We start from the raw sequence: 105,842 nt of genomic DNA on the forward strand, positions 1-105,842 counted from the left end.
GACGATTGGCGGCGGAGATGCGAGGCGGCCGGCGCGATGCCGGATGCGGTATTGCCGGGACCGAATGAATTATTGGACTATATCCGTACCATCATACAGACACAGAATTGACGAAGGGATGACTGCGGCATGTCGGAATGGCCAGAGATAGAGACGTATCGAGCTTTGCTGTCGCCATTGATCAGCGGCTTATCGATCGAGGGAACGACCGTGAATCGGGAGAAGTCGATCAACGAATCGGCGGAGGAATTCGGATCCGGACTGTCCGGTCGCAAGATTCTGTTCGTGGAGCGCAGAGGCAAGCACCTGATTTTCCACCTGGACGACGGCAATCGTCTATTGATCAACCTTATGGCGGGAGACTGGATCTATTACGGACGCGAGGGCGAGAAGCCGGACGGCGAATATGCGCTTATTCTCGAGCTCGAAGACGGCAATCGTATCTTCTTCGGCGGACTAAGGCACGGTTACGCGTATCGCATCAGCGCCAAGAAGCTGATCGAATTCCTTCGGCCGCTCGGTCCCGATCCGTTCGATCCGAGACTGTCGGCGGACAGCTTCGGCGTTCGTCTCCGGACCAAGCGAAGCAAGCTCAAGTCGGCTCTCGTCGATCCGAAGTTTATCTCCGGGATCGGCAATGCCTACGCGGATGAAATTCTGTTCGAAGCGGAACTGCGCCCGGACTCCGTTATCGCGGCGATGAGCGGCGATGAGATGCGGAAGGTATACGACTCGATGCGCAAGGTTCTGGAAGAAGCTGCCCGGAGCGGCGGGGCTATCGCGGTCAGGTTCTCCGCGGAGGACATGCTGACCGGCGGCTACCGCGATTCGTTCAAGGTGTACGAGCGAGCAGGGGAAGCTTGCGCGCGCTGCGGAGGGACGATCGTCCTGGAGACGGTGAGCAATCGCAAGAGCTATTATTGCCCATCCTGCCAGAAATAAGCTTGATCGATGATCATCGGATGTCATTTAAGCACGAGAAGAGGCTATCGGGAGACGGCTAGGACGGCGGTTAAGCTCGGCGGGAACGCGTACCAGTATTTTCCCAAGAACCCCCGAAGCCTGCAGCTTAAATCGACCTTCGATCGCGCGGAAGCGCAGCGCTGCGCCGCATGGTGCCGCGAGAACGGAGTCGTATCGGTCGCGCACGGCCCTTATCCGGTCAACCCCGCCGCAGACGCGGAGGCGGCCGAGACGATGGCGGCTTGCACGCTGAACGACCTCGAGATCGCGGAAGCCTGCGGTTCTTTGGGCGTTGTCGTTCACTTCGGCGTTTATCGAGCTTCCGACCCGTTACAGGGCTACCGAAATGTTATACAATATATCAATATCGTGCTGTCTCGCTGGAAGGGCAAGGCGCTCATTCTGCTGGAGAATCAAGCAGGCGACCATGGACCGATGGGAACGACGCTGGACGAGCTTGCGACGGTACGGTCGCTGTGCGACAAGCCCGAAGGAGTCGGCTTTTGCCTGGATACGTGCCACCTGTTCGCGAGCGGGCAGTGGGACGGCGCGAATTGGGAACGTTTGCGGGAACGCGGCCTGGAGCTCGGATTCTGGAATTCGCTCAAGGCCGTTCATCTGAACGATTCGCGATACCCGTCCGGATCCAAGAAAGACCGCCACGCCCGGATCGGCGACGGGCATATCGGCGAAGAAGGATTCCGGGAGCTGCTTGCCTCGGACGTGCTTGAAGGAATTCCTAAGATTCTGGAGACGCCGGCGGGACCGGACGGCACGCATGCGGAAGAGATGGCGCTCGTGAAGCGGTTAAGCCATTCGGAGGAGGAAAACGAATGATCAACGTGTTTCTGGACGATATACGCCGCTGTCCGGCCGGCTTCGTTCCGGCGAGGTCGGCGGAGGAATGCTTGCTGCTTCTGAGCTCGGAGGAAGTCAACATCCTGTCGCTGGATTTCGAGCTCGGCATCGGCGAACCGAACGGCTTATACGTCGTTCACGGAATGATCGCCGGAGAGCATTATCCGAAGGAAGTATTCGTCCATTCCTCCAGCATGCTCGGCAGGGCGCAGATGGTGAAGGCGCTCCGCGACGCGAATCCGGCAGGGCTCGTCGTCCACGACGGCCCGATGCCCGCGGCCCTGCTTGACGAAGTGGCGGCAGCGAGCGCCGAGGGAGAACAGCCATGAGAGAATGGGAGGGCGGCGCCTGGGAGAAGGAGCTGGAGTCGCTAAGCGGAGGAAGCCTGTTATACATACACACTCCGTTGTGCGGCACTTGCGCTCTCGCCAGAAGAATGCTGGGGGTCGTCGAGGCGATGATGCCCGATCTGCCGCTTCATGCCGCCAATTTGAATCGGATGCCGGGACTGGCCGAACGGCTCAAAGTCGAGAGCGTGCCGTGCCTGTCCATCAAAGACAAACGTACCGGCGAATGGAGCAACCTCTATCGGTTCGGCTCCGTCGTTGAGCTGAACGAGGTTATCCGCCGGTCTCAGCAAGGATAGCAACCCGAGAGGAGATTGAACCGGTGAGCGTCATCGACTTGAATCGGCTGACATTAAGGCGCGGAGAGAGACAAATTCTTCAAGGCGTCGATTTGCACGTACGGGAAGGCGAGCATTGGGTTCTGCTGGGGCGCAACGGCTGCGGCAAAACGACGATGCTGGAGATGATCAACGGTTACCTGTTCCCGACGACCGGGACGGTGGACGTGCTGGGCAACCGCTACGGCACGGTCGATCTGCGCGAGGTGCGCAAGGAGATCGGCTATATCGGGGCTTCCCTGATCGAGAAGTTTACGCTGCGCGATCCGGTCTGGGAGATCGTCGTCGGCGGATTGAACGCCTACCTGCGGATCTATCAAGAGGTATCGCCCGAGGCGCGCGATAAAGCTTTCCATGAGCTGGAGAGAATCGGATTCGCGCATATGGCCGATCAGCCTTTCGGAACGCTGTCGCAGGGCGAACGGAAGAAGGTGCTGCTCGCGCGGACGATGATGGCCGATCCGAAGCTGCTCATTCTGGACGAGCCTTGCGCGGGGCTGGACCTCTACGAGCGGGAGAAGTTCCTGTCGGCTCTGGAGGAGTTGTCTTCGAGGAAAATGTCCATGCTGTACGTAACGCACCATATCGAGGAGATCGTTCCATTGTTCACTCATGTGGCGCTGATGGCCGACGGACGGATCGTTGCCGCCGGCGCGAAGAAGGAAGTCTTGACGCCGGAGCTGCTGCGTTCGGCGTACGATGTGAACATCTCGGTTCAATGGCAGGATGAGCGGCCATGGATTCGGGTCGGGAAGGGATAAGAAGGAATGGCTGATTTTATCGCAACGGCGAACCCGGGCTTTGCCCCGTTCGCCATGGAGGAGCTGAGAAGAAGCTTCTCCGGGATTGGGCAATCGGGGCTCGCGCCGGGGGAGACCTTCAAGGTGTCCACCGGGGCTATGTCCGCAAGGGAATGGGTCGAGCTTCTGAAGAAGAAGGAGCCGATCTTCCTTCGCCATGTATTCCCCGTCGACGAAGAGGTTCCCATGTCGGACTCCCAAGAAGAAACGGCGGCGGCGCTTGTCCGGTTCGCGTCCGCGAATGCCGACAGGCTCGAGGGAACGACGGTTGCCGTGCAGGTTCGCAAGTCTCAGGACAGCGTCTTCCCGTTCTCGAGCGCGGAAGGACGCGACGCGGTCGCGCCGACCCTTCGCGAGCTGGGCGCCGAAGTCGTCGCTCGAGATTCGAAGTGGATCTTGTCGGTATACGCGGCGAAGAGATCGTTGTATATGGGCTTGTCGCATCCGGAGGACAATCTGTCCGATTGGCCGGGCGGCGCCGTTCGATTTCGCCGCGAGGAAGGGTTGATCTCCAGGGCCGCCTTCAAGCTGCTCGAAGCGGAGAAGGCGTTCAAGCTGCCTCTGCAGGGGTTCATGAACGCGTTGGACTTGGGAGCGGCGCCGGGCGGGTGGACGTCCGTCCTGCTGGAGAGAGGAGTGAAGGTGACCGCCGTCGATCCGGCGGAGATGGACGAATCTCTGCTGCTTCATCCGCATTTGCGCCACCTTCGCAAGAACGCGGCCGAGGTGAAGTTCGCGCCGGGCACGTTCGATCTGCTCGTCTGCGATATGAGCTGGGATCCTCACCATACGTGCCGAATCGTCTCGGAGCTCGCTCCCGCGCTTTCGGCCGGGGCTTCCGGCATCATTACGCTGAAGCTCATGTACCGCAAGCCGATGCAGACGATCCAGGATCTGCTGCAGGAGTACAAGAAGCATTTCGAGATCCGCCAAGTAAAGCAGTTGTTTCATAACCGGGAAGAAGTTACAATATGGGTGAAACGCCGGCCTTAACGCCGATGCGATAGCCTTGCACGCACGGGAAAGCATCCCGCGCCGTCAGCCGAGCCATTCCGCGCTCGCTGCCCGCGCGGGATTTTTTGTTTTTGCGACTTAAATCGGGAGGGGACTCCGAATCCTATATGGAGTCCTGCTCATTAAAGAGGGGATGGGCGTTTATGCTTATGGGATCGAAGCAGCCGCTAAGCGGACTTCCGGCGGAGGGAGAACTGTTCGCGGGGAGGTATCGGATACGGTCGCCGATCGGACAGGGCGGAATGGGAAGCGTTCTTCTCGCGGAGGACGAGCGTCTGGGGAACAAGCTTCGGGCGCTTAAGTTTACCGAATCCCGCTTCGATGCCGATTCTCCGGAGGAGGAACGGTTCATCGCCGAAGCGCGAATTCTAAGCCAGCTGCAGCATCCCCATCTTCCCCAGATCGTGGATTATTACGGAACGAACGATCAGGTACCCGCCTGCATCGTGATGGATTACATAGCGGGGGAATCGCTGGCGACGCGCTGGCTGCATCAAGGGCTGCGGCTGCCCTTCGAAGAAGTGCTGGAATATATGATTCAACTGTGCGACGTTCTCGGTTATCTTCACGCGCAGAAACCGCCGGTGGTATTCCGGGATTTGAAGCCGGCCAACGTGATGATCGACCTCCAGGGTAGAGCCGTACTGGTGGACTTCGGCATCGCGAGAAGGTATCGGGCGGAAGCGGCAACGGACACGACGAGGCTCGTCACGCCCGGTTTTGCCGCGCCCGAACAGCTTCGGGGCGCGCAATCCGACGAGCGCACCGACTTGTACGGATTGGGAGCGCTCGTTTATTATTTGCTGTCGGGCGGCGAGCTGGCTTCCCACGGGTATCGGCCCGATGCCTGTAACAAGGACGTTCCGCGCCGGTTCCGGGACCTGCTCGCCCAGCTGCTGGCCGTAAGGCCTTCCCATCGGCCGGCGAGCGCTCAACGGCTGCTCGGCGAACTTCGGGGCTATCTCCCCGCGTCAAGTTCGATAAAGAAGGACATCTTTAGAAGAGAAGATCTCCAGCCGCGGAATAGGCAAACGGCGGGTTGCGGCTCCAAGATCGTGGCCGTCGTCTCGGCTTATCCGGGGGCCGGAGCGTCTTTTGTCACCCTGTCGTTATCGTCCCGATTGACGGCTTTATCGGCTCCGCATTCCGTCGTCGAGTGTCCGGGGGGAGATCCCGAGATGTTCTCCTGGCTGGACGGGGAACGGCGCATGCCCGCCAGATCGGCGTTCTGCGATCCTTCCGGCGTTCTGCCCTTCGCTCCCTGCTGGAGACAGGGAAGGGCGGCGTACTATCCGCTTAACCCGGAGGACGGCTCGCGAAGACCGCCCGAGCCTGCGTTCGCGGAATGGCTGCGCAGGCTCGACGGCCGTATCGTTCTGCTTGACGTCTCCAGCCGTTGGGAGAATCCCGCCGTCGAAGAATGGGTCGCCGCCAACGCGGATTGTTTCCTGTTCGTCGCGGATTCGCTTCCCTTGCGGTGGAACGTTCGAAGGCAGCGAACGCTGCTCCGAATCCGGGAGCATGCCCGCATGCGGGGAGCGGAATCGGCATGGATCGCGAATCGGGACCTTCGGTTCGGAGGCAGGGACGAGTGGATCGGGATGCTGCCGGAGCTTCCGCTGTTCTCCTTGCCGGACGTGAATTATTCCGATGTGGTCCGGTCTCTATGGAAGGGAGAGCACCCGCCGCTCGAGAAGACAACGACCGCCCCGATCGACCGTTTCCTCGAGCGTCTCTGGGAGGATCGGCCTATTGGCGATCGGCGGCCTTCCCGGATATCCAAAGGTTGGCATCGATGAAATAAGACAGGCATGATACAATGGAGTGAAGAACTTCTTCGCATTTCTTAAATTGGATGCTCCTTCGCAAGAGGTCTTGGGTCTGTCGACCCAAGGGCCTCCAGCGCTTCAAATCGCGTAAGCGCAGTTCCGCGAGGAGCCGTATCGGAGCGATGGGCGCTTCGAATCCTAAAGCAACCGAAGACGATGAGGTGAATCATGAGCGAGAATATATTGATTATCGAAGATGAAGACGGCATCGCCCGCATCCTTCAGCTCGAGCTTGAGCACGAGGGCTACACGGTCGGACGAGCCAAGGACGGGCGTACCGGCTTGGAGATGGCGACCGCGGGCGGCTGGGATCTGATGCTGCTGGACGTGATGCTTCCCGGCTTGAACGGCATCGAGGTGCTGCGGAGAATTCGTCAGAACGATCAGGCGACCCCGGTCATCCTGTTGACGGCCCGGGATACGGTGCCGGACAAGGTCAGCGGCTTCGAGCACGGGGCGAACGATTACGTGACGAAGCCCTTCGCGATGGAAGAGCTTCTGGCGCGGGTAAGAAACCTGTTGCGCATCTTCAAGGCTTCCCGCGAAGGGGAGAGCGAAGACGTCATTCGTATCGGAGATTTGACCATCGAGCTGATGACGCGGAAGGTGTTCCGCAAGGATCATGCGATCGATCTGACGCCGCGAGAGTTCGAGCTGTTATTATACCTGGCCAGGCATAAGAACGAGGAGAAGACCCGCGAGGAGATTCTCTCGGACGTATGGGGATACGAATATATCGGAGACACGAACGTCGTGGACGTCTATATACGTTACCTGCGCCAGAAGATGGACAAAGGCTACCGGCATAAGCTTCTTCACACGGTTAGAGGCGTCGGGTATATGGTGAAGGAGCCCGATGCATGACGCTTCGCTCTCGGTTTACGCTTTTTACCGTATTCTGGTTAATCTTCATCCTTATTCTTTATAATATCTTCGTCTATTTCTTCGTGATTCGGGTAACGACGCGAGGAGAGATGCAGATTATGGCGAATAAGACCGATCTGGTCGTGGAGACGCTGCGGAAGGACGAGATGAACGGGATCGCCGATACGAAGCTGCTCAGCGACATGTATAATGCCAACGAGATCCTTCGCATCGTCAACAAGAACATGGAAGTCGTCAACATCGTCGGCATCGACAAGGAGCTTAAATCCATTACTCCGGTCATCAGCAACGTCACTCGCTCCGAGACGGTGAGAATCAGCGGCCAGCGGGTTCTCATCTATTCGGAGCCGCTTTATTACCATGACGAGCTGATCGGCGTCGTGGAGGGGATCAGGCGGCTGACGGTGCTGGACGGGTATCTTCAGATTCTTGTCGGCGCTCTGAGCGCGACGAGCGTGGGAGCCGTCGTTTTCGCCATCTTCGGAACGTATTGGTTCACCTCCCGGTTGACGGGGCCGATCGGCCAGATGGTCCAAACGATGAAGGAGATCGACCGAAGCGGGAAGCTGCACCAGGTGAAGCTGGGCAGGGAAGAGTCGATCGAGCTGCAGCAGCTCATTCGGGCGTTTAACCAGATGATCGACCGGCTGGACCGGACGATCGAGCGCCAGAAGCAATTCGTCGCCGACGCCTCGCACGAGCTGAAGACGCCGCTGACGGTCATCGGCAGCTATGCCGATCTGCTGAAGCGATGGGGCAAGGACAACAACGAGATTCGCGACGAAGCCATCGAAGCGATCGCGAACGAGACGGAGAGGCTGAAGAAGCTGACCCATTCGATGCTGACGCTGGCCGAAGCCGAACAGGACGATTGGCTTCAAGTGGAGCGATTCAACGTCGCCGCCGTTCTCAAAGAGCTGGCGAACGTTCTCAGCACGACTTTCCAACGCGAGATCCGAGTACACTCTCCGAACTCCAACATCATCATGTTGGGAGATAAGGATAAGATCCGGCAGCTCGTTCAAATTCTGATCGACAACGCGCTGAAGTACAGCAAGGAGCCCGTCGACGTCCGAATCCGGCTGGATCGCAATCTCGTGAAGCTGGAAGTAACCGACTACGGAATGGGCATCGCCGAGAGCGAAATTCCTTTCCTGTTCGAGAGATTCTACCGGGTGGACGAGGCAAGGCATCGTTCGACCGGGGGAAGCGGGCTTGGGCTCTCGATCGCCAAAAAAATCGTCGACGTGCATGGCGGACATGTCGAAGTGTTCAGCAAGATCGGCGTAGGGACGACGATCGTGATTCAATTCCCGAGGAACCTTCATCTATCCTAGTCAAGAACCGGCTCTCCCGAACGATGGGATGACCGGTTCTTGTCATGAGGATTACTCGACAACGCTTGCTCCGAGGACGCAACTCCTTATAATAAGGGGAGAGAAAGGATGGATGACCGTTGAAAATGAGAGTATCTTCCGTGCAATTCGAGCTTAAGGACGCGGATAGCTTCGAGCAATGGGCGGAGCAAGTCGCCCACTACGTCAGGAACGCATCCGAGTACGGGGCCAAGTTCGTCCTGTTCCCCGAATTCATCACGACGCCTCTTCTAGCCATTGGAGACACGAGCGGCAAAGGGCGGCCGATTACCGCGCTTCCGCAATATACGGATCGCTATATCGAGCTCTTTGCCGATCTTGCGCGCGAATACGACATGTATCTCATCGGAGGAACGCACGTTACCCAGCGGGGGGATCGCCTTCGGAATACGGCTTTCTTGTTCGCGCCGGACGGGCGGCAATTCACCCAGGATAAAATCCACATTACTCCTTCGGAGAGGGAAGAATGGAACGTCACCGGCGGAGAAGGCGTGGCGACATTCGATACGGAATACGGACGCATCGCCGTACTCACTTGCTACGACATCGAATTTCCCGAGATCGTGCGCATGGTCAGGGCGAAGGGGGCGGACGTCATCTTCTGTCCTTCCTGCACGGACGACCGGCACGGCTTCTACCGCGTGCGGTACTGCTGCCATGCCCGCGCGGTCGAGAACCAGGTTTACATCGTGACGACGGGAACGGTCGGCTCCCTGCGCAAGGTCGACTTCATGAGAGCGAACTACGGGCAAGCGGCCGTCCTTACGCCGAACGATATTCCTTTCCCCCCGCGAGGAATTCTATGCGAGGGCGAGATCAACGCGGATATGCTCATCACCGCGGATCTGGACCTGTCCCTGCTTGAAGACGTGCGCAAGGCCGGCTCCGTGACGACATGGCGGGACCGCCGCACCGATCTGTATACGGATTGGGTTTGATCGCGGCGTAGGAGGACTAATCATGTATAAGCAATGGATCGCCACCGACGGGCAGAGGTTCGCTCCGGCCGTTATCCGCAACTATGCGAAGGACGATTTTGCCGGATTGATCGAGGTGCAGGCGCTTAGCTTTCCTCCGCCATTCCCTTCGGAGCTATGGTGGAACGAGGAGCAATTGGAGGAACACGTCGCGCGGTTTCCGGAAGGGGCGCTATGCGCGGAGATGGACGGGCGAATCGTCGGCTCCATGACCGCCCTTCGCCGGACGTTTCGCGACGGGGATTGCCATGATTGGGCGTCCGTCACCGACAACGGATACATTCGTTGCCATGAGCCGGAGGGGGATACCCTTTATGTCGTCGATATATGCGTGGCGCCCGCCTATCGCCGCTTCGGCTTCGGCAAGTGGCTAATGCAATCGATGTACGAGACGGTCGTACATCTGGGCTGCGCGCGGTTGTTAGGCGGGGGGCGCATGCCGGGCTATCGTCTCGTCGCCGATCGATACTCTCCGGAAGAGTACTTGGAGCAGGTAGTTTCGGGTGAGCGGAAGGATCCGGTTTTATCCTTCCTGCTAAGCTGCGGAAGAACGCCGGCGGGAGTCGTTCGCCATTATCTCGACGACCGGGATTCTTGCGACAACGCGGCCTTGATGGAATGGCGCAACCCGTTCCTGAGTCGGTGATCGGTAACGAGAAACTTAAGTAAATAGAATATCCAGCAGGAATCCCACGACGCTCAGAGACAGGTTGAACCAGCCTGTTATCCGGGCGGTTTTTTTTTCCCGTTGCATGTTTTTTTTCGAGTATTCCTTTACATCGATTATGAGCAGCAGGAAGCCGCTTGCAAAACAGATAAATATCGCATAGCCGTAATAACTACTCGTAAGCGTGTCGCCCATGGTTGATCGAAGACCTCCTTTAACCGGGTCGGGCCGATTCTTATCTCGCTTTCATTCCTACGCGCCTTACGCGGACTTGCGTTATCACTTCGAAGGAAGCGTCTTTGTAGATCTCTTGCCATTTCTTCGCGCTTCGGACGTTCCGATTCCAATAACCCGGTTTCTTGGCGCGGACATACTCGCCGAAGCCGAATATATCGGAATCGAATTCCTGCGACTTGCGGATGAATTCCATGCCGAACCGGTTGGACGCTTCCGCCTCCGTCTGTTCGATCCGGCGAATGATTTTAGGATCGTTGAGATTTAGGCTATCGCTCATCTTTTCCTCCAGATTGATGTCCAACGCGATATGAATCGTAAAATGCGGTCGGCCGTTCTGGAATCGAACATCCAATTTGGATTTGCGATGAGTGGAGGCGATCATCACCGTCTCCTTCGTTCCGTCCAACTTGACGAACGCCCGGTATCCGGCGGGATTGATCCCTTTAATGGCCAAAAACGCGCCGATCTCCAGCGGCTTCGATACCCCGACCATTTTGGCTCCTTTAAAAAAGGCCAAGCCGCTGATCTCGACATTCTGTTCTTTTTTTAATTCCACGTACGGAAGAAAACCTTCTTGTCCTTTCTTGGAGGTGTTGCTCCAGTAAATGCCGATGAAATCCTTCGGGAATTTGCCCATTCGAATCGCTTCCTCTACCGTTGTCATCAGATAGAGAGTAGGCACCCTCTCCAGCTTCGGGGCTGCCTCCATGAACGCCTTTGCTTTGCCCTTCGATACCACCATCCATGCCATTCTCCGGACTTCCGAATTGCGGCGGAAATAATCGTTGATATTCTCCATGCCTCTGGCAGCCAAATCTTCCGAGACGACGATGACGCGCAAATGCCCGAAGAAAAGTCTGCTGGACATCTGCTGCTGCAAATTCATGAAGGCGTCGTCGACGGAATGTCCCACGACGTCGATGACCCATACCGTTTGTCCCCCGCCTCCCTTGCCCCCGCCGCCGCTCTCTCCGGGCCCCAAGGGAATCTTTCCCGGGATGGCGATTTGGACGCCTACGCGAATCATCTGTCCTTCCGGTACGGGGATGGTGTCTTTAATATGAGTAACCTCATCCTCGTCGTCCTCGTTTTCCTGGGATACCGAATCGATCGAAACGCCCAGAACGATGGCTCGCTCCTCGATCTCCAGCCGATCCCAGCATCCCGTCAGGAGCGGAGCTATCATCGAGAGGACAAGGAGGCTTTTGACGAAGTTAGAGAGACGAACTTTCTCCATGCCGTTTCCCTCTTTTCCCGCGCAGAATGGAGACGAGCAGCAGCAAGGCCGGATAACCGATCGTAAGGAACAACCCGATCCTTCCTACAATCTCGATGATATCGTACATATTCACGATGTTTTGCGGCAGCATCGCCATGACGAAGACGAACGGCAGCAAGAAGAAAGCGAACATCTTGTGTTCTTGGAGTCGAAGCAGCTGCCGGAGAGCATAAATGGTGAGAAAGTAACTGGACAACAGGGTCGTGAACACCGCGGTCACCCAGACGGCCAGAAATGCCGCATCAAGCCGTTCCAGAACGTTAGCCGGCAGGGACGTCGCTTTGGCCAGCTCCAGAGTGGGCCAAAGGAGCTGTTTGATCTCCTCGGCTCCGAATACGCTAACGGTCGCGGCGACGATGATCACGTATAAGCCTCCTGCGATCGTTAACCCGATTAGGCTTGAGATCATGGCCTTTTCCGGTCGACGCATGCGCGGAATGACAATGGTGAGAATGAACGATCCTTGAAGCAAAGCGGCGATCGTAATGACTCCGCCCAAGAAATCCTTCGGCTTGTTGCCCCAGATAGGCTGCAGATTGAGAACGTCTGCGTTTTTTAAGGAGAGCGCTACGATAAATAGAGCCGGCCACAATAGCAGCGGAAAATAAAAGAAGTGAATATAAGAGAAGGTGGCAATCGAATTGCGGGTGGAAATGGCGGCAAGCAATAGCATGACGATGACCGTGATCTCGACGGGGGTTTTCTTGAGGACCGAGGTCACGACGACCTCGCCGAATTCGCGTGCTGTAAGGGAGGTCAATACGGCAAAAAACGCGATAATGAGCATGCTTCCGATCCAAGCCGGCCACTTCCCGATCACCTGCTCGCTGTATTCCACTATCGATTGATGGGGGAATCTCATTCCGAGCACCGTGATTATGGACAATCCGGCAAAAGAAAGCAGCACCGCGACCAGGGTGACGAGCGGACCTCCCGAGTCTGCGGCTTCTACGGCGAATAGCGGAAGCGGTAGAACCCCTACCCCGATGATAGTGCTTACCAAGATAGAGGCGGTCTGGATGGCGGTTATCGAGCGGGGGTGCTCCACGGGTCAGCGCTCCTTTTCGTCCATGCTTTTATTCGGATCGAGAATATCTTTGCTTGTTTTCCTCGGCGGCGTAACCATCTTAGGGTTTTGCCGTTCCGAGTCGAGCGTTTGCAGAAGTCCTGGCCGCTTGTTCATCCACCAAAGGGGTCCGCGTATCAGCAAATCCTTAAGTCCTTGAAAGATGCCGGGAACGAGCGGGCTGAGGTAAGGGATGCCGAAGGACTTCAAGGACAACAGATGGTTCGCGATAAGGATCAATCCGATCATGACGCCATACAAACCGAAAATTCCCGCCATGAAGATGAGCGGAAACCGGAGAAGACGAAGGGCCAGCGCCGCGTTGTAGGCCGGCGTCGCGAACGAGCCGATCGTGGTGAGCGCAATGATGACGACGGTAATGGGACTGGCGAAGCCGGCGGCTACGGCCGCTTGTCCGATGACGAGCACGCCGACGATAGAGAGCGCTCCGCCGACTTGTTGCGGCAAGCGGATCGTCGCCTCCCGAAGCACTTCCATGGATATTTCCATAATCAGCACTTCGACCACCGCCGGAAACGGGACGCCGGCCCGGCCGCCTGCGACCGCCACCGCGAACTCCGTCGGAATCAGCTCCGGATTGAAGGAGATGATGGCTACGTAAAGCGAGGGGAAGACCAAGGAGAACATAAGAGCTACCAGCCTTGCCATCCGGACCGCGCTCATAAGCAGGAATCTCTCCGTGTAGTCTTCGACGGTCTGATAGAATTGGCTGAAGACGGTCGGGACTATCAAGGCTAGAGGGGATCCGTCCACGAGGATGGCGACGCGCCCTTCGGCCAGATTGGCGACAACCTTGTCGGGCCGCTCGGTGTTCTGCACTTGAGGGAACGGCGATATGTGATTGTCTTCGATGAACTGCTCCAAATAGCCGGTATCCAAAATAATGTCCGTATCGATGTTGGAGAGCCGCTTCTTCACTTCGGCAACCAGATCCGGATTCGTAAGTCCCTCTATGTAGCAAACCGCGACGGAGGATTGGGTTCTGCGGCCGATTTCCATCATGTTGATGCGAAGGTCGGGCGATTGAAGCCGATATCGGATCAAGGATAAATTCGTGCCGAGCGGTTCGATAAAGCCTTCCCGCGGACCGCGAATGACCTGCTCGGTAGCCGGTTGTTCGATGCCTCTCTTCTCGATATGCCGGGTTTCGAGCACGATCGCGTCCTTTACGCCTTCCACGACGAGGACCGATTGGCCGCGGATCAAGCCGTCGATCCACTTAGCCGGCTTTTTCTCCAAACGGGCTAAGCTGTAATAGAGAACATCGTTAACGAGAACATGCTCCAGCCGTTCGGGCGGAATATCCTCGTTCGCCAGATGAGGCGGCAAATACATCACCGCTTTGAGGATATCCTTGTTTAGCATGCTCGGGTCGACCATGTTGCTGAAGCAGAAGAGCACGGCCGGGTGTCGGCCGAACACATGGAACGGGCGCATCGAGAAGTCGTCGTTCTCTCCGCATTGGCCGTTGATAAAAGCAATCTTATCCTCCAGAGAAGCTAGCGAATTCGTCGTTGTCATGCTCGTTCTCCGCTTTCCCGATCGTATTTTGCGCTGACCGTGCGCGCGATTCGATTCATTCACTCAGCTTAGACAATTCGACATTCCTTTAAACGAATCGACGGGCGGATTCCATTTTGCAGAAGGTTGTATTAAAGTTACAGAAGGGCTAAGCCGCTTGATATATAACGATAGCTTAAGGAGCTGGGGAAGAGCATGCTGGAATACCGTAAAATCGAATCCGTGGAAGATCCCTATTTTGCGAAAATGCACCGGTTGATGGGAGAAGTGTTCCCGCCTGAAGAGGTATTGGCGTTCGAGCTGTGGAGAGAACCTCTGCTCGATCCGACGATCCAAGTTTATGTGGCCGTTCATGAAGGAGAGGTCGTCGGCGCGACGGAATACCGCTATCGCCCCGAGCTTCGGGTCGCCATGACGGACTTCACGATTATCGGCAGAACGGGCCTCGGAATCGGCCGCTTCTTGATGGTAGAGCGCGAGAAGCATCTGAAGCGGCTGGAGCGGGAGTCCGGCGTGCCGTCGCTCGGCATGTTCGCCGAAATCTATAATCCGGAAGCGGATGCCACGGCCGCTCTAACGTTCGGTTCCGTGCAGCCGATGCACCCGTCGGTCCGCCGCGAGGTGCTGTCCCATGTCGGTTACAAGAAGCTGGACATCCCTTACGTGCATCCGTCTTGGGACCATGAAGGCAAAGCCGTGCAAGGATTGGACTTCTGCTTCCGCCCGGCGGACGACGGCGCGGAAGCGCTGCCGGCTTCGCTCCCCGCTCGCTTTCTTCGGTGGTACTATTCCGCGCTGCCCAATAAGCCGCGAGAGTGGGAAGAAATGATGACGGAGCTGGAGAAGAAAGACTCGGTCGCCTTGTTGCCTCTTTAATCAAACAGGATGGGGAATGGACGGCAAATGAAAATAACGATTCTCGGAAACGGAGATTCGCTTGGAACGCCTCGCGTCTATTGCGGCTGCGAGGTGTGCGAGGAGGCGCGCGGCGGCGGAAGCAACGCAAGGCTTCGGCCGTCGGCGTGGCTGGAATGCGACGGCGAGGAGCCGCTGCTGTTGGATTGCGGACCGGACTGGCGCCGCCAGATGGAGAAGCTGTCGGTACGCAGCGTCTCCCAGGGGCTGCTGACCCACGCTCACTTCGATCACATCGGCGGGTTGGTGGAATGGGCCGACGCATGCCGCTGGCTGGATACGACGGCAACCGTATATACGCCTCAAGAGGTTATCGGGGAAGTGCTCGGCCGCTTTCCTTGGATCGGCTCCCGGCTTCTGCTCGCGGCGAACGATGCCGGCATCGCGTACGGCGGGTGGAAGATCGTTCCCTGGAGAGTGAACCACGGCAAAAACGGCTATTCCTACGCCTATCGATTCGATCATGGGGAGAACGGAAAAAGCTGGGCGTATTGCTCGGACTCGTTCGATTTAAGCGAGGAGGAGAAAGCTCCGCTGCGCGGAGTCGATCTTCTTGTGCTGGGGACGAGCTATTATAAGGAGCCTTACGAACGAGAGACTCGCTCTCTGTACGACGTGGTCGAGGGGGTGGAGCTGGTCCGGGAGACGGGAGCGAAGCAGGCCGTCTTCACGCACCTCTCCCATGACATCGACGTTCGGAAGGATTACGGGCTGCCTTCGTACGTAAAGCTTGCAAGCGAAGGTCTCGTTATAACGATCTAATATTGAGAGCCTCGCCGATCGGCTAATCCCGGCAGCGAATCACGAGCAGCCGGCCTTCTCCGAGATGCACCGTTCCGGACGGCCCGGCCAGCAGATTGCTGACGCCAAGAGACATCCCGATTCGAAGCGTCGCCTCGTTCAGCGGGTAGACGAAGCCCTCGAGCGTTATCCCGCCGGCAACGGGAGTCAGAGGGAGCAGCGAGACGACGGGGAATCGGTCGCTTGCCTGCAGCCGTCTGCTGCCGGGACCGGTAAGGATGCCGATCTCGTTGTTCTCGTCGCAGAGCAGCGCCTCGCAGCCTTCGGATTCGGCCAAGGCGAGCAGGTGAACGTTCGCCAGGCTATGGTCGAAGCGGGTTCCCAAGCCGCCGACGATCAGGACGCGCTTATAGCCGCGACCGACGGCTTCGCGAAGGGCGAGCTCGGTATCCGTCCAATCCTTGTCGATCGGATCGAAGGAGAGGCATTCGTCCGCAACCGATCGGACGAGCCGCAGCTGCTCTTCGCCGATCGAATCGAAGTCGCCGAGCGCAAGGTGAGGCTTTATTCCATGCTCGGCCAGGAATAGCGCTCCGCGATCGGCTCCGATCAAATAATCGCCGTCCCGAATCAGCTGCAGCGACCAGTCGCCTAAATGACCTCCTGTATAGATTAGGGCGCGTTTCGACGATTCAGTCGTCATGGGGTTGAATCCTCCTATTAGGGAATGCCGGTGCCCGAATGCCATCGGATGGACGGCACAGGCGCGATTTTCTTATCAGTATACCTTAGAAAAAGAAACGAAAGGAAGACAACCATGTCTTATTCGGTATTGTTCGTCTGTTTAGGGAACATCTGCCGTTCCCCGATGGCCGAAGCGGTATTCCGCGACAAAGCCTCGAAGGCCGGCCTTAGGGAAGTCGAGATCGACTCCGCCGGAACGGGAGATTGGCATGTCGGCAAGCCGCCTCACGAAGGGACGCGGGCGATCCTGGATACGAACCTCATTTCGTATGACGGCATGCGCGCGCGCAAGCTGAAGGCGGAAGACGGCGAGAAATTCGATTTAATCGTGGCGATGGATACGAATAACGAGCGCGATATCCGATCGATCATAGGCTCGAATACGCGAGCGGAGGTCATTCGATTCCTCTCCTTGGTACCCGAGAAGGGGATCGACGACGTTCCCGATCCGTATTATACCGGCAACTTCGAGGAAGTGTACGAGATGGTCGGGGAAGGGTGCGATCGATTGATCGCAAGAATAGCAAGCCGCCAGAACGGTTAGACGGGAAGGGGCTGTCCCATCGGGACAGCCCCTTTGACCTATATCGCTTACATATGAGCATCCGGGCCCATGAACGCGCCGAGCGCTTCGGGCAGCTCCGATTGCCAGAAGCCCCATTTGTGCTCGCCGTCCTTTTCCCGATAATCGACATAGGCGCCTCTAGCCTCGAGGACCTTTCGGGCCGTCCGGTTCAATTCGACGAAATTATACGTTCCGTGATCCGTTTGATAGTCGACCTCCCGGAGGCCGACCGTCATCCAGAGCGACAGCATCGATAAATCCTGGAAGGATTGAATCTCCCGCAAAATCTCATCATAATAAGCGCCTGACAACGACAAGATGCGGGTAAATAATTGGGGATAGCGGAGCGCGAGGGAGAGGCTGACGGCGCCGCCGAGAGAATCTCCGGCAAGAAGCCTTTCTTCCGGCGTACGGCGAACGGAAAATCTCTCTTCCACGTAAGGGAGGAGCTCCTCGGCAAAAAATCGCACGTAGTTCGAATGGCGATCGCCGTCCGTCCGATATTCCGAAGTCCGGTAATGTTTGTTGACGTCGACGCCGACAATAATATAAGGGTCCCAATCCTCTTCGAGAATGAGGCGGTGGGAGATAGTCGCGACACGCCCGAAGTTGAAGAAATCCTCGCCGTCCTGACAGTAGACGACGGGATAGCTTAGCAATTCCTGATAGCCCGGGGGCAAATAGACTCGAATCGTGCGCGTTCCTTCTTCTAATAATCGGCTCGGCACCTCGTGCCGCACGATCGTTCGTTTGGTTAGGGAAATGTCGCTCATCTGGCGGATCCTTCCTTTCTTGGAGATAATTCTACGTATGGCGAACCACCGGCATGGGTACACCATAGGGAAGAGTGGAGGGATTTGTCAATATGCAAATCTCGCGCCCGCGGCTCCTGAAAACCGTTTGCAAAGGATGGCAATGGAACGCCGATAAGCCGAAGCCCTTGAGCGCGAACGGAATGTAAGCTATTTCACTGTTAATTGTATCACTGTGTTATACATGTATTGAAATTCTGTACTATAAACATTTTGGCGGACATAGTTAAGATAAATCAATAAAAATGCCGATTTATCTTTGACCAATCGAGTTATACAGGTTTATAATAATCCTATAACAGAAACTCCTCTTCCACAATTCTAGACGAGGTGAGCGATAATGAGCAAAGGTTCTTTGGACGCTCCGGCTAAGCCGGTTAACTCTCTTACGCACGAGGTGCACTCGGAAGATGTAACCCCGCTGCAAGTATTGTCTCCGGAAGGCGAAGTCGTCAATCCGGAATTCATGCCGGATCTGACGGACGAACAGCTTAAGGAAGTCATGTACCGCATGGTCTTCACCCGCGCATGGGACGATCGCGCGATCAACCTGGGACGTCAAGGACGCCTGGGCTTCTACGCGCCGGTCTCCGGCCAAGAAGGCACGATGGTAGGCAGCGAATACGCCCTGACGAAGGACGACTTCGTCTGCCCGGGCTACCGCGACATGCCGCAGCTCGTATGGCACGGTCTTCCGCTGTATCAAGCATTCCTGTACTCCCGCGGCCACCAGCACGGCGGTCAAATTCCGGAAGGCGTGAACGTTCTGATGCCGCAGATCATTATCGGCGCTCAGATCCTGCACGCAACCGGCATCGCGATGGGCTTCAAGCTGAAGGGCGAGAAGCGCGTTGCCATCACGTACACGGGCGACGGCGGCTCCTCGGAAGGCGATTTCTACGAAGGGCTTAACTATGCCGGCTCCTTCAAGCTTCCGGTTATTTACTTCGTACAGAACAACGGCTATGCGATCACGACGCCGTTCGCCAAGCAAACGGGCGCTCAATCCATCGCCCACAAGGCGCTGGCTGCCGGCATCCGCGGCCTGCAGATCGACGGCATGGACGTTCTCGCGGTTATCTACGCGGTTCAGCAAGCGGCCGCGATCGCTCGCGACGGCGGCGGCGCCACGCTGATCGAAGCGCTGACGTACCGTTTCCGTCCGCACTCGATGTCCGACGACGCGACCAAGTACCGCACGAAGGAAGAAGAGCAGGAGTGGAGCCTGAGAGATCCTCTGATCCGCTTCGGCAAGTTCCTGGAGGCGAAGGGACTCTGGTCCGAAGAAGACACCGCGCGCGTCAGAGAAGAAGCGAAGAACGCGGTCAACGAGCACATCAAGAAAGCCGAGCAAACCGAGAAGATGACGGTTCCCGGCCTGATCGACAGCATGTTCGAAACGACGCCGGCTCATCTCGAAGAGCAAAAAGCGGATTTCCAATAATCGAATAGCCGATAAACCATAGATGGGAGAGTTAGCAGCATGGCACAAATGAATATGATCGAAGCCATTAAAGACGCGATGCGAGTCGAGCTTCGGCGCGACCCGAACGTGCTGATCTTCGGCGAAGACGTCGGTCACGTCGGCGGCGTCTTCCGCGCAACCGAAGGACTTCAAGCGGAGTTCGGCGAGAATCGCGTATTCGATACTCCGCTCGCCGAGTCCGCTATCGGAGGTCTCGCCGTCGGTCTGGGCACGCAGGGATTCCGCCCGATCGCCGAGATTCAGTTCGTCGGGTTCATCTACGAAGCGCTTGACCAAATGTTCGTTCAAGCGGCTCGCATGCGTTATCGTTCCGGCGGACGCTACAACGCGCCGATCGTCTTCCGCACGCCGTTCGGCGGCGGCGTCAAGGCGGCCGAGCTCCACACCGACTCGCTCGAAGGACTCGCCATTCAGACCCCGGGCATCAAGGTCATCGTGCCTTCGAATCCTTACGACGCCAAGGGACTTCTGATTTCGGCCATCCGCGACAACGATCCCGTATTCTTCATGGAGCATCTGAACTTATACCGCGCATTCCGCGATGAAGTGCCGGAAGGCGAGTACACCGTTCCGATCGGCAAGGCGAACGTCGTTCGCGAAGGAACGGACGTTACGATCATCGCATACGGACTTATGGTCCATACGGCGAAGAAGGCCGCGGACGAGCTGGCCAAGGAAGGCATCAACGCCGAAATTATCGATCTTCGCACGCTGATGCCGCTCGATATCGACACCATCGTGGAATCGATCAAGAAGACGAACCGCGCGATCGTCGTTCAGGAAGCCCAGAAGACTTCCGGCGCCGCCGCCGAAGTCATCGCCCAGATCAACGAGAAGGCTATTCTTCATCTCGAAGCGCCGGTCCTTCGCTGCGCGGGCCCGGATACCGTTTATCCGTTCGCGCAAATCGAAGACGCTTGGCTTCCTACTCCGGCTCGCATCGTGAAGACGGCGAAGCAAGTGCTGGAGTTCTAATATCGCGCATAAGACAGGAGGATTCGACGTGGCTCGATTCGAATATCGTTTCCCCGAGCTCGGAGAAGGATTGCACGAAGGCGAAATCGTCAAGATGCACATCGCTCCGGGGCAGTCGGTAACAGACGAAGACATTATCATGGAAGTGCAGAACGATAAAGCAATCGTAGAAGTTCCTTGCCCGGTTAACGGGAAAGTGCTCGAAGTATTCGGCAAGGATGGCCAAGTCATGCACGTTGGCGACGTCGTCGCGATTATCGAAGCGGAAGGCGAGCTTCCGGAATCGATCCACGCTTCCGACGCGGGCTCCGCATCCGAAGGCAACGCGGCAACGGGCGGCGCCGACACGCAAGGCCAGCCTGCCCAAGCTCCGGCTGCGGCTCCGGCGGCGGAAGCCAAGCCTGCCAACGCCGTCGTGCTGGCAACGCCAAGCATTCGCAAGTTTGCCCGCGAGAAAGGCGTAGCGATCGCCGAAGTGAGCGGCACCGGCAAGAACGGGCGCATCACCCGCGACGACGTTCTCGCTTACGCTCAAGGCGGCGCTCCGGCGGCTAACGCGGCGCCTGCCGCTTCCGCAACGCCGGCGGCGGCCGGACAAGCCGCGGCCGCTCCCGCCGCGAAGACGGTTCAAGTCGGTACCGGCGTCGAAGAGCGCGTACCGTTCAAGGGCATCCGCAAGGCGATCGCGAACGCGATGGTCAAGTCGGTCTATACGGCTCCGCACGTTACCTTGATGGACGAAGTGGACGTGACCGCTCTCGTGGCTCTGCGTTCCCGCGCCAAGCCGGTTGCCGAGAAGAAGGGCGTCAAGCTGACGTACCTGCCGTTCATCGTGAAGGCGCTCGTCGCCGCTTGCCGCGAATTCCCGGTCATGAACGCGACGATCGACGAAGCGGCTAACGAGATCGTCTACAAGAAGTTCTACAACATCGGCATCGCGACCGATACCGACAACGGGCTTATCGTTCCGGTCATCCACGAAGCGGACCGCAAGAACATCTGGACCGTAGCTAACGAGATTCGCGACCTGGCCGTTCGCGGACGCGACGGCAAGCTTGCTCCTGCCGAGATGAAGGGCGGCACGATCTCGATCACGAACATCGGCTCCGCCGGCGGCATGTTCTTCACGCCGGTCATCAACTTCCCGGAAGTCGCGATTCTCGGAACGGGACGCATCTCCGAGAAGCCGGTCATCAAGAACGGCGAGATCGTCGCCGCTCCGATGATGGCTCTGTCGCTTAGCTTCGATCACCGTATCGTCGACGGCGCAACCGCTCAGAATTTCATGAACTACATCAAGCAGCTGCTCGCGGATCCCGAGCTGCTCGTCATGGAGGTATAAGACATGGTCGTAGGAGACGCTTCTCTAGATATCGATTTGCTCGTCATCGGTGCGGGCCCCGGCGGATATGTCGCCGCAATCCGCGCCGCACAGCTCGGTCAGAAGGTTATTATCGCGGATAAAGGCAACTTCGGCGGCGTCTGCTTGAACGTAGGCTGTATCCCGTCCAAGGCGCTGATCAACGCGGCTCACCATTACGAAGAGATGGTTCACGGCGACAAGTACGGCTTGAAGGCCGACAACATCAGCGTGGACTTCGGCAAGGTGCAAGAATACAAGGGCTCTGTCGTCAATAAGATGACGAGCGGCGTCGAGATGCTTCTGAAGGCGAACAAGGTCGAAATGTTCCGCGGCGAAGTGATGTTCATCAACGAGAACGAAGCTCGCCTGTTCAACGACCAAGAAGCTCCGCGTTACCGCTTCAAGAACTGTATCATCGCGACGGGCTCGCGTCCGATCGAGCTGAAGGCATTCCCGTTCGGCGGCCGCATTCTGTCCTCGACCGAAGCGCTGTCCCTGCCGGAAGTTCCGAAGAGCATGATCGTCATCGGCGGCGGCTACATCGGCGCCGAGCTCGGCCAAATGTACTCCAAGTTCGGCACGCAGATCACGATCCTTGAAGGCGCGGACACGATCATTCCGGGCTTCGACAAGGACATGAGCCAGCTCGTCGTCAAGAAGATGAAGAAGAACAACGTCGAGATCGTGAACGGCGCGCTGGCTAAGAGCGCCGAGCAGACCGACAAGGATATCACGGTTACTTACGAAGTGAAGGGCGAGACGAAGACCGTTACCGCCGAGTACCTTCTCGTTACCGTCGGCCGTCGCCCGAACACGGACGGCGAGCTGGGCCTCGACCTTATCGGCGTCAAGGTGAACGACCGTGGCCTGATCGAAGTCGACGACCAATGCCGCACGAACATCAAGCATATCTTCGCGATCGGCGACATCGTTCCTGGCGCGGCACTCGCTCACAAGGCTTCCTACGAAGCCAAGGTTGCGGCGGAAGCGATCGCCGGACTTCCTTCCAAGGTGGACTACAAGTGCATTCCTGCCGTCGCGTTCACGGATCCGGAGTGCGCGAGCGTCGGTTACACCGAGAAAGAAGCGAAGGATAAGGGCCTCAACGTCAAGTCCAGCAAGTTCCCGTTCGGCGGCAACGGCCGCGCGGTTACGCTTGACGGCGCGGACGGCTTCATGAAGATCATCTCCGATGCCGACACCGGCCTCGTGTACGGCGCTCAAATCGCCGGCGTGGAAGCTTCCAACATCATCGCCGAGCTCGGCCTCGCGATCGAGATGGGCGCTACGGTCGAAGACATCGCGCTGACGATCCACGCTCACCCGACTCTGGGCGAGATCACGATGGACACCGCCGAACTGGCTATGGGTCATCCGATCCACACGCTTGCTCCGAAGAAATAAGATCGATAGAAGAAAGCCCGATCCGGGCAGCGGGAGCTGCTCGAATCGGGCTTTTTTTAGGCATAAACCGGATTATTCATGATTCTCGAACCAGATATCCTTGAAATCGATCCAACCCAGGGAATTCAGGCTTGCTCCCCGTACGTAAGAGGGAAGCATTCGATTGTTGCGCTCATGATAGAGGAAGATGATGCAGGCTTCGTCCCGGAGGCGCTGCTCGATCTCTCTCAGATGCAAGCGGCGGTCCCGCTGCGAGTCGGCGCTTAAGGAAGCGTCGATCCTCTTGCGAATCCAAGAATCTCGCTCCTGGTCCAAGTAGTTCTTGACGACGCAGCTACCATGCTCGTAAAACTCGACCTCGCAAACCTCGTCCTCCGCGAACACGACGCATAAAATCGTCAGATCCGCATCCGTTAATTGAATGCCATCCGATAAATCCGTCCGCGAAGTAGGAACGATCTCGGCTTGGATGCCCCATTCCGCTAGCTTGCGAACGATCCAGCGGGCTTCGTCGCCATATTTCTCCCGGGCTCGGAGCTTCAAGACCTCGCCGTCGTAGCGGCTCTCTCTAAGCGCAGACCTGACTCTCTCGGAATCGAGCTCGCCAATGGGAGTCGCCATGCTGACCTCCGGCCGGAAGCTGGTCGCCGGCAGAACCCGATTGCCCGCCAGATCCTCGACGAGCTCGGCAGGATTCAAGATCATCTGCACGGCGCGGCGAAATGCTTCGGATTGATGAGGACCTGCCCGGTTCATGTTCCAAACGATCATCGTGCTCCCGTTGCACAATTGAATAAGCTGCTGCAGGTTATCCTCGGCGAGGGAATCGGCTTCGCTCGGCGGATCGTCCTCGAAGCCGCGCATCACCTTCGGCAATTCGCCGAACGCGTCATGGCATTCCTCCGGCATGTTGACGACTCGAACGCCGTCCAGGTAAGGCCGGCCGGCATAATGACTCGTATGAGCGGCTAGCAGGATGCTATGCGGGGAGACGGAATGAAGCCGGAACGGTCCGCATCCGATCGGAAGGGCCCAGAAGGCTTCTTCCTCGCGGCCTCCAAAATCCTTCGGGAGAATGGAGGCGGCAGCCGTGCAGAGAAAGCGGTCGAAAATCCGGTTGGGCCGTTCGAAGCGGAACCGAACGATTCGGGGTCCGACAGGCTCGATGTCCGCCAAGCCGCGCAGAACCCAACTGTTCGGTTTGCCTTCCTTCAGTCTAGAAAAGGTGAAAACGACATCCTCCGATGTGAGCTCCCGGCCGTCGTGGAACAGAACTCCCTTCCGCAGGTAATACACCCACTCCGTCGCGTCGGGGGTAGAGGTCCAGGTATGGGCGATAGCCGGAATGATTTTCTCTTGCTGCACGTCGTATTGCACGAGGCGTCCGTAAATCTGGCGAACGAGATGAGCATCGAACGAAAAGTTCACTTCGGCGGGATCGATGGACATAACGGGACTGAAAACGGGGAATCTCAATAGATCACGCGCAATCTTGCCGTCCAGATCGATTTTCTTGTACCCGAAGTGGCCGTTCAGCCAATCCATGAACGTCTCCCGGGCATTCGTCCCGTGTGCGAATTTGTCCAAGAAATCGAACGCCTGCTTGTACTCCCCGCGCTCCACGAGGCTTCGGCTGATCTCCAGCAAATAAGGTTCCTTCTCCAGCCTGAAAGCGATGCGCGACCGATTGCCCCGTCCTCGTCCGGGGGACCAAGCGATGAGCTGCTCCTCCTCCAGCTTGCGCAGGACGAACTTCGCGTTCCGCGGCGTGCAATAGAGAACGTCGGACAGCTCCTCCACCGTCGCTTCGACGAACGTATCCGCGGCTCCCTCGCCGTTGAACCGATCGTATAGCGTTAAATACCTTTCGGCTGTCAGCATCAGATACCCTCCAATTCGCAATGCTCAATAAAAGGTGAAATGGTATACGATGATTCTACGCTTTTTATCCCCTTTTGAGAAGTCCATAATTGGAACCAAGAGGAAAACGCAATGGGGGAGAGAATCATGATGGATCAAAACTACTTGGTGGAAAAATTGACGGAGTACCGGAACCGCGAGCTGAAAGCGAGCGAGAAGAACGCTCACGTTCGCTACGGGGGTAAGAGAACGCGTTCGTTGAAGGGTTGGCTATCGGTCTTAGCCCAAACGTTCGTTAAAGAATCGAGCCGATAAAGAAGTTCCTCTCTGCCGCCATTCAACCTGTTGCCTTATTTTCTTGCCGAATGGACTCGTCTTCGGGGCATGGGCAAGACTATAATAAGAACAGAAAGGCAGCAATGCCGGCAGAGAGGGGCAACACCGCATGACCGCACAAGCCAAACCGACGAGCGTCTCTCGTTCGATCAAGACGATGCTCGTATTCCCGGGGGATACGAATTACCATGGAACGATGTTCGGCGGGAATTTAATGAAGTACATAGACGAAATCTGCGTGATCGCCGCCATGAGGCATTGCGGCAGGAGAGTCGTTACCGCATCGACGGACAGCCTCGACTTCAAATCGCCGGTTCGCATGGGCGAAGCGGTCGAACTGGAAGCGTTCGTGTCTTGGACCAGACGGACTTCGATGGAGATTTACTGCATCGTTCGGGCGGAGAATCTGGAGACGGGGGAGCGCCGCACGACCGTTACGTGCTTCAATACGTTCGTCGCCGTCGACGAGAACGGCAAGCCGACGGAGGTTCCGGCGGTGATTCCGGAGACCGAGGTGGAGAAGAAGCTTCACGCAAGCGCTCCGGAGAGGTTCGAGAGGCGGAAGAAGCGCCGCGAGGAGCAGTTCTATATCGACGAATAAGCCATCGCGCCAGGACGGAGCTCGGGACATTCCCGCGGCTCTGTCTTTAATTTGACGGCCCTGGGCATTTCCATCGACAGATGAAAGTCTTCAATGATAAAATACTCAGTAAATAACGACAAAAGGTGTGTAATCAATTGCGCAATTATTTGGATTTGCTGCAGGACGTGCTCGATAACGGCGTCCGCAAGGAAGACCGCACGGGAACGGGGACGCTAAGCGTCTTCGGCAGGCAGCTTCGCTTCGACCTGTCGGAAGGGTTCCCTCTCGTCACGACCAAGAGGCTGCACCTGAAGTCGATCGTCCACGAGCTGCTCTGGTTTCTGAGCGGAGAAACGAATATTCGATATTTAAAAGAAAACGGAGTCTCGATCTGGGACGAATGGGCGGACGAGAACGGCGATCTAGGTCCGGTATACGGCTCGCAATGGAGGGCTTGGGAGACGGCGGACGGGAGAGTCATCGATCAAATCTCCGATGTCGTGGCCGCGATCAAGCGCAATCCGGATTCCCGAAGGCATCTCGTCAGCGCCTGGAACGTGGCCGAGATCGACAAGATGAAGCTTCCGCCTTGCCACTTCGTCTTCCAATTCTACGTCGCGAACGGCAAGCTCAGCTGCATGCTGACGATGCGGTCGATCGATACGTTCCTGGGACTGCCTTTCAATATCGCCTCGTACGCGCTTTTGACCCATATGATCGCCCAGCAATGCGATCTGGACGTCGGCGAGTTCATCTGGTCCGGCGGGGATACGCATATTTACAGCAATCACATCGAGCAAGTTAAGCTTCAATTAACCCGCGAGCCGTTCCCTCTGCCTAAACTGGTCATTAAACGCAAACCGGAATCGATCTTCGACTATAAGTACGAGGATTTCGAATTCGTCGGCTATCAATATCATCCAGGCATCAAAGCTCCGGTTGCCATTTGATCGTTTCTTGTCGAATACACGTTCAACTCCGAACAATTATTCCGGAATGTTACCGAATGTTCGGTAGTCACCGAAGTTAACCTTGTGGTATTATAGGAATACTCGATAGGAAAAAGGTGTTTCAATGACGATTACGCTAATCGCAGCGGTGGCGCAGAACGGGGTAATTGGAATCGATAATGCGCTGCCTTGGAGGCTTCCGGCCGACATGAAGTTTTTTAAGAGCGAGACAGTCGGCAAGCCCGTGCTCATGGGGCGGAAGACGTTCGAATCGCTTGGCAAGCCGCTTAAGGACCGCACGAACATCATCCTATCCCGGACGCTGGGACAGGCGCCGGAAGGCTGCGTTCTCGTTCGCTCTGCGGAAGAAGCCGTCGAGAAGTTCGGCCATGACGAGTTGATGGTGATCGGGGGAGCGGAGATTTACCGGCAGCTTATCGGCAGGGCCGACAGGCTTGTTCTGACGGAAGTCGGCGCGAGCTTCGAGGGGGACGCTTATTTTCCGGAATTCGATCGCTCCGAATGGGTATTAGTATCCAGAACGGAAGGCATACGGGACGAGAAGAACGTTCATCCGCATGCTTTCTGCGTCTATGAACGCAAGCGCGAGTAGACAAATCGTACAAATAATTCAGTTAATAGTCCATTCTAGCGTCAACGGGTTGTCTGGTAGGATGATGTAACATTGTATGGAAGATAGGTGCAACCGACAATTCTTGCAACTTTCGGCCTAGACGGATATATTTAAGGATACTCAGCGCGCACGTGCGAAACACCGATAGATGGAGGAATTAAAGATGTCGACGCCTACGGGTTTTATGGAATATCAACGCGAGCTTCCCAGCGATCGCGATCCGCTTACGCGCATCAAGGACTGGAATGAATTCCACCGGATGTTCTCCGAAGAACAATTGCGTACACAAGGTGCCCGCTGCATGGATTGCGGCACTCCATATTGCCACACCGGAATGGAGCTGGCCGGAAGCGCGTCCGGCTGTCCGATCAACAACCTGATTCCGGAGTGGAACAACCTCGTTTATCGCGGACTGTGGAGAGAAGCGTACGAGCGTTTGTCGAAGACCAACAACTTCCCCGAATTCACGGGTCGCGTCTGTCCGGCTCCGTGCGAAGGCTCCTGTACGGTAGGCCTGATCGGCGAGCCGGTTACGATCAAGACGATCGAACAAGCCATCATCGACCGCGCGTTCGAAGAGGGCTGGGTCGTTCCTCAGCCGCCTAAGGTGCGCACGGGCAAGAAAGTAGCCGTCGTCGGTTCCGGTCCCGCGGGACTTGCCGCCGCGGCTCAGCTGAACAAGGCGGGGCATACGGTAACGGTATACGAGCGTTCCGACCGCCTGGGCGGCTTGCTCATGTACGGCATTCCCACGATGAAGCTCGAGAAGCACATCGTCGAGCGCCGCATCGAGATTCTGAAGGCCGAAGGCATCAACTTCGTCACGAATACGGAGATCGGCAAGGACATTTCGTCCGAGCAGCTTCTGGCCGAATTCGATTCGGTCGTCCTGTGCGGCGGCGCGACGAAGGCTCGCGGCCTTGGCGACATCGAAGGCGCGAACCTGAAGGGCATTCACCCGGCTATGGATTACCTGAACGCGTCGATCAAGAGCTACCTGGACAGCGGTCTTGCCGACGGCAATTATATCGATGCCAAAGACAAGCACGTCATCGTTATCGGCGGCGGCGACACCGGCACGGACTGCGTCGCGACGAGCCTTCGTCTCGGCTGCACCAGCGTAACCCAATTCGGCACGCACGCCAAAGCTCCGGAAGTTCGCGACCAAGTGAACAACCCATGGCCGCAATTCCCGAACGTCTACACGCTCGATTACGCGCATGAAGAAGCGAAGGCGCTGTACGGCGAAGATCCGCGCGCGTTCTCCGTTCTGACGAAGAAGTTCGTCGGCGACGAGAACGGCAACGTGAAGGAGCTTCACACCGTCCAAATTCGCCGCTACGTCGACGAGACGGGCCGCAAGATCTACGAAGAGATTCCGGGCACCGAGAAGGTATGGCCGGCGGATCTCGTTCTGGTCGCCGTCGGCTTCGAAGGTCCGGAACGCACGATCATCGATCAGCTGGGACTGGAGACCGATCGCCGTTCGAACGTGAAGGCGGCTTACGGCAAGTACAAGACAAGCGTTGACAAAGTATTCGCAGCCGGCGACATGCGCCGCGGTCAAAGCCTTATCGTCTGGGCGATCAACGAAGGCCGCGAGGCGGCTCGCGAAGTCGACAAGTACCTGATGGGATCCTCGATGCTTCCTTAAGGGACGGGTTCGACGGACGGGTTCGACAGACATAACGCTTGCAATTCGATAGGTAGAGGGTTGTCTTCGGCCGGGAGAGCTTCTTCGGGCCGGAGACAGCCTTTTTGCATAATTTGAGCCATGTTAACAGGAGGTACGGACCGATGATCAAATACGGCGACGACCGGGTCACGAATCTGCAGTTCGCGGCGTTCTATCCCCGGATCGAGCGAAGAGACGAGCAGTGGGTGGACGTGGAGCTGCGCTTCGAGACGAAGCCGAATACGGACGAGGTGCCTTCGGATCTGATCGAATTGACGGCGCTCGTCATCTGCACGAGGGCGGGAGCTCCCATCCAGATCGAGGCTCAGGACGCAGGCTGCGACTGCGAATACCAGTTCACGTTCTTCGAGAAGGAACAGATCGAAGCGTTCGTTCGCAGCGACGAGATTCAGGAGGCTATTCGCCGTGCGTAAGGCGCGGTAATTGCATCTGAATCCGGATCGTACGGAGTATCCGATTCCCCAAATCTTTCCTCTATGATAAACTAATCGAAGAATGCTAGATTCGTTCGGTAGCGGGATCAAGAGGGAGAGGACGGGGAGCGGATGAGTAACGCGGTGCTGCTGTCGCCATCGGATGTCGTCGTCATCCGCCGGTATGTCCAGACGAAGTATGCGCCTCTGCCGAAGGCGCGGCAGGCGGAGATCGTCGCGGAAGCGGTTCGCGGGACGATCGAGCGCCGGCTGCCCGACTTGGATTCGAAGCTTAAATCCCGCATTACCCAAGAGCTCATTCATAGATGCCTTGTCGGCGAGAGCCGGGACGTCATTCCGGAGGATGTGCTGGACGTATGCTCGGACCTTACCTTCGAGGAACCGATGGACTTGGAGCGGCTGACTGCTTGGTTGGAGGAACGCGAACAAGGAAGATGGAGCCGGGAGCAGATCGCTTCCCGGGTGAACAGGGGCAATCGGCAACTGGAGACGCTGCCGCCGAGTCGCGAGATTGGCTTCGACTCGAACTCGTCAGCCGCGTTCGCGGCGGTTCCCGCGGCAGAACCCCTATCTGACCTAACCGTAGAATCCGATGCCGAACGGCACGAAGCGGAGACGGCAATCGGCTTTCTGAAGAGAGATTGGCGCAAGAATGCGATTTGGTTAGGACTGACGATCGCCCTGGCCATCGGAATGACAATGTGGGCGCTTCCCGGGCCGGATCGTTCCGGCGAGTCCGATCGCATAGATTCCGCGCAACCGAGGACATCCTCTACAGCGGTTGCGGAAGCCAATTCGGGAGGAATGCCAGACGAGCTGCGCTATATGGAGTTCGAACCGAAGGACGTTCTTGCTTATCTGCACAGCCGCGATTCTCTGCTGGCCGAAGAACCGTATTTTTCATCGATCATTGCAAGCGCCAAAGAGTACGATGTCAATCCGCTCCTCTTGCTGGCGATCACGGGACAAGAGCAAGGCTTCGTTCCGAAGACGAATAAGCAGGCCGAGCAGATAGCGAACAACCCCTTTAACGTGTTCCATAGCTGGCAGGATTACAACACCGATATTCGCGATTCCTCCCGCATCGCGGCCAAGCTGATCGCCAAGCTCGGCCGGCAGATCCCGGAAGGGGAGGAGGCCATCTCCTGGATGAATCGCACCTACGCCGAGGACCCGGGGTGGTCCAAGGGAGTCAGGCAGCTGTTCGATAAGCTGACGGAGCTCTCGAGATAACAAAGAACCCCGCTAGCGGAACAACCTCCGCCGTCGATTCGGTATGGTGGTCAAAGCGCCATATTATCGAGAGTATTGGAGCGAGGAGTAAAGGTTTCTCCACAGGTTGACAGCCCTTCGAGGGCTGTTTTTTTTACATGGAGAAAACACAAAATCCATAGACCGATGAGCATATACTCCTATGATAGAGAATTGGGAGAGGAGAGAAAGGAATGTCTCTGCTTACTCGGGAATACGCCTTGCAGGTTGTCGCGCAACTGCTGCCTCACGGAGCGGAGCTGGCCGTGCTGCATGCGCCGGTACCGTATCCGGCCGTCATGGCAGCGGATTTGGACGGAGATCGGAACCTGGAGATTGTCGGCGTTTACCGCATGCCGGAAGGCATGCGAGCGCTTGTGGCGAAGCAATCCATTCACGGTTGGTATGTTGCCGCTCGAATGAGAGGTCCCGGCTATGGCATTGCCCAATTGGCCGAGGCTCCGATCGCGGGCGCGTATCCTCCGACCCTTCTTATCGGGTGGCAGATCGGCGAGCGCTGGGCTCAGCTTGATTTGTTCCAATACGGTTTCGGGGAATATCGCCATCTTACTCCATACGACATATTCTACAGCAGGCTTGCGATCGAAGAGATCCCTTCTCCGGGAGGCCGGGATGGCCTATGTCAATTGGCTCTATGGATTCACGATCGAGAGGAGGCCTATCAAGTCGAGCTGCTGCGTTGGCAAGGGGACGGTCTCGTTCGGGATCCGTCGGCTTATCCGGCGTACTTCGCAAGGACGGTAGTACCCTATTATGAGCAATTAACGACCGAACAGCCTTCATCGGGACTGTACCGCTTTTATCGGGAGGAAGCCAGAGCCAAGGCCGGACTATCGCCGGCGAGGAGCCAGGAAACCGCGGATCTCACGGTGCTTAAGGCGGAGAGAGCGAGAGACGCCGCGCTTGAGGCCGCGATCTCTTCGGCATACGGCATGTCCAAGGACGACCAAGGGAGCTATGCGTACAATCGGATCGACTTGAACGGAGACGGCGTTCCGGAGACGATCGCGTTCCTGTCCGGTTCGCAATTCTGCGGCAGAGGCGGCTGCAGCGCGGCGATCTTCCAATCGGAGAACGGCCGGTATCGGCTTCTTTCGAAGCTGAATTTCGTTCAGTCGCCGATTATCGTCAGCTATACGAGCACGAACGGCTACCGGGACCTGATTCTTGGCGTTTCGGATGGCGGCATTCGGGAGCCTGTCTACAAATGGCTTAAATTCGACGGCGTTCATTACCCGCCTAATCCATCGGCGGAGCCGGAGTGGCCGAACGGCTCCCGGCTGGAAGGAACCGCGATTCTGGCGGATGACGGAAGCTTGTCGGCCGGGATCCCGATGACTGGAGTCGCGGTACCCGAATAGGCTGAGTTTACGGTTAAGTTTGCATTTCTCGGCGATGAATGAGAAAATTTCTTCCATAACCGTTCCTTATCCATCCTACACTTTCGTTATCATTGGAGGCCCCGTCATGAGAAGAAGCATCGTCGCCGTCGACATGGACGATACGATCTGCCATCTCGTCAAGAGAGCGATCTATCATAATAATAAAGAATTTCCGACTCATCCGCTTCAGTACGAAGAAATGCTGGATTGGAACACCGATCATCTCCGGCATCCCGCCAGCACGCAGGAAGTTTTCTTCGGCCGGCCGGGTCTCTACGAGGAGCTGGAGCTGTACGACGAGCATGTGGTCGAAGAGATGGAGAAGCTGCACGAGGCTTACGACGTGATCATCGTGACGGCCGGACAGCCGAAGAGCGTGGCGGAGAAATGGAACTGGCTTCAGCGGCACATGCCGTTCATTCCGTTCGAGAACTTCTTCGTCTGCAAGCGCAAAAGTCTCATCGGGTTCGATCTGCTGATCGACGACGGTCCGCACAACCTGTTGCCGGCGCTCGAAGCAGGGAGGAAGGTCCTCTGCATCCCGCATCCCTGGAACCGGAGGCAACGCGAGCAGCATGCCTTCCCCCTGATGGATTCTTGGAAGAACGCCAAGGAGCGCGTCGATCAATTGCTGCAGCACCCCTAAGGAAAAAGATGCCCCGCTTGGTCGCGTTGACCGGGCGGGGCATCTTATATTCGCATGTTACGGCCTCTCGATCAGCTGCTTGAGCTCGGACACCAGCTTGTCCAGGCTGCCGTAGCCGGAGACGACGTCCTCGATCTTGCCGTTCTGATCCTCCAGGCTGGCGCATACTTCTTCGAGAGAGGACATGTTGCGTTCGGCGGCGGAGGCGATCAGGTTCGAGTTGCTGGCAATTCCGGAGTACCTCTCCCGAACTCGCTCCGCCGAGCGGTAGGCGAGCTCGGACTGCTCCTTCACCTGATCGGTATTCCCGGAGATTTGCCCGATAATCCGATTGACTTGTACGCAGGCGGTATGGCTGGCTTCGGCAGCGGTCTCGCCCCTCAGCACTTCCTTGCTCACCGCTTCGATCTGATAACGAACCGTATCCAGAATCGAAGAGATTTCGGCCGTCGCTTCGCGCGAATGATCCGCCAGCTTGCGAACCTCTTCCGACACGATGGCGAAGCCTTTGCCGTGTTCTCCGGCTCTAGCGGCTTCGATCGCGGCGTTGAGGGATAGAAGGTTGGTCTGAGTCGCGATCTCGCCGATCGTGCCGATGATCGAACTGACGCGTTCGTTCTGCTCGCTGAGCGCCGACATGAGGTGAACGGTCTCCCGGATGATGTCGCGAACCCGGCCGACCTCCTCGGAGAGGGCCGCGATCTGCGCTTCGCCGGCATGGGTCAAGTCCGCCGTCTCGGAGGTATACCCGCGAAGGCGTTGCGTTCCGTCCGCCAGGTCGGCGATGACGGAATCCACTTCCTGAACGGAGCCCGATACGGTGATGACGGCGTGGCTCTGCTGCTCGAGGTCCTGCGACATCTCTTGGAAAGCGGCCGTCAATTCGCGGGAGATGTTGCCCGTCTTGTTCACTTCGACCTTCTGACTGGAGCTGAACTCGCTCAGCACTTTGATCGACGATTCCAGCTTCTCCATCATGCGATCCGACAGCTCTTTGGCTGCGACCGTCTGCTTATGTTCCTCCGTGACCTGCTTCTGCAGCTTCTCTCCGAAACGAGCGGAAGCGGCGAGAGCGGCCGTCAGGAAAATCAGGTACATGTAGAGATACAGCAAGGAATCGTTCGGGAAAAGGGCTTCGCCAAGCTTCGGGTCCAAGAACACGTAGGTCGTCGTCGCCATTCCTAGGATGCCAGCGAGCAGGATAGGCTTGTAATTCGAATAAAGCGTCATTAGCGCAATGTTAACGTAGACGAGAAAATAGGTGCTGACGATCGGATTCGGGTCCGATACGACGAGCAGAAGCGTGATCACGGACAGGATGACCGGGACCAGATACATCACGTACTCGCTCAGAATGCGTTTATAGGTCAGTACGGTTGCAAGCGAGCAGGCAATTCCTCCGAATACGATCAGAATGACCAGCATCCGAAGCGGGAGCGCCGCCGAGACGTCGGCTATGACGCCGAGCAGGAGCATTCCCCATAAAATTTTGACATAAAGCCGATTTCTCCTATCCAACACCGTCAGTTCTTTCATTATGTACCGCCTTCGTCAATGATTATCTTATCAGAACATTCTCCGGCCGGAGAGTCAATTCGACGTCCTCCAGCTCCGCGAGACGAAGCCAATCGAAGGCTTCGGGATTCTCGTACATCGCCTTCATGTTGAAGACGACGGGGATGACCGTATCACCCTTGTAGTACTTCGAAGTGCCGACCTTGTCCATCGGAACCTTAAACGTGATTCGCAGAGCCCGGAAGAAGACAGGCTCCAGAAGAGACACCAAGTAATGGTAGCCGTTCGCTTGGCAGAAACCGACGATCAGCGTAAGCAGCTCGGCCAGATAGGGGCCTCTATGCTCCTTAAGAAACGCGATTTTATCGATTTCCGCCACTTTGGAGGGATTCATCGCTACCCATGGATGGAGGGAGAAGGGGGCGATTTGCTCCAATCGTCCTTCTTCCAAGCTGTAGGGCTTGAATTCCGCCGTGCCGGCCGCTTCCCCGAGAGGAGTGATGGCCAGATAACGGCTTAGGTAATCGGTCGAGAATTCGAACTCGAAGTTTTTCTCGCGCCATACGGTCATCCAGATATAGTTGAATAGCGCGGCCTCCATATCGTTTTGAACTTTCTTGATCATTCTCATCACTCCTTGTCCTTCTTTTGTCTGTTTAGGTACCCATGGAACGAACCGCCTTTCTCCGTCATTCACCTCCTCCCCGGTGGCTATATTTATACTATCGGAAAATCATGGAAAACCGTTTAGAAAAACCACCTGTGTTTTAAATTCGGGGCGGAATAGTAAACATTAAATTCAATAAACCATATTTTTACTATAAAATCAATTCATTATCGGGGTGTTAATTATAAAATAATGCCAAAAGTACGCGAGTTATCTGACAATTGAGCGAAAAAAGACGACACCAGGGAAATTCCCCGATGCCGCTTGTCTTCGTAGCCTTTATTCGGTTCGACCTTGTTCGATAACTTGTTCGACTTTCAGCAGATGCCGCATCATTCGTTCTCGCGCTTCGACGCCGTCCCGAGCCTCTATGGCTTCGAAGATGGCTTTGTGCTCCTGAAGCAGCTGCTCGGAAGAAGCTCGTTCGGCGAAAAACCACAACCGGCGCGATTCCTTCATGCTTTCGCGAAGACGGCCGGTCATCGATTCCATCATCGAGAGAAAAAGCGCGTTTCGCGAGGCGCGGGCGATCAGGAGGTGGAAGCGGATGTCGGCTTGATCGCTCGCTTCCTCGTCATCCAGCACGCTCTCCATTAGCGCAAGCGTCTCCTTCAGCTCCGCCAGATTCTCGTTCGTCCTTCGCTTGGCGGCCAACTCCGCGCAGCCGGCTTCGATGAATTTGCGCACCTCCAGCACTTCCTGAAGCTGCTCGTTCTTGAAGGAGACGGCACCCGCATCGTCGGAGGAGGGGAGCTCTTGGCTGACGTAGCTTCCTCCGCCATGACGAATCGTGATCCAGCCCATCGCCTTGAGGCCGCTTAAGGCTTCCCGAATCGTCGAACGGCCGACCTCGAAGCTCTCCGCCAGCTCCACGACGGTCGGAAGCTTGGAGCCGGGAGCGTACTGGTTCGACTCGATCATGCCCTTGATCTGCTCAAGTACGAGCTCCGAGCCCTTCCGGGCCTGGACTTTCTGGAAAGCCACGCGAATTCCCCCAAAAAAATGATATACATCTATTCAAACATAAGGTAAGCTAAAAGAAAAGTGATCAGATCACATGATCAATATAATCATTTCAACGGAGGTTGCGTGCATGCTCGACAGCCAAATCGCCAATGAGCTCCGGGAGATCGTCGGAGCTTCCCACTTCAAGGATGACGACCAAACCAGGGTCGCTCACTCGTACGATGGAACGCCTATGCTGCAATCGCTGCCGGACGGGGTCGTTTATCCCGGCAGCACGGAGGAGGTGTCGGCGATCATGCGCGTCCTGCACCGAAACCGAATCCCCGTCGTCAGCCGCGGGTCCGGAACCAACCTGTGCGGGGGAACGGTACCGGTGCAGGGAGGAATCGTCATGGTCATGCATCGGATGAACGCCATATTGGAGGTGGATCTGCAGAACCTCACGGCTACGGTCCAGCCCGGCATCCTGACGAAGAAATTCATCGAGCATATCGAGAGCCTAGGCCTCTTTTATCCTCCGGATCCGAGCAGCATGGCCATCTCGACGATCGGCGGGAATATCGCGGAGTGCTCGGGAGGGCTGCGAGGGCTTAAGTACGGAACGACCAAAGACTACGTGCTCGGTCTCGAATGCGTGCTCGCATCCGGCGAGATCATCCGAACGGGAGGCAAGCTGGTGAAGGACGTCGCCGGATACGATCTGACGAAGCTGCTCGTCGGCTCCGAAGGGACGCTGGCCATCGTGACCGAAGCGACCCTGAAGCTGATTCCGCCTCCCAAGCATAAGAAGACGATGCTGGCCATGTACGGCGATATTTACGATGCTGCGCGCACGGTGTCCAAGATTATCGAGAATCGAATCATTCCCGCCACGCTGGAGCTGCTAGACAATCCGACGATTAATGTCGTTAACGATTATGCGAAGCTGAATCTGCCCACGGATGCGGCCGCCTTACTGCTCATCGAACAAGACGGCGAGCCGGAGACGGTCGAGCGCGATATCGAGCTCATCGCGAGCATCTGCAGGCAAGAGAACGCTTCGCAGATAAGCGTGGCCCAGAACAACGAAGAAGCGTTGAAGCTTCTTACCGCTCGCCGCAGCGCGTTTACGGCGCTCGCCAGGCTTCGGCCGACGACGATTCTGGAGGACGCGACGGTTCCGCGCTCCAAGATCGCCGATATGGTTCTGGCCATCAATCGAATCGCCGCCAAGCATAGGGTGCAGATCTGCACGTTCGGGCATGCCGGGGACGGCAACCTCCATCCGACGGCGACGACGGACGCCAGGGACCAGGAAGAGGTTCATCGCGTCGAAGAGGCGTTCGCCGAAATCTTCGATGCGGCCATCTCGTTCGGCGGGACGATCACGGGCGAGCATGGCGTCGGCCTGGTAAAGTCGCCCTATCTCGAGTGGAAGATCGGCGAACCCGGCGTCGCCGTCATGAAGAGCATCAAGGCGGCTTTCGATCCTCTGAACCTGCTTAATCCGGGGAAAATGTTCGCCAAGTCGGCGAGAAGAAGGGTGGTGCTCGAGCGTGGCTAAGACGGCGGATCGGGAAGCCTTGCGCGAGACGTTAAAGATAAAGCTGGATTACGACCAGCTCACTAACTGCATGAGGTGCGGCTTCTGCCTTCCGGCTTGTCCGACCTTCAGGGAGACCGGGCTGGAAGCCGAATCGCCTCGAGGCCGAATCGCGCTGATGAAGGCGACGGTCGACGACGTGATGGAGCCGGACGTGCCGTTCGAGGAGCAGATGAGCCACTGTCTCGGCTGCCGGGCGTGCGAGCCCGCTTGCCCGGCGGACGTGAAGTACGGCCGGCTCATCGAGCAGGCGAGAGACGCGATCGAGCTGCATACGAAGCAGCATCGCGGATGGGTGAAGGGCGTACGTAAGCTGGTTTTCCAAGGCTTGTTCCCGCATCCGAAGCGAATGGAGCTGCTCGGCAAAGGACTGAAGCTGTATCAGCGTTCGGGACTCCGGGCGGTCGTCCGGAAGACGAACGCGACCAAGCTTCTTCCGAAGCAGCTGGGCGATATGGAGAGAATTCTTCCGGACGTCGCAGGCAAGGGAGTCGCGAAGACGCTTGGAACCCGAATCGCCGCCAAGGGGGAGCGCGTCGGCACGGTCGGCCTGTTCCGAGGCTGCCTCATGGACGCGATGTTCTCCGAGACGAATCGCAAGACCGCGGAGCTGCTTAGCGAAGCCGGCTTCGACGTGGTCATTCCGGAAGCCCAGAATTGCTGCGGAGCTCTTCATGCGCATAGCGGCGAGACGGAGCAAGCGAAGGAGCTCGCCAAGCGAAACATCCGGGCCTTCCGCGAAGCGGGCGTCGATGCGATCGTCTCGAACGCGGGAGGATGCGGGGCGATTCTCGTGGAATACGACCACTTGCTTCACGAGGAGCCCGAATGGCTCGAGGAAGCGCAGTGGTTCGCCAACCGAACGAAGGACATCAGCTCGATTCTATGGAACGAGGGAAGGACGCTTCCGTTCGCCAAGCAGACCGGTTCGGGAGCCGAACCCGTAAAGGTCACCTATCAGGATTCCTGTCACCTGAAGAACGTGATGAAAGGCGGAGCGGCCCCTCGCAAGCTGCTGGATTCGCTTCCCGGAGTAGAGCTCGTCGAGATGAAGGACGCGGGCTCGTGCTGCGGCTCGGCCGGCATCTATAACATCACGCAGCCGGACATGGCCAATCGCCTGCTGGAGAAGAAGATGGACGACGCGAACTCCACGACGGCCCATTATATCGTCACCAGCAATCCGGGCTGCCTGCTGCAGATGAAGCTGGGAATCGAACGCCATGCGAACGATAAGAGGATGCAGGCCGTTCATATCGTCGATTTCCTGCATGAACGTATAGAACATTCGAATCGTCCGATAGATAAAGTCAATCGATAATACGTTGACTTCCCTTGTGTGCGGATGGTAGATTGTTCCCATCTCGATATATTCCGACCGAAATGGTTGGTATAAAGTCGGCGAGGGACGAACGATCCGGGAGGTCAGCGTTTTCCATGAAGGTCGCTCTTTTTAGCTTGTTGATGAATATACCGAATGCGGTGACGGGGGAGTCTCTCCCCGATCATCGGAAATTTCGCAACGTCCTGAGGCAAGCCGAGCTGGCGGAACGGCTCGGCTTTGACGCGTACGGCATCGGAGAACGCCACGGGGAGCCGTTTCTCTCCTCGTCTCCTCCGGTCGTTCTGACCGCGATCGCGGCCAGAACGTCGCGAATCCGGCTGCACTCGACGGTAACCGTGCTCAGCGTTCTCGATCCCGTGCGAGTCGCCGAAGATTATGCGACGTTGGACCACCTATCCGGAGGGCGGCTTGAGCTTATGATCGGCAAGGGGAACGACCCCCGCCATTACCCGCTGTTCGGCGTTCCGGAGGAGCAGCAGTGGGAGTCGCTCGAAGAACGGTACTACCTGCTGAAGAGATTATGGCAGGAGGAGAACGTGAATTGGGAGGGGCGTTATCGTCCGGCTTTGGTTGAAGTAACGACGCAGCCGCGGCCCTACCAGAAGAAGATTCCCATCTGGCACGGCAGCGCGTCCAGCGAGATCTCAACGGAGCTGGCAGCCAAGAACGGGGAACCTATTTTCTCCTCGAACGCCTTTCATCCGATGGCGAAATACAAAGCGCTGATCGACCACTATCGGGAACGATGGGAGTATTACGGGCACGATCCCGAAGAGGCGATCGTAGGCTCCGGCGCGGGCAGCCTTTATCTGTCGAACACGAAGGAAGAGGCGATCGAGAGATTCCGTCCTTATTATCAAGCGTATAGCTTAACGGATGCGGCGCAGCATAATCGTTCTCCGTTCACGAGTCTGGAGGACACGGTCGAGAACGGCCCCGCCTTGGTCGGAAGCGCGGAAAGCGTCGTCGAGAAGATTCTGAAGTACCATCGGGCTTTCGGCCATCAGGTGCTTGCGGTCAGCGTCGACGGATTGACGGAGCAAGAGCAGCGGGAACAGATCGAACGATTCGCCTCGGAGGTGCTGCCCGTCCTTAAACGAGAGATTCCCGGCAAGGTATGGGAGAGCGCTGATTTAGCCCAATAGCTTCTGGATTTTATCGAGCCGGAAGACTGGAGTCGCTGCAGGGAGATTAGGGGATAAATCGAGCGTAATCTAAGGACCTCTTGGAAGAAGAGGTCCTTGCTATTTTGCAGAGGAGAAAATCGTTCTATCGAAGCGATAGAAAGGGGATATTCCTAATTTTTGTTCTATGAGAAACGTTATTTTGTGAATGTCTGCGGCGGTAAGGAAGTGCTACTCTTGAACTGGCGCCGAAAGATGAGGATCCTATCCCGAATCCGTTATGTAAACGCTTTATCGAAAGTGTTTAACTCCATTAATTATCTAGTTGGAGGCGGTAAGATTGAGGAGGATAAAAGGATGGCGAATATGGGCTGCCGCATTCGCGTTGTTTGCTTTGGTGCCGGTTGGCACGGGGAGCGCCGCCGCGACGTTAGAGGAGGTTCCATATCCGATCGATTCCAGCAACCAGGCCGGCTGGTGGTCGCCGCTCGATACGTACGGAACGGGATTGGAATACGCGTACATGGCATACAACGCTCCCGGAAGCACGGCCGGAACGCACAAAGTGTACATCGCGCGTAGGGACGGAACGGGTGCTTGGAGCAACATCCCGGTCATGAACGGAACGAACGTTGCCGAATTCATCGACGACAACGGCCATAACCAACCGTCGATCGCCCGAGACGGCAGCGGACGGTTTCACGTCTTCGCCTCCATGCATGACAACACTTGGCGGTACTTCCGTTCGGATACGGTAGGCGGAGCGCCGCAGGAGCATGCGGCCGACATGCCGGATCCGACGATGAAGGTGACGTATCCGGTGCTCGCGACCGCGCCGAACGGGGATTTGTATCTGATGGCCCGGATCGGCAAGGACACGGCGGGGAAGCGGGACGCGCATCTGTTCCGCTGGGATAACGCGAATTCGACCTGGAGCCAGATTGCCGTGGTGGCGACTACTCTCAACCGCTCCGTTTATCCCGACGATCTCGTCTTCGATTCGAATGGCGACTTGCATATCCTGTTCGAATGGGCGCACTTCGCCGCCAGTCCGCTTCGTCATCAATTGTCTTACCTGAAATATAGTCCGTCCACGGGAACCTTCTCGAAGGCGAACGGAACGGTCGTATCCGCTCCGGTCACTTTGTCGACGGCGGATATCGTCCAGCCCCTGGCGGCAACCGAGGCTTACGTTCAAAGCGGAAGCGATCCGGGCGGTCCCGGCGTTCAAAGCGCGAAGATGACGGTCGATTCCGCGAATAATCCGATTATCGCTTATCGCTACCGCGAAGAGGGCAGCACGACTTTCTCCGTTAAGCAGGCCGCATACGGCGCTGCCGGCTGGCAGCTCCAGACCGTCTACGATGCAACCGAGACGAGAGCCGCCATCGACGTTACCTGGACAGGCACCGAGGCAAGAATTTATTACGTGAAGTACAGCGGGACCGACCGCGCCTATGCGGCAGTGAATGCGGGAGGAACTTGGACGGCGACGTCGATCGCTCCGGGCAAGCCGATCGAGAGATTGGCGGTCAAGCGCAATGCCAAGAACGTCGATATTCTGTACTTGGTGGACATCGCGAATTTGAAGCTGTATTACGGGCGCAATCCATAAGAAGGCGAGACGGCGTCGGGAGATATCCTGGCGTCGTTTTCGTATTGGCGAATATATAATCGCGGATATTCGTAATGGCGGATATTCGCAATGGCGGCGATTCGGAATAGGGGTCATTCGGATTGACGGAGGAAGCCGAATGAAGTAAGATGAATTCAGGTTTAGTTGTTTAGTAAATTACTAAATATTACGAACAGAAAAGAGGCCTATCCATGAAGATTCCAACGTCGTTAAAGCATAAGCCGGTTATCGTCGCCGCGGATTACGAGCGGATTGACGGCCGCCTCGCCGGCAATACCGATACGAAGGGGCTGTCTCTCGGCCTTGCCCAATGGAACGACCGCGGCAAGGTCGATATCTCGGCCAAGGTCTGGAGGTACACCGGAGAGAAGTGGTCCCGGCAATCGGAGGAATTGCCCCTGCATCGGGTACTGGACCTGTCCATTCTGATCTGCCGCACCTTGGAGCACTTCCGGGAAGCCTATCGACATGAGAGCCTATACGACCCGGAGAAGCCGGTGATCGACCGAATCGGGCTGCAAGGAGATGCCATGACGGTCGAGGTGTGCACCGACAACGAGAAGATCAAAGAGGACATCAAGCTGTTCAGTCAGGCGCTAAGCGACGACGGAGAGTTAATCGGGGAGAGACTTCGGACTCTCTCGCAACTGCTCAAGGATATGGGGTATTGAGCAATATCTTGCCCAAGGAAGGAAGAAAGGCATGGACAAGAGCAAACGCAAGGAACTGCAAGAGGAGTTCAAGCAGGTCAAGACGTTTATGGGCGTCGTTCGAATCACGAATCGAGCGAACGGCAAGGTCTTCATCGACTCGTATCCGAATCTGAAGAACAAGTGGCTGACGATTCAGATGCAGCTGGACATGGGCCGGTTCGCGAACGCCGAGCTTCAGCGGGATTGGAAGGAACAAGGCAAGGAAGCCTTCGACTACGAGGTGCTGGAGGAGAAGGATACGTCCGATATCGCCGACGTGCGCTGGGAGACGAAGCAGATGGAGAAACGGTGGCTCGAGAAGCTGCAACCGTACGGAGACGCGGGATATAACAAGCCGAAGCCGAAAGCCTAGGAGTAGCTATCTCGCCCCCGGCGCCGTTAATTTACCCGCGGCACCTTCAATTAGGGCGATTCTGCGCTTCGGGATCACGCAACGTGCTTGAACGGCATCAACAGCCTTTCGTCGGACCAAGTACAAATAATGAACGTGACGAATAGAAAGCCCGCAACGACATCGTTGCGGGCTTTGCTGCGTTCACTCGAGAATGCTTACTGGAAAATCTCCCCGCCGGCGCAGTTTACGACCGTGCCGTTCAGCATGTCCGCTCCCGTCGTCGCCGCGAAGATGACGACTTCGGCGATTTCCTCCGGAGTCGCAGGAAGGCTGGGACCCGTCGACGCGCCCAGCTTCGCCATGCGCTCCTCCGTCAGCGTCGTCACCGCGTTGGCCGCGATGTTCGTGTTCATCACATTCGGCGCCACGCCGACGGCGCGGATATTCAAGTCCTGATAGTCTTGTCCGATCGACTTGGTCATCGCCGCGAGCCCGTGCTTCGTCGCCGAGTACAGGCCGTTGAAGGCCGTCGGCTTGAAGCTGTTGGACGATACCGTGTTGACGATGCGGCCGCCGCCGCCGGCCAGCATGACCGGAATGACGTATTTGAGGCCCAGGAACGCTCCCTTGAGATTGACGCCCGTCACCCGGTCGTACTCGCTCAGCTCGTATTCGTGCAGCAGCCGCAACGGAACCATGACTCCCGCGTTGTTGGCGAAATAATCGATGCGGCCGAACGCTTCGACCGTCTTCTCCACGTAATGCTTGACATCCTCTTCGCGGGAGACGTCCGCCTTGACGAAGATCGCTTCCGCTCCGCGCTCCTTCGACAGAGACAGCGTCTCGAGTCCTGCCTGCTCGTTGAAGTCGACAAGGGCCAGGCGATAGCCTCTCTCCGCAAGCTTGACGGCAAGGGCCCGTCCTAGCCCGGTGGCCGAACCCGTAATCAAGAATACCTTGGAATCGCTCATCCGTTACACCTCTCCAGTTCGTTGATATCGCGATGCGCGAGTTTTTTTACATCGCACTGGTTAGATGGTAACATAATAGCGGCAAGTTGGATAAACACAGGCTCGTTCGGGTGTAGTAAATACGACACTCGTGCTGCGAGGTGTAATCTAAAGTTAAGGAGAGAAGGAATCGTGGGCCAACGGGATTACCCCGACATTCGCGTCGTAAGAACGCGGGCGAGGCTGAGGGAAGCGTTGACGGAGCTACTCCAGGAAGCCTCCTTCGAATCGGTGAACGTCACGGATATCGCCAAGATTGCCGGCATCAACCGGGTGACCTTCTATAATCACTACGACTCGAAGGACGAGCTGATCGCCGAAATTCTCGATCTGCAGCTTGACGAATACGTGTCGCTCATGGAGAAGTTCGATCCCAAGGCGCCGACCGAAGGGGTCATCGCGAGCCACGAGAGCTTCATTCGAATCAACTACGAGCACTTCGGGCAATTCTCCAAGGTGTACAAGCTGCTGCTGTCGGACGATTTTCCCGCTTATACGCAGAGGTTCGTCTCGATCATGCAGAAGAGCATCCGCAACGTCTTGTCCCATATGAAGGGCAACCCCGATCTGGACGAAGAGGATTACGCGTTCTTCAGCGAATGGATCGTCGGGGGCACGATGCAGACGATTCGGAATTGGATCCGCAGCGGCTTCGATCCATCGGCAGAGGTGATCGCGAGAAGAACGATTCAGACGACCCGAATGATGCTGCTCCGATAACGGACGCGCCCGGCTTTCTATGGTAGAATGCGTATGGAGAACGAGAAAACGAGAAAACGAAACGAAAGAGGATTGATTCCCATTCAGGTTGAAACGACGCTTACCAAAGAAGATTTCTGGAACCTTAACAAGTACGTGCTCTGGAACAAGCAGAGGAAGACCGTCCTGACGATGCTGTTCGGTTATCCGGTCGTGTTGTTCCTGCTGTTCATGATCATGGATTACGCCATCTGGATTTGCATCGCGGCAGCCCTCGTTCTGGGAGGCGGCTCTCTGTGGTTCTTCTACTACCGATTCAAGGGCAGGGTCATGAAGGTGCCGGTCGACAACCCGGCCCTGCTGGGCACCCAATCCTTCGAGATCGGCGCAGAGGGCTTCTGGGAGAGCACGAGCGCGAACCGCACGTTCACCGAATGGCAAGGGATCGAATCGATCGAGCAGAACAACGAATATATCGTCGTGTTTGTCAGCCGGATGCATTGCCATCTCCTTCCGAAGAGGGATTTCGCTTCTCCGGCGCAAGCGGAGGAGTTTTACCGGACGGCGATCGGCTATTGGCAAGCAGGCCGAAGCGGCGGCAGGAACGCAGGATGAAGCTCGGGGCCCTGATCGGTGTCGGCAATACCGCAAGCGTATACGAGTGGGGAAGCACGGAGGTTATCAAGCTGTTCCACGATTGTTTCGATGCGGCGTCGGAGGCGGGGAAGGAAGCACGCAATGCCGAGATTGTCGACGGCCTAAACGTCAGGACGCCGAGATTCTCCGGTCTCGTCGAGCACGAGGGCAAGCCGGGTTTGGTGTACGAGAGAATCGAAGGGAAGACGATGCTGCGGCAGATCGAATCCACGGCGGAGAGCATCGATTATCATGCCAAGCTCATGGCTCAACTGCAGTTCGAATTGCATCAGGTTCGGGTGCGAAACGATTCGAATTTAAAAAAAGAGCTGGAGAATCGACTGAATTGGACGGAAGAACTGAACGACGGGGAGAAGCGGCAGATTCGAGCGATCCTGGCATCCTTGCCCGAGGGCAATGCCCTGTGCCATTATGATTTTCATCCCGACAACATTATCCTGTCGCCGAACGGTCCCGTCATCATCGACTGGATGAACGTCCTGATCGGCGATCCGGCGGCGGATGTCGCCAGAAGCTCCATGATCCTGCAGTCGACGGATCTTCCTTCGAATGCGCCCGAATGGCTCGCGAACGGCTGGCTATCTAATAGAGAGTACCGCGTGTGGTTCTATGAACAGTATTGGCGCGAGTATCAAACGTTGTCCGGAATGCTCTTAAGCGACGTGGAGCAATGGATGGTGCCGACGATAGCCGCAAGAATCATAGAAGTCGACCGGGTTTCTCGCGGTCGCTATTTGGAGAATATGAGATCGAGGTTAGCCCGATGACGGATTTAGAGCAAGCGATTTTTCTTAGACAAGCCGGCGAGCATGATCAAGCAAGAGCATTGCTGCTTGACTTGATCGAGCGGGATTCGGCGAACCCGGCCGTCTGGTACCAGTGCGCGTGGGTTCACGACGTGATGGAGCGGGAACGAGAGGCCGTTCTCTTTTATCGGAAGGCGCTGGAGCTTGGAATTGCCGGAGAGGACCGGGAAGGAGCCTACCTTGGGTTGGGCAGCACCTACCGGACGCTAGGCATGTATGCGGATGCCGGGGCCGTTCTGGAACAAGCGATGCGGGAATACCCGGAGAACAGGGAATTCCTCGTGTTCTATGCGATGGTACTGCACAACAGGAAGGAACATGACAAGGCGATGGAGATCGTGTTGCGGCAGCTTGCGGAAACGAGCGGCGACAAGGGGATTCAATCGTACAAGCAGGCGATCTTATTCTACTCGGACAAGTTGGTTGAAATCTGGGAATAGTTCCGCATAAAAACGGCCATGCAACGCGATTCGTTCGCGAGGCATGGCCGTTATGTCAGGATGGACCGATAGGTTTGCTTCAGTCCTTCGATCAGACTGCTGCGGGGGCTCCATTCCAAGACGCGTTCCGCCAGGCGGTTATCCAAGCAGCTGTCCCTAATATCGCCGGCCCTCGCCGGGCTGTGCTCTACGCCCAATTCCGGTTCGTGAATCCGCTTGAGAAGGTCGACCAGCTGGTTGATCGAAGTCCTTCTTCCGGTGCTGATGTTGACGGTCTGTCCGTCCCCCTTGCGGACGGCGGCCAAATTGGCTTCCACGATATCTTGAACGTAGATGAAATCGCGGGTTTGTTCGCCGGTTCCGTGGACGGTCAGAGGCAAATTTTGCTTGAGCTTGTTCATAAAGACGGAGATGACGCCTCCCTCGCCGCGGGAGGTCTGGCGGGGACCGTACACGTTGCTGTACCGCAAGATCGTATAAGGCAATCCGGAGAGACGATGGAACAACCGAATGCTTTTCTCCGCGGTGTCTTTGGATAAGCCGTAGAAGGAGATGGGGGAGGTTGCCATGCTCTCATCTTTGGGATATTGGCTGCCCTCTCCGTAGACGGCGCTGGTCGACGAGAAGACAAGCTTCCGGACGCCCGATTGCTTGCAAGCCTGCAGAATCCGCAAGGTTCCGACGACATTCGTATTCGAATCCTGAGCGGGATTCGCGATCGAGCTCTGGACGTCTATCTGCGCGGCCAGATGGAACAGCACGTCGGGGCGGATCGCCTGGATGAGGTCCGAGATATTCTCCATAGTAATGTCTTCCTCATGCAAGCGAGCGGATGGGTGGACCTGCTCTCGGAGCCCGCTCGAGAGGTTGTCGATAATGTGCACTTCGGCGCCGCCCAGCCGAAGCGCATCCGCCAGATGAGAACCGATAAAACCGGCGCCGCCCGTAACGAGAGCTTTCATAATCCAACTCCTAACGAAGGAACTGGAATAGTGTACGATTCGCGTCCAAGGCTTGCGTGTGCGCTTGACTCAAGAATAAAAAACTCGGTCGGAGTTGAAATCCCGTCTAGGGTCGTGTTATCATTCAAGTAATTCAAGGACAGGAGTTGAACGCGATAATGGATTTTTCTTGCTAAGGTTCAAACGAGATAAGCGATTTTATCGCCTATTTTCTTTGCCTAATGCAAGAAAGATGCCATATCCGTTCACTCAGACGAATATCCCGATCCGGCCCGTCGCGGGCGGATTCGCCTTATTTATTTGAGTCGCGAGAAGCATCTTTCTTGCGGCTCATTTTATTTTGCGCGGGAGGATATTTCATGTCATTAATCAATGTGAGAAACCTAACGTTTGCCTATGAGGGCAGCTACGACAATATTTTCGAGAACGTCAGCTTTCAGATCGATACCGATTGGAAGCTAGGGTTTACGGGGAGGAACGGAAGAGGGAAGACGACTTTCCTGAACCTGCTGCTCGGCAAGCACGAGTACGGCGGTCACATTAGCGCTAATGTGAGCTTCGAGTATTTTCCCTATCCGGTTCCGAACAAAGAGGATAACACGCTGGACGTGGTCGGCGGGATTTACCCCGATTACGTCCATTGGGAATTGATGCGCGAGCTTAGCTTGTTAGACGTCACCGAGGACGTGCTGTACCGGCCGTTCGAATCGTTGTCGAACGGCGAGCAGACGAAGGTGCTGCTGGCCGCCTTGTTCCTTAAGGAGAACAGCTTCCTTCTGATCGACGAACCGACGAACCACCTGGATCTCCAAGCCCGAAAGCTGGTCAGCGACTACCTTCGCAATAAGAAGGGCTTCATTCTCGTATCTCACGACCGGGCGTTCCTGGATCGGTGCGTCGATCACATTCTGTCGATCAACAAGACGAATATCGAGATTCAGCAGGGCAACTTCAGCAGCTGGATGGAGAACAAACAGAGACAGGACCAATTCGAGATGGCCGAGAACGACAAGCTTCGCAAAGACATCAAGAGACTGAGCGAGGCGGCGGCGCGCACGAGCCATTGGTCGGACGAAGTGGAGAAGACGAAGAACGGAACCCGCAACGGGGGACTCCGGCCGGATAAGGGCTATATCGGACACAAGGCCGCGAAAATGATGAAGCGTTCCAAAGCGATCGAGAACAGGCAGCAAGCGGCGGCGGAGGAGAAATCCAAGCTGCTGCGCAACATCGACGGCACGGAGAGCCTGAAGATCGGCCAATTGGCTTATCATAAGCATCAGCTTGCGGAACTAGACCGCGTCTCGATAGCTTACGGCGATCGGAAGGTTTGCGAGAATGTCAGCTTCGCGATCGAGCAAGGAGACCGCATCGCGCTGTCCGGCAAGAACGGAGCGGGAAAGTCCAGCTTGCTGAAGCTCATCCTGGGAGAAGAGATCGAGCACTCGGGTACCGTCCGGATCGGAAGTCAGCTGCGCATCTCCTACGTCTCTCAAGACACCGCTCACCTGAAGGGGAATTTGGCCGATTACGCCAGGGAGCAGGACATCGAGGAAAGCCTGTTTAAAGCGATCTTGCGCAAGCTGGACTTCTCCCGAACGCAGTTCGAGAAGGACATGGCGGACTTCAGCGGAGGACAGAAGAAGAAGGTGCTGATCGCCAGAAGCTTATGCGAGAAAGCGCATCTGTATATATGGGATGAACCGCTCAACTTCATCGACGTCCTATCCCGCATGCAGATCGAGGATTTGCTGCTGACTCATGAACCGACGATCTTGTTCGTGGAGCACGACAGCGAATTCTGCAGGCAAATCGCAACCAAAACGATACAGCTGTAAAAAAGAAGAGCTCCAGACGACCCGGCGTTCGACGCAAGCGGATCTTCGGGGAGCTCTTCTCTATGTTAAACATCGATCAGGATCGGCAGGATCATGGGACGCTTCTTGAGCTGCGCGAACAGATACTTGGCGATCTCATCCTTCAGCGCGCGCTTCAGTGCGCTCCACTGCCGGACTTTGGCTTCTTTAAGATCCGCGAGAGTGCCAAGCGCCAGCTCTTGAATGCTGCGAATCAACTCTTCGTTGTCCTTGACGAACACGAAGCCGCGGGAGATGACGTCGGGTCCGGAGAGAATGGACCCGTCGCGCTTGCTCATCGTCACGACGACGATAAGGATTCCGTCCGCCGACAGCTGCTTGCGGTCGCGAAGGACGACCGTGCCGATATCCCCGACGCCGAGCCCGTCGACGAACGCATCCCCGGCGGGGAGCCTGTCGCCGAGAACGGCTTTGCCGCCCGCGAACTCGACGGCGTCGCCGTTCCCGACGATAAAGATATGGCTCGGATCGACGCCGACGGATTCGGCAAGCAGCCGATGCTGGTACAGCATCCGATACTCGCCATGAATGGGCACGAAATATCGCGGCTTCATCAAGGAAAGCATCAGCTTCAATTCTTCTTGGCTGCCGTGGCCCGAGACGTGCATTCCCGTCGAAGTTCCGGATCCGTAGATAACCTTGGCGCCTAGCTGGAACAGGTTATCGACGATCCGGGACACGTTCCGTTCGTTCCCGGGGATGGCGCCCGCCGCGATAATGACCGTATCGCCCGGATCCACGCTCATTTGCCGGTAGTTTCCGTTCGCAAGCCTGGCGAGCGCCGCCATCGCTTCGCCTTGGGAACCCGTGCAGAGAACGGCCACTTGCTCGGACGGCAGCTTGGCGGCGGCTTCGGCATCGATCAACATGCCTTCCGGAATATCCAGATAGTTTAATTCCTGGGCGACGTTTACGACATTCACCATGCTTCGTCCGAGCAGCACCAGCTTCCGTCCCGATACCGCAGCCGCCCGAACCACCTGCTGCAGCCGATTCACGTTGGAGGCGAAGGTGGAGACGAACACCTTGCCATCGGCATGGGAGATCGCTTCCTCGAGATGAGCGCCCACTAATCGTTCCGACGGCGTGAAGCCAGGCCGTTCCGCGTTCGTGCTCTCCGACAGGAGCAGAAACACGCCTTTCTCTCCGATAGCCGCCATCCGATGAAGGTCGGGGTATTGGCGGTTCTCCGGGGAGAGATCGAATTTGAAATCGCCCGTATGTACGACCGTCCCTTGCGGCGTCTCGAAGACGATTCCCAGGCAATCCGGGATACTGTGGTTCGTGCGGAAGAAGGAGGTGCGAATGTCGCCGAATCGAACGACCGAATCGGCATGGATGACGTTCAGGGTCGCATTGCGCAGCAGGCCGTGCTCCTTGAGCTTCGTCTCGATCAGACCGATCGTCAGCGCCGACGCATACACCGGCACGTTCAGTTCCTTCAAGAAATAAGGAATTCCCCCGATATGATCCTCATGTCCGTGGGTGACGATCAAGGCTTTGACTTGGCTCGAATGCTCGAGCAAATAGGAAATATCCGGAACGATCAGATCGATCCCGAGCAGGCTCTCATCCGGGAACTTCGAGCCGCAGTCGATGACGATAATATCCCCGTCGTATTGAAGGACGTACATGTTCTTGCCGATCTCGTTCACGCCGCCGAGAGCGAAGACGGTTCCAACTTCCGAAGTGCGATTCATTTCGATTCTCCCTTTGTCTCATTATGCAAAGTATTATGAGATCGGACCCATGGGCTTATTCGGGATCGGATCGGCAAAAGTTACATTTTAATTACAAATAAGGGTTTATATCGAAAACGATTGCCGGGGGGATGGATGTTTGTTATAGTAGAAAAATAGTCTAATCTTAACTGAATATTGCGTCTATTAGCTTAGTTTCCGGCTATGCCGGAGAGCGGGGGAACCAATCAATTGGGGCGAATCGATCCGATCGGATCGTAGGGGACCATCTAACCCGAGCCCGTCAGCTAACCTCGTCAGCTTAGGATGGGTCAATCATACGCGCAGCGGAGGATTTGTCCTCGGCTTGTCTTTTGACCCGTGCAACGGGTCTTTTTTGTTGCCCAAAAGAGACCCGGCAAGTTCAAAAAACAGGTAAAGGAGAGTGCCGATGCCTCAGCCGAAGTATTTGACGAACATCGACAGGATCGCGCAAATCCCGGAGTCGGAGAGAGAACGACTCAAGCGGATAACCGAGAAATTCGTATTTAGAGTCAACGATTACTATTTGAATCTTATCGATTGGAACGATCCGGACGATCCGATCCGCAAGCTGGTCATCCCGAATGCGGATGAGCTCGGGGAGTACGGCCGTTGGGACGCTTCGGACGAGGATACGAATTACGTCGTCCCCGGCTGCCAGCACAAATACGGAACGACGGCGCTGCTCATCGTCTCGGAGGTATGCGGAGCTTATTGCCGCTATTGCTTCCGCAAGCGCCTATTCCGCAACGATGTCAAGGAAGCCGTGACGGACGTGGAGCCGGGCTTGAATTACATCGCGGAGCATCCGGAGATCAACAACGTGCTATTGACCGGCGGAGACAGCCTTATTCTCGGAACTCCCAGAATTCGGGCCATCCTTGAACGGCTTAGGGAAATCGATCATGTCAAGATCATCCGAATGGGATCCAAGATTCCCGTCTTCAATCCGATGAGGATCTACGAGGACGAGGAGCTTCTGGCGACGATTCGAGAATTCTCGACCCCGGAGCGAAGGATTTACGTCATGGCGCATATCAACCATCCCCGGGAGATAACGCCGGAAGCCGTCAAAGGCTTCGAGGCGCTGCACCAGGCGGGAGCCATCGTCGTGAACCAAACGCCCGTGCTGCGAGGGATTAACGATGACCCGAAGATTCTAGGGGAATTGCTGGATAGACTGTCGTGGGCCGGAGTGACTCCTTATTATTTCTTCGTGAATCGGCCGGTGGCGGGCAATAAAGCGTTCGTGCTGTCTTTGCGCAGAGTGTATGAGATCGTCGAACGGGCTAAAGCGATGACATCGGGACTTGGCAAGCGAGTTCGGCTCTCGATGAGCCACACCTCGGGCAAGATCGAGATTCTGGCCATCGAGAACGGCAAAGCTTATCTGAAGTACCATCAGTCGAGAGACGGTCAATACGGCCGATTCATGGAGCTGGATTGCCCGGAAGAGGCTGCCTGGTTCGACGATTTGCCCGGCAGCGAGAAGTTCTGGACTAAGCCGAAGAAGAGGACGAAGGAAGTCGTATCCGTTAACGCCATGCCGGATCTTCCGTCCGGAAAGGCGAATTCGCCGGTGCGAACGGCTGCGTCTAAATAAGAAGGGTCGGAAAGGGGGATTCCTCCTCTCTTTGTTTTTGTCCCGGTATGCAGGTCCGCGGGAGAACGCATACTACAGAAAACGAAAGGGCGTGCGTTCGATCATGGTATCTTTTATCCTGAAATGGCTGATTAACGGGGCAATCGTGACCTTTCTCCTTGTTTATTACACGGAAGCTTCTTACCTCGGGGCGTTCGTCGCGGCCACGTTCCTAACCGTCATCTCTTATTTCGTCGGAGACCAGTTTATTTTGCGAATGACGAACAACGCGGTAGCGACCGTGGCCGATGCGGCGATTGCATTCGTCTTCCTATGGTTCGTCGCGGCGATGATGAACTGGAGTTTAAGCGTCGGCGAGAACTTGGCGATGGTCATCATCCTCGGCATTGCGGAAGCGATCGTTCATCGATACATTCTGCCCGTCGACTTCAGAGTCGCGACGAACGACTGAGCCGGACCTTGGAACCAACGGAAGAGCTGCGCCTATGCGCGGTTCTTTGTCATTTCCGAGGAGAAACCTTGCTTGCCAATCCCCGTAAAAGGAGCATTAGCTCTGAGGGGGAACCAAATTGGAGAAAACTTTGGCGGAATTGTTCCGGCAGCCGCGGGTTCGCAAGTGGGCAGAGAAACCGAATCATCGATTGTCGGTAGGTATCATTCAGGGAGACGACCGAACGGTATGGGAAAAGGGCGCGCCGCGAGGATCGGGCATAAGCAACGGCTTATACGAAATCGGTTCGATAACCAAAACGATGGTGGGATTGATTCTTGCCATCGGTGAGAAGGAAGGACGGTGGAACTCGGCGGAGAGGCTTGCGGACCTCGTTCCGGAATGGAAGGAGAGTCCGTTCGCCCGAGAGACCTCTTTGCTTCAGCTTGCCACCCATACTTCGGGACTTCCCGTCGTTCCAAGCAACCTGAGGGCGACGATAAACGACCGGATGAATCCATACTCCGGTTATACGGAGCGGCATCTAAACGAAAGCGTCCTGTCCGAGAAAAAGAGACAAACGGGCTCGCATCGCTACTCGAATTACGGATTCGGATTGCTGGGTTGGGCTCTCGCCAGACGCTTAGGGATGAGCTTAAACGACATGATCGGGAGCTGCATCGCCGAACCGTTCGGCATGACGAATACCGGAGTCGCGTCTTCGGGATCGCTGTCGGCCTCTTTGGTTCCCGTCTACCGGGCGAGCGGCAAGCCGACGAGACATTGGGACTTCTCGGATGCGTTAGGCGGTGCCGGCGCCGTACGTTCCACGATAGACGATATGCTGCTTTATCTGGAAGCCCACCTGAACGAGTCGGAGGAGGAGCCGATGGGGAGGGCGATCGCATTGGCTGTGCAAGAGCACCAAGCTCTCATGCCCAAGCGGGGAATCGGGGTCGGTTACGCATGGATGAGGTACCGGGAGAAGGATGGAACTCTTACCCATTGGCATAATGGCGGCACGTACGGCTCGAGCTCCTTTATCTCCTTTAACCGGGAGAACAGAACGGGATTTGTCGTCCTATCCAACTATGGCTCTTCCGCCTGGAGCCAACTGGCGCCGATGCTCGGGATTAAGCCTATGTCCGTTGACGGATTCGCATCGATGCTCAATAAAGAACTTTACGAATTGAAATAAGAAAGAGGGGCGTCTCCGTCGAGACGTCCCTCTTGCAGTCTAAGCGATTTTACCGTACGTAAATCCCTCTTTCATATTGAACGGGAGGCTCGACCTTCCGAGCCACCGCGCGGATCGCGTGCATCGCCCAATAGGGATCGTCCAGCATGCCGCGGCCTATGGCGACGAGGTCGGCGTCTCCGTTGGCGAGCGCCGCTTCCGCGACATACGGATCCTCCAGGATACCGACCGCGATAACGGGCACGCCTAGTTCATGTCTATAAGCGCGGGCGAACGGTACCTGGTAGCCGGGATGGTTGCCGGGCTTGCGCTTGCCGGCCGGAGCTTCTCCGCCGCTGGAGACGTGGAAGACATCGACGCCGGCTTCCTTGTAGCTATGGGCCATCCGAAGGGAATGCTCCAAATCATAGCCTCCGTCCATGTATTCGACGGCCGAGATTCGGAAGATGAGCGGCATATCGTCCGGCATGACGCTTCGGACGGCTTGTATGACTTCCACGCCGAACCTCGACAGATCCTGGCCGTATTCGTCCGCGCGGTCGTTGATGCCCGGAGAGTGGAACTGATGAATCAGATAACCGTGCGCTCCGTGCAGCTCGATAACGTCGAAACCAGCCTCCACGGCGCGGCGAGTCGCTTCCTTGAACTTGACGACCATCCCGCGAACCTCTTCGGTCGAGAGGGCGCGCGGCGGATTCTTGATGCCTTGGACCGGAATGCCGGAAGCTCCGACCGGCTGCGCGGCATCCTCGGCCTTGCGGCCGGCATGCGCGATCTGAACGCCGATCTTGGCGCCGTATTTATGCACCTCGTCGACGATTCTCTTGAAGGCGGGAATCTGCTCGTCCGACCATAACCCCAGATCTTTCGAGGTAATGCGGCCGTCCGGCTCGACGTCGGTCATCTCCACGATGAGGAGTCCGGCGCCGCCGACGGCTCTGGAGACATAATGAACGAAGTGCCAATCGTTAGGGATTCCGTCAAGCGCGTCGACCGAATATTGACACATCGGGGGCATTACGATGCGGTTTTTTAAAGTCAGTCCTTTCAACGACCAAGGTTGATCCAGATAGCTCATTCCATCCGCTCCTTATCCAATCGTTTTTTACTGTGTTTGACGTTAATACTATAAGGATAAAGGAGGCTTTTCAACCAAGCTTCTTTTTATCTTGCTTTTCTTATGGGAATGCGAAACAATATTAGCATGGAAAAAGCGACACGCATATCAGGAGGCTGGCGAACAGGTGAATAGCACGCTCTGGCTGGTGGTTGCCGTCGTTGTCGTGATGATAGCGGGACTTATCGGCACGATCATGATCGGACAATCCCCAAGCAACCGGGAGGAGAACTCTCAATACTCCAGAAATTCGGGTAAGATCTGGGCGAATCTGACCTGGATTTACGCGATCGGGATGATCCTCGTCGTGCTGCTCGTGATCTGGTTATTTCAATAGATCGGGATATCGTCATAAGGGTCGCTCCGATGCGGCTCTTTTTAATTGGTTAAGAAAAAGCTGTAACCCGAATCATAGACGTGTCTCGGAACTTTCATTATCATAAGAACCAAATCTACCCGGACGGGAGACGTTAATCATGCCATCGAACGAAATGCAGCCAGCCCAGCAGCTTCTCCTGCTCATGGAGCGAATTTACCGGTACGGGATGACGACGACCTCCGGAGGCAATCTGTCGATCCGCGGGGCCGACGGGGATATTTGGATTACGCCGTCGGGAGTGGACAAGGGAGCGTTGACCGCGGAAGACATGGTATGCGTGCAAGCGGACGGTTCGGTTCGGGGCAAGCACAAGCCCTCCAGCGAATTTCCGTTTCACCGTTTGATTTACGAGACGAGGCCCGATTTGCGGGCGATCGTCCATGCGCATCCGCCGGCGCTCGTCTCCTTCAGCATCGTAAGGCGGATTCCCGATACCCGGCTGCTCCCGAACGAACGGCTGATTTGCGGACGGATCGGAATGGCGCCGTATGCGCTTCCCGGAAGCGAAGAGCTCGGCCGCAACATCGCCAAGGTATTCGGGGAAGGCGTCAACTCGGTCATGCTGGAGAATCACGGCGTCGTGGTCGGAGGCCAAGACCTCTTCGAAGCGTTCCGCGTGTTCGAGACGCTGGACTATTGCGCCAGGCTGGAGATCGAAGCATCGAGAATCGGGCGTCCGACTCTGCTGACCGACGAGGATTACGAAATCGTCAAGAAGAGCGCGTTGTCGCTGCCCGCACACCGCAGCGAAGGCATCGACGCGAGCGAGCTGGAGATCCGGCGCACGATGTGCGGATTCATTCGCAGAGCCTACGACCAGGGACTGTTCACCAGCACGCAGGGAACGTTCTCCCAGCGCTTGAACGGGACGGATTTTCTGATCACTCCTTACGGGATCGATCGCAAGTACCTGCAGCCGGAGGAGCTCGTTCGCGTCCGGAACGGGACGAGCGAGGAAGGAAAGCTTCCCAGCCAGTCCGTTCGTTTCCATCAAGCGATCTACGAGCAGCAGAAGCATGTCGATTCGGTTATCCTGGCGCATCCGCCGTACATCATGGCCTTCGCCGTAACGGATCTGCCGTTCGACTCCCGGACGATTCCGGAGAGCTATATCCTGCTTCGCGGGATGCCCAAGCTATCCTTCGAATCTTTATATAACGAGCCGGAGGAGACCGCCGCGCTGTTCAAGCCGAACACGCCGATCGCCATCGTCCGCAACAACTGTATCGTCGTTACGGGCCAAGGCTTGCTGAACACGTTCGATCGCCTGGAGGTCGCCGAATACAGCGCCAAGTCGATTCTCTCCGCGCGCGCCCTCGGACATGTGGCTCCTATCGAAGACGACGAGATCCGGGATTTGAAGCAGGCCTTTAAACTGGAGGATTAACTTTACCCGACTTCCGACTACAAACAATCGGATGGGAAGGACCGATTCGGCTTAGGCCGCAATCGGTCTTTCTTCGTTCGCTCCGCATATATTCCCTATTAGAAGATTGTCCGACAAGCAAGCCTTTTTGGAGGGATCTATGCGTAACCTTCAGGTTCAAATTACCGGGATGACCTGCAGCGCATGCTCGGCCCGGATCGAGAAGTCGCTGAACAAGCTGGAGGGCGTGAAGACGGCTTCCGTAAGCTTGGCGACCTCCCAAGCCTCGGTTCAATGGGAGGGAGCCACGGCAAGCGAGGAGCTCGTCGTCGAGAGAATTCGCAAGCTCGGCTACGGGGCGGAGATTCTCAGGGGGGACGGGAGGAATCCGGCGGAGCTCGAGACCCGGGCTTATCGCAACCGTTTCATCGCCTCCGCGCTGCTGTCGATACCCTTGTTCGCCGCGATGGCAGGGCACTTTCTTGAGCCCTACGGCATTCATACGCCGGAGCTGTTCCAGGTCCCTCTGATCCAAATGATCCTCGCTTCCGTGCTTCTGCTGTATGCCGGCTTTCCCTTCTATCTGGGAGCTTATCATGCGCTGAAGCAGGGCATGCCCAACATGGACGTTCTGATCGCGATGAGCACGGCGGTCGCATACTTCTACAGCCATTATCAAGCGTTCAAGCCGGGAATCGGCCGAATGGACGCGCATGTCCTGCACGGACATCCGCCGCTTTACTTCGATTCGATCGCCATGATCCTCGTGTCCGTTACGTTAGGCAAGTGGCTGGAGTCGATCGCCAAAGGCAACGCCGCCCGGAGCCTGACTTCCTTGCGGGAACGGAGGGCGCAAGTGGTTCGGGTCGTTCGCGGCAGCGGAAGGAGCACGATCCCCATAGGAGAGCTAGCGCCGGGAGAACGGTTCGAGGTTCTCTCTTCCGAATGGGTTCCCTTGGACGGCGTCATCCTGGAAGGAACGGCGGAGGCCGACGAATCGCTGTTGACAGGCGAAGAGAGCGTAGCGGTTAAACGGGCGGGAGAACGCGTCTATGCGGGCACGCGCCTCGTAAGCGGACGATTGCAGGTTCAGTCCGACGACAGGGGCTCGGAATCGAGGCTGTCTCGCATGATCGCATTCGTCGAGAATGCCCAGCATAGCAAGCCGAAGATCGAGAGAAAGGTAGACCGGGTCGCCGCGTTCTTCGTGCCTTCCATTATCGCTTTATCCATGCTGACTTTTGCGGGCTGGTGGTTCCGGGCAAGCCCGACGGAAGCCGTGGATCCCGCGATGGCGGTGCTGCTGGTCGCCTGTCCCTGCGCGCTGGGGCTCGCGACCCCGATCTCGATGCTGATCGGATCGAGCCTCGCGCTCCGAAGCGGCATCGTCGTCAAGGAAGCGAGCAAGCTGGAGGCTCTGAGCCAAGCGAACGTCTTCGTGTTCGACAAGACCGGCACGCTCACGATCGGCAAGCCTGCCGTATCGGACATCGAGGCATCGCTTCTTCCTCCGATGACGCTGCTTCGGCTCGCCGCGGCATTGGAGCAAGCCTCGGACCATCCGCTCGCTCAAGCCGTCGTACGCGAAGCGAGAGCGCGCAGGCTGCTCCTGGCGCCGGCGAAGGAGGTCTCGGAATATCCGGGAAGAGGGATAACGGGGATCGTCGAAGGCAAGAGAGTCGTGCTGGGACGCGCCGCATGGCTGTCCGAACAGGGGATCGCCATGCCGTTGTCTACCTCTGCAGGCTCGGATGGGAGCCCGCATTCCGTTCTTCATTTCGCCATGGACGGCAAGTGGAGGGGAACGATCCGGTTCCGGGACCAAGTTCGCGACGATGCGGGCGCCGCCATTGCGGAGCTCGCGCGATACGGAGAGATCTGGATGGCCTCCGGAGATCGCGGCGAGGCGGCGGCCAAGATCGCGGCGAAGCTGGGAATTCTTAACGTTCGGGCGGAGCTGCTTCCGGAGCAGAAGCTGGAGCTCTTGCTCGAACTGCAGAAGACGGGAGGGAGAGTCGTCATGATCGGCGACGGCGCGAACGATTCGGCCGCGCTGGCGGCCGCGGACGTGGGTATCTCGATGGCGGGAGGCAACGAGGCGGCGCTGCAGGCAGGCGACGTCGTCATCTCGGCGGGCAAGCTCTCCCGGGTAAGCGAAGGCTATCGGATCGCCAGACGGACGATGCGGAACGTCAAGCAGAACTTGACGCTGGCGCTTCTCTACAATGCCGTCATGATCCCGCTTGCCGTCTTCGGCTTGCTGGACCCGCGCGTTGCGTGCATCGGAATGGCATCGAGCTCCCTGATGGTCGTCGGCAATTCGCTCCGGCTTGCGAGGCGGACGACTCCGGCATTCAGAGGCAACGGATCATGACCGGGGACGACGCGATCGTTGCCGTGCTGGCCGGATTGACGGGAGCTCCCCATTGCATCGTCATGTGCGGGGGGATCGGAGCGTCCATCGCCATGGAAGCCAGAAGAAGCGCGGCCGTGTCTTTGGCTTTTTATCATGTCGGCCGGATTTTGACTTACGCGATAACGGGCGCTTTGATGGGGGCGGCCGGTTCGTTCCTTAACCTCGCGGGCCGGTTCGTCGGCTTGCAGGGAGCGGCCAGCATCCTCGGCGGAGTCTTTATTCTGCTATGGGCATGGCGCAAGTTCACCTTGCCGCTTCATGCCATTCGCTTCCCGGGCCATGAACGGTTGAAGCGGCTGTCGGGCTCGTCCGGCTCCTCTTGGGAATACGTGTCCATCTTTTTAACCGGCTTGCTGCTCGGCTTGCTCCCATGCGGCCTTACCTACGCGATGCAAATGAACGCCGCCGCGACGGGAAATGTCGCGGACGGCTTTCTGATCATGCTCGTCTTCGGCTTGACGACCTTCCCCATGCTGTTCGCGTTCGCTCTGTCCGCCAAAGGCATAAGCAAGAAATGGAGAAAGCAACTGAGGGGAGCGGGGCAGAACCTGGCCATTCTGATGGGCATTCTCTCCATTATGAAAGGGCTGAGCGCGAACGGCTGGATCCCGTCGATTCATCCTTGGCTATGGTGAGCATTCGCTTGTTTTATACCACCTTGTAGTCGTGAAGCAGGACAAATTCGTCCGAACCGATCCGAACCCGGGTCTCCGCGACCCAACGGCCGCTCATCACCGGCACGAGCGTTCCCTCGTAGCCGGAGCCTTGAGAGCTCCGCTCTACCTTGGCCGTAAAGATTCCGCAGAACATCTTCGGCATCCAGGATTTGATCTGGATGCTTGTCGCTTCGACGTTCGCGCCGCCGACGTCGGTGACCGTGACGAGGAATTGCTTCTCTTCCATGGGAGAAGAGCGCGCCTCGAGCGTTCTCACTTCGATTCGATAACCGTTCTTCTCCAGCGTGCTGACCAGGGGGACGGGGGAAGCCTCTCCGGAACGGGACAGCCAAACGACGATTCCAAGGCAGATAACGAGGGCGATCGGCCAAATTCCTTTTTTGAGCAATCGCGACATGCTTAATCGCCTCCTTCAACCTCTATATAGGTATGCGTCTAATCAACGCAAAAAGAAGCCCCTGCCGCGAAAAGAGCAGGGGCTTGTCGTCTCTGACGAGAAGGGAAGAGGCTTATGTCGACTGCAAGTTCGATCGGCGACCGATGGTTACCCTTCCGCCGTCCGTCCCGAGTTGAGCAGGGCGACGCCGCCGACGATTAGAACGATTCCTAGAACAAGAACGAAATTCAGGGGCTCTCCCCAAGCAAGCACGCCGATAACGGTCGTCAGAACGGTGCCTACGCCGGACCAGATCGCATAAGCCGTCCCGAGAGGAACGGTCTTCATGCACAACGATAGGAAATAAAACGCGAATCCGAAGCCGAGAAGAAAGAGAAGGCTGAAGACCGCGTGACTGAATCCGTCGGACAGCTTAAGCATGGAAGTGCCGAATACCTCGCCGACGATCGCTAAGGCTAATGCCAAATACCCGTTCACTCCGATTCCTCTTTTCCCGGTTATTGACTTTCCCTGGCTATCTCCACCAAGACGACTCCGGCGATGATCACGAGCATGCCGAGCAGCTTGCGGGCGTTAAGCTTCTCCCTGAACGCGAGAATCCCCGCCACGGCGGTCAGAGCGGTTCCGAGACCCGCCCAGATCGCGTATGCCGTCCCCAAGGGAAGGTCCTTCAACGCCAACGAAAACAAATAGAAGGACACCGCGTATCCGACGACGAGCAGAAGGGAAGGGAGCTTTCTCTTGAATCCGTCGGACAGCTTCATCATGGAGCTTCCGAACACTTCGGCGACGATTGCCGAAGCCAGCAGAACATATGCGAGCAAACGATTCTCTCCTTTACGTTTCGGTCATTTTCTTTAAGGCGTCGATCACCTGGTTCCGCAATTCCGGTTCGAGATTCCCGAGGCCGAATATTTCCGCAAGCCACAAGCCGTCCACGGCCAATCGGACGATGGTGGCGGCGACCGGATCGATCCCGTCGTTCTCGATGTTCTTCTGCCAGCCCGAATAGCTGGTTCGCAGCTTGGCCAAGATGTCCGGGTTCGAATAGAGCGAAGCGATCAATGCCGTGCTCAGCTCCTTGGAATGCTCGTTCGCGGCATCCTCGCAGGTGGCTTCGAGATAAGCTCTCGTCCAGCGCCCGCCATCGCTCGGCGAATTCTCTACTTTGGCGTTGAGATCGGCGACGAATTGACGGGACGATTCCTTCGCCATGGCGTGAATCAATGCCTGTTTGTTGGGGAAATGGTGCAGCAAGCCGCCTTTGCTGACTCCGGCTTCCTTGGCGACGGCGTCCAAAGTCAGCTTCTCGGCGCCAAGCGTTCTTACGACGTTGCTGGCGGCGGAGAGAATGTCGCCGTATCTCGAATTGCTGTTCATTGCGTTCACCTCGAAAAAAACTATACCGTCTGGACGGTATAGAAGTCAAGCGCGAGCGGCCTTCCAAAGCGGTCCCGTCAAGCAAGCCGCGAACACGGACATATTCAAGAAGAATCCCATAAGAAAAACAAGCTGAGCCCCTTCGTGCTCGGTCACCCATCCGGAGAACGCGATCGCAAGCGGCATACCCAGCTTAAAGATCGATCCCGTGATCCCGCTGATCCGGCCGATGAGGGAATAGGGAGTCGTCTCCTGGCGGAACGTCCATATGCTCACGGAGCTGATGGTCTCGAACAAGCCGAAGAGGAGCAATCCCAGGGCAAGAACGCAAGCCTTGTCGGCTATATAGAAGAGGAGCTGGACAAGCGCGGTCATCAAGGCGGATAAAGAGATCAACCGTCCCACGGAGAAACAGCGGCGCAGCCGTCCGATCAGCAGGCTTCCCGCAAGCCCGCCGGCTCCCGCGGCCGAGAGGACGATGCCCAGCTCCAGATTGTTCAACTTAAGAACGTCTTTGGAATAGAAGATAATCGTCGTATCGATCATCCCCGAAGCCGAATTCAAGAAGATGACGATGACCGACATCCGGAGCAGCGGCCGGTTGCGGAGCAGCTCCGCCCAGCCTGCGCGAAGCTCCGTCCGGAAGCCTTGTCCTTGCGCTCCGGATGTTCTCGATTCGTGGTTGGGAATAAACAATAGAGTCGCATAAGCAAGCGCAAAGGATATCGAAGTGATCAATAGAGCCAAATGAAGGTTCGGCAGCATAAGAATGAGGCCGCTTAATCCGGGTCCCAGAATTCCGACCAGCGTCGTCACGAAGGCATAGGAAGCGTTCGCGGAGGTCAGAAGCTCTTCGGGTAGGGAGTGCTTAACCATGGCGACCCTGGCATTGTTGTAGGCGTAGCCGAGTCCCATCAGCAGAAATCCCGCGATATAGAACGCGTAGGGCTCTGGCTGGCCGAATTCGATGACGCCGTAAAGGATCCCAAGGACGATAGCTTGCAGGAGTATCGCGGACAGGGACCATCTTTTTTTGTTCACCCGATCGACCAGGACGCCGATAAACATCGCAAGAAGCAGGTTCGGAAGAAATTCGATTCCCCGCATTGTCGCCATAATGACGGAGGAGCGGGTCATTTCATACAGGATCAAAGGGAGCGCCAGCTCGTAAATCTTGTTGCCGAACGCCATGATCGCTCCCGTGCCGAGCAAAATAAGAAAAGAGGGACTTCTCCAGACGGAGGGCGCGGACGGGGTTGATCTTTCTTCTGTTGCTGTGGACGAGATAGTCGGGATAGCCATATGGGCAGGTTCACTCCTCTTTACGGTTTAAGCGTCACCCATTATACTTTTGGAAAAGTGGAACAAAAAGCGAAAGGTGCGGAGAGGGATTTCGTCTTTTAGGGGAGGAGGCCGGTACTTATGGAGCTTGAAGATTATTACCTGCAGCTTAGGCAGTGCTACCCGGTACAGACGGAAGGGCAGCCGCTGACGATCACGTTGGACGAATTCGCGAGCGCCCTGGATTGCACGAGACGTAATGCACAATTGCTGATTCAGAAGATGATCGAGAGAAGCTACGTGGAATGGTCGTCGGGAAGAGGAAGGGGCAACCGGTCTACGCTCGTTTTCCTGCAAAATAAAGAAGAGCTCCTCCTTCGTAAAGCCAAGAGGCTGGCCGAGCAAGGGGAGCCGGGAGCCGCCCTGGAATTCGTGCGGAAGCATTCGGACGATTCTCTGAATGCCGAATTCCATGGCTGGCTGATCTCCCAATTCGGGCTTCAAAGGCGGACCGACGAGCTGGATGTGCTGAGGTTTCCGTTTTACCGGCCGATTCCCGATCTGGACCCGATGAACGTGATTCGGCGAACGGAGGCGCATATGGTCCGCCAAATCTTCGACACGCTGGTCGAGTACGATGCCGCGGGCCGAGCCCATAAACCCGGTCTGGCGCACCATTGGGAGCATGACGAGACGAGAACGCATTGGACGTTCTACTTGCGCAAAGGAGTCTTCTTCCACCATGGGAAGAGAATGACCGCCGAGGACGTGAAGTTCACGTTCGAGAGGATCAAGAAGGAGAAACCGGACGACTGGCTGACGGCTAATATGGCGGACATCGAGGTTCTCGGCACTTCAAGCTTACGGATCCGGCTCCGGGAATCGAACGGGCTGTTTTTGAATTTTATCTCGCAGGAGAGATTCTCCATCGTGCCGAGCGACTTGGGAAGGCTTGTCCCTCGAATCGATTACGAGAGAATGCCGATCGGTACGGGACCGTTCCGAATCGCGGAGAACACGGCAACGAAACTCGTTCTCGAAGCGAACGATTCCTATTACGGCGGACGTCCTTTCCTGGACCGGGTCGAAATCTGGGTGTGGCCTGATTATCGAGAAACGGCGTTGCGGGAGGATTATTCGCCGAAGGAAGCGCAGGTGCTCTATTTCGAAGCGGTCGATCGTTCGAAATCGGGGAATGTTCTTAATCGCGCGGAAGCCGGCAGCAGTTATTTGACCTTTAATTTAAGCCGTCCGGGGCCGCTGCAGGATGTTCGCGTTCGCTCCGCCATCCACGGGGCGCTCGATCGGCAGGAGATGGTCAGGGAGTTGGGCGGGCGAAGGCTGAAGCCGTCCTCGGGATTCGATCCCGGCCGCGACGAGGAAGCCTACGGCACCGGCGTCGGCTTGCGGCAAGCGCGGGAGCTTCTCGAGCACTCGGAATACAAGGGCGAAACCTTGAAGCTCTACACGTACGACTATTCCGCCAATAAGGAGGATGCCGGCTGGATTCGGAGCAGGCTCGAACGATTGGGAGTGCGCATGGAGACGACGGTGCTGCCCATCCGCGAGTTGAGCCAAGCAGCCGAGATCTCCCGCGCCGATCTGATTCTATCCGGAGAGGTTCTTGGGGTCGAGCCCGCGGTCACTCTCATCGATATGTATCGCTCCAGTCCCGGATATATCCGGAACCATTTGGATCCTGCGAATCTGGCAAAGGTGGACGCCGCCGTCTCCGAAGCGTTGTCGGAAGGCGATCCTAATCGTTGCATGGACATCCTCCGCGACTTGGAAGCGGAGCTCCGGGATGCGCTGCAGCTTCTATTCCTATATCACAGCCATCAAACGGTCAGCGTGGATCCGGCGCTGAACGGGATCGCGCTTAACGCATGGGGCAAGATCGATTACAAGGATATTTGGCTTAAGGACAATCCCATATGAGAGAAAGGAGTATTAATTTACTACCTTGTTCTGAGTCTGGTTTCTGGACTTCAATTCCGATCTCTCGATTCTCACCGATACCTGAACGACGACCTTGGCCTTCGCGAATTGCTCGTTCCATTCCTTGGACACCGGCATGAATTCATGATAGCGGTGCCGGTATAGATGCTCCCCGAAGCCGAACACGTCGACTTTATATTGTTTCTGCACCTTCCCGATCGTCGCGGTCAGGCTTTCCTTGAGATGCTCGGACGCCAATCGGTCCAATTGCTCGTAGCCATGGATTTTATCGATGGCCAAATTATCGTCCATGCTTGCGACGAGACCGGCAGCCTCGACGTTGATCGAGATGAGCGGTCTTCCCTCGATCATTTGGACTTTCTTGGAAGTATGGCAACGGATCAGCCGGATGGCCGCGTATTTGCCCTGCCCGTCAAGAGGGAAGGAGACGGTCGTCCGTTTCAATTGATTCGTGACCAAGAGAACCATCCTCGTATCCTCCTTCGACAGAAAGCCGATCAGCCGGTTCTCCCGAAACGCGGCCGATCCCGCAATCCTCACGAGCGTCTGGGGATCCAACTTTTTGCTATTTTCGACGCTTTCTTCCTTGTCGCTTTTTTTATCGAGCGTAACTGCTCCAAGCAGGAGCTCTTTGCCCGGGGAGAAGGCGGACTGGGCGACCTCGTACATGAAGCTATCCGGAACGCCGCCCCAGTTGTTGTGGTAGTTGAACACTTGGGATTGGATCCCGAAGCCGGCATACATGCCGTCCGGATAGGCCACCCGCAGCATGTCGGAGGCTTTCGTCCCGCGGGACACAAGCAGAGTAACGTCTTCCCTTACATAGCGGGAGCGTTGGACGAAGTCCATAAAGCGATCCAATCCCTCCCGGGCGATCCGCTCGTCGACGATGATCACTCGAATATGCGACGGGATCAGCATCCTGTCGAGATGCTCGTTCATTCGTATCATGGCTTCGACGATCGTGTCCGCTTCGTTTGAATATAGCTGCGAGGGAGAACCGCCTTTGCCGCCTTCGAAGCTCATCGTTTCCGCCGAATTCAACACTTCGAGGGTGACGAGAATTCGGCCGTTATGGCCTGGCTCCAGCGCCAATCCCGTCATTAGGGAGGCGCGGCTGACTTCGACCATGTCCCAGCATCCGCTCATCTGAAGGCATGCTCCCAGGAGAAGGACGGCGCCGACCAACCTTGCGAGCTTCCTCATGCGGAACGTTTCCCGGAGAAGCGGGATAAGGGGGAAAGGTACGGAACCCCAAACGTCTCGATTCTCGTCAGATGGATCAGCAAGTATGCGCAGCCCAAGATAACTCCGTACAATCCGATGACGGAACTGAGAACGATTAAGGCGAAGCGGAACAGGCGAATGTTGGCTCCGAAGGTGTAGACGGGGGATACGTAACCGGATATCGCGGTCAGGGCGACGATGATGACGGTGATGTTGGATACGATGCCCGCCTGAACGGCGGCTTCTCCCAGCACAAGCGCTCCGGCAATGGAGATGGATTGCCCTACCAATCGGGGCATTCTTGTTCCGGCCTCGCGGAGCAGCTCGAAGGTGATCTCCATCAGGAACATCTCGACGACGGCCGGGAAAGGAATTCCTTGTCTTTGCGCCATAATGCTCGTAAGCAATAAAGTGGGAACCAGTTCCTGATGGTAACACGTTACGGCAACGTAAAAGGCGGGCAGGGTCAAGGAAAATAGAAAAGCCACGTAGCGCAGCAAGCGAATGAACGTGCCGAAGACGAACCATTGGTATTGGTCTTCGGGGGACTTGAAGAAATCGGTGAATTGAGCGGGGATAATCAGCACGAACGGACTTCCGTTCACGATCAGCGCGACTCGTTTGTCCAATAGGCAGGAGCAGATGGAATCCGGCCTTTCGCTGTTGTAGGTGGTAGGGAACAGATAGAAACGGTTCGACTGAAGTTCGTTCTCCAAACCGCCGGAATCGAACAGCCCGGTCAGACGCGCGCTGCGGAGCTTCTCTCGGATTGGATTCAATAGCCGCTCGTCGGCCTCGCCTTCGAGATAGGCAAGATAAACGGAGGTGTTCGACTTGGAGCCGATGACGTGCTTCTCGAAACGGAGATTCTCGTTCAGGATTCGCCTGCGAATCATGCTCATGTTCGTATCCGCCGATTCGGTGAAAGCCTCCTTCGGCCCGCGTATGACATTTTGGGCCGTCGGCTCGGCGATCGATCGCTTCTCCAGTTCCTGAACATGGATCAGAAGCATGCGGTCCTGACCGTCTAGCAGCAGACCCGCATATCCTTGGGTCATCCATTCCGGAAGGTGCCCCGGATCCTCGAGCAAACGCGTGTTCAACCCGCCGAACAACCGAAGACGCAGCGAATCCAGCGCTTCCGCCGAGTCGAAGAGGATCTCCCGGTACGAAGCTTGAAGGAGAGGCTGCACGACGTTATTCATCAGGAATGTGGAATTGGTCATCGTCGATAGAAAACAGAGAAGACCATCGCGATCGGCCAGCCGAATGGGGATCAGGGATAAATCGGCCGAGGAGCCGAAGTGAGCCCGAAGCTCGTTCTCGATGCGATCTTGACGGAAACGGTACGTTGCCATTATGCCTCCTTATGATTTAACCGCAGCCTGAGCAGCAGCAGCGTCGCGAGAGGGATGGCCAGCTGAAAGGGGATATGAAGCCAGTAGATCGCGTAGACGAGGCCTTCGGAGACGTGCTCCGCGTTATTTCGCGACACTTTGATCGACAGGGCGCCGATCAGCAAGGCGAGAGACGGGGCGAATCCTCTCCAATCGCTCCCGAACAGGAATTCGGCTCCTTTGGCGCTGGCGTACAAGAAAATGGCGGATTTGACGATAACGCCGAAAATAATGATAAAGGCGACAAGCGCATCCATGCGCGTAATGAAATTCTCGATATTGATGAGCCTGGCCGCGTCCAAAAGCGCGAAGACCGAATACTTCATGTTCTCGATCCCGAGAACGCTCGTCTGAAGAAGGTTCGAGAAGGAGAGGATGGCCGTCGCGCTAAGAAGAGAGAAGAGTCCGATTTTCCGCAGCGTCTTGGCTCCTCCTAAACTGGACCCGAACGCGAGGAACACGAGAACTTCCCCGTATGGGAACCATATCGAGCTTCGCAAGGAAGCGCCTGCGACGGCTCCCAAGCCTTCGGACAAGAAAGGGAGAACCCGCTCGAGATCGATGGAATCGCTAAAGTACAAGAGGCAGGTCAGCACCACGAAGAAGAATAGAACCATTCCTGCAATAAGGATGGAGAGCCTGCCCAGGGCGATAATTCCTCCGCATGCCGCGTAAGCGACAATACCAACGAACGCGAGGACGATGACGAAGCTGGGCGTATTGCGCAGAAGCGCCGTCAGAATCAGTTCGACCATGTCTCGGAGGTTGCGGGAAGCGATATATAGAAAGTAGACGGAATATCCAAGTGCGAACAGCTTGCCGAAGTGCTTGCCCCAAGCCGCAACCAACAGCTCGTACAGATTTCGGTCGCATCCTGTCCAGAATAACGCCAGGTAGATTCCGGTCAGAAGCAGATAGGGGACGATCGCCGCGATATCGATCAACCATGAATCCGGAACCAGTCTCGGCGTGCCGTAGATGATGGACGTTCCCAGCAAGAAGACGAGCATCATCGCGTAGAGCTGAAGACCGGTTAGTTTCGATTCCATCGCGTGTCCTTTCTCCGGCCGAATAATCTTGCCGACAGCCTTTGTCCGAACGGCCGCTCTCGGAGATCGTACCAGCAGGAGAGGAGAAGAGCGGAAACCAGCAGCGTCCACGCGCTTCTATTGAAATAAGCGTCATCAAGGAACATGCGCTTAACGGAGACGAAGAAGGATTGACGATAAACCAGCGTATCGAACAGAACTAACAGAGCGAAGCTAAGGCTCGCCAAGACGAGCGTGCCAATCGCAGCCATCGAACCCACTCCTTGCCTTAAGGGTGCTTCGCTTGCGGGGGAATTATTCAAGAAAGACAGAGATGGAGAGGTAAAAAGAGGAAGATGAGGTGAAGAAGCTAATCGTTGAACGACGCGCCTTGAATAGCCGGAACCGGCAGGGGGAATACTAAGAGGACGTGCGTTCACAAACTTGTCATATTTACTTCATTTTTTCTTCATGTGCTTTGGCGGAATCGATGATATTATTTGTATCAAGCAGTAAATAAGAATGATTATTGACTGCTAAACGTTCTCAATAAGTTTTTTAAATAAAAACAATTAGGAGGAAACCAACTATGTCTCTGATTGGAACCGAAGTCAAACCTTTTAAGGCGCAAGCCTACCACAATGGCAAGTTCATCGAAGTAACGAATGAGGACTTCAAGGGCAAGTGGAGCGTCGTTTGCTTCTACCCTGCGGACTTCACTTTCGTTTGCCCGACCGAGCTGGGCGACCTGCAGGATCAATATGAAACGCTGAAGTCCCTGGGAGTGGAAGTCTACTCCGTCTCGACGGACACTCACTTCACCCACAAGGCTTGGCACGACAGCTCCGAAACGATCGGCAAGATCACGTACATCATGATCGGCGACCCGACGCACACGATCTCCCGCAACTTCGACGTTCTGATCGAAGCGGACGGCCTGGCTGACCGCGGCACGTTCATCATCGACCCGGACGGCGTTATCCAAACGGTCGAAATCAATGCGGGCGGCATCGGCCGCGACGCTAGCGCGCTTGTCAACAAGATCAAAGCAGCTCAATACGTTCGCAACAATCCAGGCGAAGTTTGCCCTGCTAAATGGCAAGAAGGCTCCACGACCCTGAAGCCGAGCCTTGATCTTGTAGGCAAGATCTAAGGAGGGCATTCCAGGTGTTGGATTCTGATATCAAGCAACAATTAGACCAATACCTTCAGCTCTTGGAGAGCGACCTGCTGATTAAGGTCAGCGCGGGTTCCGACTCCGTATCGCAGGAGATGCTGGCTTTCTTGGACGAGTTAGCCAGCATGTCCTCCCGAATCAAGCTCGAGAACGCCGAGCTGGCGAGAACGCCAAGCTTCAGCGTGAATCGGGCCGGTGCGGAAGATTCCGGAGTCGCTTTCGCAGGCGTTCCCCTCGGGCATGAGTTCACTTCGCTGGTTCTGGCTTTATTGCAAGTCAGCGGAAGAGCTCCGAAGGTAGATCAAGAAGTCATCGATCAAATCAAGGGCATTAAGGGCACTTATGCATTCGAATCGTATATCAGCCTGACTTGCCACAACTGTCCGGACGTCGTTCAGGCGTTGAACGTGATGAGCGTTCTCAATCCGGGCATCTCCCATACGATGATCGACGGCGCCGCGTTCAAGGAAGAAGTCGAGAGCAAGGAAGTCATGGCCGTTCCGACGGTATACCTGAACGGCGAATTTTTCGGTAGCGGACGGATGTCGATCGAAGAAATTTTGTCCAAGATCGTCGAAGCTCCCGATCCGTCAGAATTTTCTAACAAAGAGCCGTTCGACGTGCTCGTTATCGGCGGAGGACCGTCCGGCGCCAGCGCCGCTATCTATGCCGCGCGCAAAGGCATTCGCACGGGCATCGTGGCGGAGCGCTTCGGCGGCCAGGTTATGGATACCGTCGGCATCGAGAACTTCATCAGCGTCAAGTACACCGAAGGCGCCAAGCTGGCAGCCAGCTTGGAAGAGCACGTCAAGGAGTACAACGTCGATGTCATGAAGCTCCAAAAGGCCGTTCGCCTGGAGAAGAAGGATCTGGTCGAGGTTGAATTGGAGAACGGCGGCGTTCTGAAGAGCAAAACCGTTATTCTATCCACGGGCGCTCGTTGGCGCAACGTAAACGTTCCGGGCGAAGCGGAGTTCAAGAACAAGGGCGTGGCCTATTGCCCGCATTGCGACGGACCTCTGTTCGCGGGCAAGCGCGTAGCCGTCATCGGCGGAGGCAACTCCGGCGTCGAAGCGGCGATCGACCTTGCCGGAATCGTCCAACACGTCTCGGTGATCGAATTCGGCACCGAGCTGAAGGCGGACTCCGTTCTGCAGGATCGTCTCTATAGCCTGCCTAACGTAACGGTTTACAAGAATGCGCAAACGACGGAGATCACCGGCACGGACAAGGTGAACGGAATTACGTTCGTCGACCGCGATTCCCGCGAGGAAACGCATGTCGAGCTGGAAGGCGTCTTCGTGCAAATCGGTCTCGTTCCGAATACGGAATGGCTGGCCGATACGCTGGAGCGCACCCGCATGGGCGAGATCGTCGTCGACCGTCATGGCGCGACCAGCGTGCCTGGCGTGTTCGCCGCGGGAGACTGCACGAACAGCGCGTACAAGCAAATCATCATTTCGATGGGATCCGGCGCAACCGCGGCTCTCGGCGCGTTCGACTACCTGATTCGGAATTAAATATAACCGCATCAAAAGCAGCTATCGGTCCCGATAGCTGCTTTCTTTATGTTTAATTACGAACCTTACCGGCAAGACGATTGCGGAATCGTTAAGCCGTTTCCTTCTCCGGCATGCGAGAGAAGATCCATTTCAGGATCGGCGGTGTGACCAGCGTGGTCACGATGACCATTATAATGACGGACGTGTAATATTCCTCTTGCAGAAGGCTGGCGGATTGACCCGTGGAGGCGATGATCAGGGCGACTTCGCCGCGCGAGATCATGCCGGAGCCTACAGCGATGGAAGAGCGGGTGTCGAACCCGGTCAAGCGGGCGCCCAGTCCGCCGCCGAGAAGCTTCGTAAGGATGGCGACGATAGAGATGACGATCACGAAGCCGATCTGCGAGCCTAAGCCGTCGAAGCTGACGTTTAGCCCGATGCTTACGAAGAAAACCGGAACGAAAATGCTATAGGCAATCGGTTCCAGCTTGCGCTCCATCTCCTTATGCAGAGGAGTTTGAGAAAGCGCGATTCCTGCCGCGAAAGAGCCGATTATGCCGGCCATTCCCATATACTCAGCGAAATAAGCGAATCCGAAGCAGATGGCGACCGCGATGCTGATAACGGCTTCGGAGACGCGCAGCTTAGCGAGCCACTCCATCGCCTTCGGAATGACGAACCACCCGACCGCGATCACGACGACGAAGAAAATGACTTTTTTGCCGATCAGGAGACCAAGCGAAACATCGTTGCCGGTTCCGAGAACGCTCATCATGACCGCAAGCAGGATGACGACCAGCACGTCGTCCACGACGGCGGCCCCGAGGATGGTCGTACCTTCGCGCGAGCCGAGCCGGTTCATCTCCTTCAGCACTTGAACGGAGATGCTGACCGACGTCGCGCAGAACAGAATGCCGAAGAACATGGCGTAGTCCGAGGAGAATCCGAACGCCAACGCCGCGGAATATCCCCCGATAAACGGCAGAACGATTCCGCCGATCGCCACGGCGAAGGCCGCCTTCCAATTGCGTTGAAGCTGGGCAAGGTCCGTCTCCATGCCGGCCAGGAACATTAGAAGCAGCACTCCGATCTCCGAGAAGTAATGAAGATAGGAGGCTTCCGGCTCGAGGACGCCGAGCACGGCCGGTCCCAGCAGGACGCCGACGATAAGCTCCCCCAGAACGGCCGGCTGGCCGAGTCGGGCCGAGAGGTGGCCGGCGATTTTGGTTGCCGCGATAATGATGGCCAAGTACAAGATAAATTCCATTTTCTATTCTCCTTTACCCCTCTTAAGATGTCCAAAAGCCGAAAAAAAACAAAGAGGAGCCCTTGGTGACAGGCTCCTCCGAAAAACATAAGTTCAGCTATTTGATTACGGAAATTATAATGCATTCCATTCCATACGCGCAAGTCGAGGCAAGGAAATTTAACATAACAACATGTTTAGTCCCCCATATTGCGGCAGCCATGGGACTATGTCACAATTATACTCAATCATACATAAGGAGGCTACGCCGCATGGAGCAGTGGGAATACGCGACTTTTAAGTATAAGACCGGCGGTTTTCTTGGAGGCAAAATCGATTCGGAGGAATTCGAGAGCGAATTGAACCGGTACGGCTCGGACGGATGGGAGCTCGTTTCCTGCTTCGATACCGCCATGTCCCAAGGCGCTTCCCGGGATATTATCGTTATTTTTAAGAGACGCAAGAGCTTTTGATTCCTTCTGCTTAGAAATGAGAAGCTTTGACATACCTTTTCTTGAATAGCTTCTCGAGCCCGTTGGCGACGAGGTGGAAGCCGACGATAAGCAAGATGTAGCAGGCAAGAGGGATGAATAGAATCCATTGGTGCGAGTAGAGGCTCGTTCTGGCTTGTCCGATCAGCCCGCCCCATTCGTTCGTGCGGCTGTGGTACTCGGGAGGGTCGAAGTACATGGTCGTGCCGCCTACGAAAATATTAAACAACGCCAATTGGCCGAATAGGGAGAGCACGAGAATCGCTTCTTGCACGAGGAGGATCATCAGGCTCTCCTTTAGGTGCGGAACCAGGTGCGACCGCATGATTTTCCAATGTCCCGCCCCTAGGGAGTGAGAAGCGAGGATGAACTGTCTCTCCCGGAGGACCATCGTTTTATCCTTGACTACGGATACGACGGAAGGCACGCCGACCGCGGTCAGCACGATGCCTAGCAGAATGGACATGTACAAAGGAGAAAGATTCGTATTGATCGTGATTCCGGTTAAGGCGAACCACGCGATCAAGAAGACCGGAATTCCGTTCAATACGCTCCAGGAAGACGACGTCCGAACCCGTTTCGGCGTTTTTTTGCTGTAGTAGCCCATCAGCATGCCGAGAATGCCTCCGATGCCGACCCGGGCCAACGCGATCCCGGCGGAGAGGAAGATCGTATATTTCGCCCCGTCCAGAAGCTTGGCCATCAAGTCGTAACCGTTCTTGTCGGTTCCGAATGGATAGTCCGCGCCCGGCGCGAGCGGGGGAGAGATGATGCGGCCGACGCCTTGTTCGCTGGGAATATACTGCCGCTTTACCTGTTCATCCAGTCCATGTGGGGCGAAATAGCTCCCGAACAAGGCCGCCGCAAGCAATAATGCCGTAATCAAAAGCCCCGTCAGCAACGTTTTATTCATCGCACGAACACCTTCTCCCATCCACGCAAAAATAATTTCAGCACGATAAATACGATGGCGTACACCGCAAGCAAGGACAGCAAGCCGTTCACGACCACGTCATATTGATAGCCTTCATAGGCGAACGCGTCGGCGTACAGAAGCTTCGTCACGCCGTGCATGTTGAACAAATATTCCACGATAAACAAATTTCCCATCATAATCCCCAACAGCTTATGTAAATCGGCCTTGATAAAAGGCAGGACATTCGGCAGCGCGTGAAAAAACACGATGTACGTTTTGCCTAATCCGCGGGCTTTGGCGAACCCTATGTAATCCTCCGACAAGGTCATCTTCATCTGCTGGGCGACGTTGCGGATCATGTAGTTGGCAGGGAGGACGATCATGGAGATCAATGGCAGCATGACGGCCGGATGGTCGGTCGAGAGGCTGGCTACCCGAAAGACGACGATTCCCGTTTCCGATGCAATATAGACGACAAGAAACTGAAGCAGCAGAATGATGACGAAATCCGGGAGAGCCCCGATAAACTCCACGACGCGCTTCAGCCATTCCGCGCGGGACAATCCGAGATAAATGCCGACGAGGATGCCGATCGTCGTCCCGATCAAGGCGCCGGCCGCCACATAAAACAAGGAAACGTTGAAGAAGCTGCCGATCTGCTCCCAGAAGGAGCGCTCGGTTCTCCCCGATAAGAAGCGGAACGATTCGCCCGTTCCGATCCCGGCGAAATAATCCCGAATGCTGGCGAAACCCCCCGACCAGTTCAGCCGGATGGAGCTGCCGTTCTCGCCCAATTGAAGCAAGATCGGCAGGACGGCAACGAGTAGAACGAATGCCAATAGGCCGGGTATGGCGATTACCGTTTTTGCAACCTTTAACATGCTTCGCGACAACTGCCTTTCCCTTGTCATAATAATTGACTATAAGTATAACTTTTAAGGGAGTAAAAGACTATTGTTTCCTTATTATCAATCGTCTTGCTGATCTGGGAACGCTCCGAATAATCTTCCGAGGGGCAGGCAACCTACCTTGCAGAAGGGTAGGGCTCGAGATGAAATTAACGTCAAGACTTGGTTTCGCCTTACTGGCAAGCCTGCTCTGCGCCGCGGGCTTCGGAGCGATCGCTGTCCTGGTCGGTACGGAACGAATCGCGAGCTTCGATCGCGCGATCATCGATTTCTGGCAAAGCCGCGAATCGGCGACCCTAACGAACGGGATGAAGGCGTTCACGGCCATCGGGTCCGGGATTCCCGTTGTCGTCATATCGATAGCGATCATGCTATTCCTGTTTTTCGTGCTCAACCACCGCAAGGAATTGATTCTGTTCGCGTTCGTTCTGGCGGGTTCCGAGATATTAAACGTCGCGTTGAAGCTTGTCTTTCATCGGGAACGTCCGAGCTTCCATCGGCTCGTTCAGGCGAGCGGCTATAGTTTTCCGAGCGGTCATTCGATGGGGGCATTCAGCTTATACGGGATTGCGGCGTTTCTTCTGTGGAAGCACATTTCTTCGAGAAGGGGAAGGACGCTTCTGATCCTGGTCAGCTGCGCCCTGGTTCTGGCCATCGGGATCAGCCGGATCTATCTGGGGGTTCATTACCCGAGCGATGTGCTGGCGGGGTATTTGGCGAGCGGCTTCTGGCTGACCGCTTCGATTACGGTCTATCAGCGGTACATGGAGCGGGCGGCGGAAAGGGCAAACGGCCTGCGAAAATAAGTCGCAGGCCGTTGCCCTTTCCGCCTCTCGGCTACGTTTGAATATGGATATCATGCGTCTGGCCTTCCGCCGCGAAGCGAAGCAATTGCTTCCCTTCTTGCAGGAGGGCGTCCGATTGTTCCCCGGTCAGCTTGAGGAAGGGCTCCACGCATAACGTAGATCGATCTCGGCTTCGATGGATCGACCAAGTTCCGGCGACGAAGCCGTCCAAGAGAATCGTCGGACGGATAATGCCGTTCACGGTAAAAACGCGGCTTCGGTACCGATCGTCGATGATCCGGCTTCGGTTCGCATGGGACAGGAGAATGCTGTCGAACTCGCCAAGAAAACGGAGAGGAACCGGCATATCCGCTTCCGGCCGGGGAGCCTCGGGCAAGTCGAAAAGCTCTCTGCCATCCGTATCTCTAAACGCGACAAGTCTGGATCGGAGAGAAGAGACGACTTCGTTTAACCGAGTCAGACCGGACCAAACCTGAATATCTTCAACGGTTGCAGGTCCGTAGGCCGATAGGTAGCGCAGCACGAATTCCTTGGCGTCCGGATTCGGCGTTAATGGCCGGCCAAGCCAAGCTTCCGCCGAGGCATGCACGGCTTGACCTTTGAGTCCCCATATCCCTCTAGGCGGAACCTGGACAAGCGGCACGAGGTTTCGGACGGCGGCGGATAAAGCCTCCGCCGGACGATCCGTCCACCGTTCGCTCAATAGCCTTCCTAATTCTTCGAAGGTTAAAGGTTGGTGCTCGACCAGTCGGCGGCCGGCTTCGGATAGCTCCTCATAGTTCACGCCATGGAGCCGTTTGCCATGATTGCCTTTCAGGGTCTTTTCCATGACGGGGTGGAGCCAGGGGCGAAGCTTCAAAGCATCTCGGCCGGAAGAGAGATGAAGAGTGGCGCGCATGAGAACCATGCGCACCGCTTGCTTCTCCAAGAGGAGGTTCGACAGCTGCTCCTGCCTGAAACCCTCCAACCTAGTCCATAGGGCGAAATAAGGCGCCAACGGGGCTTGAGCCTGCAGGCCGATAAGCTTCTCGATGGCTTCTAGAACGGTGAGCTTCTCGCGGCTTATCAGCATTTGTCTGGCTAGCAAAGAGCGATTTAACGCTCCGGGATTCATCGACATCATGTTATCTCCTCAGTTCCGGATAGAAAAGGCGGATGTCGCCGATCCATATGATTTCTGTATTCATAGTAGCTCTTCCTTCCTGACAACTATTTGACAAGGAGAAAAAGCATTACCCCATTTTTCGAGTGGCAGCCTGTCAAGAAACGGGATGACCCTGCGCGTCTGTTTGTGTATGATTTAGGAAGAGCGGGTTAAGGCGCGAACGATCGACTTCCCGCCTATGGTCGGAGAGGGGGGCGAATTTGAAAATACAGCGGTTGCTCGGAATAACGATGGTCCTATTGAGCCAGCGCAGGGTGAACGCCAAAACGTTGGCGGATAAGTTCGAAGTTTCGCTGAGAACGATCTACCGGGACCTGGAAACGATCAACACGGCCGGCATCCCCATCGTGTCTTATACGGGATCCGACGGAGGATACGAGATCATGGAGCAATTCCGGATCGAGAGACAGCTCGTCACCTTGGACGATCTGCAATCGATTCTCGTAGCGCTCAAAGGAGTCAGGGCTTCCCTTGACGACAAGGAGATGGACAGCCTGCTCGCCAAGATCAAAGCGCTGGTGGCCAGGTCGGATCAGCAGCGAATGGAGGAGCTCGGCGATACGCTGATCTTCGACACGAATCTCTGGCACGGAGGCGGTCTTCGGGACAAGTCGATCCTGAACTCGCTGCGCCAAGCGGCCAAGCATCGCTCCGTCGTCTCGTTTCGATATACGAATACGGACGGAGTCGAAGAGGAGCGGGAGGCGGAGCCGATAGGCCTTGCGTGGAAAGGATACGCATGGTACTTGTATGCTTACTGCCGTCTTCGCGGCGACTACCGCACGTTCCGGCTTTCCCGTTTGAACGCCCTGCGCGTTCATCTGGAGCACTTCCTTAGCCGCGGCGTTCGGATGGAAGAATTGGACGCCCGGTGGGGGAACCCACAGAAGGAGATTCCCGTTCCGCTTGTTCTTCGATTTCATTCCCGGATGAAGGTTCGAGTCGAAGAGTCGTTCGGCTGGGAGAAGCTCGAGAAGCAAGAAGACGGTTCGCTGATCGTCAGGGTCGACTTTCCGGATAACAACTGGCTTTACGGGATGCTTCTTAGCTACGGTCCCGACGTTCAGGTGCTGGAGCCTGCTTCCATCGCGGAGAAAGTGAAGAATCTCGCAAGGCAAATGTACGGCTTATACGAAGCGAACGTCACTATCGATTGGAAATAGCTTGCCGTCTGGAGAGGATAAGATGATTCAATCCATTGTCCATATCGCCCTGGTCGTCAGAGATTATGACGAGGCGATCGAATTCTATACGAAGAAGCTTCATTTCACTTTGGTGGAAGATATTTATCAGCCCGAACAGGACAAACGATGGGTCGTCGTTTCTCCGCCGGGCTCCGCGGGAACGACCCTTTTGCTGGCAAGAGCCTCCAAACCCGAACAAGAAGCTTATATCGGCAATCAATCGGGCGGAAGGGTGTTCCTGTTCCTCAACACCGACGATTTCTGGAGGGATTATCGCGATATGGTCTCGAAGGGAATCGAATTCGTCCGCGAGCCCAAAGAACAACCTTATGGCATGGTTGCCGTGTTCAAAGATCTTTACGGGAACTTATGGGACCTCTTGGAGCTGAACGAAGATCATCCGATTGCCAAACGAATAAAGTAATGGAATAAGAACCGCTGCCGCCCTCTTAGGAGGACGGTTTTTCTTTTGGCGCAAGGGCAAGCTTCGCCGTTTCTTTACGTTGTAATCGTCCGTTCACATTCAATCCAAATGGGCGGGATACGATAATAAGAATAGAGAATGCAAGAGAGGGGAACGCCGTTATGACAACCGTAATGGTCGTGGACGACGAAGCTCACATTCGCGAGCTTGTTCGATTATATTTGGAGGACGAGGGGATGGAGGTTGCGGAACGCCGGAACGGAGCGGAGGCCTGGGAGCTCTTGCAGCAGCGGGAGATCGATCTGGTCGTGCTTGACGTGATGATGCCCGAGATGGATGGCTGGGAGCTGTGCCGCAAGATCCGGGAGTCGGGAGACAAGCCGATTCTGATGATAACGGCCAAAGGCGAACCGACGGACAAAATCAAAGGCTTCCGGCTGGGGACCGACGACTATCTGGTGAAGCCCTTCGATCCGGTAGAGCTGGTGCTGCGGGTGAAGGCGCTGCTCAAGCGGTATAAAATATCCATCTCCCAAACGATCCGGCTCGGAAGAGTGACGCTCGACAGGAAGAGCTACCTGGTGGAATACGAGAACGCCGGCCTATCGGCTACGCTGCCGATGAAGGAATTCGAGCTCCTCTACACGCTTGCCAGCTATCCCGGCCAGCTGTTCACAAGGGACATGCTGATTCAGAAAATATGGGGAATGGATTACGACGGCGACGAGCGGACGGTGGATACGCATATCAAACGGCTGCGCGAGCGGTTTGCCGACTATGCCGACGATTTCAAGATCGTAACGCTGCGCGGCTTAGGCTACCGATTAGAGGTTTCCGATGTCTAGCCTGACCAAGTCGCTGTATGTCCGGGTCGTATTTATATTCTTAGCGGCGGTTATAGTGAGCTTATTCCTATCGTTGATACTCATTACTAGACTCTTCGAGAACCAAGCGATAAGCTACATCCAGGAAGAAATGATCGAATCCGGACAGGAGATTATCGAGTCCTATTCGGAGGCTTATCCGCAGCATTCCGCCGTGCTCGCGAAGGGGATCTCCGTCACTTCCGCGAATTCCGTCAACTTCTACGGTCCGGACGGGGGATTGCTGCACGAAGAGGCTCTGAACGGCGGGAAAAGGATCGAATTGGATCAAGAGACGATCAGCTACGTTCTGAACGGCGGCGTTTATCGCGGCTCCGAGCGCGGCCCCAAGAGTCTTCTGGTCGGTTTGCCGTTCGAGATCGAAGGGCAGCGGTTCGCCGTCTTCATGGAACCCTCGATCGGTCCGTTCATGACCTTGATCCTAAGGTTCTTCCAATTCGAGCTGTTATTCTCTCTTCTGTTCGGGAGCGCGCTCATTCTTCTTGCCGCCCAGTATATCGTCAAGCCGCTCAAGAAATTGACGAACGCGACTCGACGCATGAGCAAGGGCGACTTCTCGTTCGAGCTGAGATCGAAGCGCAAGGACGAAATCGGTCAATTGACGCGCAGTTTCGGCTCCATGGCGAAGGAGCTCGGAACGCTGGAGAAGATCCGGCAGCGATTCGTCTCCAACGTCTCTCATGAGATTCAGTCTCCGCTTACTTCCATCAAAGGATTTACCAAGGCGCTCAAGCAAAAGAAGATGGATGAAGACAGCCGTCTGCGTCTCTTGACCATTATCGAAGACGAGACGGAGCGATTGTCCCGATTGGGCGAGGATCTGCTACAACTGTCAGCCTTGGAATACGAGCATCTCCGGCTCAATTTAGGAGCTTTGAGGTTGGACGAGCAGCTTCGCAAATGCGTCATCTCCTTAGAGCCGCAGTGGGCGCCGAAAAACCTCCGTATCGAGCTAGAGCTCGAAGAGATAGAAGTCCATGCGGACGAGGACCGGGTCTATCGATTGTGGATCAATCTGCTGAGCAACGCTATCAAGTTCACGGGTCCGGACGGAGAAATCTTCGTCACCGCCAAACGAAAAGGAGATAAGGCGATCGTCCTCGTTCGGGATACGGGATCGGGCATTCCGGAGAACGATCTGAGCTCGATCTTCCAGCCTTTCTATAAAGCGGATCCTTCCCGAACGAGCGCCTCCGGAGGCAATGGAATCGGCCTCTCGATCGTGAAGCGGATCGTCGATCTTCATCATGGCGAGATCCAGGTAACCAGCTCTCCGGGAGAAGGGACGGAGTTCAAGGTGACCCTTCCGTTGGATCAACCTTCCAATAAAATGTAACTCGCGCTTCACATAGGCGACAAATTCGCGCGCTATACTCCTCTCGAATAAAGAGAGGAGAGAAATCGATGAATTTTCTAAGCAGATTAAGTCTTAAGAACGGGGTCGCCGTCGTCATCCTCTGCGTTCTCGTTCTCGGGTACGGCCTCTATTCCGCCACCCAGATCAAGCAGCAGACGTTCCCGGATCTGGAGCTTCCGGCGGTAGCCATCTCCGTCGTTCAACCGGGAGCTTCGTCGGAGGAGATCGAATCAAGCCTTACGAATCCGATAGAGGATACGTTAAAGAGCTTTAAGGGCTATGATTCCTTAACGAGCTCAACGACGGAGAACGGAGCAAGTCTCTTTATCCAATTCCCGTTCGGAACGGATATGGAGAAGATGTCCGCGGACGTGGAGACGGCTCTGGCCAAGCTCGCGCTGCCGGATAACGCGAGCGTTACGGTTCAGCGGTTGTCCGCCGGATCGGTTCCGGTCTACCAGGCAGCCGTATTCTCCGAGGGAGACGGCCCGGATTCCGATGCGCTGGCCGCGAAGCTCAATGACGAGATCGTGCCTAAGCTTCAGAAGCTTGAAGGGGTCAGTTCGGTAACGTTGGACGGAACGAAGACGGAGAAAGTGAATATCGTCGTCGATAAAGAGAAGGCGAACCGGTACGGGATCTCGCTCGGCTCCATCCAAACCGCCATTCAATCGCTTGACTATGCGGTTCCGCTAGGGAACGTAAGCCAAGACGAGACGACGATTCCGGTCCGGCTGGTCGGCAGCATCGACTCGCTCGACCAAATCCGGAACATAGGCATCGTCGGCTCCGCGGCAGGACAAGCGGCGCAAGGAGGAATGCCCGCAGCCGTTAAGGTGAAATTATCCGATATCGCCACGGTAACGACGGTTTCCTCTCAGGATAGCATTACGCGCTATAACGGCACGCCGAGTTACGTGATCGGCGTCGTCAAGAACCAGGACGCGAACACCGCGGACGTCGCGGACGAAGTCAAAGAAGTTCTGAACGATTATCAGGATAAAGGCGAGCTTGACCTTCACGTGATCCAAGACCAAGGCGAAGCCATCGAAGAATCCATCTCTTCGCTTGTTCGCGAAGGCTTGTTCGGCGCTTTGTTCTGCGTCATCATCATCTTCTTGTTCTTGAGAAACGTTAGAGCGACGATCATCTCGATTCTCTCTCTTCCGATTTCGATCTTCGCGACCATCGCGGTTATGGATCAAATGGGATATACGTTGAACATCATGACCCTCGGCGGTATCGCCGTATCCGTCGGGCGGATCGTCGACGACAGCATCGTCGTTATCGAGAATATATTCCGATGGCGCCAAGAGAAGGGCAAGGGAATGAACGGCAAGGAGCTTGCGTTTAAGGCGACCAAGGAAGTCATCGGCGCCGTCGCTTCTTCGACGATCGCAACCGTCGTCGTCTTCCTGCCGCTTGCTTTCGTGAGCGGCATTATCGGGGAGTTCTTCCGTCCGTTCTCGATCGCCGTCGTCGTCTCGATCCTGTCGTCCCTGCTCGTTGCCGTCATGCTTATTCCGGTCCTCGGAGCGAAGTTTTTCAAGAACGTCAAACCTCACAAGGAAGGCAAAGGGGTACTGGCCCGTTCCTTCGAGAAGGTGATAACCGGCGCTCTGAAACGCAAAGCGATCGTGCTCGCCGCCTCGGTCGCGCTTCTCGTCGCTTCTCTTTGCACGATTCCGGCCTTAGGCGTCGCTTTCTTGCCGGCAGATTCGGTGCCGACGGCTTCGATCGAAGTAACTCTTCCCGCGCAAAGCTCTCAAGATCAAACGAATAAGGTTGCGGAGCAGATCGAGGATTATGTCGCCAAGCTTGAGGGGATGAGCAATTATCAGGTAAGTATCGGCGGCGGAGGTTCCGGCAATCCTTTCGGCGGGGGCGCCGCGCAGAACAACAAAGCGACGGTAACCGTCCAATTCTCGGATGATTCGGACGTAGAGCGCACCGTCGAGCAAGCGAATATCGATCTGCCGGCGTTGGCCAACGCGGCGGTAGAGGGGACGACGGTGACGGCGAAGGAAGGCGAGCAGCAAGGCTTGCCGTCCGGCAGCGGAATCGATGTCACCTTGTACTCCGGCAACGTGGAGCATCTGTCCCAAGCCGCCAAGCAGGTCGAGCAGCTCATGTCTTCCCATGCGGATCTTAAGGATACCGACAACAACATGAATGACGTCTCGCCGAAATGGGTGCTTACGCTGAATGAGAAAGGTATCGATTCCGGCGTATCGGCCATGGCCGTCATGCAAGCCGTGAACGAGCAGCTGAAGCCGGTCGATGCCGGGACATATGCGTTGGACAATAAGAATCAGGACGTAACGATCTCTTATGCGCAGCGGATCGGCTCCCGCGAAGAGCTGGAGAATATCGCGATCCCGACTGCCGCAGGAATGTTGACTCTGAAGGATATCGCGAATGTCGACGTCCAGAACGCGCTGGCCACGATCAACCACGATGACGGGAAGACTTATGCCGAGGTTAGCGCAACGATCAAGGACGGTGCCGATACCGCTGCCGTGACGAACCAAGTCAAGAAAGATATTCAGAGCTTGGCGCTGCCGTCCGACGTGGAGATCAGCTTCGGAGGAGGACTCGCGATGATCGCGGAGGGCTTCGCCAGCATCGGAATCGCGATGGCCGTCGCGGTCGGGCTCGTGTTCCTCGTCATGAGCATGACGTTCGGCGGCATCGTCACTCCGTTGATCATTCTGTCGTCCTTGATCTTCATTCCGGTCGGATCGCTGACCGCGCTTCTGATTACGGGACAGGCGCTGTCCATGAGCGCGATGATCGGCATGCTGATGCTCGTCGGCATCGTCGTCACGAACGCCGTCGTGCTCCTCGACCGCGTCGAGAAGAACCGCCGGTCCGGCATGGCGATTACCGATGCGATTATCGAAGCGTCGACGACCCGCCTGAGACCGATCCTGATGACCGCATTCGCGACCATGCTGGCCTTAATGCCGCTCGCCTTATCGGGTTCTTCGACCAGCTTGATCTCCGGCGGCCTGGCGATCACCGTCATCGGCGGTTTGTTCACGTCGACGCTGCTGACGCTGGTCGTCGTACCGGTCGTCTACGAGCTCGCCTGGAAAAAACGCAAGGTTCGCGAGATAGAGGACTTCTAAAACTTTAGGATTTAGCCTATGGGCGATCGCGTTAAGCGGTCGCCTTTGCGCTTCATGGTTGGCATAGCGGGCATGCCCGCTATAATAAAGGGGAGGAGGAGGACCGTCCCCATGACCAAACGAAAGATAGCATTCTATCGCGATGAACGGCTTCCTTTCTTGGAAGCCAAACGATGCGAAGCGAACGAGTTGGCATACCGCAAGCACTTTCACGAGGAATACTCCATCGGTCTAATTTATGAAGGCGCAACGAACGCTTGGTGCGAAGGCCGTTCGTTCCGAGTCGAAACGGGCAACGTAATCAGCTTCCCGCCGCACATGCTGCATGCATGCCAGCCGGAACCGGGAGCCGATTGGAAGTACAAGATGCTCTTCATCCGCAGAGAGTGGCTCGAAGGGTTGGAGAGAAACGAGCTCGCACGGCTGCGGATTCCGTTTCTGTTGGGCGATGCCAAACGGGCGAGGGTGAGCCTGCACTTCGAAGGTACGATGAACGCTTTGGAGAATCGCAGGGACCCTCTAGAGGTCGAGTCGACCCTGATCGAGCTTATCCAAGAAGTTGCGCGAAGAGACGAGGAAGATCAGGCTCACGGCGAACGGCTTGGGCAAGATCTTAGAACGGCGAAAAGAATCAAGGAATATATACAAGACCGCTTTGCCGAACGGATTACGCTGGAGGAGCTTGAGAGGGAAACGGGAATCAGCCGATTCCATCTGATTCGGCTGTTTAAGCGGGACGTTCATCTGCCGCCGCATGCTTATCAGAATCTGCTTCGCGTGAATCATGCCAAATCGGAGCTGGCGAAGCGAAGGCCGATAGCGGAGATTGCCCTCGAATGCGGGTTTTACGACCAAAGCCACTTCGCGAGGACATTCTCCCGAATCGTCGGCGCATCGCCGCGCTCCTATTCATTGTCTCTATGACGGGAGCAATTTCGTACAAGACGGATTTACCTTCCACGAGATAAGCTCTAGTAGCGAAACGGGAAGGGGAGATTACGGACCATGGATCATATCAAAGAATGGGAAGCCGCGTTCGCGGATGCCCTCAAATCGATTGCCCGGCGGTCGGATGTCAAGGCGTGCGTGGAGGCGGATCCCGTACTATATCCGTTGCTGCGGCGCGCGGCCGCTCGGTTCGTCACGGGAGACGCCAGGCAGGATGGCCTGACGATTGCAAGAAACTTAAGTTCGCTTGGGTATAGGGTGTCCCTAGAGTATATCGGCGAGAATACGACTGACGCGGAGGAATGCAATGCCGCTGCGAGAGAAATGGAGGAGCTGATCGGCGATCTTGGCTCAAGCAGGATGCTCGCCCGAGTCTCGTTCGACTTATCTCACATTGGCTTGCGCATCGATGACGAACTGGCTTACGAGAATTTAATGAAACTGGCGGCAACGGCGGATAAGAGCGGAATCGAGCTCTTCATCAGCATGGAGGAGTCGGCCAAGACCGATGAGATCCTGGCGATACACGAGCGCGCCGCCAGGATACATTCGCACGTCGGCATCACTCTGCAAGCCCACTTGCATCGCTCGGAAGAGGATGCGAGAAAGCTGCCCGCGAATTCGCTCGTTCGTGTCGTTAAGGGCGCCTACAAGGAGCCGGATACGATCGCGCTGCCGCGATCGGGGAAGCTGAACGAACGTTTCTTAACGATAACCGAACAATGCGTACGCAACGGACATCGAGTTTCCTTCGCCACTCATGACGAAAGCCTGATCGAGGAGGCGATCGCAAGGAAGTGGCCGGCGAGCGGCCGCTTTGAATTCGAGACGCTGTACGGAATTAAGCCCGATCTAAGCGCCGGTCTGCAAGAGAAGGGGCAACCGGTACGAATCTATTTGACCTATGGCCGGGAATGGTACTTGTACCTCTGCCATCGGATCGCGGAATTCCCGCCGAACCTCTATCGGGCCGTTACGGCCATGATCGGCGGAGAGGAGCTTCGGCCGCGTTATTGATCGATTCCAGAAAGAAGCCGTATCCCGTGAAAGATACGGCTTTTACCGTTCACCACACAAACCGGGAAGGCGGAACCTTGTAATACTTCTTGAACGCTTTCGAGAAGCTGAACGGATCCGGGTACCCGAGCCGTTCGGCAATCTGCTGAATGGAGAAGGTTCTGCTGTACAGCAGCTCGCGGGCCCGGTTCATTTTCAACTGATAGACATAAGCCCCGGGCGTGATTCCCAAAGCTTGCTTAAAATAGAGGATAAAGTACTTCTCCGACATGCCCGCTACTTCGGCAAGCTCCGCGACGCGAAGCGGGAGGTGCAGGCGTACTTCGATATGGGAGAGGACGGGCTGAAGCGCTTCGAGATTTGCCGTCCGCTTGTTGTCCGAAGCAAGGGCGGCGAAGCTTCCCCGATAATCCCCGCAGTCAAGCCGTTCCATGATCTTGGAGAGCAGGATCGTCAGCGCTCCCTTCAGGCGTATGCCCGACATGGGGGCGCTGCCGCTATATCGTTCGTGCGCTTCCAGGAAAGAAGGAAGCTCTTCCTCGACAAGCGAGCTGGCTAGTATGCCGGAGATCGGATAATTATCGAGAATCCGCAATTGGTTCCCCAAGCTGAAATCGAAGTGGATAAACGCAAACCGGCAGCCGGCTCCAAGCGACGAAGCCGTGTAGGCGACCGTCGGGCTGAATAGAATTAGGTCTCCCGCCGAGGCGACATGAACTTGATCGCGGATCCGAAGCTCGATCGTTCCTTCGCGAAGATACCACAGGTCGTAATCCGGATGCTGCTTGCTCTCGATCCAATCGGCCGGGTGATCCATCGTATTGGCGGCATTAACGCGAATTTGGATGTGCTCGGACAGCTCGTTGAAAAGATTCAGGTTCCCCAATTCCACTTTCACCGTACCTTTAGACAAAACGGATTTTCCCCATTATATCACGGTAATCTGCATGCGGATTCAAACCTTACCATATGACAGGTACGCCTTACTTTGCTGCATTCCGATTCCTCGCCGACATCCTATAATGGAGGCATGGAGGGGATAAACATGACCGTTCAAAAACCGAAGGTCGTCGTGTTGGGAGCAGGAAGCTTGTTCTTCGGAAGGCAATCCATCTGGCAAATGGTTCATTCGGAGCACCTGAATAAAGGAACGTTGGCCTTGGTCGATACCGACGCGGCGCGCCTGGACAAGATGGTGAAGCTCGCCCGGATGGTGGCGGCCGCCAATCGGGTCGAGCTGAAGATCGAAGGCTCGGTCGACCGTAGAGAAGTGCTTAAGGATGCGGATTTCGTCGTATTGAGTTTTGCCGAAGATACGGTGAAGTACAGGGGCATCGACTGCGCGGTTTCCGAGAAGTACGGCATTCGCATGTGCTCGGGAGATACGATCGGTCCGGGAGGGATTTTCCGGGCGATGCGCGAGCTGCCGGCGATCATGGACTGCGTTAAGGATATCGAGGAGCTCTGTCCGGACGCATGGGTTATCAACTACATTAATCCTTCCGCGGTTCACGGCATCGCGCTGTCGCGCTTTGCCCCGCAGCTCAAGAGCTTCGCGCTCTGCGACTCGCACCATATGCCGCATAAGAAGATCCTGTACGCACAGAGGGCGGGCATCATCGGGGAGAAAGGCGAGTATACCGCGGAGATCGACCGCAAGTTCGATATGCGCATCGCCGGCGTGAATCACTTTACGTGGCTGATCAAGGCGGAATACGAGGGCAAGGACGTTCTTCCGGATATCGCCGCGTCCATGAAGCGAACCGCGGAGACGGAGACGGTAGGGGGGGACGTCGGAGCGAAAGCGCTGTTCAACGATTCGATCAGCTATCAGCTCTATGAGATTTTCGGTTCCGTTCCGACCTGCACGGCGCATACGAAGGAGTATGTTCCTTACTATCAGGGTCTCGGAAAGCTGGAGGATGCCATTCCGCCGCTCTCGATCTGGGAGACGGAGGATCGGTATCGGCGCCATGAAGAGATGTGGGAACAGGTAGACGGATTCTTGAGCGGAGCCCTCCCGATCGAATCGTACATGGATTCCTTCGGTCCCGACCATGCGACGGATATCATCGAGAATATGGTCGCGGGACTCGGCAAGCCGTTCTTCATCAACACCTTGAACCGGGGAGCCGTCACGAATATGAATGACGATGCCTTCCTGGAGCTGCTATGCGAGGTCACGATGGACGGAGTGAAGCCGCTGCATGTCGGGGAGATGCCGCGGGGCATTCGGGGCATGCAGGAGCTCGTGCTGGATACGCACGAGCTGACGGCGGAGGCCGTCGTCGAGGGGAGCCGCGAGAAGCTGAGAAGAGCGATGCTGACGGACCCGCTCGTGCGATCGATCGCCGATGCCGACCGGATCATCGATGAGCTTCTCGAACTGGAGAAGGATGTCATTCCCGAGCGGTGGTATGCCAAGTCTATGGCATGAATACCGAAACGAGGCTGCTAAGGGTCGCAGCCTCGTTCTTTTCTTTATTCTTTGCATTAAGCTGACGGCTAGTCGGTCCAAACGACTTGCTCGCCGTATTTTTTGCCCCAATCGTACATGCTGCGCAGCACGGGCATGAGGCTTTCGCCATAGTCCGTCAGGGAATACTCGACGCGCGGCGGGACCTCCGGATAAAGCTTGCGGCTGACCAGCTTGTCTTCCTCCAGTTCGCGCAGCTGATGCGCAAGCATCTTCTGGGTGATATTCGGGATCAGCTTCCGAAGCTCGCTGAATCTCTTGGTGCCTTCGAGACCTAGGTGCCACAGAATGATCAGCTTCCACTTCCCGCCAATGACGGCAAGCGTCAGCTCCTTCTCGCAATTGATCTCTTTCAAGTTGATGCGATTTTTGACTTCCAGCGCCATCGGCCGTTCCCCCTAAGAAGAGTTTAAAAATGATAGCAAGTATACATAAGAAACTTAGGAGAGTCAAACGGTACGATAGGCGCGGTAGCAAAAAGACCGTTCAGATCGGTCGCCCGTCCGAAGGAAGGCTATTCGAGATTGGCATGATTGCCGTACATGACGTCCCCGCGAAGCTGCTTAAGCTCCATCAGTTTAAGTACGATGGCATCGTAGAACAGGAGCAAGCCTTGCTCGAACAAGCTTCCCATCGGTTGAACGGTCGAGGCGGAGGAAGCTTCTTTGCTCGCGGCGGGCAATGCCGCCACCGAATCGGACATAAGCGCTAGGGTAGACTCGGGATTAACGGTCACGAGCATGACCGAGGCGCCGATGCGTTTGGCTCTGTCGGCCATTCCGATCAGGCTTCCCGTCTCGCCCGAGCCGGAGCCGAGAACGAGGGTATCGGACGAAGAGATCGCCGGGGTGATCGTCTCGCCCACGACGAAGGCTTGGATGCCCAGATGCATAAGCCTCATCGCGAACGCTTTGCCCATCAGGCCGGAGCGCCCGGCGCCCGCGACGAACACGCGATTCGATTGCATGAGCTTGTCCGCGAAGGAATCGACCTTATTCGGCAATTCGGAAGCGCTCCCGATCAGCTTGTCCAATTCGCCGAGTATGACGGCCGCGTAAGGCACCGAAGAACTCATATCCGGTTACCCCTTGATCATCTGCCGCATTTGCGAAGCGACATCGGCTTTGTTCTCGGCGCCGGTAATGCCGCCGCCGACGATGACGAGATCCGGATTCGCGGAGATCGCTGCCTGAAGCGTGTGCAGCTTGATACCTCCGGCTACCGCGGTCTTCGCATTCCGGACGACGGATTTGATCGTTTGAAGCTCCTCGAAGGAGTTTTTGCCGGCGGCTTGCAGGTCGTACCCCGTATGGACGCAGATGTAATCGACGCCTAACGCGTCGATCTCCTTCGCGCGTGCCGCGATGTCTTTGACATTGATCATGTCGACCATGATCCTGCGGTTCTGCTTGCGGGCTTCCTCCACGGCTCCTCTGATCGTGGAGTCGTCCGCAGCGCCCAGAACCGTAATGATGTCGGCGCCCGCTTCCGCGGCTTTCATGATTTCATAGCCGCCGGCGTCCATGATCTTCAAGTCGGCAAGCACTTGAAGGGAAGGGAACGCTTCTTTGAGCGCTTTGACCGCGTGAAGCCCTTCGTTGATGATAATCGGCGTCCCGATCTCTACGATATCGACATAAGGCTCGACTTCCTTCACGAGCTCGATCGCTTCCGGTATGTTGACTAGATCCAGCGCAAGCTGCAATTCCATGGTTTAATCTCTCCTTGGGAATAAGTTTGGCGTTTCGTTCCGCAAGGAAGATCATAAAGCGGTTCGGCCTGTCGGGGAAGTACGCACTTCGGCGTGAGTTGGTTACGCCGGGGTAACCAATGGGCCGTCGCCGTTCTTCCGAACGATGAGTTTTACCTAAAATCCCCTTTCTATGGTGTTGCCAGTATGCTATAATACCTCTAATTATGTTTAAAGGGGGTGAGGTAGGTGAATCTCGAAATGGTCAATAACCGTCTTAGCCAGCTTCATTTGGAAATGACTGGCATCGCTCCGACATCTCTCGCGAACGGGATCCGTCTGTCCATTTTTGCTAATACGATTAACCCATTCGCGAGAAGACGCCTGCCTTGACCACGACGGAACGTTAGTCAAGAGCCGCGGCTTATTGCCGCGGCTCTTTATTGTTCGGGCAAGAAGGGTCTTCCATGAGCAGGAGGCTCTTACTATGATAATTGCAAACGTACAACAGCTTCGCAAATACCATTCGGCGAACCTTATTCTGGACGGAGCGACGTTCCAAATTCAGGAGCAGGAGAAGGTCGCCTTGATCGGCCGCAACGGCTCGGGCAAATCCACGCTTCTGCGAATCCTGTCCGGCTACGATCAGCCGGATGGAGGCTCCGTCTCGATCAAGAAGGATCTGCGGATCGGTTACTTGCCGCAGATCCCGGCCGAGTTCGAACGGATGACCCTTTACGAAGTGCTTGCGCACGGCTTTAATGACCTTTCGCAGCTTAAGCAAAAAATGTCGGAACTCGAACTCCGGATGGCGAGCCCGGAAGCCGCAGAACGACCGGAGCTGATGGGCAGTCTGTTGGCGGAATATACGGACGTCCAGGAGCGGTTCGAGCAAGGCGGCGGCTACGAGATGGATACGTCCATCGACCAGGTGGCGAGCGGGCTGCAGATCGCCAGGGAAGACGATTCGCGCCCTTTCCGAAGCTTGTCGGGGGGAGAGAAATCCCGGGTCGTGCTCGCCTCCCAGCTCGTCACCCGTCCGGGGCTGCTTCTGCTCGACGAGCCGACGAACCATCTCGATATGGCGGGGATCGAATGGTTGGAGCAATTCGTGCAACGGTACGACGGCGCCTGCGTCATCGTGTCGCACGACCGGTACTTCCTTGATGCGGTCTGCGGCAAAACGATCGAACTGGAGGATGGCGAAGCCCATCTCTATCACGCGTCCTACAGCGGGTACGTCAAAGAAAAGGAAGAACGTCTTCTGAGGCAGTTCGAGCTGTACCAAGAACAGCAGAAAAACATAAAGAAGATGAAGGAAACGATTCGGCAGCTCGAAGAGTGGGGACGGGTCGGAGGCAACGAGAAATTTTTCAAGCGGGCGGCTTCGATTCGCAAGGCGCTCGACAGGATGGAGAAGGTCAAGCGGCCGGCTTTGGAACGGAAATCGGCCGATTTCGCCATTAACCCTCTAGACCGTTCTGGCAACCGGGTCATCGAAATCGAAGGAATTGCCAAGCGGTTCGAAGACCGCGTTATTCTTAAGGATGCGGAAGGCGTCCTCTTCTACGGAGAGAACGTGGCGCTCGTCGGAGACAACGGTTCCGGCAAAACGACGCTGTTCAAGCTATTGTTAGGCGAGCTTGCTCCCGACTCCGGGCAGATCAAGCATGGCTCCCGCGTGGATATCGGTTATTTGGCGCAGCAGGAGCCTATCCAAGATCCTAAGCGGACGGTGCTCGATTATTTTCGCAAGGAAGGCGGTCTGGAGGAAGGGGAAGCGCGCGGCGTGCTCGCTCAATATTTGTTCTACGGCGCCGACGTGTTCAAGTCCCTGCAGTCTCTGTCCGGCGGTGAATGGACGCGTTTGCGGCTGGCTCTGCTCGTCAGGAGGAAGCCGAACCTGCTGCTCCTCGACGAACCGACGAACCATCTCGACATCGATTCGAGGGAAGCGCTCGAGGAGGCTCTCGAGGATTACCCGGGAACCGTGCTCGCCATCTCCCACGATCGTTATTTCATCAACCGTCTGGCCAAGAGGGTGTGGGAGCTGAAGGAAGGAGCCCTGACCGCGTATCTCGGCAATTATGACGAGTACCTGGCGGGCCGGCAGAAGCCACAATCGACGAAATCCGATCCGACCCGAATGATCAAGAAAGAGCCGGCGAAGAGCGAGCGGAAGCCGGTCCGCGGAGAGACTGGCGATCTTACTGCCGAGAAGCTGGAACATGAGATTCGGTTTATCGAAGAGGAGCTTAAACGGCTCGACGCGGAGTTGAACGGATTGAGCGGCATCGGGAACGAGGCGGACCTTGAAGCCCTGTGGCAACGGAGAGTAAAGCTGCAGGCGCGGCTGGAGGAGCATATGGAGCGATGGCTGGAGCTTGAGGATTAAGCGAGGCGAGCCCTCCCGATGAACGGGAGGGCTTCTTTCTTGCCGGGTTAGGTATTGACATCAATTGGAATGAACGATTGAATGGAATAGACCCTGGAAGGAATAAGGAGGTCGGGAACCGATGATTTACGACTGCCTGATCGTCGACGACGAAGTCGAGCTCGCGGAGGCGACATGCGAATATTTGAATCTGTGCGAGGTGCGATCGGCTTACGTAACGAGCTCGGAGGATTGCGAACGATTCCTGCGGGACAACGAAACGAAGCTGATCCTTCTCGATATTAATCTGGGCGAGACGTCCGGGTTCGAATTGTGCAAAAGGCTGAGGCAAACGACCGACGTGCCCATCCTCTTCATCAGCGCCCGTTCCAGCGACGACGACGTTCTGATTGCCCTGAACATAGGCGGCGACGATTATATCCGAAAGCCTTATTCGCTTAGCATTCTGCTGGCGAAAACGAAGGCGGTGCTGAAACGTTACGGCAGCGGCGGAAGCTCGGGTTCGGCGGATCGGCTGAGCTTCGGGAACGTGACGATCGACAGCCGGCTCGGCCGGGTTCGCGTCGGTGAAACGGAGGTTAAGCTCAAGGCGTTGGAATTGAAGCTGATCTGCTACCTGGCCAGAAACCGTAACCGGGTCGTCGCCAAGGACGAGCTGTTCCACAACGTATGGGGAGACTCCTTCACGGGCGACGGCACGCTTAACGTACATATTCGGCATTTGCGCGAGAAGCTGGAAGAGAACCCCAATGATCCTCGATATATCAAGACCGTATGGGGAACGGGCTACATCCTGGAGGACAATCCGTCGTGAAGACCAAGAGGCTGCTCTTGCTGATCGCTGCCGTTATCGCCGCCGGCGCCATTCTATCTTATCGGATTCTTCATTCCAACTTCGATATCGAAGTCGACGTCGTCGAGATCAACGAAGCGGCCAAAACGATCGAACAGGCGCTGGGAGCTTTCGATGCAGCCGATTTGAGCGCGATTCCTTACCCCTTCGCCGTAATCGACAGCGAGGGAACGGTTCTCTATCGATCGAGAGCGGACACCCCCGATACGGTATACGAGGCCATTCGCGAGAGAAGCACGATCGTAGACATTAAGATAAACGATGAAGTCGCTGGCAAGCTCTTGCTTAACCATGAGGATCGGCTGCAGGTGAAGGAAATCAAAGAGAAGCTGTTCGCCGTTCTGCTGACGGCATTCGTTCTGTTGGGCCTGTTAGGAGCAGCCTATCTTCTCTATCTGCAGCTCGCCGTATTTAAACCGTTCCGCAAGCTGCAGCGATTCGCGCTCCAAGTGGCGAGAGGGAATCTGGACCTCCCGCTTGCGATGGACAAGAACAACTTGTTCGGAGCGTTCACCGAGAGCTTCGATATCATGCGGGAGGAACTGTCCGCGGCCCGGCAGGGAGAATACGAAGCCAACCGCAGCAAGAAGGAGCTCGTCGCCAGCTTAAGCCACGATATCAAGACGCCGGTCGCTTCCATCAAAGCCTTAAGCGAATTGATGTTTCTGCAAGCAACCGACGAGAAAGCGATCCGGCAGCTTGGCGCGATCAATGCCAAGGCGGATCAGATCGATCTGCTCGTCACCGATATGTTCCACGCGACGCTGGAGGAGCTGCAGGAGCTTAAAGTGACGGTATCGGAAGAGTCCAGCGCGATCTTGGCCGGCATGGCCGCCGGCGAGATTCAACCGATCCGCTGCGATCCGATTCCGGAATGCATCGTACGGATGGATCCGATGCGACTGCAGCAGGTTCTGGACAACGTTCTGAGCAACTCTTACAAATACGCCGCAACCCCGATCTCGATTTCTTCGCGCATCTCGGGATCTTTTCTCGAGCTAAGCATATCGGATTACGGCCCCGGCGTCGGCCGAGACGAGCTGCCCTTGCTTTTCCATAAATTTTACCGGGGCAGCAATTCGGAGAGGCACGGCGGTTCGGGACTCGGCCTCTATCTATCCCGGTACTTCATGAAGAACATGGACGGCGACATCGAATGCTATAACCGCGAAGAGGGGTTCACGGTCACGCTTAAATTGAAACTCGCTTAAAGAATTAAGAAATGGTTAAGAACCGGGCAAAGATCGGCTAAGATTTGCTCCTGTATGATGAGAGACAGAATAACCATTTCATTTAAGGGAGCGCGCATATGGGAAGAACGTTGATCCGAACGGAGAAGCTGTGCAAATCATTCTCGAATGACGGAAACCAGCAGCACGTATTGAAAAATTTGGATATGAGCTTGATGGAAGGAGACTTCACCGTCATCATGGGAAGCTCCGGGTCGGGCAAGTCGACCCTGCTCTATGCGATCAGCGGCATGGACAAGCCGACGCTCGGAGAGATTCATTTCGACGGTCAAGAGATCTCCAAGCTTAGCAACGACCGGCTGGCGAAATTCAGAAGGGATTATTGCGGATTCGTGTTCCAGCAGATCTGCCTGCTGGATAACATGAGCGTGCTCGACAACGCCCTTACGAGCGGCTTGCTTCTCAGCAGGAATAAAAAGAAGATCGCGGCTAAAGCCAAGGAATTGTTCAAGAGAGTCAGCTTAAGCGAATCGTCCTGGGGCAAATTCCCTTCGCAGCTGTCCGGAGGAGAAGCGCAGAGAGCCGGAATCGTTCGGGCATTGATCAACGATCCGAAGATCGTGTTCGCGGACGAGCCGACCGGCGCACTCAATTCCGTCTCGAGCGGCAACGTGCTAGACGTCTTAACCGATATTCACCGGAACGGCCAGAGCATCGTCATGGTCACCCACGACATCAAGTCCGCCTTGCGCGGCAATCGGGTGATCTACCTGCGCGACGGCATCATCTGCGGAGACCTTGGTCTCGGTCCCTATTCCCCGGAACTAAATTCAGGAAGGCAGGAGAGATTAAAAGACTTCCTAGCCGAGATGGGGTGGTAGCATGAAGATCGCACGTCTCGCCATCGCCAATATCCGCAACGGCAAAAGCGCAGCGCTCTCGCAGCTCGTCCTGATCTTCATTGCCGCCTTGCTGCTTACGACGGGCATGACGGTGATCGGCCAGATCGGCAGCTTCTTCGACCGGAAGACCGATCAGCTGCGCGACCCGCACGCGGTCATGATCATCGAAGAGGCGCAATTCAAACCGGAGTACGAACAGTTTGTCCGATCCTATCCCGGGGTCTCCTCCGCCGAGGCGGAACCGATCTTGCTCTTGAACGGGACGAATTTTCTATTCAATCATAGCAACATGTCGATCGGGACGGTCATCCTGAACGCGGAGAAGGAGAGATCGCTTTCTCCGCTGAATCTGATCGAGACATCGAAGACGGCTACCGCCGAAGACATCTATTTATCTTATAGTTTTAAAGTGAGCGGAGGCTACCAGCTGGGAGATTCCTTCACCTTCCACTACAAGGAGAAGGACTACCGGTTTCGCGTCGCGGGCTTCTTCGAAACGACGATGATGGGATCGCAGAGCATGGGAAGCTTCAAGTTTTATTTAGCGGATGCCTCCTATCGTAACCTAGCCGATTCGCTGGGCGAGTCCTCCGGAGGCCGATTGTTATCCGCAACGCTCGGCGACCGTTACGAGGGAGCTGAGCTTCTAAGCGATTTCAAGCGCGCGTTCCCCGAGATGGATACCCCGAACAATTCCGATTATACGTGGCAGATCGATGTCGGGACGGTGAAAAGCACGAGCACGATGACCGTCAATATTGTCGCCATGCTTCTTATCGCCTTTGCGTCGGTTATCGTACTGGTCTGCTTGATCGTCATCAAGTTCCGGGTATCGAACAGCATCAAGGACGGCATGAGAAACATCGGCATTCTTCAAGCCATCGGCTATACGAACGGGCAAATCCTCTTCGCGTTCGTTCTGCAATTCGCGGGAATCGCATTCGTCGGAAGCGTCGCGGGCGTTGCCGCTTCCCATGCGGCGATGCCGTTCTTCGGCAGTGTGATCAGCAGCTTATCCGGGCTTCGATGGAGCGGGAGCTTCGACCTCGCGGTCCAATTCGGCAGCTTGTTCCTGGTCGTGGCGCTCGTGTTGGCGGTTACGCTGCAATCCTCGCTGCGCATCCGCAAGCTCGCGCCCGTTGCCGCCCTTCGCGGAGGAATCGCGACTCACAGCTTCCGCAGGAACTATTTTCCTCTGGAACGGTCCAGAGGCGGCCTGGATTACGTTCTCGCCTTAAAGGCGATGATGGCCGGGCGCAAGCACAACGCCATGATTGCTTTGATTATGGCCGCCGTCACCTTCGGCTCGATCTTCTCCATCATTCTGTACTATAACGTCGCCAAGGACAAAACGGCCTTTATCCATCTGGTCGGAGTGGAAACGTCCAACGTATTGGTTACGGCGAATTCCGGAGAGAATGGACAACGGCTTCGAGAATCGTTGGAGAAGGAGGTCGGAGTCGATAAGGTGACGGTTCTGGATCTCGTCGAGACGAGGATGGAAGGAGAGACCGTCTACACGAACCTGTCCGACGACTTCGGGAGGCTCGAGAACAATACGGCCTACGAAGGGCGGCATCCGAAATACGACAACGAGATTTCGATCTCCTGGCTGATCGCCAAAAAATTGGATAAGCGCATCGGCGATACGATTCAGGTGGAAGCGGGGGGAAGAACGTATTCGTACCTCGTAACCGGGTTCAGCCAGGAGATCAACAACATGGGGCAGGTCGCGAATTTGACCTTGACCGGCATGCGGCATCTGATTCCGGACTACCGAGCGACATCGTTTCACGTCTACTTGGAGGGCAAGTCCAACGAGCCTTTTATTTCCGATATCAAAGAGAAGTACGGGGATGCCATTCGAGATGTCATCGACGTCGACGAGACCTTGAAGAGTCAGACCGGCACCTACGTGTCAGCCGTGTTCGCCATCATGGTAGTCGTTCTGACTTCTACGGTGCTGGTAATGGCGTTAATCCTTTACTTGGTCATCCAAACGTCGATCCTGAAGCGCAAGCAAGAGTTCGGCATACAGAAAGCCCTCGGCTTCAGCGCTTTGCAGCTGATGAATCAGATCGCGATAAGCTTCGTTCCCGTCGCGGTTGCGGGAGTGTTCATCGGATGTCTGCTCGGCTGCTTGTGCACCAATCCGCTGCTTGCGCTGCTCTTCTCCAGCACGGGAATAAAGAGCGTTCAATTTGTCGTCAACGTGCCGGTGATTGCCGCAGTCGGGGCCGTCATCGTCATTCTCGCTTATATCATCTCGCTGCTTGTTTCTCGACGCGTTCGCCATTTATCGGCCTACAGCTTGATCGTGGAATAAGCGAATGCAGCTCCATATCCTCGCACGAAGCCGACTTCCGGTCGGCTTTTTGCATGTTTATTTAAACTCTAAGCATAAGGCTTCCTTCGCAGGACACCCTAGCTCTATCTATTTCGCATGAGGGAGGGGTAGACTTGCTTAACGACAAGAAGACGAGAACTTTGGCCGATCATGAAGCGTTGGAGCTTCATGAAGCGCTGAACTTCAAGACTTTGTGCTTGGCCAAGTCCAAGCTCATGCAAGGGCTGGTCTTCGATCAAGAGCTTCGAGCTCTGATGGAGAAAGACGTGCAAATGAACATTCAAGCGATAACCGATCTTCAACGGATTTACTCGGAAGCGAAATTCGCATCCGAAATCCCAGAGTTCAGGCCAACCCCGATTTTGAATTAAGGAAGGAGAACGACATGGAATCGAATCAAGCGGATCCGATCCGGATGGATGCCCTCGATCCGGCGAATTCGTTGAACATGCCGGAGATGACGGATATGACGCTCGCGACGGATTTTCTCGTCCGGGCGAAGGAAGGCGTTCGCAACGCGGCTGTCGCGTTGACGGAGGCCGTCAGCCCTGAAGCGAGAACGCTGCTTAAATACCAGCTGAAGCAGGGAATCCAACTGCATCGGGAGATCGCCGAGCTCATGGTTCGGAAGAATTGGTTCCATCCCTACGAGCTCGAGGAACAGTTCAAGCTGGACGGGCTGTCCGCCGTGAATACCGTAGAAATCGCCAAGCAAAAGCTGTTCCCGGACCCCGCGAACCGCAAAGGGATGTTCGACCGAACTCCGGACGAGCCCAAGGGAGGACCGCCCGCATGAAGGCCGTGACGTATCAAGGGATAAAGAACGTGGCCGTCAAGGATGTGCCGGACCCAAAGATCGTAAAGCCCGACGATGCGATCGTTCGCCTCACGACGACCGCCATCTGTGGTTCGGATCTGCATCTGCTTCACGGGATGATTCCGAATCTTCATGAGGATTACGTGATCGGGCACGAGCCGATGGGAATCGTCGAAGAGGTAGGACCCGAGGTCACCAAGCTGAAGAAAGGCGACCGCGTCGTCATCCCTTTCACGATCGCGTGCGGGGATTGTTATTATTGCCGAAACCAATTGGAGAGCCAATGCGATAATTCCAACGAAAATGGCGAGATGGGAGCTTACTTCGGGTATTCGGGAACGACGGGCGGATATGCCGGCGGTCAAGCGGAGTTTTTGCGGGTTCCGTACGCGAATTTCACCCATTTCAAGCTTCCCGAAGCCTGCGAGCTGCCGGATGAGAAGCTGTGCCTGATCGCGGATGCGATGCCGACGGCCTATTGGAGCGTCGACAATGCGGGAGTCAAGAAAGGGGACACGGTCGTCGTCGTCGGTTGCGGACCGGTCGGCCTTATCGCCCAGAAGGCGGCTTGGTTCAAAGGAGCCGGCCGGGTCATCGCCGTCGATTATTTGGAGTATCGGCTGGAGCACGCCAAGCTGACGAACAAGGTCGAGATCTTGAATAGCGCCACCGCGGCGAATGCGGGAGAGCAGATTCGGGAAATGACCAAGGGAGGCGCGGACGTCGTTATCGATTGCACGGGCATGAGCGGCAAAATGACGCCGATGGAGTCGCTGGCCTCGGGACTTAAGCTGCACGGGGGAGCGATAGGCGGCCTCCTCATCGCGACGCAGTCGGTGCGCAAGGGCGGAACGATCCAGATCACGGGCGTTTACGGCGGCAGATACAACGCTTTTCCTCTCGGGGATATTTTCCAACGCAACGTGAACGTCCGGACGGGACAAGCGCCGGTCATTCACTATATGCCGTATATGTACGAATTGATTCAGTCGGGCAAGCTGGATCCCGGAGACGTCGTCACCCATGTGCTTCCCCTAAGCGAAGCGAAACGGGGTTACGAGATCTTCGATACCCGGCAAGATAATTGCATCAAGGTTGTCCTCAAGCCTTAAAGCGATCCCCTACTGGAAAGGAGCTTCCCCATGAGTTACGCGTTGCACGAAATCCTCGAGGTTCATGAGCTGGCGGCCATCAAGGCGGCAACCCTGACGAAATCGAAGACGATGCAGCTTCTCGTATCGGACCCGGCCTTGAAGAGGATCATGCAGCAAGACGTTCTGGCGTCGACCCGACATCTTCAAGAGTTCGAGAAACTGCTCTCCGAGGCAGCCCGTCAGGAGGTTACGTCATGAATCCGCTGCTCGAGCGTCTTATGGGCATGCACACGATCACCGATCAAGTGATCGCGACGGACCTTCTGAATTCGGCCAAGGGCGCCGTTCGCAATTACGCCATGGCCATAACGGAGGCCATCTCCCCGGAGATCCGAAGCGTATTGGAACAACAGTTGGACGACGCCATCGCCCTTCACGAGCAAATCGTCGCGTATATGCTGGATAAAGGCTGGTACCATCCGTGGAATCTGAAGGAACAGCTGGAGTCGGACATTCGCGCTATCCGGACGGCAATGGCCATTCCATGAACCAGGCTATGCCAGGAAGGCACCAAACAAGCCGTTTCCCATCGGGAGTCGGCTTGTTTGTTCATCCCTTGTCTCCACTAGATTGAAGCAGCTCGATAAAGTGAAGCGCGGCTTTCGAGAGGCGGCGATTCCGGAGAGCGACAAGGCCGACGGAAGACGTCATTCCCGCTTCGTCGGCTATCTTATGGGAGACGATAGGATATCCGGGATGCTGCTTGAGCAGCGTCTCGGGGACGATGGAGACGCCGAACCCGGACGACACCAGATTCATGAGCAAGGCGATGTCCGAGCATTCCCCGAGCAAATTGGGTTCCAATTGAAGCTCGGCGAAGGCATTCAGAATCAAATAATGAACGCCTAAGCCTTGCGTGCTCGGAAGCAGAAGGGGCAGCTCGCTAAGCTCGGCAAGGGAGACTTCCCGGTCGAGGTCAATCGGAAGATCGCCGGAAGAAATCAAGTAGAAGGGCTCCTGATCGAAATGCAGCACGGCAAGATCGTCCCCAAGGTCGAGAGGCAGCCTTATAAACGCCAGTTCGACGGCACGGCTTCGAACCAATTGACATAGGTGGGAGGACTCGCTCTGCTGAATCTTGTAGGAGATCTTCGGATACCGGAGCCGGAAGCGGCGAAGAAGCTCGGGAAGCTCCTCGACGGACAATGTGTTCACTCCGATCGCCAGCTTGCCGTTCATGCCGCTTCCGACCTCTTGGACCTCCGTCTTGGCCGCTTCCATCAGTTCAACCATCTGCAGGGCGTATTCGTACAGCCGATGGCCCGCTTCGGTAATCCCCAACGTTTTGCCGTTTCTCTCGACGAGCGGGGTGCCGAGTTCCTCTTCCATGGCCTTCAACTGTTGGCTTAAGGGGGGCTGGGATAGATGAAGCCGCTTGGCGGCGGCGGATACCGTCCGTTCCTCCACGATAGCGATAAAATAACGCAGTTGCCGAATATCCAATTCGGGCACTCCTTTCGGGACTATATGAAAAACCTTATCTAAAGCGATAGTTTTATATATTTCTCCTATCGATCTCCCCATGCTACCATGAAAGCAACCGGAATAACAGGAGGGACGACGATGATAGACGATATCGATCTTAAGCATCTGCGCCGTTGCGTCGAGCTGGCGGAGCAAGCGCTGAATTCGGGAGACGAGCCGTTCGGCTCCGTTCTTGTGTCCGCAGAAGGCGAAGTGCTGCTGGAAGATCGCAATCGCGTGGCGGGCGGCGACCATACGCAGCACCCGGAATTCGCGCTGGCGAGATGGGCGGCGAATCATATGACGGCGGAAGAACGGAGCCGTGCGACGGTTTATACGTCCGGCGAGCATTGTCCGATGTGCGCCGCGGCCCACGGCTGGGCAGGACTGGGACGCATCGTTTACGCGAGCTCCTCTTCCCAATTGGCGGAATGGCTCGGGGAGTGGGGGGTTCCGCCGTCGCGGGTTCGGCCCCTGCAGATTCAAGAGGTCATTCGCGACGCGGATGTCGAAGGACCCGTTGCGGAGTTGGCGGAGCAAGTGAAGGAGCTGCATCGCCGATTGAGGGCGAACGCCAAGCCATAAAGCGAAGAACCGTTTCTCTCGAGCGAGGAGCGGTTCTTTCTCATGAAGGGCGAAAGTCCCATAAGCGAGACAAACTTACTTAAGAAAGGGGTGTGGCGATTGTCCATTCGATTTCGGCTGTTGGCGAGCTTCAGCACGGTGTTCGCCGTGGCCGTCGTCCTCTTCACGTTGATCTCCTACTTGCTCTCCGTTGCGATTACGGGCGACATGAAGAGCGTCAGCCGATTCTATAAAATCCATTATTCCTTGCATCCGTTGACCGACGAGGAGGAGACGATCTTCCTCGATCTCAAGTATATGGCCAAGCAGGATTCGGAACAGCTAACCGACGAGGCGCTGCTCGCGCAATACGATCAACAGTTGAAAATGGTGCAGGCCGGCTTATTCGTCAGGAGAGACGATGAGCTGATTTATGCGTCGCCGTCGATCGGGGAGCCGGAGATGAGGTCGGCGCTTCCCGCCTACGATGCGGCTAATCTGTCGATCCGCAGCACGCTTAACGTCGGCAACCGGTTTTTCTCTTATGCCAAGTTCGACTTCCCTTACCCGGACGGTTCGATGGGCAGCTTGTACGTGATGAAGGAACGAAGCCCGTTCGCGGAGCTCGTTCGGACGCTGCTTCCGATTCTGATCGCGGTCCTGCTGGCCGTTATCGTGCTGACCGGCTTGCTGCTATATCGCTACCTCACGAGGACGATGATCCGCCCGCTTGAGGTGCTGAAGCGCTCGGCCGAGCAGATCAAGGAAGGCGACCTTCAATTCGAGCTCAAGCCTCATTCTCGCGACGAGATCGGCCAACTAAGCCAAACGTTCGAGGAGATGAGAAGGAGATTAAACGAGTCGATTCAGCTGCAGCTTCAATATGAGGAGAACCGCAAAAGCCTGATCTCGGGAATCTCCCACGACCTCAAGACGCCGATCACGACGATCAAAGGATATGTCGAAGGGATCCGGGACGGGGTGGCGGATTCGCCGGCCAAGCTCGATAAATACGTCGGGACCATCTATGCGAAGGTGAACGAGATGGGCCGATTGGTCGATGAATTGCTTCTCTATTCCAAGTTGGATCTCAGGCGCGAGCCTTATTCGTTCGAGCGCATCGATCTGGCGGCGTTCGCTCGCGACGCTGCGGAAGAAGCCGCCTTGGAACTGGAGGGCAGAGGTGTAACGGTCGACCTGAACGTCATGGCGAATGCTCCCATTCCCGTCCTGGCAGATCGTTCCAAGCTGAAGCGCGCGCTCGATAATTTGATCCAGAACAGCGCGAAGTTCATGAGCAAGCCCGAGAAGAGAATCGAAGTTCGCGTCGCGATCGATGGCCGCCATGCTCTGCTTGAAGTGACGGACAACGGCCCGGGCATTCCCGCGGAGTCGCTGCCTTATATTTTCGAGCGGTTCTATCGGGGAGACGCTTCCCGTAACAGCGGAACGGGAGGCAGCGGACTCGGTCTCGCCATCGCGAAGCAGATCGCGGAAGGCCACAGGGGGACGATAAAAGCGAACAGTATTGCAGGCGAAGGAACGAGAATGACGATTCGGCTTCCGCTGGCCGATAATGGAAACGAGGACACGGAATGAAACGAATCTTGATCATTGAGGACGAAGTGCCGATCGCGGAGCTGGAGCGGGATTACTTCGAATTGAACGGTATGCAGGCCGAGCTTGCCCACGATGGTCCGAAGGGATTGGAGAAAGCGCTCGGGGATCGATACGATCTCATCGTGCTCGATCTGAATCTGCCTGGCGCGGACGGGTTGGAGCTCTGCCGGATGATTCGGAGCAAGCTCGACGTTCCGATTCTGATCGTGTCCGCCCGGGACGAGGAGATCGATAAGATCCGCGGCTTCGGGTTCGGCGCGGACGACTATGTCACGAAGCCGTTCAGCCCGAGCGAGCTGATCGCGCGAGCTAAAGCGCATATGACCCGTTATGAGCGGCTGGCGGGAAGGACGCCGGATTCGGAGCAGATACGCATCCGCGAGCTGACGATCGACCGTTCCGCCAGAAGGGTTTACGTGCGGGGAGAGGAAGCCATTCTGACGACAAGGGAATTCGACGTCCTCGCGTTCATGGCTCAGCATCCGAACCGGGTATTCAGCAAGGAGGAGCTATTCGAGCGGCTCTGGGGACTGGAATCCGCGGGAGATATCTCGACCGTGGCGGTGCACGTCCGACGGGTCCGGGAGAAGATCGAAGCTATGCCCTCCGATCCGCAATTTATCGAGACGGTATGGGGCGCAGGGTATCGCTTCACCGTCTGAGAGGCGGAATTGTTATGCCGCCGTTCATAAATTGTTAATCTCTCCTTGCGGGATTGTTCAAACCTTGGCGCTACGATAGAGAAGAGCCAGACGAAACCGACGATCCCAAGGAGGAATACACGCGATGAAGCAAGAAACTCGTACGATAGCAATATGGACGCTCGCCGCCGCGATTGGCGTCGCCGCCCTAGGTCCGGTGTCCGCATCCGCCGCGACTCCAACCGCTGCAACGAAGGCTATTGTCCTGAATGAGGCCATGGATGCCGTCGTCTCGCAAGCGATCAAGCAGCTATCCGATCAAGGCGTTCTACAAGGGTATGAGAACGGTACGGTTCGTCCGAACCAAGCGGTCACTCAAGCGGAAGCCGCTAAGCTGATCGTTCTCGCGCTGGGGCTTCGGCCGACATCCTCTTCGAGCTCTTCGCTAAGTAACGAGCATAACGGCAAGTGGTATGCGGACTACGCGAAGACGGCCATCGATAACGGCCTGTTATCGGCAGCCGACTTCCAGCCGAACAAGCCGGTTTCCGAGCAGGAGCTGGCAGGCATGGTCGCCAAGGCGCTGCAGCGGGATGCTTTGTCCGCCAGAAGCTGGATGGAAGCGATCAGCGACGGCAACGCCCAAGCTGCTCGCGGAGAGGCAGCCCGCCTCCTGGTGAAGGCGGAAACATCCGTCCGCTCCGAGAACGCGCGCATCGTCTCCGTGAAGGCGCTGAACTCCATTGCGCTGGAGGTCACGACGAGCGGTCCTCTGACGCTGGAAGACAAGACGATCGAACGGTCGGCGGAGACGTTCCGATTCGACGGCGGTCTGACGATCGTCAATCAGCCCCGCCTGAAGACAGGTTCGGCGAACACGTACATCGTTCCGGTTACGACAATGGAAGAAGGCAAATCTTACACGCTCACCTATAAAGGGCAACAGAAGCTTACTTTCACGGGAAGCGGAGAGCTCATTCGATTCGAACAAGCCCGTCAAGTCGCAAACGATACGTTCGAGGTCGAAGCCCTTCTCTCCGAAGGCGTCGTCGATTACGGCTATATCATCTCCGCCTACGCGGACGGCCGCGGCGCGAACGCGCTCGTCTTGGGAGACGGGCTTACGCTGAACGGCAAATCCTTGCAGGTCATCCCATCGCTGCGCAACCGGACGGCCGTATTGACTCCGGATGGCGGCGAGCCGATGACGGTGTCTTACGTCGGCTACACTCAATCGACGGACGGCAAGCAGGAGCCGAAGTTCCGTCTGCCGGCCGGCAAGAAGCTGGAGCCGGGAGTCGCTTATCGCTTATCCGCGGACTGGTTCGAGACGAAGAACGCTTCGTTCGTCGCCGGCGACGTGGCGCCGCTCGTCATCGCTTCGGCGCAAGCGACGGACGCCAAGACGTTAACGGTTACGCTGAATGGCGATCCGGGAGACGAGCTGTTCGCCTTCCGATCCGTGAAGCTGGAAGGGGACGACGGCTCGGAGTGGACGGCGCAATACCGGGTGCAGACCCGGAAGGGGGCAACCGGCGTATTCGATCTTCAGAACGGCGGAGAGCTGAAGAGCGGTGTGAACTACAAAGTATCGCCGGTCGGAGATTGGGCCACGGCAGCGGGCGAAGCGATTTTTATCAAAGCATAATAAAATGGCGCGTTAAGGGAAGAGGCTGTCCCATAAGTCA

General features: G+C 56.3%; 105 protein-coding genes and 1 riboswitch (1 of these 106 only partly in view). Of the genes, 73 read left to right on the plus strand and 32 right to left on the minus strand.

Annotation, left to right across the window (positions count from 1 at the left end):
* The 12 genes from H7B67_RS29805 to H7B67_RS29860 all read left to right on the plus strand — a co-directional run.
* A protein-coding gene (locus tag H7B67_RS29805; RefSeq protein WP_245364079.1) for an HAD-IIA family hydrolase crosses the window boundary here: on the plus strand, nt 1-111 show its 3' portion. Its footprint begins 738 nt before the window's first position; 111 of the gene's 849 nt are visible here — the last part of the coding sequence; its start codon lies beyond the left edge, outside the window; the stop codon is at nt 109-111.
* 18 nt (nt 112-129) lie between these two features.
* Nucleotides 130-942 (plus strand): Fpg/Nei family DNA glycosylase, encoded by an 813-nt coding sequence (locus H7B67_RS29810; protein ID WP_185123548.1) that lies wholly within the window; start codon nt 130-132, stop codon nt 940-942.
* A gap of 9 nt (nt 943-951) precedes the next feature.
* Nucleotides 952-1,800, plus strand: coding sequence for a deoxyribonuclease IV (locus H7B67_RS29815; protein WP_185123549.1), 849 nt, complete (start codon nt 952-954; stop codon nt 1,798-1,800).
* A complete protein-coding gene (locus H7B67_RS29820) occupies nt 1,797-2,150 on the plus strand; it encodes a cyclic-phosphate processing receiver domain-containing protein (RefSeq protein WP_185123550.1) in 354 nt (117 codons plus the stop codon). Before H7B67_RS29815 ends, H7B67_RS29820 begins: the two co-directional genes overlap by 4 nt.
* The gene (locus H7B67_RS29825; RefSeq protein ID WP_185123551.1) at nt 2,147-2,467 is read left to right on the plus strand and encodes a thioredoxin family protein; all 321 of its coding nucleotides are present in this window, start codon (nt 2,147-2,149) and stop codon (nt 2,465-2,467) included. The genes H7B67_RS29820 and H7B67_RS29825 overlap by 4 nt, the downstream gene beginning before the upstream one ends.
* A 23-nt stretch (nt 2,468-2,490) precedes the next feature.
* A complete protein-coding gene (locus tag H7B67_RS29830) occupies nt 2,491-3,267 on the plus strand; it encodes an ATP-binding cassette domain-containing protein (RefSeq protein WP_185123552.1) in 777 nt (258 codons plus the stop codon).
* A gap of 6 nt (nt 3,268-3,273) precedes the next feature.
* Nucleotides 3,274-4,299, plus strand: coding sequence for an SAM-dependent methyltransferase (locus H7B67_RS29835; protein WP_185123553.1), 1,026 nt, complete (start codon nt 3,274-3,276; stop codon nt 4,297-4,299).
* 164 nt (nt 4,300-4,463) lie between these two features.
* The gene (locus H7B67_RS29840; RefSeq protein WP_185123554.1) at nt 4,464-6,119 is read left to right on the plus strand and encodes a serine/threonine protein kinase; all 1,656 of its coding nucleotides are present in this window, start codon (nt 4,464-4,466) and stop codon (nt 6,117-6,119) included.
* Nucleotides 6,120-6,317: 198 nt separating this feature from the next.
* Nucleotides 6,318-7,013, plus strand: a complete 696-nt coding sequence (locus H7B67_RS29845) for a response regulator transcription factor (RefSeq protein WP_221468951.1) — start codon at nt 6,318-6,320, stop codon at nt 7,011-7,013.
* On the plus strand, nt 7,010-8,371 hold the full coding sequence (locus H7B67_RS29850; RefSeq protein WP_185123555.1) for a sensor histidine kinase: 1,362 nt from the start codon (nt 7,010-7,012) through the stop codon (nt 8,369-8,371). The genes H7B67_RS29845 and H7B67_RS29850 overlap by 4 nt, the downstream gene beginning before the upstream one ends.
* 119 nt (nt 8,372-8,490) lie before the next feature.
* On the plus strand, nt 8,491-9,348 hold the full coding sequence (locus H7B67_RS29855; RefSeq protein WP_185123556.1) for a carbon-nitrogen hydrolase family protein: 858 nt from the start codon (nt 8,491-8,493) through the stop codon (nt 9,346-9,348).
* Between the two features lie 22 nt (nt 9,349-9,370).
* Nucleotides 9,371-10,033, plus strand: coding sequence for a GNAT family N-acetyltransferase (locus H7B67_RS29860; RefSeq protein ID WP_185123557.1), 663 nt, complete (start codon nt 9,371-9,373; stop codon nt 10,031-10,033).
* Nucleotides 10,034-10,048: 15 nt separating this feature from the next.
* On the opposite strand, the gene H7B67_RS29865 is transcribed toward H7B67_RS29860, so the two are convergent.
* From H7B67_RS29865 to H7B67_RS29880, 4 genes are read right to left on the minus strand one after another with little or no spacing between them, the layout of a single operon-like run.
* Nucleotides 10,049-10,249, minus strand: coding sequence for a CLC_0170 family protein (locus H7B67_RS29865; RefSeq protein WP_185123558.1), 201 nt, complete (start codon nt 10,247-10,249; stop codon nt 10,049-10,051).
* Between the two features lie 40 nt (nt 10,250-10,289).
* Nucleotides 10,290-11,528: a Ger(x)C family spore germination protein gene (locus H7B67_RS29870; RefSeq protein WP_185123559.1), complete on the minus strand. Its 1,239-nt coding sequence runs from the start codon at nt 11,526-11,528 to the stop codon at nt 10,290-10,292.
* Nucleotides 11,506-12,618, minus strand: coding sequence for an endospore germination permease (locus H7B67_RS29875; RefSeq protein WP_185123560.1), 1,113 nt, complete (start codon nt 12,616-12,618; stop codon nt 11,506-11,508). Before H7B67_RS29875 ends, H7B67_RS29870 begins: the two co-directional genes overlap by 23 nt.
* Before the next feature lie 3 nt (nt 12,619-12,621).
* Nucleotides 12,622-14,178 carry a spore germination protein gene (locus H7B67_RS29880; RefSeq protein WP_185123561.1) on the minus strand — a complete coding sequence of 519 codons (1,557 nt, stop codon included), beginning with the start codon at nt 14,176-14,178 and terminating at the stop codon, nt 12,622-12,624.
* A gap of 198 nt (nt 14,179-14,376) precedes the next feature.
* On the opposite strand from H7B67_RS29880, the gene H7B67_RS29885 reads away from it, so the two are divergent.
* Both H7B67_RS29885 and H7B67_RS29890 read left to right on the plus strand, forming a co-directional pair.
* Nucleotides 14,377-15,054, plus strand: coding sequence for a GNAT family N-acetyltransferase (locus H7B67_RS29885; protein WP_185123654.1), 678 nt, complete (start codon nt 14,377-14,379; stop codon nt 15,052-15,054).
* A gap of 27 nt (nt 15,055-15,081) precedes the next feature.
* Nucleotides 15,082-15,855, plus strand: coding sequence for an MBL fold metallo-hydrolase (locus H7B67_RS29890; protein WP_185123562.1), 774 nt, complete (start codon nt 15,082-15,084; stop codon nt 15,853-15,855).
* A 22-nt stretch (nt 15,856-15,877) separates the two neighbouring features.
* Here the strand turns inward: H7B67_RS29890 and H7B67_RS29895 are convergent, their stop codons facing one another.
* A complete protein-coding gene (locus H7B67_RS29895) occupies nt 15,878-16,537 on the minus strand; it encodes a thiamine diphosphokinase (RefSeq protein WP_185123563.1) in 660 nt (219 codons plus the stop codon).
* A 114-nt stretch (nt 16,538-16,651) separates the two neighbouring features.
* Here H7B67_RS29895 and H7B67_RS29900 point away from each other — a divergent pair, with 114 nt between their 5' ends.
* The gene (locus tag H7B67_RS29900; RefSeq protein ID WP_185123564.1) at nt 16,652-17,122 is read left to right on the plus strand and encodes a low molecular weight protein-tyrosine-phosphatase; all 471 of its coding nucleotides are present in this window, start codon (nt 16,652-16,654) and stop codon (nt 17,120-17,122) included.
* A 47-nt stretch (nt 17,123-17,169) separates the two neighbouring features.
* On the opposite strand, the gene H7B67_RS29905 is transcribed toward H7B67_RS29900, so the two are convergent.
* Nucleotides 17,170-17,916: an alpha/beta hydrolase gene (locus H7B67_RS29905; protein WP_185123565.1), complete on the minus strand. Its 747-nt coding sequence runs from the start codon at nt 17,914-17,916 to the stop codon at nt 17,170-17,172.
* A 379-nt stretch (nt 17,917-18,295) separates the two neighbouring features.
* On the opposite strand from H7B67_RS29905, the gene pdhA reads away from it, so the two are divergent.
* From pdhA to lpdA, 4 genes are read left to right on the plus strand one after another with little or no spacing between them, the layout of a single operon-like run.
* A complete protein-coding gene (gene pdhA / locus H7B67_RS29910) occupies nt 18,296-19,399 on the plus strand; it encodes a pyruvate dehydrogenase (acetyl-transferring) E1 component subunit alpha (protein ID WP_185123566.1) in 1,104 nt (367 codons plus the stop codon).
* A 39-nt stretch (nt 19,400-19,438) separates the two neighbouring features.
* Complete coding sequence (locus H7B67_RS29915) at nt 19,439-20,416, plus strand: alpha-ketoacid dehydrogenase subunit beta (RefSeq protein WP_185123567.1); 978 nt, start codon at nt 19,439-19,441, stop codon at nt 20,414-20,416.
* Nucleotides 20,417-20,444: 28 nt separating this feature from the next.
* Entirely contained in the window at nt 20,445-21,758 is a 1,314-nt protein-coding gene (locus H7B67_RS29920; protein WP_185123568.1) for a 2-oxo acid dehydrogenase subunit E2, read from the plus strand.
* A 3-nt stretch (nt 21,759-21,761) separates the two neighbouring features.
* Entirely contained in the window at nt 21,762-23,183 is a 1,422-nt protein-coding gene (lpdA, locus tag H7B67_RS29925; protein ID WP_185123569.1) for a dihydrolipoyl dehydrogenase, read from the plus strand.
* A gap of 72 nt (nt 23,184-23,255) precedes the next feature.
* On the opposite strand, the gene H7B67_RS29930 is transcribed toward lpdA, so the two are convergent.
* A complete protein-coding gene (locus H7B67_RS29930) occupies nt 23,256-25,064 on the minus strand; it encodes an ABC transporter substrate-binding protein (protein WP_185123570.1) in 1,809 nt (602 codons plus the stop codon).
* A gap of 126 nt (nt 25,065-25,190) precedes the next feature.
* On the opposite strand from H7B67_RS29930, the gene H7B67_RS29935 reads away from it, so the two are divergent.
* The 9 genes from H7B67_RS29935 to H7B67_RS29975 all read left to right on the plus strand — a co-directional run bounded on the left by H7B67_RS29935 (nt 25,191) and on the right by H7B67_RS29975 (nt 32,976).
* Nucleotides 25,191-25,358, plus strand: a complete 168-nt coding sequence (locus tag H7B67_RS29935; protein WP_185123571.1) for a hypothetical protein — start codon at nt 25,191-25,193, stop codon at nt 25,356-25,358.
* Between the two features lie 130 nt (nt 25,359-25,488).
* The gene (locus H7B67_RS29940) at nt 25,489-25,980 is read left to right on the plus strand and encodes an acyl-CoA thioesterase (protein WP_185123572.1); all 492 of its coding nucleotides are present in this window, start codon (nt 25,489-25,491) and stop codon (nt 25,978-25,980) included.
* Nucleotides 25,981-26,117: 137 nt separating this feature from the next.
* Nucleotides 26,118-26,912, plus strand: a complete 795-nt coding sequence (gene thyA / locus H7B67_RS29945; RefSeq protein ID WP_185123573.1) for a thymidylate synthase — start codon at nt 26,118-26,120, stop codon at nt 26,910-26,912.
* A gap of 124 nt (nt 26,913-27,036) precedes the next feature.
* Complete coding sequence (locus H7B67_RS29950) at nt 27,037-27,525, plus strand: dihydrofolate reductase (RefSeq protein ID WP_185123574.1); 489 nt, start codon at nt 27,037-27,039, stop codon at nt 27,523-27,525.
* 184 nt (nt 27,526-27,709) lie between these two features.
* Nucleotides 27,710-29,200 carry a glutamate synthase subunit beta gene (locus H7B67_RS29955; protein ID WP_185123575.1) on the plus strand — a complete coding sequence of 497 codons (1,491 nt, stop codon included), beginning with the start codon at nt 27,710-27,712 and terminating at the stop codon, nt 29,198-29,200.
* 143 nt (nt 29,201-29,343) lie between these two features.
* On the plus strand, nt 29,344-29,655 hold the full coding sequence (locus H7B67_RS29960; RefSeq protein ID WP_185123576.1) for a hypothetical protein: 312 nt from the start codon (nt 29,344-29,346) through the stop codon (nt 29,653-29,655).
* A gap of 132 nt (nt 29,656-29,787) precedes the next feature.
* Nucleotides 29,788-30,909 carry a glucosaminidase domain-containing protein gene (locus H7B67_RS29965; protein WP_185123577.1) on the plus strand — a complete coding sequence of 374 codons (1,122 nt, stop codon included), beginning with the start codon at nt 29,788-29,790 and terminating at the stop codon, nt 30,907-30,909.
* A 212-nt stretch (nt 30,910-31,121) separates the two neighbouring features.
* Complete coding sequence (locus H7B67_RS29970; RefSeq protein WP_185123578.1) at nt 31,122-32,309, plus strand: hypothetical protein; 1,188 nt, start codon at nt 31,122-31,124, stop codon at nt 32,307-32,309.
* A gap of 106 nt (nt 32,310-32,415) precedes the next feature.
* Nucleotides 32,416-32,976, plus strand: coding sequence for a 5' nucleotidase, NT5C type (locus H7B67_RS29975; RefSeq protein ID WP_185123579.1), 561 nt, complete (start codon nt 32,416-32,418; stop codon nt 32,974-32,976).
* 57 nt (nt 32,977-33,033) lie between these two features.
* On the opposite strand, the gene H7B67_RS29980 is transcribed toward H7B67_RS29975, so the two are convergent.
* From H7B67_RS29980 to H7B67_RS31390, 3 genes are all read right to left on the minus strand, one after another.
* The gene (locus H7B67_RS29980; protein ID WP_221468952.1) at nt 33,034-34,512 is read right to left on the minus strand and encodes a methyl-accepting chemotaxis protein; all 1,479 of its coding nucleotides are present in this window, start codon (nt 34,510-34,512) and stop codon (nt 33,034-33,036) included.
* A 22-nt stretch (nt 34,513-34,534) separates the two neighbouring features.
* Nucleotides 34,535-35,116, minus strand: a complete 582-nt coding sequence (locus H7B67_RS29985) for a hypothetical protein (protein ID WP_185123580.1) — start codon at nt 35,114-35,116, stop codon at nt 34,535-34,537.
* Nucleotides 35,117-35,437: 321 nt separating this feature from the next.
* Nucleotides 35,438-36,142 carry an FCD domain-containing protein gene (locus H7B67_RS31390; protein ID WP_185123581.1) on the minus strand — a complete coding sequence of 235 codons (705 nt, stop codon included), beginning with the start codon at nt 36,140-36,142 and terminating at the stop codon, nt 35,438-35,440.
* 109 nt (nt 36,143-36,251) lie between these two features.
* Here H7B67_RS31390 and H7B67_RS29995 point away from each other — a divergent pair, with 109 nt between their 5' ends.
* From H7B67_RS29995 to H7B67_RS30020, 6 genes are all read left to right on the plus strand, one after another.
* Nucleotides 36,252-37,667: an FAD-binding oxidoreductase gene (locus H7B67_RS29995; RefSeq protein WP_185123582.1), complete on the plus strand. Its 1,416-nt coding sequence runs from the start codon at nt 36,252-36,254 to the stop codon at nt 37,665-37,667.
* Entirely contained in the window at nt 37,660-39,027 is a 1,368-nt protein-coding gene (locus tag H7B67_RS30000; RefSeq protein ID WP_342592630.1) for a (Fe-S)-binding protein, read from the plus strand. The genes H7B67_RS29995 and H7B67_RS30000 overlap by 8 nt, the downstream gene beginning before the upstream one ends.
* A 116-nt stretch (nt 39,028-39,143) precedes the next feature.
* Complete coding sequence (locus tag H7B67_RS30005) at nt 39,144-40,196, plus strand: LLM class flavin-dependent oxidoreductase (protein WP_185123583.1); 1,053 nt, start codon at nt 39,144-39,146, stop codon at nt 40,194-40,196.
* A gap of 319 nt (nt 40,197-40,515) precedes the next feature.
* On the plus strand, nt 40,516-41,790 hold the full coding sequence (locus H7B67_RS30010; RefSeq protein ID WP_209649234.1) for a BNR-4 repeat-containing protein: 1,275 nt from the start codon (nt 40,516-40,518) through the stop codon (nt 41,788-41,790).
* 212 nt (nt 41,791-42,002) lie between these two features.
* Complete coding sequence (locus H7B67_RS30015) at nt 42,003-42,482, plus strand: DUF6530 family protein (RefSeq protein WP_185123584.1); 480 nt, start codon at nt 42,003-42,005, stop codon at nt 42,480-42,482.
* Between the two features lie 31 nt (nt 42,483-42,513).
* Entirely contained in the window at nt 42,514-42,876 is a 363-nt protein-coding gene (locus H7B67_RS30020) for a GIY-YIG nuclease family protein (RefSeq protein WP_185123585.1), read from the plus strand.
* Between the two features lie 197 nt (nt 42,877-43,073).
* Here H7B67_RS30020 and H7B67_RS30025 read toward each other — a convergent pair whose 3' ends face one another.
* Nucleotides 43,074-43,829, minus strand: coding sequence for an SDR family NAD(P)-dependent oxidoreductase (locus H7B67_RS30025; protein WP_185123586.1), 756 nt, complete (start codon nt 43,827-43,829; stop codon nt 43,074-43,076).
* A 171-nt stretch (nt 43,830-44,000) separates the two neighbouring features.
* Between H7B67_RS30025 and H7B67_RS30030 the strand changes: the two genes are divergently transcribed.
* The 4 genes from H7B67_RS30030 to H7B67_RS30045 are packed head-to-tail and all read left to right on the plus strand — an operon-like array spanning nt 44,001 to nt 46,470.
* Nucleotides 44,001-44,588 carry a TetR/AcrR family transcriptional regulator C-terminal domain-containing protein gene (locus H7B67_RS30030; protein ID WP_185123587.1) on the plus strand — a complete coding sequence of 196 codons (588 nt, stop codon included), beginning with the start codon at nt 44,001-44,003 and terminating at the stop codon, nt 44,586-44,588.
* 33 nt (nt 44,589-44,621) lie between these two features.
* Complete coding sequence (locus H7B67_RS30035; protein WP_185123588.1) at nt 44,622-45,182, plus strand: YcxB family protein; 561 nt, start codon at nt 44,622-44,624, stop codon at nt 45,180-45,182.
* Entirely contained in the window at nt 45,179-45,991 is an 813-nt protein-coding gene (locus tag H7B67_RS30040) for a phosphotransferase family protein (protein ID WP_185123589.1), read from the plus strand. Before H7B67_RS30035 ends, H7B67_RS30040 begins: the two co-directional genes overlap by 4 nt.
* Nucleotides 45,988-46,470 (plus strand): tetratricopeptide repeat protein, encoded by a 483-nt coding sequence (locus tag H7B67_RS30045; RefSeq protein WP_185123590.1) that lies wholly within the window; start codon nt 45,988-45,990, stop codon nt 46,468-46,470. The genes H7B67_RS30040 and H7B67_RS30045 overlap by 4 nt, the downstream gene beginning before the upstream one ends.
* A 50-nt stretch (nt 46,471-46,520) precedes the next feature.
* Here H7B67_RS30045 and H7B67_RS30050 read toward each other — a convergent pair whose 3' ends face one another.
* Nucleotides 46,521-47,432, minus strand: a complete 912-nt coding sequence (locus tag H7B67_RS30050) for an NAD-dependent epimerase/dehydratase family protein (RefSeq protein WP_185123591.1) — start codon at nt 47,430-47,432, stop codon at nt 46,521-46,523.
* Between the two features lie 359 nt (nt 47,433-47,791).
* Between H7B67_RS30050 and H7B67_RS30055 the strand changes: the two genes are divergently transcribed.
* Nucleotides 47,792-49,270, plus strand: coding sequence for an Lsa family ABC-F type ribosomal protection protein (locus H7B67_RS30055; protein ID WP_185123592.1), 1,479 nt, complete (start codon nt 47,792-47,794; stop codon nt 49,268-49,270).
* Between the two features lie 65 nt (nt 49,271-49,335).
* Here H7B67_RS30055 and H7B67_RS30060 read toward each other — a convergent pair whose 3' ends face one another.
* A complete protein-coding gene (locus H7B67_RS30060; RefSeq protein WP_185123593.1) occupies nt 49,336-51,009 on the minus strand; it encodes a ribonuclease J in 1,674 nt (557 codons plus the stop codon).
* Between the two features lie 178 nt (nt 51,010-51,187).
* Nucleotides 51,188-51,327: riboswitch (cyclic di-AMP (ydaO/yuaA leader) on the plus strand.
* Between the two features lie 112 nt (nt 51,328-51,439).
* Here H7B67_RS30060 and H7B67_RS30065 point away from each other — a divergent pair.
* The 3 genes from H7B67_RS30065 to H7B67_RS30075 all read left to right on the plus strand — a co-directional run bounded on the left by H7B67_RS30065 (nt 51,440) and on the right by H7B67_RS30075 (nt 54,261).
* Complete coding sequence (locus tag H7B67_RS30065; protein WP_185123594.1) at nt 51,440-52,633, plus strand: KamA family radical SAM protein; 1,194 nt, start codon at nt 51,440-51,442, stop codon at nt 52,631-52,633.
* Nucleotides 52,634-52,736: 103 nt separating this feature from the next.
* Nucleotides 52,737-53,084: a DUF2512 family protein gene (locus tag H7B67_RS30070; protein ID WP_185123595.1), complete on the plus strand. Its 348-nt coding sequence runs from the start codon at nt 52,737-52,739 to the stop codon at nt 53,082-53,084.
* Between the two features lie 118 nt (nt 53,085-53,202).
* Nucleotides 53,203-54,261 carry a serine hydrolase domain-containing protein gene (locus H7B67_RS30075; protein WP_185123596.1) on the plus strand — a complete coding sequence of 353 codons (1,059 nt, stop codon included), beginning with the start codon at nt 53,203-53,205 and terminating at the stop codon, nt 54,259-54,261.
* A gap of 49 nt (nt 54,262-54,310) precedes the next feature.
* Here H7B67_RS30075 and H7B67_RS30080 read toward each other — a convergent pair whose 3' ends face one another.
* Complete coding sequence (locus H7B67_RS30080) at nt 54,311-55,339, minus strand: NADH:flavin oxidoreductase/NADH oxidase (RefSeq protein WP_185123597.1); 1,029 nt, start codon at nt 55,337-55,339, stop codon at nt 54,311-54,313.
* A 166-nt stretch (nt 55,340-55,505) separates the two neighbouring features.
* Between H7B67_RS30080 and H7B67_RS30085 the strand changes: the two genes are divergently transcribed.
* From H7B67_RS30085 to H7B67_RS30100, 4 genes are all read left to right on the plus strand, one after another.
* Nucleotides 55,506-55,715 (plus strand): hypothetical protein, encoded by a 210-nt coding sequence (locus H7B67_RS30085; protein WP_185123598.1) that lies wholly within the window; start codon nt 55,506-55,508, stop codon nt 55,713-55,715.
* A 139-nt stretch (nt 55,716-55,854) separates the two neighbouring features.
* Nucleotides 55,855-57,144: a class II aldolase/adducin family protein gene (locus H7B67_RS30090; RefSeq protein ID WP_185123599.1), complete on the plus strand. Its 1,290-nt coding sequence runs from the start codon at nt 55,855-55,857 to the stop codon at nt 57,142-57,144.
* Between the two features lie 139 nt (nt 57,145-57,283).
* A complete protein-coding gene (locus H7B67_RS30095) occupies nt 57,284-59,497 on the plus strand; it encodes a heavy metal translocating P-type ATPase (protein WP_185123600.1) in 2,214 nt (737 codons plus the stop codon).
* Nucleotides 59,494-60,174 carry a sulfite exporter TauE/SafE family protein gene (locus tag H7B67_RS30100; protein ID WP_185123601.1) on the plus strand — a complete coding sequence of 227 codons (681 nt, stop codon included), beginning with the start codon at nt 59,494-59,496 and terminating at the stop codon, nt 60,172-60,174. Before H7B67_RS30095 ends, H7B67_RS30100 begins: the two co-directional genes overlap by 4 nt.
* A 13-nt stretch (nt 60,175-60,187) precedes the next feature.
* On the opposite strand, the gene H7B67_RS30105 is transcribed toward H7B67_RS30100, so the two are convergent.
* The 5 genes from H7B67_RS30105 to H7B67_RS30125 form a co-directional block, all read right to left on the minus strand.
* Nucleotides 60,188-60,613 carry a FixH family protein gene (locus H7B67_RS30105; RefSeq protein ID WP_185123602.1) on the minus strand — a complete coding sequence of 142 codons (426 nt, stop codon included), beginning with the start codon at nt 60,611-60,613 and terminating at the stop codon, nt 60,188-60,190.
* 147 nt (nt 60,614-60,760) lie between these two features.
* Nucleotides 60,761-61,090 carry an SMR family transporter gene (locus H7B67_RS30110; protein WP_185123603.1) on the minus strand — a complete coding sequence of 110 codons (330 nt, stop codon included), beginning with the start codon at nt 61,088-61,090 and terminating at the stop codon, nt 60,761-60,763.
* 20 nt (nt 61,091-61,110) lie between these two features.
* Nucleotides 61,111-61,437, minus strand: coding sequence for a DMT family transporter (locus tag H7B67_RS30115; RefSeq protein ID WP_185123604.1), 327 nt, complete (start codon nt 61,435-61,437; stop codon nt 61,111-61,113).
* Between the two features lie 13 nt (nt 61,438-61,450).
* Nucleotides 61,451-61,993, minus strand: coding sequence for a TetR/AcrR family transcriptional regulator (locus tag H7B67_RS30120; protein ID WP_185123605.1), 543 nt, complete (start codon nt 61,991-61,993; stop codon nt 61,451-61,453).
* 45 nt (nt 61,994-62,038) lie between these two features.
* On the minus strand, nt 62,039-63,295 hold the full coding sequence (locus H7B67_RS30125; RefSeq protein ID WP_185123606.1) for an MFS transporter: 1,257 nt from the start codon (nt 63,293-63,295) through the stop codon (nt 62,039-62,041).
* 120 nt (nt 63,296-63,415) lie between these two features.
* Between H7B67_RS30125 and H7B67_RS30130 the strand changes: the two genes are divergently transcribed.
* A complete protein-coding gene (locus tag H7B67_RS30130) occupies nt 63,416-65,212 on the plus strand; it encodes an SgrR family transcriptional regulator (RefSeq protein WP_185123607.1) in 1,797 nt (598 codons plus the stop codon).
* Nucleotides 65,213-65,224: 12 nt separating this feature from the next.
* Here H7B67_RS30130 and H7B67_RS30135 read toward each other — a convergent pair whose 3' ends face one another.
* Genes H7B67_RS30135 through H7B67_RS30150 form a run of 4 tightly spaced genes read right to left on the minus strand, consistent with a single transcriptional unit; the run spans nt 65,225 to nt 69,157 of the window.
* The gene (locus H7B67_RS30135; protein WP_281067910.1) at nt 65,225-66,439 is read right to left on the minus strand and encodes a Ger(x)C family spore germination protein; all 1,215 of its coding nucleotides are present in this window, start codon (nt 66,437-66,439) and stop codon (nt 65,225-65,227) included.
* Entirely contained in the window at nt 66,436-67,818 is a 1,383-nt protein-coding gene (locus H7B67_RS30140) for a spore germination protein (RefSeq protein ID WP_185123609.1), read from the minus strand. Before H7B67_RS30140 ends, H7B67_RS30135 begins: the two co-directional genes overlap by 4 nt.
* Nucleotides 67,818-68,906 carry a GerAB/ArcD/ProY family transporter gene (locus H7B67_RS30145; RefSeq protein ID WP_185123610.1) on the minus strand — a complete coding sequence of 363 codons (1,089 nt, stop codon included), beginning with the start codon at nt 68,904-68,906 and terminating at the stop codon, nt 67,818-67,820. The genes H7B67_RS30140 and H7B67_RS30145 overlap by 1 nt, the downstream gene beginning before the upstream one ends.
* The gene (locus tag H7B67_RS30150) at nt 68,891-69,157 is read right to left on the minus strand and encodes a hypothetical protein (protein ID WP_185123611.1); all 267 of its coding nucleotides are present in this window, start codon (nt 69,155-69,157) and stop codon (nt 68,891-68,893) included. Before H7B67_RS30150 ends, H7B67_RS30145 begins: the two co-directional genes overlap by 16 nt.
* 317 nt (nt 69,158-69,474) lie before the next feature.
* Between H7B67_RS30150 and ahpC the strand changes: the two genes are divergently transcribed.
* Both ahpC and ahpF read left to right on the plus strand, forming a co-directional pair.
* Nucleotides 69,475-70,038 (plus strand): alkyl hydroperoxide reductase subunit C, encoded by a 564-nt coding sequence (gene ahpC, locus H7B67_RS30155; protein ID WP_185123612.1) that lies wholly within the window; start codon nt 69,475-69,477, stop codon nt 70,036-70,038.
* 14 nt (nt 70,039-70,052) lie between these two features.
* A complete protein-coding gene (ahpF, locus tag H7B67_RS30160; RefSeq protein ID WP_185123613.1) occupies nt 70,053-71,582 on the plus strand; it encodes an alkyl hydroperoxide reductase subunit F in 1,530 nt (509 codons plus the stop codon).
* A gap of 91 nt (nt 71,583-71,673) precedes the next feature.
* On the opposite strand, the gene H7B67_RS30165 is transcribed toward ahpF, so the two are convergent.
* Nucleotides 71,674-72,831: a cation:proton antiporter gene (locus tag H7B67_RS30165; protein ID WP_185123614.1), complete on the minus strand. Its 1,158-nt coding sequence runs from the start codon at nt 72,829-72,831 to the stop codon at nt 71,674-71,676.
* A gap of 251 nt (nt 72,832-73,082) precedes the next feature.
* Here H7B67_RS30165 and H7B67_RS30170 point away from each other — a divergent pair, with 251 nt between their 5' ends.
* On the plus strand, nt 73,083-73,283 hold the full coding sequence (locus H7B67_RS30170) for a DUF4177 domain-containing protein (RefSeq protein ID WP_185123615.1): 201 nt from the start codon (nt 73,083-73,085) through the stop codon (nt 73,281-73,283).
* Between the two features lie 10 nt (nt 73,284-73,293).
* On the opposite strand, the gene H7B67_RS30175 is transcribed toward H7B67_RS30170, so the two are convergent.
* Nucleotides 73,294-74,214 carry an ABC transporter permease gene (locus tag H7B67_RS30175; RefSeq protein WP_185123616.1) on the minus strand — a complete coding sequence of 307 codons (921 nt, stop codon included), beginning with the start codon at nt 74,212-74,214 and terminating at the stop codon, nt 73,294-73,296.
* On the minus strand, nt 74,211-75,098 hold the full coding sequence (locus H7B67_RS30180) for an ABC transporter permease subunit (protein WP_185123617.1): 888 nt from the start codon (nt 75,096-75,098) through the stop codon (nt 74,211-74,213). The genes H7B67_RS30175 and H7B67_RS30180 overlap by 4 nt, the downstream gene beginning before the upstream one ends.
* 170 nt (nt 75,099-75,268) lie before the next feature.
* Here H7B67_RS30180 and H7B67_RS30185 point away from each other — a divergent pair, with 170 nt between their 5' ends.
* Nucleotides 75,269-75,931, plus strand: a complete 663-nt coding sequence (locus H7B67_RS30185) for a phosphatase PAP2 family protein (protein ID WP_185123618.1) — start codon at nt 75,269-75,271, stop codon at nt 75,929-75,931.
* A gap of 31 nt (nt 75,932-75,962) precedes the next feature.
* Here the strand turns inward: H7B67_RS30185 and H7B67_RS30190 are convergent, their stop codons facing one another.
* The gene (locus H7B67_RS30190; protein WP_245364078.1) at nt 75,963-77,051 is read right to left on the minus strand and encodes a winged helix DNA-binding domain-containing protein; all 1,089 of its coding nucleotides are present in this window, start codon (nt 77,049-77,051) and stop codon (nt 75,963-75,965) included.
* 245 nt (nt 77,052-77,296) lie between these two features.
* On the opposite strand from H7B67_RS30190, the gene H7B67_RS30195 reads away from it, so the two are divergent.
* The 7 genes from H7B67_RS30195 to H7B67_RS30225 all read left to right on the plus strand — a co-directional run bounded on the left by H7B67_RS30195 (nt 77,297) and on the right by H7B67_RS30225 (nt 86,041).
* Nucleotides 77,297-78,259: a helix-turn-helix transcriptional regulator gene (locus H7B67_RS30195; protein ID WP_185123620.1), complete on the plus strand. Its 963-nt coding sequence runs from the start codon at nt 77,297-77,299 to the stop codon at nt 78,257-78,259.
* Nucleotides 78,260-78,281: 22 nt separating this feature from the next.
* Entirely contained in the window at nt 78,282-78,704 is a 423-nt protein-coding gene (locus H7B67_RS30200) for a VOC family protein (protein ID WP_185123621.1), read from the plus strand.
* Between the two features lie 161 nt (nt 78,705-78,865).
* Nucleotides 78,866-79,549 carry a response regulator transcription factor gene (locus tag H7B67_RS30205; RefSeq protein WP_185123622.1) on the plus strand — a complete coding sequence of 228 codons (684 nt, stop codon included), beginning with the start codon at nt 78,866-78,868 and terminating at the stop codon, nt 79,547-79,549.
* Nucleotides 79,542-80,924 (plus strand): sensor histidine kinase, encoded by a 1,383-nt coding sequence (locus tag H7B67_RS30210; RefSeq protein WP_185123623.1) that lies wholly within the window; start codon nt 79,542-79,544, stop codon nt 80,922-80,924. The genes H7B67_RS30205 and H7B67_RS30210 overlap by 8 nt, the downstream gene beginning before the upstream one ends.
* Before the next feature lie 68 nt (nt 80,925-80,992).
* Nucleotides 80,993-84,076 (plus strand): efflux RND transporter permease subunit, encoded by a 3,084-nt coding sequence (locus tag H7B67_RS30215; protein ID WP_185123624.1) that lies wholly within the window; start codon nt 80,993-80,995, stop codon nt 84,074-84,076.
* Nucleotides 84,077-84,187: 111 nt separating this feature from the next.
* On the plus strand, nt 84,188-85,000 hold the full coding sequence (locus tag H7B67_RS30220) for an AraC family transcriptional regulator (protein ID WP_185123625.1): 813 nt from the start codon (nt 84,188-84,190) through the stop codon (nt 84,998-85,000).
* A gap of 81 nt (nt 85,001-85,081) precedes the next feature.
* The gene (locus H7B67_RS30225) at nt 85,082-86,041 is read left to right on the plus strand and encodes a proline dehydrogenase family protein (RefSeq protein WP_185123626.1); all 960 of its coding nucleotides are present in this window, start codon (nt 85,082-85,084) and stop codon (nt 86,039-86,041) included.
* A 49-nt stretch (nt 86,042-86,090) separates the two neighbouring features.
* On the opposite strand, the gene H7B67_RS30230 is transcribed toward H7B67_RS30225, so the two are convergent.
* Nucleotides 86,091-86,954 (minus strand): helix-turn-helix transcriptional regulator, encoded by an 864-nt coding sequence (locus tag H7B67_RS30230; protein ID WP_185123627.1) that lies wholly within the window; start codon nt 86,952-86,954, stop codon nt 86,091-86,093.
* 132 nt (nt 86,955-87,086) lie between these two features.
* Here H7B67_RS30230 and H7B67_RS30235 point away from each other — a divergent pair, with 132 nt between their 5' ends.
* Nucleotides 87,087-88,478, plus strand: a complete 1,392-nt coding sequence (locus H7B67_RS30235; protein WP_425353922.1) for a family 4 glycosyl hydrolase — start codon at nt 87,087-87,089, stop codon at nt 88,476-88,478.
* Nucleotides 88,479-88,546: 68 nt separating this feature from the next.
* Here H7B67_RS30235 and H7B67_RS30240 read toward each other — a convergent pair whose 3' ends face one another.
* The 3 genes from H7B67_RS30240 to hxlA form a co-directional block, all read right to left on the minus strand.
* Nucleotides 88,547-88,903, minus strand: coding sequence for a winged helix-turn-helix transcriptional regulator (locus H7B67_RS30240; RefSeq protein ID WP_185123629.1), 357 nt, complete (start codon nt 88,901-88,903; stop codon nt 88,547-88,549).
* Nucleotides 88,904-89,031: 128 nt separating this feature from the next.
* Nucleotides 89,032-89,592 (minus strand): 6-phospho-3-hexuloisomerase, encoded by a 561-nt coding sequence (gene hxlB / locus H7B67_RS30245; protein WP_185123630.1) that lies wholly within the window; start codon nt 89,590-89,592, stop codon nt 89,032-89,034.
* Between the two features lie 6 nt (nt 89,593-89,598).
* Nucleotides 89,599-90,228 (minus strand): 3-hexulose-6-phosphate synthase, encoded by a 630-nt coding sequence (hxlA, locus tag H7B67_RS30250; RefSeq protein WP_185123631.1) that lies wholly within the window; start codon nt 90,226-90,228, stop codon nt 89,599-89,601.
* 466 nt (nt 90,229-90,694) lie between these two features.
* Between hxlA and abc-f the strand changes: the two genes are divergently transcribed.
* The 10 genes from abc-f to H7B67_RS30300 all read left to right on the plus strand — a co-directional run bounded on the left by abc-f (nt 90,695) and on the right by H7B67_RS30300 (nt 100,353).
* A complete protein-coding gene (gene abc-f, locus H7B67_RS30255; protein WP_185123632.1) occupies nt 90,695-92,602 on the plus strand; it encodes a ribosomal protection-like ABC-F family protein in 1,908 nt (635 codons plus the stop codon).
* 121 nt (nt 92,603-92,723) lie between these two features.
* The gene (locus H7B67_RS30260; RefSeq protein ID WP_185123633.1) at nt 92,724-93,416 is read left to right on the plus strand and encodes a response regulator transcription factor; all 693 of its coding nucleotides are present in this window, start codon (nt 92,724-92,726) and stop codon (nt 93,414-93,416) included.
* On the plus strand, nt 93,413-94,666 hold the full coding sequence (locus H7B67_RS30265; RefSeq protein WP_185123634.1) for an ATP-binding protein: 1,254 nt from the start codon (nt 93,413-93,415) through the stop codon (nt 94,664-94,666). The genes H7B67_RS30260 and H7B67_RS30265 overlap by 4 nt, the downstream gene beginning before the upstream one ends.
* A 98-nt stretch (nt 94,667-94,764) precedes the next feature.
* On the plus strand, nt 94,765-95,526 hold the full coding sequence (locus H7B67_RS30270; protein ID WP_185123635.1) for an ABC transporter ATP-binding protein: 762 nt from the start codon (nt 94,765-94,767) through the stop codon (nt 95,524-95,526).
* 1 nt (nt 95,527) lies between these two features.
* The gene (locus H7B67_RS30275; RefSeq protein ID WP_185123636.1) at nt 95,528-97,873 is read left to right on the plus strand and encodes an ABC transporter permease; all 2,346 of its coding nucleotides are present in this window, start codon (nt 95,528-95,530) and stop codon (nt 97,871-97,873) included.
* 134 nt (nt 97,874-98,007) lie between these two features.
* On the plus strand, nt 98,008-98,265 hold the full coding sequence (locus H7B67_RS30280) for a spore gernimation protein GerQ (protein ID WP_185123637.1): 258 nt from the start codon (nt 98,008-98,010) through the stop codon (nt 98,263-98,265).
* A gap of 38 nt (nt 98,266-98,303) precedes the next feature.
* Nucleotides 98,304-98,690 (plus strand): spore coat protein, encoded by a 387-nt coding sequence (locus H7B67_RS30285; RefSeq protein ID WP_185123658.1) that lies wholly within the window; start codon nt 98,304-98,306, stop codon nt 98,688-98,690.
* Entirely contained in the window at nt 98,687-99,823 is a 1,137-nt protein-coding gene (locus H7B67_RS30290) for a zinc-dependent alcohol dehydrogenase (protein WP_185123638.1), read from the plus strand. Before H7B67_RS30285 ends, H7B67_RS30290 begins: the two co-directional genes overlap by 4 nt.
* A 30-nt stretch (nt 99,824-99,853) precedes the next feature.
* On the plus strand, nt 99,854-100,063 hold the full coding sequence (locus H7B67_RS30295) for a hypothetical protein (protein WP_185123639.1): 210 nt from the start codon (nt 99,854-99,856) through the stop codon (nt 100,061-100,063).
* On the plus strand, nt 100,060-100,353 hold the full coding sequence (locus H7B67_RS30300) for a spore coat protein (protein WP_185123640.1): 294 nt from the start codon (nt 100,060-100,062) through the stop codon (nt 100,351-100,353). Before H7B67_RS30295 ends, H7B67_RS30300 begins: the two co-directional genes overlap by 4 nt.
* 61 nt (nt 100,354-100,414) lie before the next feature.
* On the opposite strand, the gene H7B67_RS30305 is transcribed toward H7B67_RS30300, so the two are convergent.
* Entirely contained in the window at nt 100,415-101,308 is an 894-nt protein-coding gene (locus H7B67_RS30305) for a LysR family transcriptional regulator (RefSeq protein ID WP_185123641.1), read from the minus strand.
* A 120-nt stretch (nt 101,309-101,428) separates the two neighbouring features.
* On the opposite strand from H7B67_RS30305, the gene H7B67_RS30310 reads away from it, so the two are divergent.
* The 4 genes from H7B67_RS30310 (at nt 101,429) to H7B67_RS30325 (ending at nt 105,802) form a co-directional block, all read left to right on the plus strand.
* A complete protein-coding gene (locus H7B67_RS30310) occupies nt 101,429-101,914 on the plus strand; it encodes a nucleoside deaminase (protein ID WP_185123642.1) in 486 nt (161 codons plus the stop codon).
* 99 nt (nt 101,915-102,013) lie between these two features.
* Nucleotides 102,014-103,492: a sensor histidine kinase gene (locus tag H7B67_RS30315; RefSeq protein WP_185123643.1), complete on the plus strand. Its 1,479-nt coding sequence runs from the start codon at nt 102,014-102,016 to the stop codon at nt 103,490-103,492.
* Nucleotides 103,489-104,175 carry a response regulator transcription factor gene (locus tag H7B67_RS30320; protein ID WP_185123644.1) on the plus strand — a complete coding sequence of 229 codons (687 nt, stop codon included), beginning with the start codon at nt 103,489-103,491 and terminating at the stop codon, nt 104,173-104,175. The genes H7B67_RS30315 and H7B67_RS30320 overlap by 4 nt, the downstream gene beginning before the upstream one ends.
* 124 nt (nt 104,176-104,299) lie before the next feature.
* Nucleotides 104,300-105,802: an S-layer homology domain-containing protein gene (locus H7B67_RS30325; RefSeq protein WP_185123645.1), complete on the plus strand. Its 1,503-nt coding sequence runs from the start codon at nt 104,300-104,302 to the stop codon at nt 105,800-105,802.
* The last annotated feature ends 40 nt before the right edge of the window (nt 105,803-105,842 follow it).

The sequence above is a fragment of the Cohnella thailandensis genome (assembly GCF_014212135.1).
GTDB classification, from domain to species: domain Bacteria; phylum Bacillota; class Bacilli; order Paenibacillales; family Paenibacillaceae; genus Cohnella; species Cohnella thailandensis.

Coding starts and splice junctions, on each gene's coding strand:
- H7B67_RS29810 (WP_185123548.1), top strand. CDS start 130: ATGTCGGAATGGCCAGAGATAGAGACGTATCGAGCTTTGCTGTCGCCA.
- H7B67_RS29815 (WP_185123549.1), top strand. CDS start 952: ATGATCATCGGATGTCATTTAAGCACGAGAAGAGGCTATCGGGAGACG.
- H7B67_RS29820 (WP_185123550.1), top strand. CDS start 1,797: ATGATCAACGTGTTTCTGGACGATATACGCCGCTGTCCGGCCGGCTTC.
- H7B67_RS29825 (WP_185123551.1), top strand. CDS start 2,147: ATGAGAGAATGGGAGGGCGGCGCCTGGGAGAAGGAGCTGGAGTCGCTA.
- H7B67_RS29835 (WP_185123553.1), top strand. CDS start 3,274: ATGGCTGATTTTATCGCAACGGCGAACCCGGGCTTTGCCCCGTTCGCC.
- H7B67_RS29840 (WP_185123554.1), top strand. CDS start 4,464: ATGCTTATGGGATCGAAGCAGCCGCTAAGCGGACTTCCGGCGGAGGGA.
- H7B67_RS29845 (WP_221468951.1), top strand. CDS start 6,318: ATGAGCGAGAATATATTGATTATCGAAGATGAAGACGGCATCGCCCGC.
- H7B67_RS29850 (WP_185123555.1), top strand. CDS start 7,010: ATGACGCTTCGCTCTCGGTTTACGCTTTTTACCGTATTCTGGTTAATC.
- H7B67_RS29860 (WP_185123557.1), top strand. CDS start 9,371: ATGTATAAGCAATGGATCGCCACCGACGGGCAGAGGTTCGCTCCGGCC.
- H7B67_RS29865 (WP_185123558.1), bottom strand. CDS start 10,249: ATGGGCGACACGCTTACGAGTAGTTATTACGGCTATGCGATATTTATC.
- H7B67_RS29870 (WP_185123559.1), bottom strand. CDS start 11,528: ATGGAGAAAGTTCGTCTCTCTAACTTCGTCAAAAGCCTCCTTGTCCTC.
- H7B67_RS29880 (WP_185123561.1), bottom strand. CDS start 14,178: ATGACAACGACGAATTCGCTAGCTTCTCTGGAGGATAAGATTGCTTTT.
- H7B67_RS29890 (WP_185123562.1), top strand. CDS start 15,082: ATGAAAATAACGATTCTCGGAAACGGAGATTCGCTTGGAACGCCTCGC.
- H7B67_RS29895 (WP_185123563.1), bottom strand. CDS start 16,537: ATGACGACTGAATCGTCGAAACGCGCCCTAATCTATACAGGAGGTCAT.
- H7B67_RS29900 (WP_185123564.1), top strand. CDS start 16,652: ATGTCTTATTCGGTATTGTTCGTCTGTTTAGGGAACATCTGCCGTTCC.
- H7B67_RS29905 (WP_185123565.1), bottom strand. CDS start 17,916: ATGAGCGACATTTCCCTAACCAAACGAACGATCGTGCGGCACGAGGTG.
- pdhA (WP_185123566.1), top strand. CDS start 18,296: ATGAGCAAAGGTTCTTTGGACGCTCCGGCTAAGCCGGTTAACTCTCTT.
- H7B67_RS29915 (WP_185123567.1), top strand. CDS start 19,439: ATGGCACAAATGAATATGATCGAAGCCATTAAAGACGCGATGCGAGTC.
- lpdA (WP_185123569.1), top strand. CDS start 21,762: ATGGTCGTAGGAGACGCTTCTCTAGATATCGATTTGCTCGTCATCGGT.
- H7B67_RS29930 (WP_185123570.1), bottom strand. CDS start 25,064: ATGCTGACAGCCGAAAGGTATTTAACGCTATACGATCGGTTCAACGGC.
- H7B67_RS29935 (WP_185123571.1), top strand. CDS start 25,191: ATGATGGATCAAAACTACTTGGTGGAAAAATTGACGGAGTACCGGAAC.
- H7B67_RS29940 (WP_185123572.1), top strand. CDS start 25,489: ATGACCGCACAAGCCAAACCGACGAGCGTCTCTCGTTCGATCAAGACG.
- H7B67_RS29950 (WP_185123574.1), top strand. CDS start 27,037: ATGACGATTACGCTAATCGCAGCGGTGGCGCAGAACGGGGTAATTGGA.
- H7B67_RS29955 (WP_185123575.1), top strand. CDS start 27,710: ATGTCGACGCCTACGGGTTTTATGGAATATCAACGCGAGCTTCCCAGC.
- H7B67_RS29960 (WP_185123576.1), top strand. CDS start 29,344: ATGATCAAATACGGCGACGACCGGGTCACGAATCTGCAGTTCGCGGCG.
- H7B67_RS29965 (WP_185123577.1), top strand. CDS start 29,788: ATGAGTAACGCGGTGCTGCTGTCGCCATCGGATGTCGTCGTCATCCGC.
- H7B67_RS29970 (WP_185123578.1), top strand. CDS start 31,122: ATGTCTCTGCTTACTCGGGAATACGCCTTGCAGGTTGTCGCGCAACTG.
- H7B67_RS29975 (WP_185123579.1), top strand. CDS start 32,416: ATGAGAAGAAGCATCGTCGCCGTCGACATGGACGATACGATCTGCCAT.
- H7B67_RS29980 (WP_221468952.1), bottom strand. CDS start 34,512: ATGAAAGAACTGACGGTGTTGGATAGGAGAAATCGGCTTTATGTCAAA.
- H7B67_RS29985 (WP_185123580.1), bottom strand. CDS start 35,116: ATGATCAAGAAAGTTCAAAACGATATGGAGGCCGCGCTATTCAACTAT.
- H7B67_RS29995 (WP_185123582.1), top strand. CDS start 36,252: ATGCTCGACAGCCAAATCGCCAATGAGCTCCGGGAGATCGTCGGAGCT.
- H7B67_RS30005 (WP_185123583.1), top strand. CDS start 39,144: ATGAAGGTCGCTCTTTTTAGCTTGTTGATGAATATACCGAATGCGGTG.
- H7B67_RS30015 (WP_185123584.1), top strand. CDS start 42,003: ATGAAGATTCCAACGTCGTTAAAGCATAAGCCGGTTATCGTCGCCGCG.
- H7B67_RS30020 (WP_185123585.1), top strand. CDS start 42,514: ATGGACAAGAGCAAACGCAAGGAACTGCAAGAGGAGTTCAAGCAGGTC.
- H7B67_RS30025 (WP_185123586.1), bottom strand. CDS start 43,829: ATGAGCGATTCCAAGGTATTCTTGATTACGGGTTCGGCCACCGGGCTA.
- H7B67_RS30035 (WP_185123588.1), top strand. CDS start 44,622: ATGGAGAACGAGAAAACGAGAAAACGAAACGAAAGAGGATTGATTCCC.
- H7B67_RS30040 (WP_185123589.1), top strand. CDS start 45,179: ATGAAGCTCGGGGCCCTGATCGGTGTCGGCAATACCGCAAGCGTATAC.
- H7B67_RS30045 (WP_185123590.1), top strand. CDS start 45,988: ATGACGGATTTAGAGCAAGCGATTTTTCTTAGACAAGCCGGCGAGCAT.
- H7B67_RS30050 (WP_185123591.1), bottom strand. CDS start 47,432: ATGAAAGCTCTCGTTACGGGCGGCGCCGGTTTTATCGGTTCTCATCTG.
- H7B67_RS30055 (WP_185123592.1), top strand. CDS start 47,792: ATGTCATTAATCAATGTGAGAAACCTAACGTTTGCCTATGAGGGCAGC.
- H7B67_RS30060 (WP_185123593.1), bottom strand. CDS start 51,009: ATGAATCGCACTTCGGAAGTTGGAACCGTCTTCGCTCTCGGCGGCGTG.
- H7B67_RS30065 (WP_185123594.1), top strand. CDS start 51,440: ATGCCTCAGCCGAAGTATTTGACGAACATCGACAGGATCGCGCAAATC.
- H7B67_RS30070 (WP_185123595.1), top strand. CDS start 52,737: ATGGTATCTTTTATCCTGAAATGGCTGATTAACGGGGCAATCGTGACC.
- H7B67_RS30080 (WP_185123597.1), bottom strand. CDS start 55,339: ATGAGCTATCTGGATCAACCTTGGTCGTTGAAAGGACTGACTTTAAAA.
- H7B67_RS30090 (WP_185123599.1), top strand. CDS start 55,855: ATGCCATCGAACGAAATGCAGCCAGCCCAGCAGCTTCTCCTGCTCATG.
- H7B67_RS30095 (WP_185123600.1), top strand. CDS start 57,284: ATGCGTAACCTTCAGGTTCAAATTACCGGGATGACCTGCAGCGCATGC.
- H7B67_RS30100 (WP_185123601.1), top strand. CDS start 59,494: ATGACCGGGGACGACGCGATCGTTGCCGTGCTGGCCGGATTGACGGGA.
- H7B67_RS30105 (WP_185123602.1), bottom strand. CDS start 60,613: ATGTCGCGATTGCTCAAAAAAGGAATTTGGCCGATCGCCCTCGTTATC.
- H7B67_RS30120 (WP_185123605.1), bottom strand. CDS start 61,993: ATGAACAGCAATTCGAGATACGGCGACATTCTCTCCGCCGCCAGCAAC.
- H7B67_RS30125 (WP_185123606.1), bottom strand. CDS start 63,295: ATGGCTATCCCGACTATCTCGTCCACAGCAACAGAAGAAAGATCAACC.
- H7B67_RS30130 (WP_185123607.1), top strand. CDS start 63,416: ATGGAGCTTGAAGATTATTACCTGCAGCTTAGGCAGTGCTACCCGGTA.
- H7B67_RS30135 (WP_281067910.1), bottom strand. CDS start 66,439: ATGAGGAAGCTCGCAAGGTTGGTCGGCGCCGTCCTTCTCCTGGGAGCA.
- H7B67_RS30140 (WP_185123609.1), bottom strand. CDS start 67,818: ATGGCAACGTACCGTTTCCGTCAAGATCGCATCGAGAACGAGCTTCGG.
- H7B67_RS30145 (WP_185123610.1), bottom strand. CDS start 68,906: ATGGAATCGAAACTAACCGGTCTTCAGCTCTACGCGATGATGCTCGTC.
- H7B67_RS30150 (WP_185123611.1), bottom strand. CDS start 69,157: ATGGCTGCGATTGGCACGCTCGTCTTGGCGAGCCTTAGCTTCGCTCTG.
- ahpC (WP_185123612.1), top strand. CDS start 69,475: ATGTCTCTGATTGGAACCGAAGTCAAACCTTTTAAGGCGCAAGCCTAC.
- H7B67_RS30165 (WP_185123614.1), bottom strand. CDS start 72,831: ATGGAATTTATCTTGTACTTGGCCATCATTATCGCGGCAACCAAAATC.
- H7B67_RS30170 (WP_185123615.1), top strand. CDS start 73,083: ATGGAGCAGTGGGAATACGCGACTTTTAAGTATAAGACCGGCGGTTTT.
- H7B67_RS30175 (WP_185123616.1), bottom strand. CDS start 74,214: ATGAATAAAACGTTGCTGACGGGGCTTTTGATTACGGCATTATTGCTT.
- H7B67_RS30180 (WP_185123617.1), bottom strand. CDS start 75,098: ATGTTAAAGGTTGCAAAAACGGTAATCGCCATACCCGGCCTATTGGCA.
- H7B67_RS30185 (WP_185123618.1), top strand. CDS start 75,269: ATGAAATTAACGTCAAGACTTGGTTTCGCCTTACTGGCAAGCCTGCTC.
- H7B67_RS30190 (WP_245364078.1), bottom strand. CDS start 77,051: ATGTCGATGAATCCCGGAGCGTTAAATCGCTCTTTGCTAGCCAGACAA.
- H7B67_RS30200 (WP_185123621.1), top strand. CDS start 78,282: ATGATTCAATCCATTGTCCATATCGCCCTGGTCGTCAGAGATTATGAC.
- H7B67_RS30205 (WP_185123622.1), top strand. CDS start 78,866: ATGACAACCGTAATGGTCGTGGACGACGAAGCTCACATTCGCGAGCTT.
- H7B67_RS30210 (WP_185123623.1), top strand. CDS start 79,542: ATGTCTAGCCTGACCAAGTCGCTGTATGTCCGGGTCGTATTTATATTC.
- H7B67_RS30215 (WP_185123624.1), top strand. CDS start 80,993: ATGAATTTTCTAAGCAGATTAAGTCTTAAGAACGGGGTCGCCGTCGTC.
- H7B67_RS30220 (WP_185123625.1), top strand. CDS start 84,188: ATGACCAAACGAAAGATAGCATTCTATCGCGATGAACGGCTTCCTTTC.
- H7B67_RS30225 (WP_185123626.1), top strand. CDS start 85,082: ATGGATCATATCAAAGAATGGGAAGCCGCGTTCGCGGATGCCCTCAAA.
- H7B67_RS30235 (WP_425353922.1), top strand. CDS start 87,087: ATGACCGTTCAAAAACCGAAGGTCGTCGTGTTGGGAGCAGGAAGCTTG.
- H7B67_RS30240 (WP_185123629.1), bottom strand. CDS start 88,903: ATGGCGCTGGAAGTCAAAAATCGCATCAACTTGAAAGAGATCAATTGC.
- hxlB (WP_185123630.1), bottom strand. CDS start 89,592: ATGAGTTCTTCGGTGCCTTACGCGGCCGTCATACTCGGCGAATTGGAC.
- hxlA (WP_185123631.1), bottom strand. CDS start 90,228: ATGGAATTGCAGCTTGCGCTGGATCTAGTCAACATACCGGAAGCGATC.
- abc-f (WP_185123632.1), top strand. CDS start 90,695: ATGATAATTGCAAACGTACAACAGCTTCGCAAATACCATTCGGCGAAC.
- H7B67_RS30260 (WP_185123633.1), top strand. CDS start 92,724: ATGATTTACGACTGCCTGATCGTCGACGACGAAGTCGAGCTCGCGGAG.
- H7B67_RS30270 (WP_185123635.1), top strand. CDS start 94,765: ATGGGAAGAACGTTGATCCGAACGGAGAAGCTGTGCAAATCATTCTCG.
- H7B67_RS30275 (WP_185123636.1), top strand. CDS start 95,528: ATGAAGATCGCACGTCTCGCCATCGCCAATATCCGCAACGGCAAAAGC.
- H7B67_RS30290 (WP_185123638.1), top strand. CDS start 98,687: ATGAAGGCCGTGACGTATCAAGGGATAAAGAACGTGGCCGTCAAGGAT.
- H7B67_RS30295 (WP_185123639.1), top strand. CDS start 99,854: ATGAGTTACGCGTTGCACGAAATCCTCGAGGTTCATGAGCTGGCGGCC.
- H7B67_RS30300 (WP_185123640.1), top strand. CDS start 100,060: ATGAATCCGCTGCTCGAGCGTCTTATGGGCATGCACACGATCACCGAT.
- H7B67_RS30310 (WP_185123642.1), top strand. CDS start 101,429: ATGATAGACGATATCGATCTTAAGCATCTGCGCCGTTGCGTCGAGCTG.
- H7B67_RS30320 (WP_185123644.1), top strand. CDS start 103,489: ATGAAACGAATCTTGATCATTGAGGACGAAGTGCCGATCGCGGAGCTG.
- H7B67_RS30325 (WP_185123645.1), top strand. CDS start 104,300: ATGAAGCAAGAAACTCGTACGATAGCAATATGGACGCTCGCCGCCGCG.